The sequence below is a fragment of the Streptomyces kanasensis genome, from assembly GCF_043077165.1.
GTDB classification, from domain to species: domain Bacteria; phylum Actinomycetota; class Actinomycetes; order Streptomycetales; family Streptomycetaceae; genus Streptomyces; species Streptomyces changanensis.
This window is the reverse complement of record NZ_JBIBSF010000003.1, coordinates 57,510-164,748: the sequence shown is the minus strand read 5'-3', so window position 1 is coordinate 164,748 and position 107,239 is coordinate 57,510. Positions and strand designations below refer to the sequence as shown.

The 107,239-nt window shown below is 74.7% G+C and carries 95 protein-coding genes, 1 tRNA gene and 2 pseudogenes; 59 read left to right on the top strand and 39 right to left on the bottom strand.

The window, feature by feature from the left end:
• Positions 1-74: 74 nt before the first annotated feature.
• The 6 genes from ACF053_RS09495 to ACF053_RS09470 all read right to left on the bottom strand — a co-directional run bounded on the left by ACF053_RS09495 (position 75) and on the right by ACF053_RS09470 (position 8,683).
• Entirely contained in the window at positions 75-254 is a 180-nt protein-coding gene (locus ACF053_RS09495) for a hypothetical protein (protein ID WP_058940840.1), read from the bottom strand.
• Positions 255-414: 160 nt separating this feature from the next.
• On the bottom strand, positions 415-1,356 hold the full coding sequence (locus ACF053_RS09490; protein WP_391953341.1) for an alpha/beta fold hydrolase: 942 nt from the start codon (positions 1,354-1,356) through the stop codon (positions 415-417).
• Entirely contained in the window at positions 1,353-1,847 is a 495-nt protein-coding gene (locus ACF053_RS09485) for a phage holin family protein (RefSeq protein WP_391953340.1), read from the bottom strand. The genes ACF053_RS09490 and ACF053_RS09485 overlap by 4 nt, the downstream gene beginning before the upstream one ends.
• Positions 1,848-1,885: 38 nt before the next feature.
• Positions 1,886-3,241, bottom strand: coding sequence for a Na+/H+ antiporter NhaA (gene nhaA, locus ACF053_RS09480; RefSeq protein WP_391953688.1), 1,356 nt, complete (start codon positions 3,239-3,241; stop codon positions 1,886-1,888).
• Positions 3,242-3,549: 308 nt separating this feature from the next.
• Positions 3,550-5,562, bottom strand: coding sequence for an acetate--CoA ligase (gene acs, locus ACF053_RS09475; RefSeq protein WP_391953339.1), 2,013 nt, complete (start codon positions 5,560-5,562; stop codon positions 3,550-3,552).
• 721 nt (positions 5,563-6,283) lie between these two features.
• Positions 6,284-8,683: a SulP family inorganic anion transporter gene (locus ACF053_RS09470; protein WP_391953338.1), complete on the bottom strand. Its 2,400-nt coding sequence runs from the start codon at positions 8,681-8,683 to the stop codon at positions 6,284-6,286.
• Between the two features lie 318 nt (positions 8,684-9,001).
• Between ACF053_RS09470 and ACF053_RS09465 the strand changes: the two genes are divergently transcribed.
• Positions 9,002-10,318 carry a hypothetical protein gene (locus tag ACF053_RS09465; protein WP_391953337.1) on the top strand — a complete coding sequence of 439 codons (1,317 nt, stop codon included), beginning with the start codon at positions 9,002-9,004 and terminating at the stop codon, positions 10,316-10,318.
• On the opposite strand, the gene ACF053_RS09460 is transcribed toward ACF053_RS09465, so the two are convergent.
• Complete coding sequence (locus ACF053_RS09460; protein ID WP_391953336.1) at positions 10,315-11,313, bottom strand: ATP-binding protein; 999 nt, start codon at positions 11,311-11,313, stop codon at positions 10,315-10,317. The genes ACF053_RS09465 and ACF053_RS09460 overlap by 4 nt on opposite strands.
• Before the next feature lie 103 nt (positions 11,314-11,416).
• On the opposite strand from ACF053_RS09460, the gene ACF053_RS09455 reads away from it, so the two are divergent.
• Positions 11,417-12,235 (top strand): oxidoreductase, encoded by an 819-nt coding sequence (locus tag ACF053_RS09455; RefSeq protein ID WP_391953335.1) that lies wholly within the window; start codon positions 11,417-11,419, stop codon positions 12,233-12,235.
• Between the two features lie 448 nt (positions 12,236-12,683).
• On the opposite strand, the gene ACF053_RS09450 is transcribed toward ACF053_RS09455, so the two are convergent.
• A complete protein-coding gene (locus tag ACF053_RS09450; RefSeq protein ID WP_391953334.1) occupies positions 12,684-13,589 on the bottom strand; it encodes an HAD family hydrolase in 906 nt (301 codons plus the stop codon).
• A 576-nt stretch (positions 13,590-14,165) separates the two neighbouring features.
• On the opposite strand from ACF053_RS09450, the gene ssd reads away from it, so the two are divergent.
• The 7 genes and pseudogenes from ssd to ACF053_RS09415 all read left to right on the top strand — a co-directional run.
• Positions 14,166-15,269, top strand: a complete 1,104-nt coding sequence (gene ssd, locus ACF053_RS09445) for a septum site-determining protein Ssd (RefSeq protein ID WP_391953333.1) — start codon at positions 14,166-14,168, stop codon at positions 15,267-15,269.
• Complete coding sequence (locus tag ACF053_RS09440) at positions 15,266-16,417, top strand: TadA family conjugal transfer-associated ATPase (RefSeq protein ID WP_391953332.1); 1,152 nt, start codon at positions 15,266-15,268, stop codon at positions 16,415-16,417. Before ssd ends, ACF053_RS09440 begins: the two co-directional genes overlap by 4 nt.
• A complete protein-coding gene (locus tag ACF053_RS09435; protein WP_391953331.1) occupies positions 16,411-17,265 on the top strand; it encodes a type II secretion system F family protein in 855 nt (284 codons plus the stop codon). Before ACF053_RS09440 ends, ACF053_RS09435 begins: the two co-directional genes overlap by 7 nt.
• Before the next feature lie 215 nt (positions 17,266-17,480).
• On the top strand, positions 17,481-18,038 hold the full coding sequence (locus ACF053_RS09430; RefSeq protein WP_391953330.1) for a type II secretion system F family protein: 558 nt from the start codon (positions 17,481-17,483) through the stop codon (positions 18,036-18,038).
• Between the two features lie 73 nt (positions 18,039-18,111).
• Complete coding sequence (locus ACF053_RS09425; protein WP_391953687.1) at positions 18,112-18,330, top strand: DUF4244 domain-containing protein; 219 nt, start codon at positions 18,112-18,114, stop codon at positions 18,328-18,330.
• Positions 18,331-18,488: 158 nt separating this feature from the next.
• Entirely contained in the window at positions 18,489-18,848 is a 360-nt protein-coding gene (locus ACF053_RS09420; RefSeq protein ID WP_391953329.1) for a TadE family type IV pilus minor pilin, read from the top strand.
• A 29-nt stretch (positions 18,849-18,877) separates the two neighbouring features.
• Positions 18,878-19,111, top strand: a pseudogene (locus ACF053_RS09415) (Rv3654c family TadE-like protein); the annotation flags it as partial.
• A gap of 40 nt (positions 19,112-19,151) precedes the next feature.
• Here ACF053_RS09415 and ACF053_RS09410 read toward each other — a convergent pair.
• Positions 19,152-21,749, bottom strand: a complete 2,598-nt coding sequence (locus ACF053_RS09410; RefSeq protein ID WP_391953328.1) for a DEAD/DEAH box helicase — start codon at positions 21,747-21,749, stop codon at positions 19,152-19,154.
• Between the two features lie 78 nt (positions 21,750-21,827).
• Here ACF053_RS09410 and ACF053_RS09405 point away from each other — a divergent pair, with 78 nt between their 5' ends.
• The 11 genes from ACF053_RS09405 (at position 21,828) to ACF053_RS09355 (ending at position 39,924) form a co-directional block, all read left to right on the top strand.
• Positions 21,828-22,181: an STAS domain-containing protein gene (locus ACF053_RS09405; RefSeq protein ID WP_003967428.1), complete on the top strand. Its 354-nt coding sequence runs from the start codon at positions 21,828-21,830 to the stop codon at positions 22,179-22,181.
• A gap of 636 nt (positions 22,182-22,817) precedes the next feature.
• Entirely contained in the window at positions 22,818-23,276 is a 459-nt protein-coding gene (locus tag ACF053_RS09400) for an ATP-binding protein (protein WP_058940854.1), read from the top strand.
• A 243-nt stretch (positions 23,277-23,519) separates the two neighbouring features.
• Positions 23,520-25,919, top strand: a complete 2,400-nt coding sequence (locus tag ACF053_RS09395; protein WP_391953327.1) for a sodium-translocating pyrophosphatase — start codon at positions 23,520-23,522, stop codon at positions 25,917-25,919.
• 209 nt (positions 25,920-26,128) lie between these two features.
• Entirely contained in the window at positions 26,129-26,854 is a 726-nt protein-coding gene (locus tag ACF053_RS09390; RefSeq protein WP_391953326.1) for a small secreted protein, read from the top strand.
• 120 nt (positions 26,855-26,974) lie between these two features.
• On the top strand, positions 26,975-28,501 hold the full coding sequence (locus tag ACF053_RS09385) for a DUF7059 domain-containing protein (protein ID WP_391953325.1): 1,527 nt from the start codon (positions 26,975-26,977) through the stop codon (positions 28,499-28,501).
• A gap of 880 nt (positions 28,502-29,381) precedes the next feature.
• Positions 29,382-29,579: a hypothetical protein gene (locus tag ACF053_RS09380; RefSeq protein WP_391953324.1), complete on the top strand. Its 198-nt coding sequence runs from the start codon at positions 29,382-29,384 to the stop codon at positions 29,577-29,579.
• A gap of 444 nt (positions 29,580-30,023) precedes the next feature.
• Positions 30,024-32,918: a type I DNA topoisomerase gene (topA, locus tag ACF053_RS09375; protein WP_391953323.1), complete on the top strand. Its 2,895-nt coding sequence runs from the start codon at positions 30,024-30,026 to the stop codon at positions 32,916-32,918.
• Between the two features lie 290 nt (positions 32,919-33,208).
• Positions 33,209-36,493 (top strand): dTMP kinase, encoded by a 3,285-nt coding sequence (gene tmk, locus ACF053_RS09370; protein WP_391953322.1) that lies wholly within the window; start codon positions 33,209-33,211, stop codon positions 36,491-36,493.
• Between the two features lie 406 nt (positions 36,494-36,899).
• Positions 36,900-38,111 carry a DNA polymerase III subunit delta' gene (locus ACF053_RS09365; RefSeq protein WP_391953321.1) on the top strand — a complete coding sequence of 404 codons (1,212 nt, stop codon included), beginning with the start codon at positions 36,900-36,902 and terminating at the stop codon, positions 38,109-38,111.
• Between the two features lie 79 nt (positions 38,112-38,190).
• Positions 38,191-39,747 carry an alpha/beta hydrolase gene (locus ACF053_RS09360; protein WP_391953320.1) on the top strand — a complete coding sequence of 519 codons (1,557 nt, stop codon included), beginning with the start codon at positions 38,191-38,193 and terminating at the stop codon, positions 39,745-39,747.
• A 103-nt stretch (positions 39,748-39,850) separates the two neighbouring features.
• Positions 39,851-39,924 (top strand) — tRNA-Thr (locus ACF053_RS09355).
• Positions 39,925-40,267: 343 nt separating this feature from the next.
• Here ACF053_RS09355 and ACF053_RS09350 read toward each other — a convergent pair.
• Together ACF053_RS09350 and ACF053_RS09345 are read right to left on the bottom strand one after the other, a co-directional pair.
• On the bottom strand, positions 40,268-40,729 hold the full coding sequence (locus tag ACF053_RS09350; protein WP_391953319.1) for a hypothetical protein: 462 nt from the start codon (positions 40,727-40,729) through the stop codon (positions 40,268-40,270).
• A 490-nt stretch (positions 40,730-41,219) separates the two neighbouring features.
• Complete coding sequence (locus ACF053_RS09345) at positions 41,220-42,563, bottom strand: aminotransferase-like domain-containing protein (RefSeq protein ID WP_391953318.1); 1,344 nt, start codon at positions 42,561-42,563, stop codon at positions 41,220-41,222.
• A gap of 125 nt (positions 42,564-42,688) precedes the next feature.
• Between ACF053_RS09345 and ACF053_RS09340 the strand changes: the two genes are divergently transcribed.
• Both ACF053_RS09340 and ACF053_RS09335 read left to right on the top strand, forming a co-directional pair.
• Positions 42,689-43,339: a LysE family translocator gene (locus ACF053_RS09340; protein WP_391953317.1), complete on the top strand. Its 651-nt coding sequence runs from the start codon at positions 42,689-42,691 to the stop codon at positions 43,337-43,339.
• A 239-nt stretch (positions 43,340-43,578) separates the two neighbouring features.
• A complete protein-coding gene (locus ACF053_RS09335; protein ID WP_391953316.1) occupies positions 43,579-45,636 on the top strand; it encodes a caspase family protein in 2,058 nt (685 codons plus the stop codon).
• Between the two features lie 135 nt (positions 45,637-45,771).
• On the opposite strand, the gene ACF053_RS09330 is transcribed toward ACF053_RS09335, so the two are convergent.
• The 5 genes from ACF053_RS09330 to ACF053_RS09310 all read right to left on the bottom strand — a co-directional run bounded on the left by ACF053_RS09330 (position 45,772) and on the right by ACF053_RS09310 (position 49,683).
• Positions 45,772-46,428 (bottom strand): RES family NAD+ phosphorylase, encoded by a 657-nt coding sequence (locus ACF053_RS09330; RefSeq protein ID WP_391953315.1) that lies wholly within the window; start codon positions 46,426-46,428, stop codon positions 45,772-45,774.
• Positions 46,429-46,433: 5 nt separating this feature from the next.
• The gene (locus tag ACF053_RS09325; protein WP_391953314.1) at positions 46,434-47,201 is read right to left on the bottom strand and encodes a hypothetical protein; all 768 of its coding nucleotides are present in this window, start codon (positions 47,199-47,201) and stop codon (positions 46,434-46,436) included.
• Positions 47,202-47,284: 83 nt separating this feature from the next.
• Positions 47,285-48,355, bottom strand: coding sequence for a hypothetical protein (locus ACF053_RS09320; RefSeq protein WP_391953313.1), 1,071 nt, complete (start codon positions 48,353-48,355; stop codon positions 47,285-47,287).
• Positions 48,356-48,424: 69 nt separating this feature from the next.
• Positions 48,425-49,156: a vitamin K epoxide reductase family protein gene (locus tag ACF053_RS09315; protein ID WP_391953312.1), complete on the bottom strand. Its 732-nt coding sequence runs from the start codon at positions 49,154-49,156 to the stop codon at positions 48,425-48,427.
• Positions 49,157-49,179: 23 nt separating this feature from the next.
• Entirely contained in the window at positions 49,180-49,683 is a 504-nt protein-coding gene (locus ACF053_RS09310) for a DUF5949 family protein (RefSeq protein ID WP_391953311.1), read from the bottom strand.
• A gap of 193 nt (positions 49,684-49,876) precedes the next feature.
• Between ACF053_RS09310 and ACF053_RS09305 the strand changes: the two genes are divergently transcribed.
• Entirely contained in the window at positions 49,877-50,428 is a 552-nt protein-coding gene (locus tag ACF053_RS09305; protein ID WP_391953310.1) for a tyrosinase family oxidase copper chaperone, read from the top strand.
• The gene (locus ACF053_RS09300; RefSeq protein WP_391953309.1) at positions 50,412-51,278 is read left to right on the top strand and encodes a tyrosinase family protein; all 867 of its coding nucleotides are present in this window, start codon (positions 50,412-50,414) and stop codon (positions 51,276-51,278) included. The genes ACF053_RS09305 and ACF053_RS09300 overlap by 17 nt, the downstream gene beginning before the upstream one ends.
• 335 nt (positions 51,279-51,613) lie before the next feature.
• Here ACF053_RS09300 and ACF053_RS09295 read toward each other — a convergent pair whose 3' ends face one another.
• The 5 genes from ACF053_RS09295 to ACF053_RS09275 all read right to left on the bottom strand — a co-directional run bounded on the left by ACF053_RS09295 (position 51,614) and on the right by ACF053_RS09275 (position 54,578).
• The gene (locus tag ACF053_RS09295; RefSeq protein WP_391953308.1) at positions 51,614-51,949 is read right to left on the bottom strand and encodes a chaplin; all 336 of its coding nucleotides are present in this window, start codon (positions 51,947-51,949) and stop codon (positions 51,614-51,616) included.
• Positions 51,950-52,252: 303 nt separating this feature from the next.
• Complete coding sequence (locus ACF053_RS09290; RefSeq protein WP_391953307.1) at positions 52,253-52,777, bottom strand: hypothetical protein; 525 nt, start codon at positions 52,775-52,777, stop codon at positions 52,253-52,255.
• A gap of 173 nt (positions 52,778-52,950) precedes the next feature.
• Positions 52,951-53,226 carry a hypothetical protein gene (locus ACF053_RS09285; RefSeq protein WP_228979603.1) on the bottom strand — a complete coding sequence of 92 codons (276 nt, stop codon included), beginning with the start codon at positions 53,224-53,226 and terminating at the stop codon, positions 52,951-52,953.
• A 284-nt stretch (positions 53,227-53,510) separates the two neighbouring features.
• A complete protein-coding gene (locus ACF053_RS09280) occupies positions 53,511-54,071 on the bottom strand; it encodes a hypothetical protein (RefSeq protein ID WP_391953306.1) in 561 nt (186 codons plus the stop codon).
• Positions 54,072-54,338: 267 nt separating this feature from the next.
• Complete coding sequence (locus ACF053_RS09275) at positions 54,339-54,578, bottom strand: chaplin (RefSeq protein ID WP_391953305.1); 240 nt, start codon at positions 54,576-54,578, stop codon at positions 54,339-54,341.
• 375 nt (positions 54,579-54,953) lie between these two features.
• On the opposite strand from ACF053_RS09275, the gene ACF053_RS09270 reads away from it, so the two are divergent.
• From ACF053_RS09270 to ACF053_RS09230, 9 genes and pseudogenes are all read left to right on the top strand, one after another.
• On the top strand, positions 54,954-56,060 hold the full coding sequence (locus ACF053_RS09270; protein WP_391953304.1) for a DUF3344 domain-containing protein: 1,107 nt from the start codon (positions 54,954-54,956) through the stop codon (positions 56,058-56,060).
• Positions 56,061-56,101: 41 nt separating this feature from the next.
• Positions 56,102-57,262 carry a glycosyltransferase gene (locus ACF053_RS09265; RefSeq protein ID WP_391953303.1) on the top strand — a complete coding sequence of 387 codons (1,161 nt, stop codon included), beginning with the start codon at positions 56,102-56,104 and terminating at the stop codon, positions 57,260-57,262.
• The gene (locus ACF053_RS09260; RefSeq protein ID WP_391953302.1) at positions 57,259-58,785 is read left to right on the top strand and encodes an exopolysaccharide biosynthesis polyprenyl glycosylphosphotransferase; all 1,527 of its coding nucleotides are present in this window, start codon (positions 57,259-57,261) and stop codon (positions 58,783-58,785) included. The genes ACF053_RS09265 and ACF053_RS09260 overlap by 4 nt, the downstream gene beginning before the upstream one ends.
• 197 nt (positions 58,786-58,982) lie before the next feature.
• Entirely contained in the window at positions 58,983-60,299 is a 1,317-nt protein-coding gene (locus ACF053_RS09255) for an O-antigen ligase family protein (RefSeq protein ID WP_391953301.1), read from the top strand.
• A 244-nt stretch (positions 60,300-60,543) separates the two neighbouring features.
• Entirely contained in the window at positions 60,544-62,319 is a 1,776-nt protein-coding gene (locus tag ACF053_RS09250; protein ID WP_391953300.1) for a lipid II flippase MurJ, read from the top strand.
• Positions 62,255-62,974 (top strand): annotated as a pseudogene (locus tag ACF053_RS09245) (polysaccharide deacetylase family protein); the annotation flags it as partial. The gene ACF053_RS09250 and the pseudogene ACF053_RS09245, both read left to right, overlap by 65 nt.
• A 227-nt stretch (positions 62,975-63,201) precedes the next feature.
• Complete coding sequence (locus tag ACF053_RS09240; RefSeq protein WP_391953299.1) at positions 63,202-64,302, top strand: glycosyltransferase; 1,101 nt, start codon at positions 63,202-63,204, stop codon at positions 64,300-64,302.
• Complete coding sequence (locus ACF053_RS09235; RefSeq protein ID WP_391953298.1) at positions 64,299-65,114, top strand: lipopolysaccharide biosynthesis protein; 816 nt, start codon at positions 64,299-64,301, stop codon at positions 65,112-65,114. The genes ACF053_RS09240 and ACF053_RS09235 overlap by 4 nt, the downstream gene beginning before the upstream one ends.
• A 53-nt stretch (positions 65,115-65,167) precedes the next feature.
• The gene (locus tag ACF053_RS09230) at positions 65,168-66,367 is read left to right on the top strand and encodes a GNAT family N-acetyltransferase (protein WP_391953686.1); all 1,200 of its coding nucleotides are present in this window, start codon (positions 65,168-65,170) and stop codon (positions 66,365-66,367) included.
• On the opposite strand, the gene ACF053_RS09225 is transcribed toward ACF053_RS09230, so the two are convergent.
• Positions 66,330-67,769, bottom strand: a complete 1,440-nt coding sequence (locus ACF053_RS09225; RefSeq protein WP_391953297.1) for a glycoside hydrolase family 26 protein — start codon at positions 67,767-67,769, stop codon at positions 66,330-66,332. The genes ACF053_RS09230 and ACF053_RS09225 overlap by 38 nt on opposite strands.
• A gap of 180 nt (positions 67,770-67,949) precedes the next feature.
• On the opposite strand from ACF053_RS09225, the gene ACF053_RS09220 reads away from it, so the two are divergent.
• Both ACF053_RS09220 and ACF053_RS09215 read left to right on the top strand, forming a co-directional pair.
• A complete protein-coding gene (locus ACF053_RS09220; protein ID WP_391953296.1) occupies positions 67,950-69,350 on the top strand; it encodes a carboxylate--amine ligase in 1,401 nt (466 codons plus the stop codon).
• Between the two features lie 17 nt (positions 69,351-69,367).
• Positions 69,368-70,663: an FAD-dependent oxidoreductase gene (locus ACF053_RS09215; protein WP_391953295.1), complete on the top strand. Its 1,296-nt coding sequence runs from the start codon at positions 69,368-69,370 to the stop codon at positions 70,661-70,663.
• 78 nt (positions 70,664-70,741) lie between these two features.
• On the opposite strand, the gene ACF053_RS09210 is transcribed toward ACF053_RS09215, so the two are convergent.
• The 3 genes from ACF053_RS09210 to ACF053_RS09200 form a co-directional block, all read right to left on the bottom strand.
• Positions 70,742-70,975, bottom strand: coding sequence for a chaplin (locus ACF053_RS09210; RefSeq protein WP_391953294.1), 234 nt, complete (start codon positions 70,973-70,975; stop codon positions 70,742-70,744).
• Between the two features lie 240 nt (positions 70,976-71,215).
• Positions 71,216-71,437, bottom strand: a complete 222-nt coding sequence (locus ACF053_RS09205; RefSeq protein WP_391953293.1) for a hypothetical protein — start codon at positions 71,435-71,437, stop codon at positions 71,216-71,218.
• A 479-nt stretch (positions 71,438-71,916) separates the two neighbouring features.
• Entirely contained in the window at positions 71,917-72,297 is a 381-nt protein-coding gene (locus ACF053_RS09200; RefSeq protein ID WP_391953292.1) for a DUF6479 family protein, read from the bottom strand.
• A gap of 207 nt (positions 72,298-72,504) precedes the next feature.
• On the opposite strand from ACF053_RS09200, the gene ACF053_RS09195 reads away from it, so the two are divergent.
• From ACF053_RS09195 to ACF053_RS09180, 4 genes are all read left to right on the top strand, one after another.
• Complete coding sequence (locus ACF053_RS09195; RefSeq protein ID WP_391953291.1) at positions 72,505-72,894, top strand: rodlin; 390 nt, start codon at positions 72,505-72,507, stop codon at positions 72,892-72,894.
• A 155-nt stretch (positions 72,895-73,049) separates the two neighbouring features.
• Positions 73,050-73,439, top strand: coding sequence for a rodlin (locus ACF053_RS09190; protein ID WP_391953290.1), 390 nt, complete (start codon positions 73,050-73,052; stop codon positions 73,437-73,439).
• 194 nt (positions 73,440-73,633) lie between these two features.
• On the top strand, positions 73,634-74,167 hold the full coding sequence (locus ACF053_RS09185; RefSeq protein ID WP_391953289.1) for a SigE family RNA polymerase sigma factor: 534 nt from the start codon (positions 73,634-73,636) through the stop codon (positions 74,165-74,167).
• A gap of 57 nt (positions 74,168-74,224) precedes the next feature.
• Positions 74,225-75,520 carry a hypothetical protein gene (locus ACF053_RS09180; protein WP_391953288.1) on the top strand — a complete coding sequence of 432 codons (1,296 nt, stop codon included), beginning with the start codon at positions 74,225-74,227 and terminating at the stop codon, positions 75,518-75,520.
• Between the two features lie 496 nt (positions 75,521-76,016).
• Here ACF053_RS09180 and ACF053_RS09175 read toward each other — a convergent pair whose 3' ends face one another.
• Together ACF053_RS09175 and ACF053_RS09170 are read right to left on the bottom strand one after the other, a co-directional pair.
• A complete protein-coding gene (locus ACF053_RS09175) occupies positions 76,017-77,684 on the bottom strand; it encodes a bifunctional 3'-5' exonuclease/DNA polymerase (RefSeq protein ID WP_391953287.1) in 1,668 nt (555 codons plus the stop codon).
• Positions 77,685-77,914: 230 nt separating this feature from the next.
• Entirely contained in the window at positions 77,915-79,171 is a 1,257-nt protein-coding gene (locus ACF053_RS09170; protein ID WP_391953286.1) for a LuxR C-terminal-related transcriptional regulator, read from the bottom strand.
• A gap of 160 nt (positions 79,172-79,331) precedes the next feature.
• Here ACF053_RS09170 and ACF053_RS09165 point away from each other — a divergent pair, with 160 nt between their 5' ends.
• Entirely contained in the window at positions 79,332-80,246 is a 915-nt protein-coding gene (locus ACF053_RS09165; protein WP_391953685.1) for an NADP-dependent oxidoreductase, read from the top strand.
• 225 nt (positions 80,247-80,471) lie between these two features.
• Here the strand turns inward: ACF053_RS09165 and ACF053_RS09160 are convergent, their stop codons facing one another.
• Together ACF053_RS09160 and ACF053_RS09155 are read right to left on the bottom strand one after the other, a co-directional pair.
• Positions 80,472-81,032 carry a sugar O-acetyltransferase gene (locus ACF053_RS09160; RefSeq protein ID WP_391953285.1) on the bottom strand — a complete coding sequence of 187 codons (561 nt, stop codon included), beginning with the start codon at positions 81,030-81,032 and terminating at the stop codon, positions 80,472-80,474.
• Between the two features lie 85 nt (positions 81,033-81,117).
• Complete coding sequence (locus ACF053_RS09155; protein ID WP_391953284.1) at positions 81,118-81,948, bottom strand: NAD(P)H-binding protein; 831 nt, start codon at positions 81,946-81,948, stop codon at positions 81,118-81,120.
• A gap of 82 nt (positions 81,949-82,030) precedes the next feature.
• Between ACF053_RS09155 and ACF053_RS09150 the strand changes: the two genes are divergently transcribed.
• Together ACF053_RS09150 and ACF053_RS09145 are read left to right on the top strand one after the other, a co-directional pair.
• Positions 82,031-82,462 carry a winged helix-turn-helix transcriptional regulator gene (locus ACF053_RS09150; protein ID WP_391953283.1) on the top strand — a complete coding sequence of 144 codons (432 nt, stop codon included), beginning with the start codon at positions 82,031-82,033 and terminating at the stop codon, positions 82,460-82,462.
• A complete protein-coding gene (locus ACF053_RS09145; RefSeq protein ID WP_391953282.1) occupies positions 82,459-83,583 on the top strand; it encodes a DUF2786 domain-containing protein in 1,125 nt (374 codons plus the stop codon). The genes ACF053_RS09150 and ACF053_RS09145 overlap by 4 nt, the downstream gene beginning before the upstream one ends.
• A gap of 214 nt (positions 83,584-83,797) precedes the next feature.
• On the opposite strand, the gene ACF053_RS09140 is transcribed toward ACF053_RS09145, so the two are convergent.
• The 3 genes from ACF053_RS09140 to rpmB are packed head-to-tail and all read right to left on the bottom strand — an operon-like array spanning position 83,798 to position 84,886.
• The gene (locus ACF053_RS09140) at positions 83,798-84,319 is read right to left on the bottom strand and encodes a hypothetical protein (RefSeq protein ID WP_391953281.1); all 522 of its coding nucleotides are present in this window, start codon (positions 84,317-84,319) and stop codon (positions 83,798-83,800) included.
• Positions 84,320-84,344: 25 nt separating this feature from the next.
• The gene (gene rpsN / locus ACF053_RS09135; RefSeq protein ID WP_058940897.1) at positions 84,345-84,650 is read right to left on the bottom strand and encodes a 30S ribosomal protein S14; all 306 of its coding nucleotides are present in this window, start codon (positions 84,648-84,650) and stop codon (positions 84,345-84,347) included.
• The gene (rpmB, locus tag ACF053_RS09130) at positions 84,650-84,886 is read right to left on the bottom strand and encodes a 50S ribosomal protein L28 (protein WP_228979558.1); all 237 of its coding nucleotides are present in this window, start codon (positions 84,884-84,886) and stop codon (positions 84,650-84,652) included. Before rpmB ends, rpsN begins: the two co-directional genes overlap by 1 nt.
• A 63-nt stretch (positions 84,887-84,949) precedes the next feature.
• On the opposite strand from rpmB, the gene rpmG reads away from it, so the two are divergent.
• From rpmG to ACF053_RS09105, 5 genes are all read left to right on the top strand, one after another.
• On the top strand, positions 84,950-85,114 hold the full coding sequence (gene rpmG, locus ACF053_RS09125) for a 50S ribosomal protein L33 (protein ID WP_391953280.1): 165 nt from the start codon (positions 84,950-84,952) through the stop codon (positions 85,112-85,114).
• A 5-nt stretch (positions 85,115-85,119) separates the two neighbouring features.
• Positions 85,120-85,383, top strand: a complete 264-nt coding sequence (locus ACF053_RS09120) for a type B 50S ribosomal protein L31 (RefSeq protein WP_391953279.1) — start codon at positions 85,120-85,122, stop codon at positions 85,381-85,383.
• A complete protein-coding gene (locus ACF053_RS09115) occupies positions 85,383-86,510 on the top strand; it encodes a CobW family GTP-binding protein (RefSeq protein WP_391953278.1) in 1,128 nt (375 codons plus the stop codon). Before ACF053_RS09120 ends, ACF053_RS09115 begins: the two co-directional genes overlap by 1 nt.
• 3 nt (positions 86,511-86,513) lie before the next feature.
• Positions 86,514-86,759 (top strand): 30S ribosomal protein S18, encoded by a 246-nt coding sequence (rpsR, locus tag ACF053_RS09110; protein WP_391953277.1) that lies wholly within the window; start codon positions 86,514-86,516, stop codon positions 86,757-86,759.
• Between the two features lie 344 nt (positions 86,760-87,103).
• Positions 87,104-87,352 carry a DUF397 domain-containing protein gene (locus ACF053_RS09105; RefSeq protein ID WP_058940902.1) on the top strand — a complete coding sequence of 83 codons (249 nt, stop codon included), beginning with the start codon at positions 87,104-87,106 and terminating at the stop codon, positions 87,350-87,352.
• Between the two features lie 169 nt (positions 87,353-87,521).
• Here the strand turns inward: ACF053_RS09105 and ACF053_RS09100 are convergent, their stop codons facing one another.
• Positions 87,522-88,022 carry an ATP-binding protein gene (locus tag ACF053_RS09100; RefSeq protein WP_391953276.1) on the bottom strand — a complete coding sequence of 167 codons (501 nt, stop codon included), beginning with the start codon at positions 88,020-88,022 and terminating at the stop codon, positions 87,522-87,524.
• Between the two features lie 289 nt (positions 88,023-88,311).
• Here ACF053_RS09100 and ACF053_RS09095 point away from each other — a divergent pair, with 289 nt between their 5' ends.
• The 5 genes from ACF053_RS09095 (at position 88,312) to ACF053_RS09075 (ending at position 93,065) form a co-directional block, all read left to right on the top strand.
• Positions 88,312-89,193 (top strand): helix-turn-helix domain-containing protein, encoded by an 882-nt coding sequence (locus ACF053_RS09095; RefSeq protein ID WP_391953275.1) that lies wholly within the window; start codon positions 88,312-88,314, stop codon positions 89,191-89,193.
• A gap of 78 nt (positions 89,194-89,271) precedes the next feature.
• The gene (locus tag ACF053_RS09090) at positions 89,272-90,729 is read left to right on the top strand and encodes an aldehyde dehydrogenase family protein (protein WP_391953274.1); all 1,458 of its coding nucleotides are present in this window, start codon (positions 89,272-89,274) and stop codon (positions 90,727-90,729) included.
• A gap of 195 nt (positions 90,730-90,924) precedes the next feature.
• Complete coding sequence (locus tag ACF053_RS09085; protein WP_391953273.1) at positions 90,925-91,476, top strand: DinB family protein; 552 nt, start codon at positions 90,925-90,927, stop codon at positions 91,474-91,476.
• Positions 91,477-91,558: 82 nt separating this feature from the next.
• Positions 91,559-92,200 carry a PadR family transcriptional regulator gene (locus tag ACF053_RS09080; protein ID WP_391953272.1) on the top strand — a complete coding sequence of 214 codons (642 nt, stop codon included), beginning with the start codon at positions 91,559-91,561 and terminating at the stop codon, positions 92,198-92,200.
• A gap of 106 nt (positions 92,201-92,306) precedes the next feature.
• Positions 92,307-93,065, top strand: a complete 759-nt coding sequence (locus ACF053_RS09075; protein WP_391953271.1) for a MerR family transcriptional regulator — start codon at positions 92,307-92,309, stop codon at positions 93,063-93,065.
• A 341-nt stretch (positions 93,066-93,406) separates the two neighbouring features.
• On the opposite strand, the gene ACF053_RS09070 is transcribed toward ACF053_RS09075, so the two are convergent.
• Positions 93,407-93,772, bottom strand: coding sequence for a YbjQ family protein (locus ACF053_RS09070; RefSeq protein WP_058940909.1), 366 nt, complete (start codon positions 93,770-93,772; stop codon positions 93,407-93,409).
• 130 nt (positions 93,773-93,902) lie between these two features.
• Here ACF053_RS09070 and ACF053_RS09065 point away from each other — a divergent pair, with 130 nt between their 5' ends.
• On the top strand, positions 93,903-94,607 hold the full coding sequence (locus tag ACF053_RS09065; protein WP_391953270.1) for a VTT domain-containing protein: 705 nt from the start codon (positions 93,903-93,905) through the stop codon (positions 94,605-94,607).
• Positions 94,608-94,754: 147 nt separating this feature from the next.
• Here ACF053_RS09065 and ACF053_RS09060 read toward each other — a convergent pair whose 3' ends face one another.
• Entirely contained in the window at positions 94,755-96,404 is a 1,650-nt protein-coding gene (locus ACF053_RS09060; protein WP_391953269.1) for a threonine/serine exporter family protein, read from the bottom strand.
• A 244-nt stretch (positions 96,405-96,648) separates the two neighbouring features.
• On the bottom strand, positions 96,649-97,143 hold the full coding sequence (locus ACF053_RS09055) for an inorganic diphosphatase (protein ID WP_058940912.1): 495 nt from the start codon (positions 97,141-97,143) through the stop codon (positions 96,649-96,651).
• A 135-nt stretch (positions 97,144-97,278) separates the two neighbouring features.
• Between ACF053_RS09055 and dacB the strand changes: the two genes are divergently transcribed.
• From dacB to folE, 6 genes are all read left to right on the top strand, one after another.
• On the top strand, positions 97,279-98,769 hold the full coding sequence (gene dacB, locus ACF053_RS09050; RefSeq protein WP_391953268.1) for a D-alanyl-D-alanine carboxypeptidase/D-alanyl-D-alanine endopeptidase: 1,491 nt from the start codon (positions 97,279-97,281) through the stop codon (positions 98,767-98,769).
• 810 nt (positions 98,770-99,579) lie between these two features.
• A complete protein-coding gene (locus tag ACF053_RS09045) occupies positions 99,580-100,716 on the top strand; it encodes a zinc-dependent metalloprotease (protein WP_391953267.1) in 1,137 nt (378 codons plus the stop codon).
• A 207-nt stretch (positions 100,717-100,923) separates the two neighbouring features.
• Positions 100,924-101,970 (top strand): tRNA lysidine(34) synthetase TilS, encoded by a 1,047-nt coding sequence (gene tilS, locus ACF053_RS09040; protein WP_391953266.1) that lies wholly within the window; start codon positions 100,924-100,926, stop codon positions 101,968-101,970.
• 95 nt (positions 101,971-102,065) lie between these two features.
• On the top strand, positions 102,066-102,605 hold the full coding sequence (gene hpt / locus ACF053_RS09035) for a hypoxanthine phosphoribosyltransferase (RefSeq protein ID WP_058945511.1): 540 nt from the start codon (positions 102,066-102,068) through the stop codon (positions 102,603-102,605).
• Positions 102,606-102,817: 212 nt separating this feature from the next.
• Complete coding sequence (gene ftsH / locus ACF053_RS09030) at positions 102,818-104,839, top strand: ATP-dependent zinc metalloprotease FtsH (protein WP_391953265.1); 2,022 nt, start codon at positions 102,818-102,820, stop codon at positions 104,837-104,839.
• A 124-nt stretch (positions 104,840-104,963) separates the two neighbouring features.
• Entirely contained in the window at positions 104,964-105,569 is a 606-nt protein-coding gene (gene folE / locus ACF053_RS09025; RefSeq protein ID WP_058942825.1) for a GTP cyclohydrolase I FolE, read from the top strand.
• 88 nt (positions 105,570-105,657) lie between these two features.
• Here folE and ACF053_RS09020 read toward each other — a convergent pair whose 3' ends face one another.
• The 3 genes from ACF053_RS09020 to folB form a co-directional block, all read right to left on the bottom strand.
• Positions 105,658-106,143, bottom strand: a complete 486-nt coding sequence (locus ACF053_RS09020; RefSeq protein ID WP_391953264.1) for a DUF3180 domain-containing protein — start codon at positions 106,141-106,143, stop codon at positions 105,658-105,660.
• Positions 106,144-106,253: 110 nt separating this feature from the next.
• Positions 106,254-106,853 (bottom strand): 2-amino-4-hydroxy-6-hydroxymethyldihydropteridine diphosphokinase, encoded by a 600-nt coding sequence (gene folK / locus ACF053_RS09015; protein ID WP_391953263.1) that lies wholly within the window; start codon positions 106,851-106,853, stop codon positions 106,254-106,256.
• Positions 106,850-107,209, bottom strand: coding sequence for a dihydroneopterin aldolase (folB, locus tag ACF053_RS09010; RefSeq protein WP_391953262.1), 360 nt, complete (start codon positions 107,207-107,209; stop codon positions 106,850-106,852). The genes folK and folB overlap by 4 nt, the downstream gene beginning before the upstream one ends.
• Between the last annotated feature and the right edge of the window lie 30 nt (positions 107,210-107,239).

Sequence of the window (107,239 nt, the reverse complement as noted above, 5' to 3'; positions counted from 1 at the left end):
GGTAGCGCGGCCGGGCCCGTATGCGCGCGCCCGTAGCGGGTAACCGATACCCCAGCCGGGCCGGCGCGGTGCCGTCAGTCGCGCTGGTGGCGCAGCCGCGCGGAGACCCAGCGGGCCCGGCGGCGCAGGATGTGCGGGATGCCGAGACGAGCGTCCAGTGCCACGTCCCGGGGGCCGCCGGCCCTCTCGGGAGGCGGCGCCGTGGCCGAGCGGCGGTTGCGTGCGGCGTCAACATGGTCGTGCGTCCAGCCCATACCCCGACGTGTGCCCGGGGCCCATGGTCGGTAACCGCCTGGCGGACGGCCAATTGGCCTATGCGCCAGGCATTTGGCCGATCGTAGGACGACCGTTTCCGGGCGTCTTCCGTGGCTTCCGGCGGGCGGACCGGCCGCACGGCCCGCGGGCCTGCGGAGCTCAGCGGTCCGGTTCGGGGTCCTTGAGCCAGTTGACGAGTTCCGACGAGAAGGCCAACGGGTCCTCCTCGTGCGGGAAATGGCCGAGACCGTCGAACAGCCGCCAGCGGTACGGGGCCTCGACGTACTCGCCCGACCCCGCCGCGCTGCGGGTGCGCATCACCGGATCGGCGGAGCCGTGCAGGTGCAGCGTCGGCACCCGCACGGGTCGCTTCATGCGCCGGTTGAACTGCAGACCGTCAGGGCGCGCCAGCGAACGGACCATCCAGCGGTACGGCTCGATCGAGCAGTGCGCCGTCGACGGGATCGTCATCGCCCGCCGGTACACGTCGATCGTCGCGTCGTCCGGCACGCGGGCGCCGGACCAGTCCCGGATCAGCTCCCCGACGTGCGCCGCGTCGTCCGCGGCGAGGCGCCGCTCGGGCAGCCACGGCCGCTGGAAGCCCCACACGTACGACCCGGCGCGGGTCTGCGCGGGGTCCGAGAGCATCGCGGAGCGCCACCGCCGCGGGTGCGGCATCGACGAGACGACCAGGCGGCGCACCAGCTTGGGGCGCATCACCGCGGCCGTCCACGCCAGGTACCCGCCCAGGTCGTGGCCGACGAGCGCCGCGTCGGGCTCGCCCAGGGACCGCACGACGCCCGTGATGTCGAGCGCGAGGTTCGCCGGGTCGTAGCCGCGGGGCGTGCGGTCGCTGCCGCCGACGCCCCGCAGGTCCATGGCCACGGCCCGGAACCCGGCGTCGGCGAGCGCGGTCATCTGGTGCCGCCACGTCCACCAGAACTGCGGGAAGCCGTGCAGGAGCAGCACGAGCGGGCCGTCGCCCAGCTCCGCGATGTGGAATCGGGCCCCGTTCGCGGCGACGTGACGGTGGGTCCAGGGGCCGTCGATCCGTACGGGGCCGGGGTCGGGGGTACCGCTACTGCTGTCAGGGACCGTCATGCGGACGAGCGTGCCACAGCCGCGGACTTCTCCTGGACCACGGGGGGAGCGGTCCGCGGGTGCGGCTTGACGTTCTGGAGCACGGCGGCGGTCCGCTTCATGGACGCGGCGGTCTTCTGGGGGCCCTTGCCGCGCTTGGCCTTCTTCGCGAAGGCGGCGCCGACCAGCGCCAGCAGGGCGGCGATCACGACGTTCACGCCGAAGGACAGCAGGAAGCAGAGGGACAGGTGCCAGTCCGTCCAGGCGTGGAAGCCGTACGCCAGCGCGAAGCTCAGCATCGGCAGCGAGAAGATCAGTACCAGCCCGGCAGCCGAGAAGCCCAGGCCGCTGACGGCGCCGCGCTTGACGTCCTGCCGCAGCTGGGCCTTGGCCAGGGCGATCTCGTCGTGCACGAGCGCCGACATCTCGGCGGTCGCGGAGGCGACCAGCCGGCCGAGGCTGTGCTCTGCGTCGTTCCCGGCGATACCGGTCCTCCCGGCGGGGTCGCTCATCGTGTCGCTCCCTCTCTCCTGTACGGTCCGACCTCAGATCATGCCGGACGGTCGCCGTTCCCGCGCGGTGCCCCCGCTTCTTCGGCCCGGCGGCGGTGTTCCGCGGCCTTCCGCTCGTAGATGGCCGCCAGGCGCAGGTGGTGCTCCGGGTCGTCCACCTCGTACACGTCGGGGATGCCGCTGAGGTCCTCGTCGCGCTCCTCCGCCTCGACCAGGTCCCGGTACCGGCGGACGCGGAGCTTGAGCAGGACGGACGCGAGCACCGCGGCGATCAGGGAGCCGATGAGGACCGCGGCCTTCACCTCGTCGGTGAGCGCGGCGTCACCCTCGAACGCCAGCTCGCCGATGAGTAGCGAGACGGTGAAGCCGATGCCGGCGAGGGAGGCCACGGCGAAGAGGTCGGCCCAGGCGAGGTCCTCGTTCAGCTCGGCCCGGGTGAAGCGGGCGGTCAGCCAGGTGCCACCGAAGATGCCGACCGTCTTGCCCACCACCAGGCCGAGGACGACGCCCAGCGTCTCGGGTCGGGTGAACACGTCGCCGAGGGCGCCTCCGGACACCGCCACACCGGCGGAGAACAGGGCGAACACCGGCACCGCGAAACCGGCCGACAGCGGACGCACCAGGTGCTCGATGTGCTCGCCGGGGGAGTGCTCCTCGCCCTCGCGGCGCGTGCAGCGCAGCATCAGGCCCATGGCGACGCCGGCGATGGTGGCGTGGATGCCGCTGTTGTACATGAGGGCCCAGATCACCAGGGCCAGCGGCACGTACACGTACCAGCCGCGGACGTTCGAGCGCAGCAGGAACCAGAAGAGGACGAGCCCGGCGACGGCGCCGCCGAGCGCCGCGAAGTTCAGGTCGCCGGTGAAGAAGACCGCGATGATCAGGATGGCGAAGAGGTCGTCGACGACGGCGAGCGTGAGGAGGAAGGCGCGCAGCGCGGACGGCAGCGACGTGCCGATGACGGCCAGCACGGCGAGCGCGAAGGCGATGTCGGTGGCGGTGGGGACGGCCCAGCCGCCCAGCGAGCCGTCGCCCAGGACGTTGACCACGACGTAGACGAGGGCCGGCGCGATCATCCCGCAGAGCGCGGCGACGACGGGGAGCGCCGCGGCGCGGGGGTCGCGCAGCTCGCCGGCGACGAGCTCGCGCTTGAGTTCGATGCCCGCGACGAAGAAGAAGATCGCCAACAGTCCGTCGGCGGCCCAGTGCTGGAGGGAGAGGTCCAGCCCCAGCGACGCCGGCCCTATGTGGAACTCGCGGGCGGTCTCGTAGGCGGCGCTGAAGGGGGAGTTCGCCCAGACGAGTGCGGCGATGGCGGCCACCAGGAGGAGGACGCCGCCGACGGTCTCGGCGCGCAGCGCGTCGGCCACGAACGTCCGCTCGGGGAGCGGCAGCCGGTCGAGGAACCGGCGCGTGGCGGAGGCGGTGGTGTTGGTGGTGCCGGTGTTACCGGTGGGGTTGGGCTTCTCGGGCGCGGCCACGGTGCGGGGACCTCCGGGGGTGGGCGGACATGGCAAACACGTGCCGACCAGACTTCCCGGCGCCCCATTCGATTCTTGTTGATCTTTGTCGCATCTCCGATGCGACGGCCACCCTACAGGGAGGCTGCCGGAACTTATCCGATGATCCTCACCTTAAGTGCAAAAAGGACACCCGGCGACGGTGCGCCGGGTGTCCTCCCGGGGTCTCCGTGCCGTCCGGGTCAGTCCTCGCTCGGGGCGGCGGGCAGCTTGGCCTGGATCAGGTCCATGACGGACGAGTCCGTGAGCGTCGTGACGTCACCCAGCTGGCGGTTCTCCGCGACGTCACGCAGCAGACGGCGCATGATCTTGCCGGAGCGGGTCTTGGGCAGTTCCGCGACCGGCAGGATGCGCTGGGGCTTGGCGATCGGGCCGAGTGTGGCACCCACGTGGTTGCGCAGCTCCGCGACGAGATCGTCGCCGCCCGTCTCCGCCTCGGCGGCCGCCGTGCCCCGCAGAATCACGAACGCCACGATGGCCTGCCCCGTCGTCTGGTCGGCCGCGCCGACGACGGCCGCCTCGGCGACCTTCGGGTGCGAGACGAGTGCCGACTCGACCTCGGTGGTGGAGATGTTGTGGCCGGACACCAGCATCACGTCGTCGACGCGGCCGAGCAGCCAGATGTCGCCGTCGTCGTCCTTCTTGGCGCCGTCGCCCGCGAAGTACCGCCCCTCGAAACGCGACCAGTACGTGTCGATGAAGCGCTGGTCGTCGCCCCAGATGGTGCGCAGCATCGACGGCCAGGGCCCGGTCAGGACCAGGTAGCCGCCACCGCCGTCGGGGACCTCGTTCGCCTCGTCGTCCACGACCGTCGCCGCGATGCCGGGCAGCGCGCGCTGCGCGGAACCGGGCTTCGTCTCCGTCACGCCGGGCAGCGGGGAGATCATCATCGCGCCGGTCTCGGTCTGCCACCAGGTGTCGACGATCGGGCAGCGGCCGCCGCCGATGTGCTCCCGGTACCAGATCCACGCCTCCGGGTTGATCGGCTCGCCCACCGAGCCCAGGACGCGCAGGCTGGACAGGTCGAACTTGGCGGGGATGTCGTCGCCCCACTTCATGAACGTGCGGATGGCGGTCGGCGCCGTGTAGAGGATCGTGACGCCGTACTTCTGCACGATCTCCCAGAACCGTCCCTGGTGCGGGGTGTCCGGGGTGCCCTCGTACATGACCTGCGTCGCCCCGTTGGCGAGCGGGCCGTAGACGATGTACGAGTGGCCGGTGACCCAGCCGATGTCTGCCGTGCACCAGTAGACGTCCGTCTCCGGCTTCAGGTCGAAGACCGCGTGGTGCGTGTACGCCGCCTGCGTGAGGTAACCGCCCGAGGTGTGCAGGATGCCCTTCGGCTTCCCCGTCGTGCCGGAGGTGTACAGGATGAACAGCGGGTGCTCGGCATCGAACGCCTCGGGCGTGTGGTCCGCGCTCTGCCGCTGGACGATCTCGTCCCACCAGACGTCACGGCCCTCCGTCCAGGCCACGTCCTGCCCGGTGCGGCGCACGACGAGGACCCGCTCGACGCCCTCCACCCGGGTCAGCGCCTCGTCGACGGCCGGCTTGAGGGCGGACGGCTTGCCGCGCCGGTACCCGCCGTCCGCGGTGATGACCAGCTTGGCGTCGGCGTCCTGGATGCGGGCGGCGATGGCGTCCGCCGAGAAGCCGCCGAACACCACGGAGTGCGCCGCACCGATCCGGGCGCACGCCAGCATCGCGACGGCCGCCTCGGGGATCATCGGCATGTAGACGGCGACACGGTCGCCCTTGCGGACGCCGAGCTCGGTCAGCGCGTGGGCGGCGCGGCTCACCTCGTCCTTGAGCTCCGCGTAGGTGATCGCCCGGCTGTCCCCCGGCTCGCCCTCGAAGTGCAGGGCGACGCGGTCACCGAGACCGGCCTCCACGTGGCGGTCGACGCAGTTGTACGCGACGTTGAGCGTGCCGTCGGCGAACCACTTGGCGAACGGCGGGTTCGACCAGTCGAGCGTCTCGGTGGGCTCGGTGGCCCAGCTGAGCCGGCGTGCCTGCTCGGCCCAGAAGCCGAGCCGGTCCGCCCCCGCCTGCTCGTACGCCGCCGCCGTCACGTTGGCCTGCGCGGCCAGCTCGGCGGGCGGGGCGAACCTCCGCTCCTCCTTCAACAGGTTGGCCAGGCTCTCGTTGCTCACGACATCTCCCATTCCCAGGGCGTCCGATGTGTCCCGGCCCATAGCTCACCAGTCCGGTGCCCGGGTGACAAGGGTTTCCCGGGGATTGGTTTAGACCTCTGCGGCCGATGGTGAGCAGGGGGCGGGCGGACGGACGGTGCGGTCTTGTGACCCCTTCCCCCGCAGGCTCCCGAACGCACCGGGCCGGGGCACCGGGCGACGGGGCCACCCACCACCACGGCGCCGCACGGCCCCCGGTTCACCGGCGGCCTCGGAGGAGAAGCAAGCGGCGCCACGTCGCCGGGAGACCCGTGGTGCGTCGGCCTTCCCCGGGCGACCGGCCTTCCCCCCCGGGCGGCCGGCCTTCCGTCGGCCCGCCGGTCTTCCCCGGGGGGCGGCCGGCCCCCAGCCGACGAACCGGCGCGCGCGGCCCCAGTCCCTGCGTGCCCGTGCGGACATCGGCGCCCGCGTGGGGTGCCGGACGGCGCTCCTTCCTCCGGGGGCCGCCCCCTGGGGCGGGAGCCCGCTCCATGAGAGGGCAGCCCGCCCCTCTGCGGCCGGAGCCGGCGCTCACTGCGGTCGGGGGCTCGCCTGCTGCGGCGGGAGCCTGCCCCCTGCCGCAGCGGCCCGCCCGTGCGGCAGGGGCCCGCACGCGGCTCGCCCCGTGCGGCCGGAGCCCGCACTCGCCGAGACGGGACCCTGTTACGGGCACCCGCCCCCTGCACCAGGGGTCAGGCCCCCTCCGGTGGGACCACACCCCTCCCGTTGGGTGCCCGCTCTACCGTCAGGCCCTGGCCTCGGCGTGTCGGGACGGGCTCCCGTCGGACGGGCCTCCGTCGGACCGCTTCCCGTCGAGGGGCGACACGGGGTGGAAGACGTCCCCCGCGCCGTCCCGTCTCAGCAGGTACGCCTGCGCCTCGCCGACGTGGAAGTACATCCCCTGGAGCTGCAACGACCCGTCGGCGAGACGCCGGGCCACCGCGTCGTGCCGCTTCAGGTGCTCCAGCTGCTGCACCACATTGGTCAGACACAGTTGCTCCACCGCGTCGGCCGGGAGCCGCCCCGACAGGCGTGGCCGTGACCGGCCCCCGCTTCGCCCCCGCTCCAGGCTCGGCTGCCCGTGCCGCAGCCACCGCCCCAACGGCGTCTGTGGCTCCCGGGTGCCTGACGGGGTGTCGAGCGTGGTGTCCGGGACGGCGCTCAGCAGGGCCTGCATGGCACCGCAACCGGAGTGCCCGCACACGGTGACCGACCGGACCTGCAGCACGTCCACGGCGTACTCGATCGCGGCGGCGACCGAGTCGTCACCGCTCTCCGCGCCGGGCAGCGGCACGAGGTTGCCGACGTTCCGCACGGTGAACAGGTCGCCTGGCCCACTCGCGGTGATCATGCTGGTCACCAGGCGGGAGTCCGCGCAGGTGAGGAAGAGCTGCGAGGGACTCTGCCCCTCGCGGGCCAGCCGCGCGAGCTCGTCCCGCACGTGCGGCGCGGTGTTGCGCTGGAACGAGCTGAGCCCGCGCGCCAGCTGGTGCCCCGTCGTCCGGCCGCGCTCCGCCGGGTGCCCGCCGCAGTGATGGTTGCGCCAGGGGGTCCAGGGCCGGCAGCACGTGTGCGTGCCCGCCGCCGGCTCCGCGATGCGCGTCCCGGCGCGGCCTGTCAGCTCCACCTCCCCGCCGTGCGCGAGGTGCGACATCTGCCAGTCGTGCAGTGTCTCGTAGGCGGCGTGGTCCATGAAGGACCCGTCCAGTTCGATGAGGACCCGCGCGTCGCCCGGGATCTGGTGCAGCGTCCGGCTCAGCCGGGGCACGGCCAGGAAAGTCAACTGGCCCCGTACCCGCACGTGCTCCGTACCGTCCCGCTGCTCCCGGGTGATCCGCGTCCTCGCCAGCCGGTGGAGGGCCACCCCGGTCGCCACCAGGATGCCGAGGGCGACACCCTGGAGGATCCCGACCAGGACGACCCCCGTCACGGTCGCCGCGTACACCAGCATCTCCCGGTGCCGGGTGACGCTGCGGATGTGGGTGATGCTGACCATCTGGATGCCGACCGCCATGACCAGCGCGGCCAGCGCGGGCAGCGGGATCAGGTCCAGCACCGGTACGAGCAGGAACGCGGCGAGCAGGACCCACACGCCGTGCATGACGGTGGAGTTGCGGCTGACGGCGCCCGCCGACACGTTGGCCACGCTCCGCACGGCCACGCCCGCCACGGGCAGCCCGCCCAGGGCCCCGGAGACGATGTTGGCCGCACCCTGGCCCGCCAGCTCGCGGTCGAGATCCGAGCGGGGCACCCGTGCCGTGGGGTTCTTGCGCGCCGCGACCAGCTTGTCGACCGCCACGGCCGACAGCAACGACTGCACGCTGGTGACCAGCGTGATGGTCAGGACGCCCGCGAGGACGCCGAGGACAGGGCCGTCCGGGATGCCCGGGAGGGCGTGGCTGCTCCAGGACGGCAGATCCACCCGGGGTACGCCGAGTCCGGCGGTCAGGGCCAGCGCGCTGGCCGCGGCGACCGAGGCCAGCGCGGCGGGCACCTTCCGGGCGATCCGTCCGCCCCGCCCGGGCAGCCGCGGCCACAGGAGCAGGACGACGATCGTGAGGGCGCTCACCGACAGGGCGGCGAGGTGCGGGTCGGCGAGCTGCCCCGGCAGCCCCAGGACGTTGTCCACGGCCGAGCTCTGCGGCGTGCCCCCGAGGACGATGTGCAGCTGGGCCAGGGCGATCGTCACGCCGATGCCGGCGAGCATCCCGTGCACGATGGCGGGGGAGACGGCGAGTGCCGACCGCGCCACGCGCAGCGTCGACAAGGCGAGTTGGGTGAGGCCGGCGAGGGCGGTGATGGCGCAGGTGGTCCGCCAGCCGTAACGCTGGATCAGCTCGGCCGTCACCACGGTCAGTCCGGCGGCGGGTCCGCTCACCTGGAGGGGGGCCCCGCCCAGGAGTCCGACGACGATGCCGCCGATCGCTGCGGCCACGAGGCCGGCCTGCAGGGGGGCTCCCGTGGCCAGGGCGATGCCGAGTGAGAGGGGCAGTGCGATCAGGAAGACGGCGATCGAGGCGGACACGTCGCACCCCGCCACCCGGAAGCGCCGCCCGCCCGGTGGTGGACTGTGCTCCCGGGGGAAGCGCCGGGTCCCGTCGGCGGGGCCGGGGTCGTCCGTGCGCTGGGGCGTGCAAGAGCTCATGGTCCCGCCTCCTCTGAAGAGTGTGGTCGCTGCGTCACGATGTGTGACATCGGCATCGTCCGGGCACCGGGACGCTGGCCCGACCGCCGGGGAAAGTGCCGACAAACGAGGGTCGAATCGAGAGATTGCCAACTCTCGGTAAATGGATCGTAATGCAGAGTAAAGATTGAGGCATTACTTTCCCGGCAAATGGGGCAGTGAATCACCCGCAGAGGTGATTAATCGTTCTATCGCGGCTCGTCGTGCCGCCCGCTTACGGATCGTGATGCGACGTTGACGGCGCTCGCACACAACCCGGAAGCACAGAAGGGTGGGCCGATGACGGCTGTCAGGAAGAGGATCACCGTCGGTGCCGTCGCGGCGGCGCTGGTCGCCGGGCTGGCGGGATGCGGAGGCTCCGGCGACCCCGCCCCCGGCCCCGGAGCGGGGGGCCCCGAGAAGGCCGGCGCCCCTCCGAAGAACCCCGTCCGGCTGATCGGCGACGGCTCCACGGCGTACACCGGCGCCCAGCCCGGGCTGGCCAAGCCGCAGCGGCTTCAGTCCGGCAGCCGGCCCCCGCAGTTCGTCGTCTTCTCCTGGGACGGGGCCGGTGAGGACAGCCAGAAGCTCTTCTCCCACTTCCGCCGTGTCGGCAAGGAGCACGGCGCGACGATGACGTACTTCCTCAGCGGGGTCTACCTGCTGCCGGAGGGGAAGTCCACGCTCTACAACCCGCCGGGCCACGCCCCGGGCCGCTCGGACATCGGCTTCAACGACACGGAGGGGATCCGCGACACCGTCCGCGAGCTGCGCGCCGCCTGGCTGGAGGGCAACGAGGTCGGCACGCACTTCAACGGCCACTTCTGCGGCCCCGAGCGCGGCGTCGGGACCTGGTCCGTCGAGGACTGGAAGAGCGAGATCCAGCAGGCCAAGTCCTTCGTGAAGAACTGGCGGACGAACGCCGGGCTCGCCGGTGAGAAACCGCTGCCCTTCGACTACGACAAGGAGCTCATCGGCGCCCGCACCCCCTGCCTCGAAGGCCGTGAGAACTTCAAGAAGGCCGCGAGCCAACTCGGCTGGCGCTACGACACCAGCGGCGTCAACGACCAGGTGTGGCCCAAGAAGGACGGGAAGCTGTGGGACCTGTCCATGCAGCTCGTGCCCGTCCCCGGACGGGACTTCGAGACGCTCTCCATGGACTACAACTTCATGGTCAACCAGTCCGGGACCAGCAAGGGCGACCCCTCCATGCACCGCTACTGGGGCAACCAGATGCGGGACGGGTTGATCCAGGCATTCAACCGCTCCTACCAGGGCAACCGCGCGCCGCTGATCATCGGCAACCACTTCGAGTCCTGGAACGGCGGCACGTACATGCGCGCCATTGAAGAAACGATTGCTCACGTCTGCACCAAGCCCGAGGTGCGCTGCGTGTCGTTCCGACAGCTCGCCGACTGGCTCGACGTGCAGGACCCGACCGTCCTCGCCAAGCTCCGGACGCTGAAGGTCGGGCAGGCCCCGGCCGAGGGCTGGGCCCGTTTCCTCACCGCACGGCCCGCGAGCGCGTCCCCGACGCCGGCGTCGGCCCGCGGCGGATCCGGGGCCGACGCCCCGGCCCGCGTGTCGGCGGTGTCCGGCGCCCGTCGCGACGGCTAGACGGACTGGGGCAACGCCGCGGGACGGGATGCCGCTTCCGACAGGACGAAGTCCGGATCGACCTGCGCCGCAAGATCGGCGCCCGTCTTGGCGTTGCCCCAGCTCTCCGCGTTCCTGAGGTGGAAGTGCACCATCTGGCGGGTGTACCGGTCCCAGTCGCGGTGGGCGTACGTGGCGTCGGCGGCCTCCCGCAGGGCGCGCAGGGCCGCCCGGTTCTCCGGCTCCAGCGCGTCGAAGGGGCCGGCCCGCCCCTTCTCCATGGCGCGCACCCAGTCGGAGTGCCCCACCGTCACCAGCAGGTCGTCGCCGACCTCGTCGCGCAGGAAGTCGACGTCGTCCCGGCTCTGCACCTTGTTCCCGACGACCCGCAGGGCGACGCCGAAGTCCCGCGCGTACTCCTTGTACTGGCGGTAGACGGAGACGCCCCTGCGGGTCGGCTCGGCCACCAGGAACGTCATGTCGAAACGGGTGAACAGGCCGGAGGCGAACGAGTCGGAGCCCGCCGTCATGTCGACCACCACGTACTCGTCCGGCCCGTCGACGAGGTGGTTCAGGTACAACTCCACCGCGCCGACCTTCGAGTGGTAGCAGGCCACCCCGAGGTCGGCCTCGGTGAACGTCCCCGTCACCATGAGCCTCACCTCGCCGCCGTCCAGCCGCAGCGGACGTGCGCACGTCTCGTGGACGGGGTTGTCCTCGCGGATGCGCAGCAGCCGGGAACCCTCGCCAGGCGGGGTCGTTTTGATCATCGCGTCGACGGAGGCGATCCGGGGGTTGCTGCCCCGGAGGTACTGCTTGATCGACGGCAGGTGCGCCCCCATCGCGGGCAGCGCGGCGGCCTCGTCCTCGTCGAGGCCGAGCGCGGGGCCCAGGTGCTGGTTGATGTCGGCGTCCACCGCGACCACGGGGGCCGCGGCGTTTGCCAGGTGGCGGATGAAGAGCGAGGACAGCGTCGTCTTGCCGCTGCCGCCCTTACCAACGAAAGCGATCTTCATGTTCACCTAGGGTAGTGGGTCGATCGCGCCGCGTCGGCGATCCGTATGAGTAACGCCACTCGGAGTGGGGCAGTGACGCGGGTGCGCGTTAGCCTCGCTCCTTATGAGTACGCATGCCGCCGACCCTCTGGCCGCCCTCGCCGCCCTGCCGGGCGTCCCCGAGGCGGTCGACTCCGTGCGCCAGGCCGTCGACCGGGTCTACGGCCACCGTGTGATGCGGCGTCGCAGCAACGAGATCTCCTCGGAGGCGGCACTGCGCGGCGCGCGCGGTTCGGCTGCTCTCGCGGGCGCCGACTGGGCGTTGGAGGAGGTCCGCCGACGCAGCGACTTCAGCGCGGACGCCGAGGCCCGGACCGTCGGTGCGGCCCTGCGGCTCGGTGTCGAAGTGGGCCAGCTGCTGTCCATCTGGCGGCAGTCGCCCCTGCGCGTCCTGGCGCGACTGCACCTGGTGGCGGCGGGCGAGTCCGCCGACTCCGTCGGGCGGCCCAGGCAGCGGGGCGAAGCGGTTGACGAGCCGTTGATCGAGGCACCGCTGCCCGACGCGGAAGAGGTCGCCGCCCGACTGGACGGCCTCTCCGACCTGATTGTCGCCGGCAGCTCGGCGCCGGCCCTCGTCACGGCCTCCATCGTGCACGGGGAGCTGCTGGCGCTGCGGCCCTTCACCACGTACAGCGGTCTGGTGGCCCGGGCGGCCGAGCGTCTCGTGCTCGTCGGCAGCGGCCTCGACCCGAAGGCGATCTGCCCGGCCGAGGTGGGCCATGCCGAGCTGGGGCGCGCCGTGTACGCCGCGGCCTTCGAGGGCTATCTGTCCGGCACGCCGGAGGGTATGGCGCGCTGGATCTCCCACTGCGGGCGGGCGGTGGAGCTCGGCGTCCGCGAGTCGACGGCGGTCTGCGAGGCCCTCCAGCGCGGCGCCGCCTGACACGGTCTCCGTCGACCCGGGCAGGGCGCGCTTCCCCGTCGGGACCGGGTGGGACACGGCTCTCCGGTGGGTCGGGCGGGACGGGGCGTCCGTCGGGCCGGAGCTCGGCCGGGACGGGTCGACTCCCGCTGACCAGGCCCGGGCCAGGTCTCCACACAGGGTTGCGGCGGTACCGGATCCGGTACCGCCGCTGGCACCTCCGCCGAGTTACCATGCGTCCTCGAAATGTGCCCATCAGGCGGGGAACTCTGCCCTACGCCTGGTGTGGCTGGCCCGTAATCGACGGGTCGACGTCGCGTGGGTGCTCGGCCTCGGTGCGTTCGGTCCGTGGGGCCTTCTTGCTCAACAGGTGATCCTCTCGGATGCCTTGGTCTCGCGGGCCGTAATTCCTTTGTACTCCCGAGACCCGCGTTGGGGAAGCCCTGACCGGAGTTCTTTACTTTTCCCTTCAAACAGGGGCGAATCCGGTCCTGGTGACCGACGCGGTCGCCGCCGTCGCGGTGGTCGTCGTGACCGTCCGCGGGGCGGCCGTCTGGCGGCGCCGGCTTGCATACCAGACGAACCCGGCCGTCGCGGCGGCCGCGCCGATCGCCGCGGCCACGACCAGGGCGGGGCGTGGCGGCATCCGGAACGCGGGCAGCCGCTGCTTGAGGCGCACAGGGCGGTTGAAGACGAGAATCGGCCATTCTCGTGCCACGGCCTCCCGGCGCAACGCGCGGTCGGGGTTGACCGCGTGCGGATGCCCCACGGCCTCCAGCATCGGCAGGTCCGTGGCCGAGTCGCTGTACGCCCAGCACCGGGACAGGTCGTACCCCTCCGAGGCGGCCAGTTCCCGGACGGCCTCCGCCTTGGTCGGTCCGTACGCGTAGTACTCCACTTCCCCCGTGAAGCAGCCGTCCTCGCCGACGACCATCCGCGTCGCGACGACGCGGTCCGCGCCGAGCAGCTCGCCGATCGGCTCCACGACCTCGGCGCCGGAGGTCGAGACGATCACCACGTCCCGGCCGGCGGCGTGGTGCTCCTCGATGAGTGAGGCGGCCTCGTCGTAGATGATCGGGTCGATCAGCTCGTGCAGCGTCTGCGCGACCAGATCCTTGACCTGCTGCACGTTCCATCCCTTGCAGAGCCTGGAGAGGTACGCGCGCATGCGCTCCATCTGGTCGTGGTCGGCGCCGCCCGCGAGGAAGACGAACTGGGTGTACGCGGTGCGCAGGGCGGCACGGCGGTTGATCAGTCCTCCTTGGTAGAAGGACCGGCTGAAGGTCAACGTCGACGACTTGGCAATGACCGTCTTGTCCAGGTCGAAGAAGGCTGCGGCGCGGGGCAAGGAGTGGTTTTCCACGAGCCCGAGCATAGGTGCCCGCCATTCGGCGTACGCTGGGGCGTGTGGGTTTGCCTGAGAAGGCTCTCGGGTACACCATGGAAGTCACGGATCGTTCGCGACCGTGCTACCCCGGACCGGCTCCTCCCCCCCCGAGTCGGCCGGAGAAGACGACCCCCGCTCTCCCCCCCGGCGGGGGTCGTCGCATGTCCGGAGGGGTTTTCGCGTGTCGACCCCCCGCGTTCTCATCCGTCTTCACTCCCTTCGCCGCCAGACGGCATCGGACTGAGCCGGCCCCTCTTCGTCACTCAGGGTAGCTGAATCGCTGCTCAGTGGAAGTCGCTGGTATGGGCGACCGGGATATTCACAAGCGGGGGCTTGTCCACAGTTTTCAAGCAAGATCCACATTATTTCCCGAAGCGCGCCACGGTGAATCCGACCGCGAAGCCGCGACCTGGGAATCACCGATCTCCCGTCGTGCCGACGCGGCACACGAGCCGGCGCCGACGCGCGCCGATCGACGCCGCAGCGGCCGCGTTCAGACACGCGGGGCGCGGCGAGGACACGGCGCCGGACAGGCGCGGGGGAAGACGAGGGGGCGCACAGACCATGACGGGACCCACGACACACGATCGGGCAGCGACCGGCGCGGGGCGCCGGGCCGAACCGCTGATCGTGACCGAGGACGCCGAGCTCCTCGACGACCTGCTGAGACTGTGCGCCGCAGCCGGCGCCCAGGCGGAGGTACACCACGGGCCTCCGGAACGCAGGGCGGTATGGGACGCCGCGCCGCTCGTCCTCGTCGGCGACGACGCGGCGGCACGCTGCCGGGGCGCCGCGCGCAGACGGGGAGTGCTCCTCGTCGGACGGGACCAGGACGACCCGGACGTGTGGCGGCGAGCCGTGGAGATCGGGGCGGACAGCGTCCTGCGCCTGCCGGACGCGGAAAGCTGGCTCGTCGACCGGATCGCCGACGTCGTGGAAGGGGTCGGACGGCAGGCCCTGACGGTCGGCGTCATCGGTGGCCGGGGCGGCGCGGGGGCTTCCACCCTGGCGTGCGCGCTGGCCGTCGCCGCAGCCCGGGGCGGGCGCCGGACGATGCTCGTCGACGGCGACCCGCTCGGCGGTGGGCTCGACGTCCTCCTCGGCGGCGAGCGCGAGCGAGGACTCCGGTGGCCGGATTTCGCCGCCTCGCAGGGGCGGGTCGCCGGAGCCGCACTGGAGGAGTCGCTGCCGTCACTGCACGGACTGCGGCTCCTCAGCTGGGACCGCGGCGACACCGTCGCGGTCCCGCCCGAGGCCATGCGCTCCGTCCTCGCGGCGGCGCGCAGATGTGGCGGCGTCGTGGTGGTCGACCTGCCCCGCCGGGTCGACGACGCCACGGTCGAGGCGCTCGCCCAGCTCGACATGGGCCTGCTCGTCGTGCCCGGTGAGCTGAGGGCGGTCGCCGCGGCCAAACGGGTGGCGGCCATGGCCGGCATGGTCCTCGACGACCTGCGGTTGGTCGTGCGCGGCCCGTACGCAGCCGGGGTCGACGAGGCGTGGATCGCCCGCGTCCTCGACCTGCCGCTCGCCGGGGAAGTGCCCGTCGAACCGCGCCTCCTCGCCTCACTGGACGGGGGCGCCCCGCCGGGGGCCAGCGCCTCCGGCCCGCTCGGCCGGTTCTGCGCCGCCTTCTGGGACCGCGCGTTCGCCGGGGAGGCCCGGGCGTGACGGCGGGGCTGTTGGAAGCGGTCCGGCAGCGGCTGGCCGCGAGCGGCACGGAACCGACACCGGCTGGTGTGGCGGCGGCACTGCGGGCCCAGGGCAGGCTCCTCGGTGACGCACAAGTGCTCGGGGCCGCCGAGGAGCTGCGCTGCGAGCTGGTGGGCACGGGACCCCTGGAACCCCTCCTCGCCGACCCGGCTGTGACCGACGTGCTGGTGTCCGCACCCGACCGGGTGTGGGTGGACCGCGGCGACGGACTCGAACTCTCCGGCGTCTCCTTCTCCGACGCGGCGGCCGTGCGCCGGCTCGCCCAACGCCTAGCGGCCGTCGCCGGACGACGGCTCGACGACGCCCGCCCTTGGGTCGACGCCCGGTTGCCGGACGGCACCCGCATGCACGCCGTGCTGCCGCCGGTCGCCGTCGGCTCGACGTGCCTGTCACTGCGCGCCGTACGGCCGCGCGCCTTCTCGCTCGCCGAGCTCACCTGTGCCGGGACGGTACCGCCGGGCGGTGACCACCTGCTGCGGGCGCTCGTGGAGAACCGGGTCTCCTACCTCGTCAGCGGCGGCACGGGCACCGGCAAGACGACGCTGCTGGCGGCATTGCTGAGCCTCGTGGGAGAGCGCGAGCGGATCGTCCTGGCCGAGGACTCGTCGGAGTTGCGCCCCGACCACCCCCACGTGGTCAGGCTGGAGGCGCGACCACCGAACCAGGAGGGGGCCGGACTGGTGACGCTGCGGGACCTGGTGCGCCAGGCACTGCGGATGCGACCGGACCGGCTCGTCGTGGGCGAGGTGCGGGGAGCCGAAGTGGCCGACCTCCTCGCCGCCCTCAACACCGGCCACGAGGGCGGCTGCGGCACTGTGCACGCCAACACGGCCGGAGACGTACCCGCCCGTCTGGAGGCCCTCGGGACGACCGCCGGGCTGGACCGGGCCGCCCTGCACAGCCAGCTGGCCGCCGGACTGTCTGCCGTCGTACACCTCGTCCGGGAGCCGGGCGGGCAGCGGCGCGTCGCCGAGGTCCACGTTCTCCGGCGCGGCGCCGACGGACTGGTCGTGACGGTACCCGCTCTGCGGTGGGCGCCGGCAGGGTTCGTCGAGGAGCGGGGTTGGGAGCGGTTGCGCGCACTGATCGGAGGTGCGCGGTGGTGACGGCCGCCCCCGTGTACGCGGCGGCGCTGTGCCTGGGCACGGCGGTGTGGCTCCAGGCGGGGCACAGCCGCGGCGCGCGGCGCGGCAGGCTGCTGTTCCCCGGTGGCGCGTGCGCCACGGAACCCACGGCTGCGCGTCGGTGGCCGATCGGGAGGCCATGGTCGCGGCCGGGGCCGGAGTGGTTGTGCCTCCCCGCCGCGGCGGTGCTCGCCCTGCTGGGCGGGTCGCCGCTGCCTCTGCCGGCCGGTGCCGCCGCGGTCCCGCTCGTACGGCGGCGACTCCGGGCGAGGGCGCGCGCCAAGGAGCGCGACCGGCGTACTGACGGAGTGATCGCGCTGTGTGCCGCCGTCGCGGCAGAACTGCGCGCCGGCTGTCAGCCCGCACAGGCCCTGTTGTCCGCGGCCCGGAATACCGGGGAGTCGGGCGCGCAGGAGGCGGCCGTGCTGGCCGCCGCACGGTTCGGCGGCGACGTACCGGACGCGCTGAGACGGGCGGCTGACGCGGACGGGGCGGAGGGGCTGGCCGGACTCGCGGCGTGCTGGCAGGTGGCGGTGGACGGCGGCGCAGGGCTGGCCGCCGGGCTCGACCGGCTGGAGGCCGCACTGCGCGACCAGCGGGAGCAACGGGAACGCCTCCGGGCGGAACTGTCCGGTGCCTGGGCGACCGTCGTCCTGCTCGCGCTGCTGCCCGTGGCCGCCCTCGCCATGGGCGCCGCGCTCGGAGCCCAGCCACTGCGGGTCCTCCTGCACACCCCGGCGGGCTGGGCCTGCCTCCTGACGGGTGGTGCGCTCGAAGCGGTCGGCCTGTGGTGGGCCCGGCGCATCGTCGAGGCGGGTGAGGAACCGTGAGGGCCGACGTCGCGGAGGTTGTCCACCGCCTGTGGACAACCGTGGCGCTCCTGGGCAGTGCTCTGTGCGCCGCGTGGGTGGTGACCCGAGCCCGACGCACCGTGCGGGCCCGCCGACGGCTGGCCGTCCTGGTGCCGACACGCCCCGCGAGACCCCGCGCAGCGCGGTGGCCCGCCGGACGCGCCCGGCAGGCCCGCCCCCCATGGATGGCCCCGGTGGCGGCCCTCGCCACCGGATGGGCGCTGGTCGGAGGGGTCACGGGCTGCGCGTTCGGGGCTGCCGCGGCCTTTGGCGTCCACCGATGGCAGCAGCGGCCACGCCCGGCCACCGACGACGTGGAAGCGGCGCACCGGCTGCCGCTGGCGGCGGAACTGCTGGCCGCCTGCCTGTCGGCCGGCGCAGGACCCCGCGAAGCCGCCGAAGCGGTGAGCCGCTCGATGGGCGGCCCCCTCGGCGAACGCCTCGGACGGACAGCCGCCGAACTGGCACTGGGCGGCGACCCGGGCGAGGCGTGGAGCCGGATCGGTGACGTGCCGGGGGCCCGGCCGCTGGCCCGCTGCCTGGAGCGCGCCGCGGCGACGGGCGCCCCGGCGGCCGGACCGGTCTCGCGCCTCGCCGCCGGACTGCGGGCCGACCGGGCGCGGGCCGCGGCGGCCCGCGCTCGGCGCACCCAGGTACTGATCACGGCCCCGGTGGGCCTGTGCTTCCTGCCCGCCTTCCTGGCGGTCGGTGTCGCACCGGTCGTCATCGGGCTCGCCGGACGCCTCCTGTGAGGCACCCGCTCCGCACCGGTGCCGGTGCGGGCATGACGACGACGGACGAAGGGAGATCGCCGTGTGGCGACGAATGACGGAGCGGACGAAATGGACCGAGTGGACGAGGCGGCGCTGGTCGGCCGTCCGGGCCGGCGCCCGTGGGGACGCGGGCATGAGCACGGCCGAGTACGCGATGGGGACCATCGCCGCGTGCGCCTTCGCGGCCGTGCTGTACAAGGTCGTCACGAGCGGCGCCGTCTCGGCCGGGCTGCGGTCGGTAATCGAGAGGGCCCTCGATGCGCCCTTCTGAGCCCCCTCCCGTCGGGACCCGCGCTTCCGGCGGACAACGCGTCGCGGCCGGACCTTCCGGTGGACGCTCCGTCGGGATCCGGCCCGGAACCCGCACGTCCGGGGCCCCCAGCCCCGAGGCGCGCCGGTCCTGTCGGGACGGGCACGGACCGGGGTTCCGTGACGGCCGAGGCGGCTCTGGCCATGCCCGCCCTGGTCGTCTTCACCCTGACCCTGCTGTGGGGGATCGTCGCGGGGGCCGCGCAGATCCAGTGCGTGGACGCGGCCCGCGCGGGTGCCCGGGCGGCGGCCCGGTCGGAGCCGGAACAGTCGGTGCTGGCAACCGCCCGCGCCTCGGCTCCACAGGGGGCGGACGTGGTGCTGCAACGGGACGGGGAGCTCTGGCGGGTGCGGGTGGAGGCCCCTGCGCCCGGTCCGGCCTCCTGGGCGATGACCCTCCGCGCCGAGGCGGCCGCCTTGGCGGAGGACACGCTGGCCGGCCCCGTGACGGCCGCTCCCACCCGGAGCGTGCCGCACTGACCCGTGGTGGCGACCGGGGTTCCGCCAGTGTGTGGGCGGCCCTGGTGGCGGGAGCGCTGTGCGTCGTCTTCGCGGCGGTACTGGCGCTGGGCCAGGCCGTGGCCGCCCGGCACCGGGCCGGCGGAGCCGCTGATCTGGCGGCCCTCGCAGCGGCCGACCGGGCGTCGCGGGGCGCCGACGAGGCGTGTCGCGTGGCCGTGCGGGTCGCCCGCGCGCAGCGCGCCGAAGTGCTGCGGTGCGAGGTGCGCGGCGAGATCGCCGAGGTGACGGCCCGAGCGCGGTTCGGCCCGTACGCACCGGAGATCAGGTCCCGGGCCGGCCCTCCGGAGGCGTGGCCGGGCCTGGTGGCCTCTCCTCGTTCGACGGGCTCGACGGTCTCGGTGGACCCACTGGGCTCGGCGAGTGCTCGGGATCGGGCTGGTCCTCCGGGGGAGCCGCCTGATTCGGCGGGTCCTCCGGGGCGGCCCGCAGCAGCTCGGTGAGCAGACGCACCGCACCGCGCTTGTGGAGGGGTTCGTTGCCGTTGCCGCACTTGGGTGACTGGATGCAGGACGGGCAGCCCGCCTCGCACTCGCAGGACGCGATCGCCTCGCGGGTCGCGCCGAGCCACGCCCGGGCGGTGTGGAAGGCACGCTCGGCGAAGCCGGCCCCGCCCGGATGCCCGTCGTACACGAAGACCGTGGGCAGCAGCGTGTCCGGGTGCAGGGGGACCGAGACACCCCCGATGTCCCAGCGGTCGCACGTGGCGAAGAGCGGCAGCAGGCCGATCGAGGCGTGCTCGGCAGCGTGCAGGGCCCCGCCGAGCTGCTCGGGGTTCACGCGGGCCGCGTCGAGCTGATCCTCGGTGACCGTCCACCACACGGCCCGGGTGCGCAGGGTGCGCGGCGGGAGGTCGAGCTTCGTCTCACCGAGCACCTCGCCGGTGATGACCCGACGGCGGAGGAAGGAGACCACCTGGTTGGTGACCTCGACGGAGCCGTAGCAGAGCCGGCCGTCACCCCACGGGAGCTGGGTGTCGGTCCCCAGGACGGAGATGGAGGTGGTGTCGCGGGCGGTGGTGGAGTACGGGGGATCGGCCTCCTCGACGAGCGCGACCGAGTCCTTCAGGTCGAGGTGCCGCACGAGGTACGTGCGGCCCTGGTGGAGGTGGACGGCGCCCTCGTGGACGGTGGTGTGGGCGGCCGCCGCGTCGACGGTGCCGAGGAGGCGGCCGGTACCGGCTTCCACGATCCGCACGGGGGTGCCGCCCGCGCCCCGGATGTCGGCGAGGTCGGCCGCCCGCTCACGGCGGGTCCAGTACCAGCCGGACGCCCGGCGGCGCAGCAGACCGGCGCCCTCCAGCTGGGGCAGCAGGCCGGGGGCGGACGGTCCGAACAGTTCCAGGTCGCCGTCGGTCAGCGGGACCTCCGCCGCCGCCGCGCACAGATGGGGGGCGAGCACGTACGGGTTGTCCGGGTCGAGGACGGTCGACTCCACCGGTTGTCGGAACAGGGCCTCCGGATGGTGGACGAGATAGGTGTCGAGCGGGTCGTCACGGGCGACGAGCACGGCCAGGGCGCCCTCGCCGGACCGTCCGGCGCGCCCGGCCTGCTGCCACAGGGACGCACGCGTTCCGGGGTAGCCGGCGATGAGGACCGCGTCCAGGCCGGAGACGTCGATGCCGAGCTCCAGGGCGGTGGTCGCGGCCAGACCGAGGAGTTCGCCGGAGTGGAGCGCCTGTTCCAGGGCGCGCCGCTCCTCGGGCAGGTAGCCGCCCCGATAGGCGGCGACCCGGCGGGCGAGGGAGCGGTCCACTTCGGCGAGCCGCTCCTGGGCGATCACCGAGATCAGTTCGGCGCCCCGCCGCGACCGGACGAACGCCACCGAGCGCACGCCCTGCACGGTCAGGTCGGTCAGCAGGTCGGCGGTCTCCGCGGTGGCGGTGCGGCGTACCGGCGCGCCGTGCTCGCCCCGGAGCTCGGTCAACGGTGGCTCCCACAGGGCGAAGACGAGCTCGCCCCGCGGGGAGGCGTCGTCGGCGACCTCCCGCACCGGAAGGCCGGTGAGGCGGCATGCGGCGGCGGCGGGTTCGGCGGCGGTGGCGGAGGCGAGGAGGAAGACCGGCTCGGAGCCGTAGCGGGCGCACAGGCGGCGCAGACGGCGCAGGACCTGCGCGACGTGCGAACCGAAGACACCGCGGTAGGTGTGGCATTCGTCGATGACGACGTAACGCAGGGCGCGCAGGAAGGAGGACCAGCGGGGGTGGGACGGGAGTATGCCCCGGTGCAGCATGTCGGGGTTGGTCAGGACGTAGTTGGCGTACTGGCGGACCCACTCGCGTTCCTCGACCGGTGTGTCGCCGTCGTACACGGCCGGCCGGACGCGGGTGCCGAGCGGGGCGGCGAGCGCCTTCACGGCGCGCCGCTGGTCGGCGGCGAGCGCCTTGGTCGGGGAGAGGTACAGGGCGGTGGCGCCCCGGCCGTTCGCCGCCTCCGAGCCGTCCAGGAGCGCGGACAGGACCGGAGCGAGGTATGCGAGGGACTTGCCGGACGCCGTGCCCGTGGCGATCACGACCGACTCGCCGTCCAGGGCGTGCTCGGCGGCCACCGCCTGGTGCGCCCACGGATGGTCGACACCGGCCAGGTGAATGGCGTTGATCACTTCCGGGCGGATGCGGTCGGGCCACACGGCATGGCGTCCCTCCCTCGGGGGCAGGTGCTCCGTATGAGTGATGCGCGCAGCCCGGTTCGCCCTCGCGGTGAGCCGGTCGAGGACCGTTCCGGGAGAGGGGCGGGCGTCCCCGTTCTCGGGAGGACGACTGGGGCGGTGATTCCTGGCCATCGACACCGAGTGTGTCACCGGCGTGACGGACAATGCTCCCAAGGCGTCGTGCATGGCTGCTGGTAAGTGATTGAATGCCATCGCGGCTGGCGATCCGCCTCCTGGCTCCGCTGGGGAGACCCGGGGGCGACCGCTCGATAGCAAGGTGCTGGAGGATCCGTGGACCTGTCCCTGTCGACTCGCAATGTGTCCGGCCCTGGTGGCGACCGTACGGTCGTCGAGGTCGGTGGCGAGATTGATGTGTATACCGCGCCCAAGCTGCGCGAGCAGTTGGTCGAGTTGGTGAACGACGGCAGCTACCACCTGGTCGTCGACATGGAGGGCGTGGACTTCCTGGACTCGACCGGCCTCGGCGTCCTCGTGGGCGGCCTGAAGCGGGTGCGTGCCCATGAGGGTTCGTTGCGCCTCGTCTGCAACCAGGAGCGCATTTTGAAGATCTTTCGGATCACCGGTCTGACGAAGGTGTTCCCGATCCACACGACGGTCGACGAGGCCGTCGCCGCCACCGACTGACGCCCTGACGGCAGGTCCCGCCCCGGTCGTCGCCGGGGCAGGGTCACCGCCCGGTGCCGACCGCCGCAAGGCGGGGCTCGTACGGCATCGGCGCCTGATTCCCGGCGCCGGCCCTCTGGCTCGCCCCGGGCCGGCACGTACCTCCGCCACGGGGGTGCGGCTGCGGCACGGCCACAGCTGCGGCTGTGGTTCCGGGCCGGACCGGGCGCGGGCTTCGGTCGGGCGCCGGGGAGGCGTTACGGCCACGCGTCGGCGCGGCCGTGAGGCAGCGCTTCCGCGCGGGTAGGACAAGCCGTAGGCCCGGCGAGGGTGACACGGCGCGGGACCCGCGAGGGCCCCGTCCGTACCCGCCACGCCCGGTGCCCGCCGGGTGCGCACGCCCTGCCCGGGGCGCGCAGGCCCGCAGGCGCGCCCGCCAAGGGACGCGCACCCGAGGTGCGGGCGCCCGGGGCCGGCGGGTCGGCCCCGGACGGGGGCGGGGAAACGCCCGACGCGGGGTCAGAGCTCGGCCGACGAGTCTCGGCCGGTGGGGATGGACCGGGTGGTCCCGGGGCATCCGGAGGAACGGCAGGGATGCCGGGCAGCCGGCCCGGCGGGGTCCCTGAGACGCACGCTCGTACGCCCGAGGGGGACCGCATGGCCACCGTTGAACTCCGCTTCAGCGCCCAGCCCGAGCACGTCAGGACCGCCCGGTTGGTGGCGGCCGCCGTGGCGCGTCGGGCCGGGGTCGACGAAGCCGTGCTGGACGAGGTCCGGCTCGCCGTCGGCGAGGCGTGCTCGCGCGCCGTCGGCCTGCACCGCAGCAACGGCGTCGAGGCTCCCGTGCGCGTCCTCCTGAACGAGGAGGAGAAGGCGTTCTCCATCGAGGTCGGCGACGAGGTCCCCGGTGCCGGGGTCGCCGCGGCCGACGCCGCCGGAGTGCCCGGCTCGCGCGAGGGCGCGCCCACGCAGGACTTCGACGACGCGGAGGGCGAGGACCAGATGGGCCTCGCCGTGATCAGCGGGCTCGTGGACGACGTCGAGGTCTCCGCCGGCGAACACGGTGGACTCATTCGGATGAGCTGGCCCCGGCCGGGTTCGGTGGAACCCTCCTGACCCTTCCGGCGCACCGGAAACCCCCTCCCCAGGCCCTGCTGAGCAGGGCCTTTTTCCTTGCCCCGCTCCCCGCGATCCACTTTCCACACCCCCGCCCCATTACTGCGTCCGGGTGGATTTTCGGACTCGATCATTTGCCGACGGGCGAGCCCCGGACAATTCTGTTCTTCGGCGCCCTGTTTTGATCGGGTTCCGCTCCCTACAATCCGTCCACATCTTGAGTTCTGACGTCAAGGAGGACGAATGGCGGGGCTCTTCGACCCACAGCAGTCCTACGACTCGATCTCTCTCGCCGCCGCGGTTCTCACCGATGGGAACCGGACCATCGTGATCGTGATCGCGGCCGTGGCGCTGCTCGCCCTGATCGTCGCCCAGCTGCTGGTCCGGCAGGTGCTGGCCGCCGGCGAGGGCACCGAATCCATGAAGAAGATCGCCGCCGCGGTCCAGGAGGGCGCGAACGCCTATCTGGCTCGGCAATTGAGGACCGTGGGGATCTTCGCGGTCGTCGTGTTCTTCCTCCTGTTCCTCCTTCCGGCGGACGACTGGTCGCAGCGGGCGGGGCGCTCCCTGTTCTTCCTCGTCGGCGCCCTTTTCTCCGCCGTCACCGGATACATCGGCATGCGCCTCGCGGTCCGCGCCAATGTGCGGGTGGCGGCTGCGGCGCGTGAGGCGACCCCCGCGCCGGGCGAGCCGGAAAAGGATCTGACGGCCGTCTCGCACAAGGCCATGAAGATCGCTTTCCGTACGGGCGGCGTCGTCGGCATGTTCACCGTCGGCCTCGGCCTCCTCGGCGCCTCCTGCGTCGTTCTCGTCTACGCGGCCGACGCGCCCAAGGTCCTGGAGGGCTTCGGCCTCGGCGCCGCCCTGATCGCCATGTTCATGCGTGTCGGCGGCGGCATCTTCACCAAGGCGGCCGATGTCGGCGCCGACCTCGTCGGCAAGGTCGAGCAGGGCATCCCCGAGGACGACCCGCGCAACGCCGCCACCATCGCCGACAACGTCGGGGACAACGTCGGCGACTGCGCGGGCATGGCCGCCGACCTCTTCGAGTCCTACGCCGTCACGCTCGTCGCCGCGCTGATCCTCGGCAAGGCCGCCTTCGGCGACCTGGGCCTCGTCTTCCCGCTGATCGTGCCGGCGATCGGTGTCGTCACCGCGATGATCGGCGTGTTTGCGGTCGCGCCGCGGCGCGCCGACCGCAGTGGGATGTCGGCGATCAACCGCGGGTTCTTCGCCTCCGCGGTGATCTCCCTCGTCCTGGTCGCCGTCGCCGCCTTCGTCTACCTGCCCTCCTCCTTCGCGGAGCTGAAGGGCGTCACCGACGCCGCCGTCCAGGCCCACGACGGCGACCCGCGGCTGCTGGCGCTGGCCGCCGTCGCGATCGGCATCGTCCTGGCCGCGCTGATCCAGCAGCTCACCGGGTACTTCACCGAGACCGACAGGCGGCCCGTGAGGGACATCGGCAAGTCGGCGCTGACCGGCCCCGCCACCGTGATCCTCGCGGGCGTCTCCATCGGTCTGGAGTCGGCCGTCTACACGGCGCTGCTCATCGGCCTCTCCGTCTACGGGGCGTTCCTCCTCGGCGGTACGTCGATCATGCTGGCGCTGTTCGCCGTGGCGCTCGCCGGCACCGGGCTGCTCACCACGGTCGGCGTGATCGTCGCGATGGACACCTTCGGGCCCGTCTCCGACAACGCGCAGGGCATCGCGGAGATGTCCGGCGACGTCCAGGGCGCCGGCGCGCAGGTCCTCACCGACCTCGACGCCGTCGGCAACACCACCAAGGCCATCACCAAGGGCATCGCGATCGCCACGGCGGTGCTGGCCGCCGCGGCGCTGTTCGGGTCGTACCGGGACGCCATCGCCACCGCCGTCGCCGACGTCGGGGCCCGGGCGACCGAGCTGACGCTCAGCATGGACATCTCGCAGCCCAACAACCTCGTGGGCCTCATCCTGGGCGCCGCGGTCGTCTTCCTCTTCTCCGGTCTGGCGATCAACGCCGTCTCGCGGTCGGCCGGAGCGGTCGTCTACGAGGTGCGGCGCCAGTTCCGCGAGCACCCGGGGATCATGGACTACTCCGAGAAGCCGGAGTACGGGCGGGTCGTGGACATCTGCACCAAGGACGCGCTGCGAGAACTGGCGACCCCGGGCCTGCTCGCCGTGATGGCACCCATCGCGGTCGGCTTCACCCTGGGCGTCGGGGCGCTCGGCGCGTACCTCGCCGGTGCGATCGGTACGGGCCTGTTGATGGCCGTCTTCCTGGCGAACGCGGGCGGTGCCTGGGACAACGCCAAGAAGCTCGTCGAGGACGGGCACCACGGCGGCAAGGGCAGCGAGGCGCACGCCGCGACGGTCATCGGCGACACGGTCGGCGACCCCTTCAAGGACACGGCGGGGCCGGCGATCAACCCGCTCCTGAAGGTCATGAACCTCGTGGCGCTGCTCATCGCGCCCGCCATCGTGCAGTTCGGCCACGGGGCGGACGCCAGCCCGGCAGTGCGGGCCGTGATCGCGACGGTGGCGATCCTCGTGATCATCGCGGCGGTGTACGCGTCGAAGCGCCGCTCCGTGGCCGGGGGCGACGACGAGGACACGCCCCGGCGTGTCGCGAACCCGCCGGACGAGGTGACGCCCGCCCGCTGACGGCGTCGTGCCCACGGTGCGACACCAGGTCAGGCGCCCGGTGCCCGGGGTGCGACGAGCCCCGGCACCGGGCGCCGGCCCGTCACGGTGAGCCTTCTCTCTCTTGGTGCAAACGGCTACAAATGGTATGTAGCGGTCGTACGACACGCGGATGTCGCCCACTTGGCGTGTATGTTCCGGGGCCGAGAGCCTTGGAAGGGACCAATCCGGTGAACAAGAAGCTTGTAGCCGCGCTGTCCAGCGGTGCGGTGCTCGTACTGGTGCTGTCGGGCTGCAGCGACGACGGTGACGACGACCGCGGCAAGGTGGACGCCTGGGCCAAGACGTTCTGCGACCAGGCCAAGCCGCAGATCCAGAAGCGGGCCGACGCCCAGCAGACCATCATCTCGACGGCGGCCGACGGCAAGCCCGCCGACGTCCAGGCGGCCGACTCGAAGGCGTTCCAGGACATCGCCGACACGGACCGGGCGCTCGCCAAGGCGGTCCAGGACGCGGGCGTCCCGCCCGTCGAGAACGGTGAGAAGCTCCAGCAGGACGCCGTGAAGGAGCTCAACTCCACCGCGGCGGCCTACGAGGACCTGAAGAAGCGCGTCTCCGCCCTCGACCCGAAGGACCAGCAGAAGTTCGCCGACGGCCTCCAGGGCGTCGCCGACGGGCTGAAGCGGATCGAGAAGATGGACCAGGACGCGCTGGCCAAGCTCCAGTCGGGCGAACTGGGCCAGGCCATGGCCAAGCAGCCGGGCTGCCAGAAGCCGAAGACGTCCGTCGCGCCGACGAAGACGAGCGGCCCGGCCGCCAAGCCCGGCGCGGGCACGTCGGCGTCCCCGTCCACGGCACCCTCCGGTGGCGGCACGACCCCGTCACCGGCCGCGTCCGCGAAGCCCTCGTCGGCGTCCGCCAAGCCCTCGACGACAGCGAGCGGCGCGTCCGAGTAGCGGCACGCGAGAGGGACGCCCGCGTCCGAACAGCGGTACGCGGCGCACCCGTCCGGCCCGGTTTTCCACAGGGAAGCCGGGCCGTTCGTCTTTGTCCGTGGCGCCCCTCACAATGAGCATGTGAGTACGACCAGCCTGACCACCAGCCTCCCGGTGCCGGACCGCGCCTCCCGTCTGCGCACCGCCTTCCTGGCCGCCGACTTCACCGCCGACGGGCTGCTCGACCGGCTCGGGGCCACCGCCTACGCCGCCCTCGCCCGCAGCGAGACGGTGCCCGCCCTGCGCGCCACCCGCGGGGACGGGGTCCTGGACACGCTCGTGCGGCTGTTCCTCCTCCAGCGCCCCGTGCCGTACGAGCGGGCCGGCGAGGCCCTCCCGTTGGACGAGGCGCTCGCCGACGGCTGGGTGATACGGGACGGCGACGACGTCCGGGCCGTGGTGGACGTCCGGCCGTACGCTGGACCGGAAGGTCAGGACTGGTTCATCGTCTCCGACCTCGGCTGCGCCGTGGGCGGCGCGAGCGGGGCCGGCGGCAAGGGCGAGGGCGTCGTCCTCGGCGTGGGCGGTGCCTCCACCACGCTCGCCGGGCTCACCGTCCGTACGCCGGTCGCCTCCGCGCTCGACCTCGGCACCGGCTCCGGCATCCAGGCACTGCACGCCACGCAGCACGCCACGCGTGTGACGGCGACCGATCTCAACCCGCGCGCACTGGAGTTCACCCGGCTGACCCTTGCGCTCTCCGCTGCCCCGGAGGTCGACCTGAAGGCGGGCTCGCTCTTCGAGCCGGTTGCGGCGGAGACGTACGACCTCATCGTGTCGAACCCGCCGTTCGTCATCTCCCCCGGTGCCCGACTCACCTACCGGGACGGCGGGATGGGCGGCGACGACCTGTGCCGCACGCTCGTCCGCCAGGCGGGGGAACGCCTCAACGACGGCGGTTACGCCCACTTCCTCGCCAACTGGCAGCACGTCCAGGGGGAGGAGTGGCAGGAACGCGTCCGCTCCTGGGTGCCGGCCGGGTGCGACGCCTGGATCGTGCAGCGCGAGGTCCAGGACGTCACGCAGTACGCGGAGTTGTGGCTGCGCGACGCCGGGGACCACCGCGAGACGCCGGAGGAGTACGCGGCGCGGTACGAGGCGTGGCTCGACGCGTTCGAGGCGAGTGGCACCAGGGCCGTGGGGTTCGGCTGGATCACCCTGCGCAGGACCGCTGCGGGCGAGCCGTCCGTCGTCGTCGAGGAGTGGCCGCACCCCGTCGAGCAGCCGCTCGGCGAGACCGTGCGCGCCCACTTCGCCCGCCAGGACTACCTGCGGACACGCGACGACGCGGCCCTGCTCGCCGACCGTTTCGTGCTCGCCCCCGAGGTGGTGCAGGAGCAGGTCGGCCTGCCGGGCGCGGAGGACCCCGAGCACGTCATCCTCCGGCAGAACCGCGGCATGCGGCGGGCGACCAAGGTCGACACGGTCGGTGCGGGCTTCGCGGGCGTCTGCGACGGGTCGCTCAGCGCCGGACGCATCCTGGACGCCATCGCCCAGCTCATGGGGGAGGACCCGGTCGTCCTCCGCGACCGGACCCCGAAGGCGCTCCGCCTCCTCGTGGAGGAGGGCTTCCTGGAGCCCGCCGGACACGAGTCAGCGCCGGCCTGACCGGCGCTGCGACACGGTCGTACGGGGGACGGCAGGGCGGCCCGAGGTCCTGACGGTGCCGGGCGGGTGCGGGGGCCGCGTACCGGCGTGACGCGCGCCGCCGGGAGGCGGCGGGGGAGGACGCGGCCCAGGGCCGGGCGTTCCGTGGTCCGTCCGCCCGCCCCGGGGGGCCTCGGAGCCTGGCCCCAGGCCCCGTGGCTCGACCCTGGGGCCGGGTGCTCCGTCGTCCGCCCGCCCAGGACCGGCGTCGGGGTCCGACTCCCAGGGCCCCGACCCCGTGGCTCGACCCCACGGCCGGGCGTTCCGTCAGCCAGCCAGCCAGCCAGCCAGCCAGCCAGCCAGCCAGCCAGCCAGCCAGCCAGCCAGCCAGCCAGCCAGCCAGCCAGCCAGCCAGCCAGCCAGCCAACCAGCCCGCCCGGGACCGGCCTCGGGGCCCGACCTCAGGGCCTCGCCTCGTGGCCCGACCCCAAGGCCCCCCGTGGCTCCCCCGCAGGGCCTGACGTCCGGCCCCCCAAGGACCCCACCACCCCCAGGCCCCACCACCCCCAGGCCCCCCACCCCCGGGCCCCCCACCCCCGGGCCCCCCACCCCCGGGCCCCCCACCCCCCCAGGCCTTGCCCCCAGGCTCTGTGTCGGTGCCTGGCGGCGGCGCCGGCCGGACGTGCGGTGCGTGCGGCGCCGGGTGGGTGAACGGTGGCCCCAGGTCCCGTGCCGTTCACCCGTGATTCGCGCCCCCGACGTCCGGAGGTGTCAGCCTCACCCCCGGGGATACCCGCATCCCCGCCACCACGACGCGACCGAGCCGCAGCTGCCGGGTCTCCGCCGCAGGTGGCCGTCGACGGAGGATCCGTACGCGCGTACGGACGGAACGGGGTACGGCATGGAGAGCGGACCGGCCATCTTCGCCGGCGCGGCGTTCACGGTCTTCGGCGCGGGGCTGCTGGTGTGGACGGCGGCTCGGGTGACGCACCGCGCGCCGGTGGCCCACGGAGTGAGCCCGGCCACAGCCGTCGCCTTCGCGACCGTGTCCGGCGCCGCGTTCCTCGCGCTCGGAGTGTGGTGTTTCGGTCGTATCTGAGCGGCCGCGCCGGCCACCACCCCGCGACCCGCCGGTCGCCGGCGGCGCTCCGGACGCCCACAGGCGGCCGTCCGGAGCGTCCGGAGCCGCCCGGACCAGGGCCGCAGCCGCCGCGGGCCGGCCCCCGCCTCTGGGCCGGGAGGACCCGCGGAGCGGCCGGGCCCCGCCCCGCCGCCGGCCGCCGGGCGCGACCAGCCGGAACGGGGGCCTCCGCGTTATGAGGGGAGTCCGGGCGGCAGGAATGCCAGAACTCGGGTTACCGTTCGAGTGGCCGTTGCGGTCTTTTGCCGTTTGACACGGGGGCGGGTTGTACCGTCACACTCCGCAGCGACAGCAGCGCCACAGCCGTGGCGCAGTGCCCGCAGTGCCCGTGGTGCGACCCAGGCGGGTCCCGCGCCGCGCCGCACATGCCACCGAGCGCCGACCGGAGAGAAGAGCGAAGAGTTGTCCCCGACACGCGAGACCGCACAGGGCGGCCGCCGACTCGTCATCGTCGAGTCGCCTGCCAAGGCGAAGACGATCAAGAGCTACCTCGGCCCCGGCTACGTAGTCGAGGCGAGCGTCGGGCACATCCGCGACCTCCCCAACGGCGCCGCCGAGGTGCCGGAGAAGTACACCGGCGAGGTGCGCCGCCTCGGCGTGGACGTCGAACACGACTTCCAGCCGATCTACGTCGTCAATGCCGATAAAAAAGCCCAGGTCAGGAAGTTGAAGGAGCAGCTCGCCGAGTCGGACGAGCTCTACCTGGCCACCGATGAGGACCGCGAGGGCGAGGCCATCGCGTGGCACCTCCTGGAGGTCCTCAAGCCCAAGGTCCCCGTCCACCGGATGGTCTTCCACGAGATCACCAAGGACGCGATCCAGCAGGCCGTCGCCAATCCGCGCGAGCTGAACAAGCGCATGGTCGACGCCCAGGAGACCCGCAGGATCCTGGACCGGCTGTACGGCTACGAGGTCTCGCCGGTCCTGTGGAAGAAGGTCATGCCCCGGCTGTCCGCCGGCCGCGTGCAGTCCGTCGCCACCCGGCTCGTCGTCGAGCGGGAGCGCGAGCGCATCGCGTTCCGCTCCGCCCAGTACTGGGACCTCACCGGCACCTTCGGTACCGGCCGCCCCGGTGACGTCTCCGACCCCTCGACGCTCACCGCCCGCCTGGCCTCGGTCGACGGCCGGCGCGTCGCCCAGGGCCGTGACTTCGGCTCCGACGGCCGCCTCAAGGGCGACCAGGTGCTGCACCTCGACGAGGCGAACGCCCGCGCCCTGGCCGCCGGGCTCGCCGACGCGGCGTTCAGCGTCCGCTCGGTCGAGTCCAAGCCCTACCGCCGCTCCCCGTACGCGCCGTTCCGCACCACGACCCTCCAGCAGGAGGCGAGCCGCAAGCTCGGCTTCGGCGCGAAGGCGACGATGCAGGTCGCACAGAAGCTGTACGAGAACGGCTTCATCACCTACATGCGCACGGACTCCACCACGCTGTCCGAGACGGCCGTCGCCGCGGCCCGCGCGCAGGTCACGCAGTTGTACGGCGCCGACTACCTGCCGTCCGCGCCCCGGACGTACGCGGGCAAGGTGAAGAACGCGCAGGAGGCGCACGAGGCGATCCGCCCCTCCGGCGACCGCTTCCGCACGCCCGCCGAGACCGGGCTGACCGGCGACCAGTTCCGGCTGTACGAGCTGATCTGGAAGCGGACCGTCGCCTCCCAGATGAAGGACGCCGTCGGCAACTCCGTCACCGTCCGGATCGGTGGCAGGTCCTCCGACGGCCGGGACGCCGAGTTCAGCGCCTCCGGCAAGACGATCACCTTCCACGGCTTCATGAAGGCGTACGTCGAGGGCGCCGACGATCCGAACGCCGAGCTGGACGACCGCGAGCGCCGCCTCCCGCAGGTCACCGAGGGCGACGCCCTGACCGCCGAGGAGATCACGGCCGACGGCCACGCCACCAAGCCGCCCGCCCGCTACACCGAGGCGTCGCTGGTCAAGGAGCTGGAGGAGCGCGAGATCGGCCGCCCCTCGACGTACGCGTCGATCCTCGGCACGATCCTGGAGCGCGGCTACGTCTTCAAGAAGGGCACGGCGCTCGTCCCGTCCTTCCTCTCCTTCGCCGTCGTCAACCTGCTGGAGAAGCACTTCGGCCGGCTCGTCGACTACGACTTCACCGCGAAGATGGAGGACGACCTCGACCGGATCGCCCGCGGCGAGGCGCAGGCCGTGCCGTGGCTGAAGCGCTTCTACTTCGGTGAGACGGTGCCCGGCGGCGGGTTCGCCCAGGGCGGCGCGGCCGCCGACGCGGGCAACGGCGACGGCGACCACCTCGGCGGTCTGAAGGAGCTGGTCACGGACCTCGGCGCCATCGACGCCCGGGAGATCTCCTCCTTCCCGGTCGGCGACGGCATCGTGCTGCGCGTCGGCCGCTACGGCCCCTACATCGAGCGCGGAACGAAGGACGAGGAGGGCCACCAGCGGGCCGACGTCCCCGACGACCTCGCCCCCGACGAGCTCACCGTGGAGCACGCGGAGGAGCTGCTGGCGAAGCCCAGCGGCGAGTTCGAGCTGGGCAACGACCCGGCGACCGGGCACATGATCGTCGCGAAGGACGGCCGCTACGGCCCGTACGTCACGGAGATCCTCCCCGAGGGCACCCCGAAGACCGGCAAGAACGCGGTGAAGCCGCGCACGGCCTCCCTCTTCAAGTCGATGGCGCTCGACACGGTGACCCTGGACGACGCGCTCAAGCTGATGTCGCTGCCGCGCGTCGTCGGCACCGACGCCGAAGGCGTGGAGATCACCGCGCAGAACGGTCGCTACGGCCCGTACCTGAAGAAGGGCACGGACTCGCGGTCCCTGGAGAGCGAGGACCAGCTCTTCACCATCACCCTGGACGAGGCCCTCGCGATCTACGCCCAGCCCAAGGCGCGCGGTCGTGCGGCGGCCAAGCCGCCGCTGAAGGAACTGGGCAACGACCCGGTGAGCGAGCGCCCCGTCGTCGTCAAGGACGGCCGCTTCGGCCCGTACGTGACGGACGGCGAGACGAACGCGACGCTCCGCAGCGGCGACAGCGTGGAGACGATCACTCCGGAGCGCGGCTTCGAGCTGCTCGCCGAGAAGCGCGCCAAGGCGCCGGCGAAGAAGACCGCCAAGAAGACGGCGGCCAAGAAGACGACGGCGAAGAAGACCGCGGCCAAGAAGACGACCACGGCGAAGACGGCGGCGAAGAAGACCACCGCCAAGAAGGCGACCGCCACGGCGTCGACGGCGGCCGGGACGGCCACGGCGAAGAAGGCGGCGGCGAAGAAGACGACGGCGAGGAAGACGGCGGCGGAGTCCGCCGCGCCCGACGCGTAGGCGTCCCGCGCCCCGTGCCCACCCGGGCCCACCTCGCCGCTTGGCGCCGGTGGGCCCGGGTGGGCACGCTGCTGTACGGCGGCCCGCTGCCGGACCTGCCTCGCGGCCCGCCGCACCGTCCGTAGTGCGGCCCGCGAGCCGATCCGCCGTCCGTCCCGCCGCCCGACCCGCCAGCCGCCGGACGGTCGGCCCGCCCTCCGGGTCGCCGAGCCGGAGGCCCGGCTTCCGGTCCCGGTCGTGTGTTCGGGCGGGGAAGACTGAGTGTCGGCATGGGCGGATAGGCTGAGGGGATGACGCGAGCCGAGCAGCCAACGGTCCTGGGCCCCACCTCAGACGCCGAAGCCACCGACGCCGCACTCGCCGCGGACTCCCGCGAGCGAGCCGTCCGCGCGCTGCTGCGCAGTCAGCCGCTGCGCCGGTTGTGGAGCGCCTCGCTCATCGGCGGCACCGGAGACGCGCTGGCCCTGCTCGTCCTGGTCCTGCTGAGTGTGCGGGCGGCCGTGACGGCGGAGACGTTCGGCGGCGGCGTCCGCGGCGCCGCCTTCGCGGTCACCGCCGTGTTCGCCGCCCGTGCCGTGTCGACGCTGCTCCTCGGGGCCGTCCTGCTCGGCCCCATGAGCGGGCTGGTCGCCGCGAGCGGCCCCCTCGACCGCCGCTGGACCATGGTCGCGGCCGACGGCGTACGGGTCGCCCTGCTCGTCGTGGCCCCCCTCTGGATCATCTGGACCCCCGCGCACGCCGTCACGCTCCTCCTGGTCACGGCCTTCCTGGCGGGCGCCGCCGAGCGGTTCTGGACGATCGCCAAGGACAGCGCGGCACCCACCCTGCTGCCCGCCCCGCCCCTGGAGGGCGCCGCCGTCCGGCCGCTCCCCGACCACCTCGGCTCCCTGCGCCGGCTCTCGCTGCGCACCGCCTTCGCCACCATCCCGGCCGCGGCGGCGGTGCTGCTGCTCGCGACGCTGGTCGGGAAGCTGCTCGCCTTCGGCGTCGACTGGTTCTCCGAACACCAGGCGGCCCTCGGCGCGTTTACGGCCGCCGGCCTCTTCGCCGCCTCCCTGGCGATCCTCTCCTCCCTCCAACTGCCCGACGGCCAGTCGCCGCGCCCCCGCTCCCCGCTGGAGGGCCTGCGCCGCCCGGCCGCCTCCGGCTCCGCAGCCGCGGGCGCCACCTCCGCCTCTGGTTCCGGCTCGGAGAAGGGTTCCGGTCCGCGCCCGGAGAAGGGCCGCACCGGCGCCATACCGCTGCTCGTCCTTGCCTGTGCCGCGGTCGCCGGAGCCATCGCCTCCGCGTCGGCCGTCGCCGTCCTGCACGCCGCCGAGCTGAGCGGCGGCCCCGTCACGTACGCCCTGCTCGTCCTCGCCCTCACCGGTGGCACCGGCCTGGGCATCCGTGGCGCCCGCGCGGTCCTGCCCGCCCTGTCCCGCCGCCGGCTCCTCGCCCTCGCGACCGCCGTCACCGGTGTCGCGCTGCTCGCCATGGGGCTCGTCCCGGACACCGCGACCGTCCTCTTCCTCGCGGTGGCCGCCGGCTTCTCGGCCGGTGTCGCCGCGAACACCGGTCACACCCTGATCGACCAGGAGATCGAGGAGCCGCGGCGCCCCCGCCTCACCGAGCACCTCCAGGCCGTCGTCCGCGTCGCCATCGCGCTCGGCGCGCTCGCCGCGCCGCTGTTCGCCGCCGCCGTCGGCCCGCACCGGCTGGCCGGGGACGGCGCCGTCTTCGCGCACGGCGGCGCCGCGTTCGCCCTCATGCTGGTCGGCGCGCTGCTGCTGCCCGTAGCCGCGCTCGTCCTCGCCAAGACCGACGACCGGTCCGGCGTACCGCTCCGCCGGGACCTGCGCGACGCGCTGCGCGGCGCGGACCCGGCCCAGGCCCCGGCCGCGACCGGGTTCTTCATCGCCGTCGAGGGCGGTGACGGCGCCGGCAAGTCCACGCAGGTGACGGCCCTCGCGGAGTGGATCAGGGCGAAGGGCCACGAGGTGGTCGTCACCCGCGAGCCGGGCGCCACGCCCATCGGCAAGCGGCTGCGCTCGATCCTCCTCGACGTGTCGTCCGCCGGCCTGTCGAACCGCGCGGAGGCCCTGCTGTACGCCGCCGACCGCGCCGAGCACGTCGACTCGCTGGTCCGCCCGGCCCTGGAGCGCGGTGCGGTCGTCATCTCCGACCGGTACATCGACTCGTCCGTCGCGTACCAGGGCGCCGGCCGGGACCTGTCGCCGACGGAGATCGCCCGCATCTCCCGCTGGGCCACCGGCGGCCTCGTACCGCACCTGACGGTGCTGCTGGACGTGGTGCCGGAGACCGCCCGCGAGCGGTTCACGGAGGCCCCGGACCGGCTGGAGTCCGAGCCCGCCGAGTTCCACGCGCGCGTACGGTCCGGGTTCCTCGCCCTCGCCGCCGCCGACCCCGCCCGGTACCTCGTCGTGGACGCCGGCCAGGAGCCCGAGGCCGTCACCACCGTCATCCGTCACCGCCTCGACCGGGTCCTGCCGCTGTCCGAGGCCGAGGTGAAGGCCCGGGAGGAGGCGCGCCGGGCCGCCGAGGAGGAGGCCCGCCGCCGGGCCGAGGAGGAGGCGCGGCGCAAGGCCGAGGAGGAGCGCCTGGAGCGCGAGCGCCAGGAGCAGCTCGCCCGGCTGCGCGCCGAGGAGGAGGAGCGCAAGCGCCGCGAGGAGGAGGAGGCCCGCCGCCGCGAGGCCGAGCGGCAGGCCGAGGAGGCCCGTCAGCGCGCGGCCGAGGCACGGCGGCTCGCCGAGGAGGAGCGCCGTCGGCGCGAGGCCGAGGAGAAGGCCCGGTTCGAGGAGCAGGAGCGCCTGCGCCTGCGGGCCGAGGAGGAGGCGCGGCTGCGCGCCGAGGCCGAGGAGCGTCGCCGGGAGAAGCAGCGCAAGGCCGAAGAAGCGCTGCTGCGCGCCGAGGAGGCCCGCCGTCAGGCGGCGGAGGAGGCCGCCGCGGCAGCCGCCGCCGCGGCCGCAGCGGCGGCTGCCGCCGCTGCCGCCAAGCCCGCGGTGTCACCGCACGACGTGACGGTGCCGACGCCGGTGGTCCGGCCGGACGAGATCACCCAGACCGTGCCGACGCCCCGCATCGACCTCCGCAAGGACGACGGACCCGCCGCCGGTGCCGCCGCGGGGCCGGCCGCCGACCCGGCCGTCCCCGGGCCCGAGGAGCGGACGCAGCGCATCGACATGCGCAAGGACGACCCCGTCCCGCTCCGGCCGGAGGAGGAGACGCAGCGCATCGACATGCGCAAGGACGAGCCCGCCCGCCTGCCCGTCGACCTCGCCGACACGGCGGTCCTGCCGCCCGTACGCGACGAGCGGCCGGACGACCGCGTACCGCCGGGCTTCTTCCGTGACGAGGCCCGGCCGGGTGCCGCCGCCGAGCCGCCCGGCGCGAACGACCGCACGCGGGAGATCCCGCAGGTCGACCCGGACGGCAGGGCCGCACGCCGTCGGCCCGACTGGGCCGAGGAGACCCCGCTCGACGACCTGCCCTCCCTCGCCGACGAACTGCTCGGCCGCCCGGACGACGGCGACGACGGCGGTCGGTCGGGCGGTCGTCGCGGCGGCCGCCGCTGAGGCGGGCGTTGTCACACCCCTCCGCCACAATGGAGGCGCGAGGGGCTGACCGCCCACGACCGGGAGTCCGTACCGCCACCGGGCCCGGGTCCGGACCTCAAGCCCCGAGCACCGTGCACCGAGCCGTCGGGCACCCGGGCCCGGAGCCCCGGCCCCGGGTGCCCGGAGCCGCGACCCCAGGCGGGCCGCGACGCCCGGATCCGGAGCCCCGGTCCGGCACCGACACCGGCATCCGACGGGGTCCCGGCCCGGCACCGGCGCCCGAGGGAGCCGCGACCCGCCACAACGGGCCCCGCCCCACGGGACCCGCCACAACGGGCCCCGCCCCACGGGACCCGCCACACCAGGACCGTCAGACCAGGACCCGCGACGCGCGGGATCCCCGACCCCACGAAGGTGGTGCCCCGTGCCCGTATGGGACGACCTCGTCGGCCAGGACCGTGTGCAGGCGCAGCTCGCCGCCGCCGCGCGGGACGCCGACGCCCTGGTCACCGCCGACGCGCAGGGCGTCCAGCCGCTCGACGCGACCAAGTCGAAGATGACGCACGCCTGGCTGTTCACCGGCCCGCCCGGCGCCGGCCGCGACACCGCCGCCCGGGCCTTCGCCGCCGCGCTCCAGTGCGTCAGCCCGGACCGGACGCTCGGCGGCGAGCCCGGTTGCGGCTTCTGCGACGGCTGTCACACGGCACTCGTCGGGACGCACGCCGACGTCGAGGTCGTGCGGACGGACCTGCTGTCCATCGGCGTCAAGGAGACCCGCGAGCTGGTGCGCCGGGCGCAGCTCTCCCCGGCGGTCGGCCGCTGGCAGGTCATCGTCCTGGAGGACGCCGACCGTCTCACCGAAGGCGCGGGGAACGTCCTGCTGAAGGCCGTCGAGGAGCCCGCGCCCCGGACGGTCTGGCTGCTGTGCGCGCCGTCCCTGGAGGACGTGCTGCCGACCATCCGCTCCCGCTGCCGCCACCTGACGCTGCGCACGCCGCCGGTCGACGCCGTCGCCGACGTCCTCGTCCGGCGCGACGGCGTCGAGCCCGCCGCGGCGGCGTTCGCCGCCCGTGCCACGCAGGGCCACATCGACCGGGCGCGCCGCCTCGCCACCGACGAGCGGGCCCGCGCCCGCCGCACCGCCGTCCTCACCGTGCCGCTCCGCGTCCAGGACGTCGGAGGCTGCCTGAAGGCCGCGCAGGAGCTGGTCGACGCCGCCGGCGAGGACGCCAAGGAACTCGCGGAGGAGACCGACGTCAAGGAGACGGAGGAGCTGAAGACCGCCCTCGGCGGCGGTCAGGGCAGCCGCATGCCCCGCGGCACCGCCGGCGCGATGAAGGAGCTGGAAGACCGCCAGAAGCGCCGCAGGACCCGCACGCAGCGCGACACCCTCGACCTCGCCCTCAGCGATCTGACCGGCTTCTACCGTGACGTCCTCGCGCTCCAGCTCGGCACCACCACCGCCCTGTCCAACGAGGACGTGCGCGACGCCCTCGACCGGATCGCCCGCGGCAGCACCCCGGAGTCCACGCTGCGGCGCATGGAGGCCGTCCTCGCCTGCCGCGAGGCGCTCGACCGCAACGTCGCGCCACTCCTCGCGGTGGAGGCCATGATGATGGCGTTGCGCGCCGGTTAGCCGGGGGTTAGCCCGTCCGGGTGGCGCCCCTCGCGTCACCCGTATGACCGACCGTCACCGTACGGCTACGCTCCGGTGGATGGATCCCCGCCGACTGTTCCGTACCCCCGCGCCGGCCGCCGCCCTCGCCCTGCTCCTCGCGGCGGGCTGCGCCGGCGGGGGCGCCCCCACGGCAGAGCCGGTGTCGCACGCCGCCGGGCCCGCGGCCCTGTCCGCCTCGGCCACGGCCGCACTCCGCCCCTACTACGCCCAGCGGCCCGCCTGGCGCGACTGCGGGGTGCCCGACTTCCAGTGCGCCACGCTGAAGGCGCCCCTCGACTACGCCCGCCCCGGCGACGGCCAGGTGAAGCTGGCGGTGGCCCGCACGAAGGCGACCGGCCCGGGCAAGCGGATCGGTTCGCTGCTGGTCAACCCGGGCGGCCCCGGCGGCTCCGCCGTCGACTACCTCCAGGCGTACGCCGGCATCGGCTACCCCGCCCCCGTCCGCGCCCGCTACGACATGGTCGCCGTCGACCCGCGCGGCGTCGCCCGCAGCGCACCCGTCCGCTGCCTCGACGGGCCCGCCATGGACGCCTACACGCAGGTCGACCAGACCCCCGACGACCGGCGCGAGACCGACAGGCTGACCGCCGCGTACAAGAAGTTCGCCGCGGCCTGCGCCGAGCGCTCCGCCCGCGTCCTGCCGCACGTCTCCACCGTCGAGGCGGCCCGCGACATGGACATCGTCCGGGCCGCCCTCGGCGACGCGAAGCTCAACTACGTCGGCGCCTCGTACGGCACGTTCCTCGGCGCCACCTACGCGGAACTGTTCCCCGAACGCACCGGCCGCCTCGTCCTCGACGGCGCCATGGACCCCTCCCGCACGGCCCGCGAGACGAACCGCGACCAGACGGCCGGCTTCGACACGGCGTTCCGCTCCTTCGCCGCCGACTGCGTCGGGCAGGCGGACTGCCCCCTCGGCAACGCCTCCGTGCAGGACGCCACGGCCCGCATGAAGGCGTTCCTCGCCGCACTGGACCGCAAGCCCGTGCCGACCGGCGAACCACGGCGCACCCTCGGCGAGGCCCTCGCCACGATCGGCGTGATCACCGCCATGTACGACGAGGCCGCCTGGCCACAGCTCCGCGGGGCGCTCACCCGGGCGATGGACGGCCAAGGCGCCGGCCTGCTCGCCCTCGCCGACAGCTACTACGAGCGCGAGGCCGACGGCGACTACTCCAACCTCATGGCCGCCAACGCCGCGGTCAACTGCCTCGACCAGCCCCCCGCCTTCACCACCCCCGCCGCGGTGGCCGCCGCCGTGCCGTCGTTCGAGAAGGCGTCGCCCGTCTTCGGGCGCGGACTGGCGTGGGCGTCCCTGGGCTGCGCGTACTGGCCGGTCGAGGCCACCGGCACCGCACACCGCATCACGGCCGAAGGCGCGGCCCCGATCGTCGTCGTCGGCACCACCCGCGACCCGGCCACGCCCTACGTCTGGGCGCGCTCCCTCGCCGCGCAACTCTCCTCCGGCACCCTCCTGACGTACGACGGCGACGGCCACACCGCGTACGGCCGGGGCAGCGACTGCGTGGACACCGCGATCAACACCTACCTCCTGCAGGGCACCCCACCGCCCCCCGGGAAGCGCTGCCGCTGAGGCCCCGGGCCCCGGGCGCCCCGGGAACAGGCGTGCACGAGCACCCTCTCCACCTGTGTAGACTTGTGCTCGCTGCCGCACCCCCAGGGGTCCGTCGCGGTGTGCCGCCTTAGCTCAGTTGGCCAGAGCAACGCACTCGTAATGCGTAGGTCTCGGGTTCGAATCCCGAAGGCGGCTCAGTCGAAAGCCCAGGTCAGATCCGTCTGACCTGGGCTTTCTCGTTCACACGACGCATCGCCGTCGCCGCGCCCGCTCGACGCGGCTGTCCTTGGTCCCGGTTCCGGCCTCGGACGGCCCGGCTGCCGCGGGGAGGGAAGAGGCCCGCGGCTCGCCGCCACGTGTCCTCCGACAGGGGCCCGCCCTTCACGTAGCGACGGGTCCGGCTGTCTGCGTGTACCGGAGGATCTCCGTGGTGGTCGGCACGTGCACCCCCAGCTCGTCCAGGATCACGCCGGCGGTGTGTGGCGGCTCCCGTCGGACGGACGACGGTCACTGATCCCGGCCGTTTCGAGCAGTTCCCTCATCCGCGTGCACGTGCGGTGCGGTGGAATTCGGCGACGAGGTCCACCAGCTCGTCGGGCGTTATGTCGTAGCCCTTGATCGCGGCCACCGTACTTCGATCCGCCCAGACGCAGGTCGCCTGCCGGGATGACACGATCTCCACCCCCACAACCTCGCTGTAGCGGCTGTCCCGGCAGATCAGCGCAGTACCGGGGGTGCCCTCGACCCGGGAGTACCGGGCGGGCCCTACCCATTCCGTGTGCGGGCCCACCTGGAAAGGGACCTGTTCGTTCCGCTCGATCGACCGCATCATGCGTCGGGCCGCCCCCTCGGGGTCGGGGACCTCACCGTGCAGGGCCCTGACGACAAGCCTGTTCTGCGCTTCGGGGAATTCGCTCCGCCGTTCGTAGTTGGCACCCGTCCCGGTGGCATTCCCGACGATCCTGTCGGCGTCCTCGGGCGTGATACCGGGACGCGTCACGTTCGACGGGTCCTTCGGGCAGTCCGCGTCCGCGTGCTCGCCGGCGCATTCCACCACTCCGACGTACGAGCCCTTGTACCGCCCGGTGATGCGGAAGTCGGCAAGGGCCGTAGGGGGGTCCAGCCGGGATCCCCTGGTGTCCCACCCACCGGGCGAACACGAGGACCAGCACCCCGCCGGCACGGCAAGCACACTCACACCCACGGCCAGCAGTGCCCGTCTCCATCGTCTTCCCCGCACGACCGGATCCCTTCGCCGTCCTCATGCCAAGCCGTCCGTCAGACCGTCGAGGACCGCGAAGGGTTGCCGCCCCGCCCGCCACGGTGATGAACGTGGCGCCGAGCCGGTGGAGGCGTTCGGCGGTCTCGGGCGTGGTCTCGGAAGGCGAATCGTGCGTAGCCGTCCACCGCCGTACGAACTCCGGTCTGAGCCGCGGTCTCGTGGTGAGGGGGGATCCCCGTGGACCTCCGGCCCCCGGTGGTGGGGTCTGTCAGGACGGGACGTGGTCCTCCGGGGTCGTGCGGGCGAGGCCGGCGAGGGTGGTGAGGGCTCGCGCCAGGGTGTCGGGCGGGGGCGAGGCCAGGCCCAGGCGGACCGCGTCCGGCGTGCGGCGCGGGTCGGAGACGAAGGCGGACGCCGGGGTCACGGCGATGCCGCGCCGGGCCGCCGCGGCCACGAAGAGGTCCGCCCGCCACGCCGGCGGCAGCTCCCACCAGCAGAAGCAGGACCGCGGGTCGGTGCGCAGGGCGAAGCCCGCGAGGTGGCGGCGGGCGAGGTCCTGGCGGCGTGCGACCTCCTCGCGCTTGGCCTCGACGAGGGCGTCCAGACGGCCGTCCGACTGCCAGCGGGCCGCCGCCTCCAGGGCGAAGCCGGAGGGTGTCCAGCCGCCGGAGCGGACGGCCGCCTCGACGGCGGCCACCAGCGCGTCGGGCACCACGGCGAACCCGGTGGTCAGTCCGGGCGCGACCCGCTTCGACAGGCTGTCCACGAGCACCGTCCGCTCCGGTGCCAGCGCGGCGAGCGGGGGCGTGTCCCGGTCCAGGAACGCCCAGACGGCGTCCTCGACCGCGGTGAGGTCCAGGTGCCGCAGGGTCGCGGCGAGTTCGGCGCGGCGTGCGGGAGGCATGGTGAGGGAGAGGGGGTTGTGCAGCGTGGGCTGGACGTAGACCGCGTGCAGCCGGGCGGTGCGGTGGGCTGCGGCGACCGCGTCGGGCCGTACTCCGTCCCCGTCCACGGCCAGTGGCACGACGGTGACGCCGAGGCGGCCGGCGATCGACTTCAGCACCGGGTACGTGAACTCCTCGGCGCCCAGCCGCCCCCCGGGCGGTACCAGCGCGGCGACGGCGGCCGAGATGGCCTGCCGGCCGTTGCCGGCGAAGAGCACCCGCTCGGGGCGCGGCCGCCAACCGGCGCGGGCGAGCAGCGCCGCCGCGGCCGCACGCGCCCGGGGCGTGCCCGCCGGGCCGACCGGCCGCAGCGCCGCGTCCAGCACGTCGGCGCGCAGGAGCCCGCCCAGGCCCTCGGCGAGCAGGGCGGCCTGCTCCGGTACGACGGGGTGGTTGAGCTCCAGGTTCACCCGCTGCCCCGCCGGGTCGTCGCTCAGGGCGGGGCCCGCGGCCGGTCCCTCGGTGGCGCGGACGAACGTGCCGCGGCCCACCTCGCCGACGGTCAGGCCGCGCCGGGCCAGTTCGCGGTAGACCCGGGCGGCCGTGGAGCCGGCGATGCCGTGGTCCCGGGCGAAGCGCCGCTGCGGCGGCAGCCGGTCCCCGGGGCGCAGGCGTCCGGCCGCGATCTCCCCGGCCACGGCGTCCGCCACCCGTTGGTAGTCCCTCAACTCCCGCTCCTGTCATGCTGCTTGGATTGCACCGAGAGCAATGTTTCTATTGCACCGAGTGAAGCGACGTCAATATGCTCGGAGTCCGATGCGGGAACGGCGGGCGACACGGGAGGACGGCGTCGATGGTGGAGGGCAGCGCCCTGGCTGGGGTCTTCGTCATCGCGCTCGGGATGGTGCTGACGCCCGGGCCGAACATGATCTACCTCGTCTCCCGCTCCCTCACCCAGGGCCGCCGCGCGGGGATCGTCTCGCTCGGCGGTGTCGCGGTCGGCTTCCTCGTGTACCTGGTCGCCACCAACCTCGGCCTGTCGGTGCTGTTCACCGCCGTGCCGCAGCTGTACCTCGCCGTGAAGCTGGCCGGCGCCGCCTACCTCGGCTGGCTCGCCTGGTGCGCGCTCAGGCCCGGTGGCGTGTCGGTGTTCACGCCACGGGACGTACCGCCGGACCCGCCCCGCCGGCTGTTCGCGATGGGACTGATGACGAGCCTGCTCAACCCGAAGATCGCCATCATGTACCTGTCGTTGATCCCGCAGTTCGTCGACATCGAGGAGGGGCACGTCCTCGCCCAGGGGCTCGTCCTCGGTTCGGTGCAGATCGTCGTGAGCCTCGGGGTCAACGCGGTGATCGTGGCGGCCGCGGGGGGCGTCGCCGTCTTCCTCGCCCGCCACCCGGCATGGCTGCGCACCCAGCGCTACGCCATGGGCGCCGTGCTGGGCGGGCTCGCCGTCACCATGGCCGTCGACACCACCGCGCCGCGCGCCGCCGCACGCTGAACCGCCCGCCGACGGACCTCCCCGGCCCCCGGCCCCGACCTCGTCCGCACGGCCCCTTGGCCCTTCGGCCCCTGGCTCCTCAGCCCTCGGCCCTCGGCCCTCGGCCCTTTGGCCCCCCAGCCGGCTCCCCGCACGCCACGCCCACCCGCCGGGTCCCGTCCGGCCCGCGCCCCGCACGTGCCCGGAGGAGTACCGGGAAACGACCCGGAAGGCGCCACCCGGCCTGCGAGACTCCGGGCATGGCGACGGTGTACGCCCTCTTCGTGGGCATCGACGACTACCCGGCCGGCCGGTGGCCGAGGCTCTCCGGCTGCCTCAACGACATCGAGGCCGGCCACCGCTGGCTGGTGGAGCGGCTGGGCGCCCCGCCATCGGTACGGATCCTGACGGACCGTACGGCGACGATCGCCGCGGTCACCGCGGCCGTCACCGGGCACCTGGGGCAGGCGGGCCCCGGCGACACGGCCCTCCTGTGGTTCTCCGGCCACGGCACCGAGTACGCGGCGATCACCCCGCAAGAGCGCCTCGTCGAGGCGACCGGCCGGTGCCAGGCCCTCGTCTGCGCGGACGGCCCCCTCCCCGACAAGCGGCTCGGCGCGCTGCTCGACGCGGTGGCCTCGCGCGGCGCGCACGTCGTCGCCGTCCTCGACTGCTGCTACTCCGGCGGCGCCACGCGCGACCCCGAGGGCGAACCGGACGCCGTCGCCCGGTACGCGCCCCCGCTGCCCGAGTGGACGCGGCAGCCCGCCCCCGCACCCCCCGCCGCCCCGGTCGCCCGCGACACCGCCGGCCCCGCGGCGCCCCGGCACGTCCTGCTCGCCGGCAGCAGGCTGGACCAGCGCGCGTACGAACGGGACTTCGCCGGGCGCCGCCACGGCGTCTTCACCCGCGCCCTGCTGGGCGCGCTGCGGGCGGCGCCGCCCGCAGCCACGTACCGCGAGGTCCTGGCCGCCGCCAACGCGCGCGTACAGCGCGACGAGCGGCGCCAGCACCCCGTCCTCGCCCCCGCCGAACCCGGCGGCCCGGCGGACGCGCCGGTGCTGGGCGGACTGGTCCGCCCGCCCGGCCCCCACCTGCTGCGGTACGGCACGGACGGCTGGGAGGTTGACTGCGGCGGCGCGCACGGACTGCGCGAGGGCACGGACACCGCCGTCGCCACCGCGTTCACCGTGACGGGCGATGCCACGTCCACCGGCCACGGCGGCACCTCCACCGGCCGTGGCGCAACCGGTACCGGCGGCGGCCTCACCGGCCGTGGCCTCACCGGTACCGGCGGCGGTCCCGTCGTCCGGGCGCGGCACGTGCAGGCCCTCCGTACGCTCGTGACCCCCGACGGCTGGCACCCGGATCGCACCCGCGCCTACCCCGTGGTCCCCTCCTCCCTCGCCCTGCCGCCGCTCGCCGTACGGCTGGAGGGCCCCGACGCGGCCGTGGTCGCCGCCGCGCTGGCCACCGCCGGCCCGGGGGGCGGACCGTCCCCGCTCCTCCACACGGGCGCCGCGGCCCAACCCGACGGACTGCGCCGCGTCGTCACCGGAGGGGGCGAGGCGCGGGTCCTGCGCCGTGACGGCACGCCCGTGGTGGCCGCCCTGCCCCTGACCGGCCCGGCCGACGCCCGGCGGGTCGCCCGCTGCCTCGTCCACCTCGCCCGCTGGCACCAGCTGCACGCCCTGGACAACCCGGCGTCGCCCCTCGCCGGCCTCGTCCGTGTCGAGGTCAGCCCGTGGACGCCGGGCCGGTACGCGCCCGCCCTCACCCCGGACGCGGCCGGCGAGCTCGTCCTGCACTACGCCGGCCGCCCGGGCGCCTGGCACCGCCCCGAGGTCGCGATCCGCATCCACAACCGCGGGCCCCGCCCGCTGTGGGCGGTGCTCGTCGACCTGACCGACAGCCACGCGGCGCACACCGGCCTGTACGAGGGGCACTTCATCGGCCCCCATGGCACGGCCCACGTCTTCGACGGCGACCCGGTCGAACTGTCCCTCCCGCCGACCCGCCCCGAGCGCCCGGGCGCCGAGGTCCGCGACTGGTTCAAGCTGATCGTCGCGGAGGGGGAGCTCAACACCGCGCCCTTCCACCTGCCCCCGTGGGACCCGTACGCCGACGCCCGCGACGCGCCCTCCGGCCCGCCCGCCGACGGCGTCCTCCACCTCGCAGGGACCGGCGGAGGCGGTTCCGGCGGCACCGGTGGTGCGCGCGACACCGGGCCGTCCCGGCGCCCGGCGCCCGGCCAGTGGTGGACGACCACCGTCCCCGTCCGCACGGTCGTCCCACGGTCCTCCGGCCGGGGCGCCTGAGGCCCGGCCCGCCCGGCGGCGGGCCCGGCCCCGTCCCCCGGCGGCATCCGCGGGCCGGGCGCCCGTCGCCGGCGCCCGCTCCCGTCGCCCGTGCCCGCTCCCGGCGCCGCCCCGGCCGCCCGCCGCCGGCACGGTTCAGCGGGGGCCGCCGACCCGGGCGTTGTACGGGGCGAGGAGACCGTTCAGCCACTCCTCACCGTCCCGCGCGGCGAGGTCCACCGCGGGCGTGCCGGTCTCCTCGACCACCCCGGGCGGGCAGCGGTCGCCGAAGAGGACCGTGACCCGGTCGGCGGGCTCCCGCTTCGACGGCCACACGAAGCCCCGCGCCCACGGGTCGGTGTGGCGCCGGATCCAGTGCCCCCACGCGCGCGTGAAGGCGTACTCGTGCGCCTCCGCCTGGACCAGCCAGGAGTCCTGCGCGACCGCCGCCAGGTCCCGCCCGGACATCAGCGACACGACGTCCACGTCCACGGCGAGCCGCAGGAACGCCAGCCGCCGGCCGCGCACCGCGGCGCGCGGCACGATCCGGGGCCCCGGCTCGGCGCACGGCACCGACCGCAGGAACGACTCGCACACCGCTGCGGCGGCCGTGGCACCGGCGTACAGGAAGCGGTACGGGTCGTCCTCGGTCGCGTCGAACCGGCCACCGCCCCACAACCGGTCGGCGGGGACGGGGTTGAAGGAGGTGGCGGACCACTCCGACCGGTGCACCCGGAACAGCGGAGTGCCCGCGGGGAGCGTGGCCTTCACGGGCGTACCGGGGGGCGCGGCGGGCGGCGGCGTGTTGGGCACGGCCCTCACCCCCCGTCCACGAGGGCACGGGCGGCGTCCACGAGCGTGCCGTCCCGACCGGTGCCGAGCAGCGCGGCGGGCGGTGCGGCGAGCCAGGCGTTGCGGGAGAGCCACCAGTCGGCGGCGGCCCACGGGTCGTCGTCGGCGTCCAGCAGGCGGTTGACCTCCAGCACCACCGGCCAGGGCAGCGCGTCCCCGGCGAACTGGAAGCGCGGCAGCCGCACCGCGCCCCCCGCCCCGCGCAGCCGGACCAGCCCGGGCCCGTAAGGGTCACCGCCCCGCTCCCGCACCGCGTCCTCCGACAGCGCGGGCACCGCCAGCAGCCGGTCGCGCACCGGCCCGAGCACGGGACCGACCATCCGCGTGCCGTCGAGCACCAGCGCGGCGAGGTCCACGGCACGGAACCCGGCGTACGAGGCGGAGTACGGCGTCCCCGTCCCGGCCCCCGGTGCCCCCGGACCGCCCTCCACAGGGGAGCCCCCCGGCGCCCCGGAACCGCCCTCCACAGGAGGCCGGCCCAGCACCGGCGGCTCGTCCGGCACCGTCGGGGCGACGAACCGCGCCCCCGCCCCGCCCGGCAGCGCGGCGGCCAGTACGCGCACCGCGTCGCGGGCCGCGTCCCACGGCCGGGGCCCCTCACGCAGGCCCCGCAGCGCGTCGCCCAGTCGTGCCCGGTCGGCGGCGTCGAGCCGGCGCTCCAGGTCGTCCCACTCGGCGGCCGCCCGCGCCAGCACCTCGTACGGATCGGTGGACCGGTGCTCCTCACCGCTCATGCCGCACCCCCTGCGGCGGCCCGGCCGGCAGCCGACCGTTCACGTCCCGCCCCACCCGGCCGCCCACCGGCCCCACCGGCAGCTCACCACGCACGCCCCGCCACCCCCTCCACCACACGCGCCAGCGCGTCGGCGTCGGCCGGCTCCAGCACCACCAGGTGCACCTCCCACGGGGCACCGCGCGCCAGTTCCGCCCCGACGGCCGCCCAGACGGCGGCGGCGCTGGTCGCGGCGGTCAGTCCGCCCCGCCCGGCCCCGAGCAGGGGCAGGCACAGTGACCGGAGCGGCGGGTCGAAGCACGCGGACTCCTCCCGGAGCAGGGCGAAGACCCGGGTCACCGCACGGGTCACGTCGGCGGGCAGGACGTCGTAGTCGTTGGTGCCCGCCCGCGGCACGGCCACCGCCGCGTGGTAGATCCGGCGGACCCCCTGCGCGGCGAGCGCGCCCGCCTCCGTGGGCGCGACGGTCGCCGGCTGGACCGGTCGGCCGGCGGCGCCGTGCCGGGTGGCCCAGGCCCGCAACCCGTCGTGGACCAGGTCCTCGACGAGCTCCCCGGTCGGGCCGCGCACCGCGCCGGCGCGCCGCAGCGACGCGGGGACGGACGACTTGTACGGCTCGGGCAGCGCGAGCCACACGTTGGCCGGCGACACGACGACGTCGACGTCGTTGAGCAGGTCCACCGGGTGGACGTGCAGCGTGATCCGGTGCCCACCCGCCGCCGCCAGGACGCGGTGGGTGGCCCCGGGGTGCGTGATCGGCGCGGCGGCCGGGGCCCGTTCGGCGGCCACGGCCGCGATCTGCTCGGCGACCTGACCGAGCGCCAGGGGTTCGTGGTGCTTGCGGAACCGTTCGACGCTCACGCCGTAGACCTCGGCGGCCCTGCGCCGCCGGTCGGCGGCGGGCCAGTCGCGGGTGCCCTGGGCGAGGCCCAGGGCGTAGGCGGCGGCGTCCCGCAGCGTCCCCGCGTCAAGCCGGGACACCGCGGCGCGCAACAGCCGTTCCACCGGGGTGGTGCCGGGGCCGCGGTCGAAGGCGGCGGCGGCGCGGGAGAGGGCGGGCAGGTCCAGCTCGCGGAGGCGGACGAGGCCCGCGCGCCGTACGGCCCGCACCTCCCCGAGGAGCGAGGCGTGGTCAGACAGGGGGCCGGTCGGCATGGACGGAAGCATCCCAACACGCCGAGTGGTCCCACAACCCGCTTCGCGCACCTCGTCCCGCCGGGGCCGTCAGCCGGTCCAGAAGTCCCACCAGCGCGTCAGCACCAGCATCCCCACGACGCCGAGGTGCAGCACCGGGGGGATCCACGGGAACTCGCCGAGGAAGCGCCGTACCCCCCGCGGGGCGGGCAGGTGGCCGCGGCCGACGTTGTAGGCGGTGACGGTCCAGAACATGACGGCCGTCGCCACCCAGGCCAGGCAGCACCACAGGCACAGGGCGTTGATGACGTACAGGGACTGCTGCGCGAGCCACGCGCAGAAACCGACGCCGAACAGCGTCCCGGCCTGCAGCCCCAGCCAGAACCAGCGCCGGTGACGGGCCCCGGCGAGCAGGCCGGCGCCGACCGCGACGACCATGCCGTACGTGACCAGGCCCAGCAGCGGGTTGGGGAATCCGAAGACCGCGGCCTGCGCGCTCTTCATGACGCTGCCGCACGACACGACGGGGTTCAGGCTGCACCCCGGCGTGTAGTCCGGGTCCTCCAGGAGCCGGAACTTGTCGAGGGTGATGACCCAGGCGGCGAGCACCCCCGCCGCGCCCGTCACCACCAGCAGCCAGCCGAACGCCCGTCCCGCCCCCGTCGCCCCGTCCGCGTCAGGCGGCCCGGCGGCCGGGCCGGGGCCGGTGCTGCGGCGGGAGGCGCGGACGGTCGCCCGGCCGGTGGGGGCGCCGGGAGCGCCGTCCGGGGCGGGGGAGGGGGCGGGGACGGACCCCGTGTTCGTGTCGCGCGTGGTCGCCACGGCGCTCACCGGTCCTCTCGGCGTCAGGTCCGCACCCGCAGCACGGGGGCGAGGCAGTGGGCGCTGCCCTCCAGGAGCCCGTCACCGGTCACGAAGGCGCGCAGCCGCTCCTCCGACACCTCGACGCCCGGCACCGCCTCCGGCCACGGGCGCACCGCGAAGATCAGGTAGACCTGGCCCTTGGTGTGCGCGGCGCGCTGCCACTCCGGCGGTACCGGGCACTGCACCTTCATGAACGGCAGTGTCAGGACGGCCTGCTCGGCCTCCACCAGCAGGGTGATGGCGATCCGGCTGTCCCGGCCGAGGTCCACGAGGCGCTCGCCGATCGACAGGCCCAGCCGCTTCAGCTGCGCCCGCATCGCCTCCTCACCGGCCTCCGGGCCGTCCCGCCCGTCGCCGAGCGAGTACACCATGAGCATCGGCTCACCCGGGTCGTCATCGGTCGGCTCGCTGCACCAGGGGATGACGGTGAGCGTCCCCAGGGGGGAACGCTGCCTGTCCGGGGTCACGGCGGGGGAAGAGGTCATGGCGCCGGATACTAGTGGGACGAATGAGCTCACTCCCGGCACAATCCACCCGTTCGGCCGATACCCGTTCGGCTCGATTCACCTTGACGTGTGGGGGGTTGGGGCTCCCGCACTCGGAACGGTTCGCGGGTGGCGTCGTTGTCCCCCGGGGGAGGGAGTCCACCGCCCGCACGAGCCGTACGGGAGATCGCCCATGATCGCCAAGAGCCCGCAGCCACCCCTCGCCGCCCGTCTCCGGCGGCGAGGGCCCCTGCGCCGCGGAGCACAGCTCCGCGGACCACAGCGCGGGGGACCGGTGCGCCGGGGCGTCCTGCGCGCCCTGTTCACCGCGGCCGTCGCGTCGTTCACGGGTGGCGCGCTCGCGCGTGTCGCCACCATCCCGCAGGACGGCCCCGGCGGGCCGCGGACCGGCGGCTCGGGGCCCGGGCGCGCGCCGGCCCCCGGCGCCCGGCGGCCCGTGCACGGCGCCTTCGACGAGACGTACCGGGGCCGCCGCATCCAGGGCAGGCCCGTCACGGCGGCCGTACCGGAGTTCGAAGTGCTCGTCGACGGGCGGCCGCTGCACCTGATGCGCTGCGCGGGCGGCGGCTACCTCACCCTGGTGAACCACTACGAGACGTACCCGACGCCCCTCGCCGCGACCCGCGCCGCCGTCGACGAGCTGGGCGGGGCGCGGCTGGCCCGGTCCGTCGGACACGGCGCGGCGCTGCGCCGGGAAGGGGGCGGCCATGGCGCACACGCGTAAGAACCAGCGCGACCTGAGCGCGGCCGAGCGGCGCCGGTTCGTCGCCGCGGTGCTGGAGCTGAAGCGTGCCGGCCGGTACGACGACTTCGTCCGCACGCACATCGCGTACTACGGCGCGGACGGCGAGAGCGGGCTGCGGACCGCGCACATGGCGCCGTCGTTCCTGCCGTGGCACCGCCAGTACCTGCTGGAGTTCGAGCGGGCCCTGCAGGAGGTCGACGCGGGCGTGACCGTGCCGTACTGGGACTGGACCCACGACCGCAGCCCGGTGGGCCAGCCGTGGGGCGAGGACTTCCTCGGCGGCAACGGCCGGCGCGGCGACCTCCGCGTCACGACCGGCCCCTTCGCGTACGCCACGGGCGACTGGACCATCAACGTCGGCGTCACCGAGGACCGGTTCCTCACGCGCGACTTCGGCCACCCCAAGGATCCCGTCGAGCTGCCCACGCGCGACGAGTTGGCGTGGGCGACGCGGGAGACCGTGTACGACGCGGCGCCCTGGGACTCCACCAGCCCCGGTGGCTTCCGCAACCGGTTGGAGGGGTGGGTGCCGGGTCGCGGCAGCGCCCGGCTGCGCAACCACAACCGCGTGCACCGCTGGGTGGGCGGACTCATGCTGGGCGCGGCGTCGGTCAACGACCCGGTGTTCTGGCTGCACCACGCGTTCGTGGACGCCGTCTGGTCGCGCTGGCAGCGCCGCAACCCGGGCGCCCGTTACCTGCCCGCCGCCCCGCCGCCGCGCGGGTCGGCACAGCACGGGCGGGTCGTGGCGCGGCACGAGCCGATGCCCCCCTGGGACGTGACGCCGGCCCAGCTGGCCGACCACAGCCGCCTGTACCGGTACGCCTGACCGGTCCGGCCCGGTCCGGTCCGGACCCGGACCCGGACCCGGGTGGCGGGTACGGAAGTGGCCCCCGGCGGTGTGCCGGGGGCCACGGAATGACCCCGTCACGCCCCACTGGCCCACACGGGGCCGGTGTGTAACCAGGCAAATACAATAAACTCCGGACCCCCCGGGGGGGGGGGGGGGGGGGGGGGGGGGGGGGGGGGGGGGCGGGGGGGGGGGGGGGGGGCGGGCCGGCCGCGGGGGGGGGGGGGGGGGGGGGGGGGGGGGCCGGGGGGGGCGCCCCCCCCCCCCACTTCCGTGCCGGGGGGCAGCACGGGGAGCAGGAGGGGACGGGAGCGTCAGCTGCCGTAGCCGTTCTCGCCCTTGCCGTCGTTGTGGTGGCCGCCGTGGTGGCCGCCCTTGCCGTCGTCGCTCTTCTCCTTGTGGTCCTTGCCGCCGTTGTTGATGCAGACGTTGCCGAACGCGGGGTTGAGGAGACCGACGACGTTGATGGTGTTGCCGCAGATGTTGACCGGGATGTGGATCGGCACCTGGAGGACGTTGCCCGACAGGACGCCGGGCGAGTTGACGGCGGCGGCGTTGGCCTCCGCGTCGGCGAGGGCCATGCCGGCCCCGCTCAGGACGACAGCGCCCGTGCCGGCGATGATGACGGCAGCCTTCGCGATGCGAGACATTCAGGAACTCCTTGTCGATGGGAACGCGACCGCGGACCAGCGGGCGTCACCCCGCTTCAACGCGGATTCTCACGTATGGTAACGGCTTGATTGCTCTGCGTACCGTAAGGGGTGGGCGGGGAGCACGGGTGGACCGGCGGGGGCATGCTGAGGCCCGCGGTCCCCGGGGCACCGACGCTGGATGCGTCGGGGCCCGGCGGGGCTCCGCGGGCCGGTGACCATGCGACAAGCCGTGGGGTGTAACGAGCGGCGGCCGGACGGGTGGCGGGAAGAACGCTTTCTTCACCCGCGCCCTCCGGCGTGTCACCCCTCCTGCGGGGACAGTCCGAGGTCGGACTGCAGACCGCCGGAGAGGGTGGGGGTGAGGAGGGCCGCCTTCGGCAGCTGGACGCCCGGCAGGCCCAGAGCCCCTCCCCGTGGCAGGGAGAGCGGCTCACCGAGGGAAGCGCCCGGCGTGGACGTCTCCACGTCCGACCGCGGCGAGGTCAGCAGGGCCGTACCGAGCGGGCGGCCGCCGAGGAGGCTCGGCATCGGCGCCTCGACGCGGGTCTCGGGGAACTCGCTGCCGATCGGGGTGCGCGGCAGCAGGGTGAGCTCCGGGAGGCCGCCCTCGCCGACGTGGCCCAGGCCCTCCGGCATGCCGGGCGTGAGCAGCGGCACGCCGGTGCTGACGGTCGGCGGGGTGACGGGGAGGACGCCGCCCAGGGACTGCAGCGGGACATCCACCGGCGCCTCCGCGGCGGCCGCGGGGCTGGCCAGTGCCGCGGCGGCCGCCGAGGCGAGGCACGTGGCGAGGATCCCCGCACCGACCTGAGACTTCACGTTCATCTTCTGCGTACGCCTTCCCGGACGTCTGAACTGGAATTCGTTTCTGCGTGGTGGTAACGAGCACCGCCGCGGAACGGCGCGGAATTCGCCTGCTTGCAGTAGTGCCCGGAACGCGGGAACGGGGGGCCGGGCGGGAAACGCGTCGTCCCCGTCAGGCCCCCCGTTCCCGTATGTCACTTGCCGAGCGGCAGACCGCCCAGCAGCGGTGCGGCCTTGTCGGCGGCGTCCAGGCCGCCGGCCGTGTCGGCGACCTTGCCGACGACCTTGTTGTCGGCCACCTTGTCGACGCCGCCGGAGGGAACCGCCTCGGCCAGACCCCGCTTGCCCAGCGTGTCGACCGCCCCGTTGAGGCTGGAGGGCGTGAGGGTGTCGGCGGCGAAGGCGGGGGCGGCCATGCCCATCGCCATCACGGAGCCGGCGACGACCGCGGCAACCTTCGTGGGCTTCATCGGGTGAGTCCTTCCTGGAAAGGCGTCGTGCGTGGCAACTCGCGCCGCCGAATCGGTACTTGACCGGGCGGGTCGGCGCTCTCTGCCCTCTGTAACGAGTCCCCGGCGCGCCGGAAACTCCGTCGGCGGTTATTTCTCGCCACTGCACCCGAATGAAGTCCGGCAGTCCGATACTCCGACCAGTGTGAAAGGACGTGGAACGAAACGGAGGGCCGGGTCCCGTGCCGCCTCGGCGGAACGGGACCCGGCCCGGTACGGCGTCGCGCCCGGGCGCGTACCCACCGCTAGCCGGTCGTGGTGGCGGCCACGGGCTGGGGGAGCGTGACCGGCGCCTGCGGGGAGAAGAAGTCCGCGTCCGGGAACCAGTCGCTGGAGACGCCCGTGATCGGGACGTCCGGCCGCACGACCTCGGGGACGGTGATCTCCGGCATGGCGATCCCCGGTGTCGTGGCACCCGTGGCGGGGTCCTGGGTCGCGGGCGTGCCGGTGCCGGGGGCCTGGGGGAGCGGCGTGCTCGGCACGTCGACGGGGAGGTCGGGCATCGAGACGCCCGTGAGCCCGCCGACGGTGCCGAGGACGGCGTCGATGAGCTTCTGCACCGACTCCGGGAGGTTCTCGGGCATGCCGGTCGTCGCCTGGTCCTTGGTCATGGAGGCGATCAGCTCGTCCACCGCCGCCTGCACGGCGGCGGTGGCGTCGTCCGTGGCGTCGGTGTCGGCGGCGGCGGTGGTGGGCGCGGCCGGGGGGGTCCGCGGTGCGTCGGCCAGGGCGGGGCCCGCGGTGCCGAGGGTGAGCGCGACGCAGACGGCGGCGAGCGCGACGCGGCGGGAGGTCAGGAGGCGCATGCGCGAGTTCTTCCTTCCGGGTGGGACGGCGGACTGGTGTCCTCACCGTGCGCCGCCCGTCGGGCGCCCGCAAGCGCGTGCGACACGGAGGGTGACTGCGTCCCTCGGGTGAACGCACCGCCCCTGAGCTGCCGTGACGTGCCGCCGTACCGGTCGTGGCGGTCGGCGTGGGCACGCCGCCAAGAGGGTGGCCGGACACACGGCGGCGCCGCCCCGGCAAGGATCACGGGGCGGCGCCGTCGCGTGGGGGAGATCCCGGCGCGGTCGTCAGTCGTTGATGCAGACGTTGCCGAAGGTCGGGTTCAGCAGGCCGATGATGTCGATGGTGTTGCCGCAGAGGTTGATCGGGATGTGGATCGGCACCTGGACGACGTTGCCCGAGATGACGCCGGGGGAGCCCACGGCCGCGGCGTGCGCGTCGGCGTCGGCGTTCGCGACGCCGGCGGCACCCGCCACGGACGCGGCTACGGCGGAGGTCAGGACGGCAGCCTTCGCGATACGGGACATGGTGGAGAACTCCTAGGTTTCGGGGTGAGGCGGTGCGGCCGACGCGGCCGGCTGCATGGACAACGCACGAGCGCCCCCGTGGTTCCGCCACCGAACGGGTGACGCGGACGTGCCGGGCCGGGGGCGTGGTGCCGGGATGTGTGCCGCGCGGTGCCGCGTACCGCGCCGCCGAGGGGCACGGCGTGGTGCCGAGAGATGCCGTGGAGTGCCACGGAGTGACCGGATCGATGACGAACGTGTCAGATAAACGGTCGTGTTGCTCCCCGTATGTTCTCAATGCTTCGTGTTTTGCTCATGGGGTTATAACGTGCGTGCTGTTGCGTCGATTCATCCCGGTGGGATCCGTTTCGTCACTCCTCAACGCGGAGAACCCCTATGCGGAATCCAGTGGTGCCCGCCGTGCGGCGCGGGCTGGTCTGCGTCCTTTCCTGTGCCGCCCTGTCAGCCGTACTCCCCGCCACCGCCGCGCCCCGCGTGAAGGAGCAGCAGCGCATTCCGTTCGCCCAGCGGTACCACGCCGTCCAGCACGGCGGTCTGGCGCGCGCCGCGAATTCGGCGATCACCTGCCGGGAAGCCACCGGGAACGACCGTGCCGCCGACCTCCCCTGCCTGTCCGCGCGGGGCGGGAAGGGCGCCGCCGCGAACCACGCGTTCGACATGTTCTACACGGACGTGGACGACGACCCGAACACCTTCAACTCCAGCCGCGCGGAGCTCGCCCTGCCGAAGGACGCCCAGGTCACCTACGCCCGGCTGTACTGGGGCGGCAACCTCCGCGTGGGCGAGCAGAAGCCGCCGGAGGACAACGGGCGGGTCCTCGTCGCGGAACCCGGCGGCGCCTACAAGGCCGTCCTCGCCGACTCCGTCATCGGCCACCGCACGGCCGACGGGGCCGACGCCTTCCACGCCACCGCGGACCTCACGGAACTCGTCCGGGACTCCGGCCCCGGCATGTACACCGTCGCCCAGATCAACGTCGCCATGGGCCGTTCGGGAGTGGGCGCCTGGGGTGGGTGGACGCTCGTCGTGGCGTACGCGAAGAAGGGCGCCCCGCTGCGCCACCTCGCCCTCTGGGACGGATTCGAGACGCTCACCCGCAACCGGCGTTCCGTGGACGTGGAGCTCGGCCGCATGCGCATTCCCGTGGGTGGTTCGGGACGCCTCGGGATCGTCGCCTACGACGGTGACCGCGGCATGGCGGGCGATTCCCTCGCCTTCACTCCGCGCGCCGGCCGCCCGGTGGCCCTGCACGATTCCGCGAACGCCCGGGACGACGTCCTGAACTCCACCGTCACGGACTCCGGCGCCGAGCGGATCCGCCGCGAGCCCGCCCACCGCAACACCCTCGGCTACGACTCCGACGTCCTCGACCTCGACGCGGCGCTCGTCGGCGGTGCCGACGACGTCTCCGTGCGGGTCGGCACGGCCGGCGACTACGTGTGGCTCGGCGCGCTGTTCCTGGAGGCCGACGCCCCCGGCTGATCCCTCCCACCCCGCCACCGCTTCGTCAGAAAGGGGCAAGCGTGCGTCCTCCCCTCACCGCACTGCACGTCGTCCAGCCCGGGGACGGCGGGGTCGCCCGGGTCGTCGCCGACGTGGTCGGCGCCCACGTGGCGCAGGGCATGCGCGTCGCCGTCGCCTGCCCGCCCGGCACCCCGCTCGCCACCGCCGTCCTCGCGCGCGGTGCCGAGCTCCACGCCTGGCCGGCCACCCGCGAACCGGGACGGCACGTCCTCGCGGAGAGCCGCGGCGTCGCCGAACTCGTCGAACGGGTGGGGCCGCACCTCGTCCACGCGCACAGCGCCAAGGCCGGACTCGCCGCCCGCATCGCCGTACGCGGTCAGGTGCCGACCGTCTACCAGCCGCACGCCTGGTCCTTCGAGGCCGTCGACGGGGCGGCCGCCACGCTGGCCCAGTGCTGGGAGCGGTGGGCCGCCCGCTGGACCGACCGCGTGATCTGCGTCAGCGAGGCCGAACGCCGCCGGGGCGAGCGCGCCGGCGTGCGCGCCGCCTGGACGGTCGTCCACAACGGCGTCGACACCACCCGGTTCGGCCCCTACCCGACGAGCGCCGAACGGGCCGCCGCCCGCACGGTGCTCGTCCCGGGCACCCCACCGGCCGCGCCCGTCGTCGTGTGCGTGGGGCGGCTGTGCCGACAGAAGGGGCAGGACGTCCTGTTGCGTGCCTGGGACGCCGTCACCGCGCGCGTACCGGGCGCCCGGCTGGTCCTCGTCGGCGACGGCCCCGCCGCCGGGGCGCTGCGCGCCGCGGCGCCGCCGTCCGTCGTCCTCGCCGGGGCGGTGGCGGACGTCCGGCCCTGGTACCGGGCCGCCGACCTCGTCGTCCTGCCGTCCCGCTGGGAGGGCATGGCGCTCGCCCCGCTGGAGGCCATGGCGTCCGGCCGGCCGGTCCTCCTCACGGACGTCGACGGCGCCCGCGAGAGCCTCCCGCCGGGCCAGGCCGCCCACTGCCTCGTGCCGCCCGGGGACGCGCGGGCGCTGGCGGCGGCGCTCGTCCGGCTGCTCCAGCGGCCGATCCTCCGGCAGACCCTCGGGCGCCAGGCGCACCAGCACGTCCTCACCCGCTTCGACGTACGCCGGGCGGGCGCCGCCATCGCCGACGTGTACCGCGAGGTGGCCGCCGCCCCGCGCCACCGCGAGCTCAGAGAGCCGATCCCCCAGTGACCACGGAAAGCACCAGCACCTCCGGTGCCCACACCACCCGGGCCGCCCCCGCTCCCGCCGCCGGGGGCCTCGCCCTCGCTCCGCAGCGCGGCGCCCGCGGGCGGACCACCGCGCCGCGGCCCCGCCCGGTCCCGCAGGCGCCGTTCGTCGCCGCGCTCGTGGCCGTGGAGTGCGCCGCCGTGCTGCCCGCGGCGACCGTCCTCACGCCCGGGCAGCGGTCCGCCGCGCTGCTGCTCCAGCTGACCGCGTGCGCAGTCGCCCTGCACGCGTGTGCGGGCCTGTACCGGCCGACCGCGCTCGGCGCCGTGCGCGCCGGGCGGTACGCCGGCCTCCTCGACGAACTGCCCGTGCTCGCCGGACGGTTGGCCGTCGCCTGGTGCGCGGTGGCCGCGCTGCTCGCCGCCCGGTCACCGGAGCAGGCCCTCGTGCCGGGCACGCTGGCCGGCGCGTACGCCCTGCACCTGGCGGTCGTCGCCGCCGGCCGGGCGGCCGTCCACCACCGGCGCCGCCGCGTCGCCCGCGACCAGCCGTGCGCCGCGCTCGTCGTGGGCGCGGTGCCGGCCGCGCAGCGCCTGGCCGCACTGCTGCTGCAGCACCCCGAGTACGGCGTCCGACCGGTCGGGCTCGTCGGCCCGGCGCAGGACATCCCGCAGCCGGCGGGCGCCGAGGCGCCGACGGGGCCGGCGCTGCCGCTGCTGGCCGCCCCGGAGGACGTCCAGCGGGCCGTCATCCAAAACGGCGTCCAGGACGCCCTGTTCGTCCCCGGCGACGAGGGCGCGCCGCGCGCCGAACAGCTGGCCCTCCTGCGCCGGCACGGGTGTGCCACCTGGCTCGTCGGGCCCCCCGCGCGCGTGGGGGCCCGTTTTCCCGGAGCGGCGCCCGACCCCATGGGGCGGCACCTGTGGGGGTACGCCTTCCGCCTCCTGGAGGCCCCCGGGCCGCGCCCGGGGCGGGCCGCCAAGCGGGCCCTGGACGTGGCGGGCGCCGGACTCCTGCTGCTGGCCGCCGCCCCCGTCCTGCTGCTGTGCGCCGCCGTGGTACGCCTCGCCGACGGGCCCGGGATCCTCTTCCGTCAGGAGCGCGTCGGCGAGGGCGGCCGGCTCTTCACCCTGCTGAAGTTCCGCACGCTGCGTCCCGCGGACGCGCACGAGGCCGCCACCCGCTGGAGCGTCGCCCACGACGAACGGCTCGGCACCGTCGGCTCGTTCCTCCGCCGCACCTCGCTCGACGAGCTGCCGCAGCTGTGGAACGTGCTGCGGGGCGACATGAGCCTCGTGGGGCCGCGTCCCGAACGCCCCTACTTCGTCGACCGGTTCAGCCGCCTCCACGGCGACTACGCGGCCCGTCACCGCATGCCGGCCGGCCTGACCGGGCTGGCGCAGGTGCACGGGCTGCGCGGCGACACCTCCATCGAGGACCGGTGCCGCTTCGACAACCACTACATCGACCACTGGTCGCTCGGGCAGGACGTGCGCATCCTCCTGCGCACCGCCGCCACGCTGATCCGCCCGGCGGGCAGCTGATGACGGCGCCCGCGCCTGCGCCCGCGCCCGCGTCCGCGCCTGCGCCCGCCGCGGGCGGGTCCGGCGCGGGCGTCGTGTTCCGGGGGCCCGCGGACCGGGGGCCCGCGGACCGGTCCGGCTCGGACGGGGCCGCGTCCGACGCGTACGGGCCCCGCACCCGGCCGCCTGGGGCCCGTCCCGCCGCGCTCGACCGGCTGGTGCGCGCCGCCCGTACGGCGCCGCGCGGAGGGTGGGCGCACCTGGCGCCGCTGCTTGCGGTCGTCACCCTGCTCGCCGCCCCGACCGGAGCCGACGGCTCCGGCCCGGGCGGTGCCACCGCCGCCGACGCGGCCTCCGGTCTGCTCGTCGTGTGGTGCGCGGTACGCCTGGCCCGCGCGCGCGTACGCCCCCTGACGCGGCTCGCCGCCGTCGTGCTCGGCCTGCCCGTCATCGGGATCTGCGTCGCCGCCGTCGCCTCCCACGACCCGGTGGCCGGCCTGCCCGGAGTCGTCCGCCACCTCCAGGTCTTCGTCCTCGTCCCCGCCGCCGTGGTGCTGACCCTGCGCGACCGGCGCGACCTGGTCACCGTCGCCCGGGCCCTCGTCGGTCTCGCCCTCGTCCAGGGCGCCGTCGGTGTCGTGCAGTACGCCACCGGGACGGGCGCCTCGTACATGGGCGAGGACGTGCGGGCCGTCGGGACGTTCGGCGCGAGTGACGTGATGGGCATGGCGACCGTCGTCTCGTACGGCATCGTCGCCGCCGTCGGCCTCGCGCTCGGCGCGCCGCTGCGCGGCCGGTCCCGGGCCGCCGCCCTGGTCTGCGCCGCGCTGCTCGTCGTACCGCTGGTGCTGTCGTTCAGCCGGGGCGCGTGGATCGCGACCGTCCTCGCCTGCGGGGCGCAACTCGCCCTGACCGGGGTGCGGCGGGTGCTGGCGGCGGCCCTCGTGACCGGGGCGCTGGGCGTGGTCCTCGTCGGCGGGCTCGGTGTCGGCTCCGCCATGGTCCAGGAACGCGTCGCGAGCATCACGCAGGTCGCCGCCGCGCCGGACCGGTCGGTCACCGACCGGTACACCCTGTGGGCCGCGGCCGCCGGGATGTGGCGGGAACGGCCCCTCACCGGTGTCGGCCTCAAGGGCTTCCCGCACTACCGGGACGGCCATGCCTCCCTCGCCCTGTCGTCCGGCAGCGACACCGCCGGTGCCGGTGCCGGGTTCCGGCGGCAGCCGCTGCTCTCCCCGCACAACATGTACCTGCTGATCCTCGGCGAGCAGGGCCTGCTGGGCCTCCTGGCGGTCGTGGGCGGCTGGCTGGCCCTCCTCGTGTGCGCCTGCCGCCGCCTGCACGCCGCCCGCCGTACGGGGCGCCACCTGGACTGCGCGCTCGTCGCCACGGGGCTCCTCGGCTGGCAGCTCGTCGACTTCCTGTACGCCGACATCGGGGGCCCGTCGACCGTCCTGACCGCCGTCGTCCTGGGTGTGGCCGCCTGGTGGGCGCTGGCGGGGCCGGACGTGCCGCCGGGGGACGCCCGTGCCTAGCGGCGCTCGGCCGGGGCAGGCCGCCGAACGGCCCGCCGCGCCGACGGAGACCGGCGCGCGGGGTGCCCCGGGCGGCGGGCCTGCGACGGCGGGTGCCCCCGCGGCGGCCGGTGGCCCGGTGGCGGTCGGTGGCCCCCTGGGGGCGGGTACGCCCTCGGTGGCCGGCGCGGCGGGAGTGCCTGGTGGTTCCGGCGCGTCCGGTGGTCCCGGCGGGCGGGAGCCCGGGGCGGGCGGGGCGGCGTGGGTGCCGTCCGGTCGGTTCCTCGCCCGTGCCGCCCTCCTCACCGCCGGGCTCACCGCGGCCGGGGCGCTGCTCGGCCTCGTACGCGACCAGTTGCTCGCCCACGCCTTCGGCGCGGGGCCGGACACCGACGCGTTCCTCATCGCGTGGACCGTTCCCGAGTTCGCCGCGACGCTCCTCATCGAGGACGCCATGGCGCTGCTCCTCGTCCCGGCGTTCAGCCGCGCCCTCGCCCGGCGGGCCGCCACCACCGGCCCCGACCCGGTGCTGGGCCTGGTCCGCGCGACGCTCCCCGGGACGGCCCTCGCCGCCGCCGGGGGCGCCGCGCTGGTCGCCGCCGCGGCGCCCCTGCTCGTACCGCTGCTGGCTCCCGGCCTGCCGGAGCAGCGGCTCGCCGTCGACTGCACCCGGCTCACGGCCACCTGTGTCCTGTCGTTCGCGCTCGCCGGGTACGTCAGCGCCGCGCTGCGGGCGCACGGCCGGTTCCTCGCCCCCGCCGGGATCTACGTCGTCCACAACGCCGGCATCATCGCCGCCGTCCTGCTGCTGGGCCCGGCCCTCGGTGTCCGGGCGGCGGCCCTCGGTGTCGCGGCGGGCGGGGCGCTCATGGCGCTCGTCCAGGCGCCCGCGCTGGTACGGCGGCTGCGAGCCGGCCGTACCGATGGCCCGGGGCGCCCGCGCTCCCGCAGCCGGACGCGTGCCGGTGGCCGGGCGGGCACCGGCGGCCGGCCGCGTGCCGGTGGTTCCCCGCGGCCGGGACGGGCGGTGGCACGGGTGCGGGCGGCCGCGCGGTCACTGGGCGGCGGGGGCGGGGCGGCCGCGGGCGTGGCCCTCGCGCTGGTCCTGCCGGTCGTCGTCTTCGCCGTCAGCCGCCAGTGCCAGGTCCTCGTCGAACGCTTCCTCGCCGCGCCGCTGCCCGCCGGGGCGATCTCGCACCTCAACTACGCCCAGAAGGTCGCACAACTGCCGATGGTGTTGTCGCTGATGCTGTGCACCGTCAGCTTCCCCGTCGTCGCCCGCGCCGTCGCCGCCGGGGACGGGGACACCGCCCGGCGCCGCGCCGAACGCGACCTGCTGCTGGCGGGGGCCCTCGTCCTGGCCGGCGCCGCGACCGTCGCCGCGGCCGCCCCGCAGATCGTGCACCTGCTGTTCCAGCGCGGCGCGTTCGACGCGGCCGACACCGCCGCCACCGCCGCCGTCATGCGCGTGTACGCCCTCGGCCTGCTCGGCCACACCCTCGTCGGCGCCCTCGTGCGCTGCTACTTCGCCGCGTCCCGGCCCCTGTGGTTCCCGGCCGGCGCCATGCTCCTCGGCATCGCCGCCAACACCGCCCTCGGCGCCCTGTGGGCCGACCACTGGGGCGCCCCCGGCATCGCCCTGGCCAACGCCGCGGGCATCACCCTCACCGCCGCCCTCCTCCTCGCCGGGGCGAGCCGCCGGAACGTACCGCTCCACGCCCCCGGCGTCGCCACCGGTCTCGCCCGGCTCACGGCCGCGGCCGCCGTCGCCGCCGTCGCCGCCCGGGTCTGCGCCTCCTGGCCCGACGCCCCCCTCGCAGGCGCGGCCCTGGCGGCCGCCGCCGTCCTCACCGTCTTCCCCGCCGCCGCCCACGCGCTGCGCGCGCCGCTCGTGCCCGGCCTGGCGCGCGCCGCGCTGCACGTCCCCCTCCGGCGCGGCACCGCACCGCGCAGCCCCCTCCCGCGAAGGCAGCACCATGTTCCGTCGGACCCCGCCCCCCTGGATCGCGATGTACCACTCGGTCGACGACGACCGGGATGACCCGTACCGCGTCACCGTCACCCCCGCCCGGCTCGACGCCCAGCTGCGCTGGCTGCGGGCCCGCGGCCTGCGCGGGGTCGCCGTGCGCGAGCTCCTCGCGGCCACGGCCCGCGGCACCGCGGCCGGCCTGGTCGGGCTGACCTTCGACGACGGGTACGCCGACTTCCTGCACGCGGCCGTGCCGCTGCTGCGCCGCCACGACTGCACCGCCACCGTCTTCGCCCTCCCCGGCCGCCTCGGCGGTGACAACGCGTGGGACGAGCGCGGCCCGCGCAAACCGCTCCTCACCGCCGACGGACTGCGCCGCTGCGCCGACGCCGGCATGGAGGTCGCCTCGCACGGGCTGTGGCACGTCTCCCTGACGTCCGCCGACGACCCCACCCTGCGCGAGGAACTGCACGGCAGCAGGGAGCTGCTTCGGGTGTTCACCGGCGAGGCGCCGGCCGGCTTCTGCTACCCGTACGGGCACGTCGACGCGCGCGTCGCCGCCGCCGCGCGGGACGCGGGCTACGCGTACGCCTGCGCCATCGACCCGGGTGCCCTGAGCGGCCCGTACGCCCTGCCGCGCGTCCACGTCGGGCAGCGTGACACCGGGCTCCGGCTGCACGCCAAGCACCGGCTGCACGCCCTGCGCCGCCGCGCCCCCGCGGGCCTCCCCACCGCCGAGGAGCCGACGGCCGCCACCGGGCGCCCTGCCCCGGCCCGGCCGCCCGCCACCAGGGGACCCGCCGCCGCGGTGGAACCACCCTCCTTCGGGACGCCGCCCGCGGCCGGGGAGCGGGCTCCCACCGGGGCCCCGGCCCCCACCGCATCGGCTCCGACCGCCCCGGCCGCCGCCGAACCCGCCCCCGTCGACCTGCGGGCCGTCCGGACGCGTGCGTCATGAGGGTCCTGCACGTCATCACCGGCCTCGGCATCGGCGGCGCCGAACAGCAACTGCGGCTCCTCCTGCGCCACCTCCCCGTCCACAGCGGCGTCGTCACCCTCACGGACCCCGGCCCCGTCGCCGCCGCCCTGCGCGCCGACGGCGTCCCCGTCGTCCACCTCGGCATGCGCGGCAACCGCGACCTGTCCGCGCTGCCCCGGCTCGTCCGGCTCATCCGCCGCGGCCGCTACGACGTCGTGCACACCCACCTCTACCGGGCGTGCGTGTACGGGCGGATCGCCGCGCGCCTCGCCGGGGTGCGGCACGTCGTCGCGACCGAGCACTCGCTGGGCACCGCGCAGATCGAGGGGCGCCCCCTCAGCACCGGCGCCCGCGCCCTGTACCTGGCCACCGAACGGCTCGGCTCCGCCACCGTCGCCGTCTCCGACACCGTGGCCCGGCGGCTCGCGGACTGGGGCGTCCGGCCGCACCGCATCCACGTCGTCCCCAACGGCGTCGACGCCGCCGCCCTCGCCCACGACGAACGGGCCCGCGCCACCGCCCGGCGGCGGCTCGGCATCCCGCCGGACGCGTACGTCGTCGGCGGAGTGGGGCGTCTCGTCCCGGGCAAGCGGTTCGACGTCCTGGTCCGCGCCCTGGCCGAACTGCCGCCGGACGTACGGCTCCTCCTCGTCGGTGACGGCGGCCAGCGGACCCGGCTGGAGCGGCTGGCAGGCGCGTCCGGGGTCGACGACCGGGTGGTGTGGGCGGGCGCCGTCACCCGCGACCTGCCGGCCCTGCTCTCCGCGATGGACGTCTTCGTGTCCCCGTCCGCCGAAGAGGCGTTCGGGCTCGCGGTCGTCGAGGCGCTGGCCGCCGGGCTGCCCGTCCGCTACGTGGCCTGCCCCGCCCTCGACGACCTGCCGCCCGAGGAGGCGCCCACGGCCCTCCGCATCGGCGGCACCGTCGCCGACGTGGCCGCCGCCGTGCGTGCGACCCGCGCCGCCCACGGGGCGGGCACCGCGCGCGGCCCGGTGCCGCCGGCGGCGTACCGGTACGACATCGCCCGTACCGCCCGGCAGTTGATGGCCCTCTACCGAGAAACGAGTGACCGATGACCCCGCGAACCATCCCCGGAGTGCGCCGGCTCGTCCGGCTCGCCCGCCGGGCCTCCGCCCGCGCGCCGCGCCCCGGCCGCGTCTGGACCGTGCCGGCGGCGGTGCTGGCCGGCGCCGCGGCCGGCGGCGCGTACGGGCTGCTCGCCACGCCCGAGTACGCGGCCACCAGCTACGTCGTGGTCGTCCCCGAGGAGCGGTCCGACCCGGCCGGGGCGATGGGCCTGGCGCAGGCGTACGGGCGGGTCGCCACGGACGTCGCCGTCGCCGGCGACGCCGCCGTGTGGGCCCGCGTGACACCGGGGGAGCTGCGCGCGAACGTCACCGCGGCCACCTCGCCCGACGCGCCGATGATCTCCGTCACCGCCCGGTCGGAGCGGGCCGGGACGGCCGCCGCCATGGCGGACGGCGTGGCCAGGGCCCTGGTGCAGAAGGGCGCGCACGCCCGCGCCGGTACGCACGTGAACGTCGTCCAGTTCGCCCGCGCGACCAAGCCGACCGCGCCCGTCTCGCCGTCGGCGCCGCTCGCCGTCCTCGTCGGTGGCAGCGCGGGCGGGCTCCTGGGCGGGCTGGCGCTGCTGGTACGCCCCCGCCGCACGGCCGCCGGCCGACCTCCGGCCGAGGCGACCGCGGCCCCGGCCACGGGCGTCACCCCGGCCGCCGGTGCGGCTGCGACCACGGGCGCGGCCCCGGCCGCCGGTACGGCCCCGGCCGCCGGTACGGCCCCGGCCACCGCCGCCGTGCCCGGCCCCGGCCCGCGCTCCGGCACCGCCGCGGCCGCCGCGGCCGCCGCACCGCAGCCGGAGGCCGTGTGAGCACGACGAGCACCACCGCGCCCACCTCCACGGCGACGGCCGGGAACTCCGGGGTGGCCGCGGCGGCGTCCTCCGGCCCGGTCGCCGTCGCGTCCACCGTCTGCCGGGAGGACGAGCACTTCGGCGCCCTCGCCACCGACTGGGCGGACCTGTACGACCGCTGTGCCACCGTCACCCCGTTCCAGACGCACGCCTGGCTGCACTCCTGGTGGCTGTCCTACGGCGTGCCGGGGCGGCTGCGGGTCGTCCTCGTGCGCCGCGTCACCGACGGGCGGCTCGTCGCGGCCGCGCCCCTGTGGCTCACGCCCGGTCGCGCGCCGACCGTGGCGTTCCTGGGCGGCGACCTCACCGACTACGGCGACGTCCTCGTCGACGAGGGCTGTCCCGGCGCGCTGCCGGCGCTGGCCGCCGCGCTGGCCGACCTCCCCGAGCTGACCCGGGGCGCCGTCGTGGACCTGCGGGAGGTGCGCCCCGGGGCCGCCGCGGAGCGGCTCCTGGCCCCCTGGCCCGGGCCCCGCAGGCGGTACCCGGACTCCACGTGCCTGGAGCTGCCCTGCGTACCCGTCGACGACCTGGTGCGCCGGCTGCCGTCCGCCCGGGCCCAGCGGGCCCGGGCGAAGCTCCGCAGGATCGACCGGGAGGGCATCACGGCACGACACGTCCCCGCGGACGAGGTCCCTGGAGCCCTGGACCACCTGCTGGACCTGCACCGCCGCCAGTGGGTCGGCCGCGGCGTGACGGCCGAACACCTCACGTCCCGCTTCGCGGAGCACCTGGGCCGGGCGGTACGGGGCATGGCGGGGTCGGGGCACGCCTGCGTGACGGAGTTCCTGCTCGGTGACGAGGTGGTCGCCGTGGACCTGACCCTGTTGTCGCCGCGGATCTCCGGGGGCTATCTGTACGGCGCCGACCCGATGCTGCGCTCCCTCAAGGTGGACCTCGCGACGCTGCTGCTGCGCAACAGCGCCCGGCTCGGCGACGGCACCGACCGCACGACGCTGAGCCTGCTGCGCGGCGACGAGCCGTACAAGCACCATTGGCGTCCCGACGCCGTGCGCAACGGACGGCTGCTGCTGGCCCGCCGCAGGGCGGCCCCGCTGCTGTGGCTGCGGGCGGCGTACGTCGGCGGTCGCGGCCGGGCCGCGGACCGCCTGCGGGACCGGGCATGGGCGCGCGCCCTGCGGCACCGCCTCGCCGGCGGGCCCGCGGCGGCCCCTACGGGGCGCACGGCTCGGGGTCGAACCACTTCCTGATCCACCGGGGGAGCCCGCCGGACGGGCACCGCGCCTCGCCCGCTCGGCCCGGCTCCCCCGGCACCTCGAACCCGCCCGACCCGCCAGACCCTCCCGACCCGCCCGACCCGACCGCGTCCCCCGACCCGCCCGACCCGCCCGACCCGACCGCGTCCCCCGACCCGACTGGCCCGCCCGGCTCATCGGACTCGGCAGGCTCCGCCGACCCAGCGGACTCCACAGGATCCGCAGGCCCGCCGGGCTCCACCGGCTCGACCGGCTCGACCGGCTCGTCGGGTTGCCCGGGCCCGGCCGGGGGCTCCCCGCCGACCTCCCCCGGCCCGTCGGCCCCGCCCGGCCCACCAGGCTCCGGCTCGCCAGGCTCCGGCTCGCCCGGCTCCGGCAGCCGTGCCGGTACCGGCTCCAGCCCGAAGAGCGCCGAGCGGAAAACCGCCGATGACTCCGGGTTCCCCGCGCACTGCCACACGCCGTGCGGGCAGTAGTCGCTGATGGAGTGGTACAGCGGTTTGTGCTCCCGCATCCACGCGAGCATCCGCCGCATGTATTCGGGATTGTCGCCGTTTCTGAACAGCCCCCACTCGGGATAGGAGATAGGCTTCCCGCGGGCCGCGGCGAATTCCACGTGGTCTCGCAGCCCGTACGGTTCGTTCGCCTGCTCGTCGAAGGTCCGGCCCGGCGGTTGGTCGTAGGAGTCCATTCCCACGATGTCCACGACGTCGTCGCCCGGATAACACGCGGTCCAGGGAATGGCGTCCCGGCCCCGATTGGGCGCGAAGTCGAATCGGAATTCCTGACCGGGAACCTCACGCATGGCGGTGACGATGCGTTTCCAGTACCTCTTCCACGCGTCCGGGTCCGGCCCGCACCGGTGGCTGTACGTGGAGCCGTTCATCTCCCAGCCGAGGACGATGACGGTGTCCGGCACGCCGAGACCCACGAGCCGCTCGGCGAGCGCCCGGAAGTGGTGGTCGAACCGGCCCTCCGCGCCGTGCCGCAGAAGCCGCGCGACGACCGCGTCCGGCAGCCGGTTCTCGTTGCGCTCCAGCATCGGCACGTTGAGCACGAACAGCCGGTCCTCCCGGGCCCGCCGCCACTCGGCCCAGGCGTCGAGGAACCCCGGCCGGCCGGCGATGTTGGACCACCTGTCGCCCGGCAGGTAGGTGTGGCCGGCGCGCAGCTCGGTACCGCCCAGCCACTGCTGCAGCTCCGTCATGCGGCTCACGCCCGAGGTCCCGTAGTGGAGGTACGCGCCGAGCGCCGTCTCCCCGGTCGCCACCGGGTCGGGCCCGGCGGGTCCGTCCGCCGCGCGGGCCGGTGCGGGCAGCACCGCCGCGGGGAGCAGCAGCGCGGCGACGCACGCGCCCACCCAGGTGCTCGTCGTCTTTCCGTTCCGGACGGTCATCCGCACTCCTTCACAAGGCGCCGCACTCCGTCACTCAGCCGTCCGACCTGTCACTTCGTTCGACCTGTTCACCTGGACCCAACGTAAGCGCGGCGGCCCGGCCGGGAACCCGGTCCCGCCGCTCCGTACGCCATCAGTGGAAGCCCTCGCCCAGTCGGGGCATCGAGACGAGGACAGCCCGTGCCGCTCTTCGACACCAGCGTCGCCGCCGTGCTGCTGCGGTTCGACCGGAACCCCTTCCACCACGGCACGCTCGGCGCCGCCCGCTCCCTCGGCCGGGTCGGCGTCCCGGTCCACGTGGTCACCGGCGGCCCGGCGGGCCCGGTCGCCCGGTCGCGCCACGTACGGCGCTGCCATCCCGGCCCGCCGGACGGCGACGGGAGCGCGGGCGGAGCCGGGGGTGCGGCGGAGGTGCGCGCCACCCTGGTGCGGGTCGCGGACGCGCTCGCCGGGGCCCCCGCCGTCCTCCTCGCCCTCGACGAGCTGACCGCCGTCGCGCTGGACGAGCTGCGGCGCGAACCAGGCGGCCCGGTCGGGCCAGCCGGGCGTTTCCTCCTCCCGGCCCAGCCACCGGGGACGCCCGCCCTCGTCGCCGACAAGGCCCTGCTTGCGGCCACCTGCCTGCGCCTCGGCGTCCCCCACCCGCGCACCCTCGTCCCCACCGACGCCGACGAGGCGGTCGCCATGGCCGCCGCCCTGGGGAGCCCGGTCGTCGCCAAGTGGAGCCGCCCCTGGCTGCTGCCCGCAGGCCGCGGGCTGCGCAGCACCGTCCTGGCCCGCACCCCGGACCGGGTGCGCGAGCTGTACGCCCGCGCCGCGGAGGCCGGCAGCCCGCTGCTGCTCCAGCGGTACCTGCCGCCGAGCCGGGACGGCGACTGGTTCTTCCACGCGTACCGCGACGGCGCCGGGTCCTGCGCCGTCGCGGCGACCGGCCGGAAGGTCCGTTCCTGGCCCGACGGCACCGGCCTGACGGCCGTGGGGGAGTGGGCGCCGAACCCGGCCGTCGAACGCCTGGCCCGCGACCTGCTGGCCGCCCTGGGGTACCGGGGGATCGCGGACCTCGACTTCCGCCGGGACCCGGCGACGGGCCGGTACCACCTGCTGGACTTCAACCCGCGCCCCGGAGCGCAGTTCCGGCTCTTCACCGACGCGTGGGGAACGGACGTCGTCCGCGCCCTCCACCTCGACCTGACGGGGCGTCCGGTCCCCGCCCTGGGCCGCGCCCACGGCCGCAGGTACGTCGTGGAGAACCACGCGGCCCTCTCCGTCCTCGCCTCGCCGCGGCGCCGCCCGCGCGCGTACGGCCCGTCAGGCGGCGTGGAGACGGCCTGGTACGCGGCGGACGACCCGGCACCGGCCGTCGCCATGGCCCGGTCCTGGACGGCCCACCTGGTCCGCCGCGCCGTGTCCGCCCCGCGCCGCGCCTGGAGCGCCGGGACCGCCCGCCGCCCCGCGGACCCGGCACCCCGCCCCGCGCCCGCGACAGCCCCCTCCCCGGCCCTTCACGGGCCGGCCCCGGGGCCCCCGACCCCTCCCCGGCCCCTGTCGCCCTCCCCGTCCCCCTCCTCCCCCCGACGATGACGAAAGTGGTGGGACCCATGCACGACGACGACCTGGTGATCGTGGGCGCCGGCCCGTACGGCCTCTCGGTGGCCGCCCACGCGGCGGCCCGTGGCCTGGACGTGCGCGTCTTCGGCCGGGTTATGCGCTCCTGGCACGCCATGCCGCCCGGCATGCTGCTGAAGTCGGAACCGTGGGCGTCCGACCTCTCGGACCCGGCCGGCGCCCACGGCCTCGCCGCCTACGCCGCGACCCGCGGGGTCCGGGTCGAGCACGGCGTCCCCCTGCCGGTCGGGTTCTTCGCCGCGTACGGCGAGTGGTTCGCCCGACAGGCCGTGCCGGACGTGGACCCGCGCACCGTGGTGGCCGTCCGGCCGCGCCCGCACGGCGGCTTCACCGTCGCGACCGAGGACGGGCAGGAGACCGGCACCCACACGGTGGCGCTCGCGCTGGGCGGCACGCCGTTCCTCGACGTGCCCCCCGCGCTCCGCCCGTTCGCCCCGTACCACGTGACGCACAGCAGTGACCTTCCCGACCCCGCCCGGTTCGCCGGCCGGGACGTGACCGTCGTGGGCGCCGGCCAGGCCGCCCTGGAGACCGCCGTGCTGCTCACGGAGGCGGGCGCCCACGCGCGCGTGGTGGCCCGTGCCCCGCGGCTCGTCTGGAACGGCGTGCCGCCGTCGCTGCGCCGCGGCGCCTGGGAGGCCGCCCGGGCGCCCCACACCGGCCTCGGCTGCGGCTGGCGGAACCTCCTGTACGCGCGTACCCCCGGCGCCTTCCGCCGGCTGCCCGGCCCGACCCGCGAACGGCTCTTCGCCACCGCGCTCGGCCCGGCGGGCGCCTGGTGGCTGCGACACCGCTTCGAGGCGGTGCCCGACGTACGGCTCGGCAGGTCCGTGGTGGCCGCGCGCCCGGCCGGCGACGGTCGCCTGCTGCTCACCCTCGCCGGCGCCGGGCCGGGCGCCCCCGTGACGGAGGTGGAGACCGACCACGTTGTCGCCGCGACCGGCTTCGCGCCCCGGCTGGACCGGCTCGATCCGCTGTGCCCCCAGGTGCGCGAGGAGCTGCGGGCCGTCGGCCCCGGCGGCGCCCCCGAGGTGACCGGCCGCTTCGAGGCGTCGCACCCGGGCCTGTTCCTGGCGGGACTGGTCACCGCCCCCGCGTACGGCCCGGCGATGCGCTTCGTGTACGGCGCCGGCTACACCGCGGAGCGGCTCGTGCGGGGCGTCGAGCGGCGGCTGCGGAGCCCGCGGCCCGGGGCGGTGCCCGCTGCGCGCCCACGCCCGGCGGGCGCGTCCCGCGACGCGGGCGGCACCGTCACGACCCCGGGCTGACGCCCCGGCGCCCCCGGACACCGGAAAGGCCGGTCACGGAGCGTCCTCCGTGACCGGCCTCCACCGCGCCGTGACGGGTCAGTCGTTGATGCAGACGTTGCCGAACGCGGGGTTCAGCAGGGCGATGATGTTCACGGTGTTGCCGCAGATGTTGATCGGCACGTGCACCGGAATCTGGACGACGTTGCCGGAGAGAACGCCCGGGGAGCCCACCGCGGCACCGTTGGCCTCCGCGTCGGCGGCCGCCGGAGCGGCGGCACCGACCGCCATGAACAGACCGGCAACGGCCACAGCCGCCTTCTTGCACTTCATTTATCGGCTTCCTTTCCACAGCGGAAGTCTTGCCACGGATTTCGTGACCCACGAGCCCGGAGGCCCGGCTGCCGCCGCAAATACCACAACGAATAGGCAACCGAAAAGACACCGCTCAAACAGTCGCCGGTTCGGAATCACTCGAACGCCAACCGGCCGACACCGGACGGGACTACGGGGGCTGCTCCGGGTGCGGCACGGGCGCGGCGGACCTGTCGCGGGGGTCGCGCGGCGGCGGAATCAGCGCCGGGGCCAGACCGGGCGGCGCACCAGGACGTCCCACTCGGGGTCCCGTGCACCGGGGACGACCCGCCCCTGCGCCCGCCATTCCCGGGCGAGCGCCGCGAAGACGGGGGCCGCCTCGGAGGCGCCGCGTGGTGAGGCGGCCGGGGTGGCGGCGCGGCCGTACCCGGCCTGCGGAGCGAGCGGCACCCGCTCCCACTTCCCGGCGCCTGAAGCCATGCCCACCCTTCCGTTCACCGTGCGTGGCGAGGCCCTCGCATCATGTCACAGCGGTCCGCCGGACACGGGGGATGTCGGGGAACCGCCGGCGCGGGGACGCGGAGGCGCCGTGGTGGGGCCGTGGGGGGCGTGGGGGTGCCCCGAGGAGGTGACCCGCCGCGGCCCCGCCCCACCCACCGGCGTCGGGTGCCCCACCCGTCACCCCGGCCGCCTCACGGCCGTACGGCGGGAGGCGGGGTCCGGCCGGGTGGTGACGGCCGGCGGCCTGCAGCTCACGGGTACACCGGTGGTGGGGGTCCGTGCCCTGCGCGTACCAGCGGCGAGCGGGCGCGGACCCCGCGTGCCCCCGCCGCCGGCCGGCCGCACACGAGTGAGCACCGGGGGCGGGTGGCCACCGGTGCTCGAGGGCGACGGCTGCGTGCGAAGGGCGGTTCCCGGGCCGGAGGGGAAGGGCCCGGGAACCGCGCGGTCGGGGTGGGTCACCCACCCGTGGTGGGGCCGCCGCTGCCGAAGCCGCCGCTGGGCGCGCCGCCCCACTTGCGGTCGTTCTCCGTCTGCGGGGACGTGTCCGGTTCGGTGTTGCTGCGCCCCAGCTCGTAGGGCATCAGCCGGTCCTCGCTCTGCGGCACCTCGGAGGGCCTGCGGTGGCCCTCCACCTCGCCCGGCAGTCCGGCGTCGGCAGGCCGGTGCGGCTGCTCGTCCGGGGTCGGGGGCGCCGGCTCCCTCAGCATGATGCGGCGCCCCAGCAGGAACGCGCCGATGAGGAAGCAGACGACGAGGATGCCCGCCACCAGAGGGCCGATCCCCACGATGTGGTCCTTCGCGGCCAATTCCGCGCCGTGCGTCAGGGAAGCGTTCATGGATTGCGGGTACCCCGCCCCCGGCGAACCAGACACGTGTTTACTCGGCCACCCCCGGGGGCGGTCTGACCGGGGCCTATTGTCATTAGTATTCTGAGCCTTTTTTCGTTGATTGAGCTCTTCGGGTGACCTCCCGCAACCTAAACAGCGCGGCGCTGTTGGGCAGAGCGGCCCGGAACCGGGTCTCTCGACGAGAAGGATCACGCAATGATCAAGAAGGCTCTGGCTACGGCCGGCGTCGCCGCGGCCGTCCTCGGTGCCGGCGCGCCGATGGCCGCCGCCGTCGGCGACCACGGCGTTGACACCCAGAATGGCAACTTCGCCTCGCAGACGTACGGCAACACCACGACCGGTGGGTACATGAGCCCGCAGATCGGGCTCATCCAGGGCTCGTTCAACAAGCCGTGCGTGGGCCTGCCGGTCCAGGCGGACATCCAGAACATCGTGGCCCTGGTCAACGTGGGCGTTCAGGACATCCTCAACGACACGCAGAACCAGCAGTGCGCGGAGAACTCCACCGCGGTCAAGGGTGACAGCGCCCTGTCGCACATCCTGGAGAACGTCCTCTCCGAGAACGGTGCCGCCTCCGTCGACTGACGGCGCGCAGCGACCGGCCCGCGCGGATGAAGCGCCCGCGCGGGCCGGCCCCTCGTGGCCGCTCCGCGGCCGTTGCTCCACTTTTCAACCATGTGCCCCACCTGCGGGTGCGGCTGGACGACCCGGACGCCGGGTCTTTCGAGAGAAGGATCGACATGATCAAGAAGGTTCTGGCTGGCGCCGGTGTCGCAGCGGCCGTCCTGGGTGCGGGCGCGCCGATGGCCGCCGCCGTGGGCGACCACGGTGTGGACACGCAGAACGGCAACTTCTCCAAGCAGACGTACGGGAACACCGTCACCGGTGGGTACATGAGCCCGCAGGTGGGCCTCATCCAGGGCACCCTGAACAAGCCCTGCTTCGGCATCCCGATCGAGGCGGACATCCAGAACATCGTGGCCCTGGTCAACGTGGGCGTTCAGGACATCCTCAACGACACGCAGAACCAGCAGTGCGTGGAGAACTCCACCGCGGTCAAGGGTGACAGCGCCCTGTCGCACATCCTGGAGAACGTCATCTCCGAGAACGGTTCCGTGGCCGTCGACTGAGGTCGTCCACGCCGCTGAGCACATGGGCGGGCCCCGCATCCGAATCCACGGGTGCGGGGCCCGCCCACGCGCGTGCCGCCCCCGGCCGCCCCCGGCCGCCCCCGCCGCCCGCGGCCGACCCCCGGAGATGAAACATTCTCCGGGGGTCGCGGCGTCAGTGGGGTGGACGACGACAGCGGTGCGAGGGGGAGGGCATGGACGAGGTCCGCACGGACGAGTTCCTGGAGTTCGCCACCGGACGGTCCGGGCACCTCTTCCGCTCGGCCTGTCTGCTCACCAGCGGCGACACCCACCTCGCCGAGGACCTGGTGCAGGAGACGCTGGGCCGGATGTACGCCCTGTGGGGGCGGACCGGCCTCCTCGGACGGGCGGCGCGGATCGACAACCCCGCCGCGTACGCCCAGACGGTCCTGGTGCGGGCCTTCCTGAGTCACCGGCGGCGCCGGTCGGCCGCCGAGCGTCCCCTCGGCGAACTGCCCGACACCGCGCGGGCCGCCCCGCCCGGGGACGACCCCGCGCTCCGGGTCGCGCTGCTGGACGCGCTGGCCGGGCTGGCGCCGAAGGACCGGGCGGTGGTCGTGCTGCGTTACTGGGAGGACCGCAGCATCGAGGAGACCGCCCAGGTCATGCGGGTCAGCTCCGCCGCCGTGCGCACCCGCTCGGTGCGCGCGCTCGCCCGGCTCCGCGAGCGGCTGGGCGGCGGCATCGCCGAGTACGCCGCACCCTGACCGCGCGCCGTCCGTCGTCCGGACACGCAGACCCCATGGACGGAGTTGGTGGTTCACATGCCCGACGAAGAACACACCTCGCAGTTCGAGGACGATCTCGCCGTCGTCCTGCGCCGCACCGGCGACGGCTTCGCGCCGGGCGGCGGAGACGACCTGGTGGCCGGAGGGGTGCGGCGCGGTCGCCGCCGGGTGGCGCGGCGGCGCGCCGCCGCGGTTGCCGGGAGCGTGCTGACGCTCGCGCTCGTCGGAGCCGGCGGCGCGTACGCGACGGGAGCGCTCGACGGATACCGGGGCGGCACCGACGCGACCGTCGCCGCGCCGCCCACGGCCCCGAGGCCCTCCGTCGTGCCGAAGCCTTCCGCCGCGACCGGCGCGGTCCCCGCCGCGGACGTCCTCGCGACCTTCCGCCGGGTCCTGCCCCCGGGCGGCGAACTGCGGGACGCCGAGTCCCGGGGCACCGCCGACGAGAGGGGCCCGATGGCGGCCGGCGTCTACGACGACGGCCGCGGCGCAGCCGCCGTCGGCATCGGCTTCTTCCGGGTGGACCCGGACGACAAGGGGTTCTCCGAGTGCCCCGACAAGGCGTTCGTCGACTACGACGCCTGCACCGCCGAGGAACTGCCGGGCGGCGCCCGCCTGGTCGTCTTCCAGGGGCACGAGTACCCCGACCGGCGTGAGGAGACGAAGCACTGGCGCGCCACCGTGCTCCACCCGGACGGGCTCGTCACCGACCTCGGCACGTGGAACGCGCCCGCGCAGAAGGGCGCCGCCGTCACGCGCGTCGACCCGCCGTTCACCCCCGCCCAGCTGAAGCGGATCGTCACCCACCCGGCATGGGCGCCCGTGCTGCGCGCCGTCCCGAAGCCGGTCGAGGCCGAGCCCTCCACCGACCCGTCCGACCCCGGGGCCGACGCGGGCGGTTCCTTCGACGGGACGGCCGTACGGCCCACCCTGCTGTCGCTGCTGCCCGAGGGGCTCACCGTCACGGCCGACGGAGGCGACGACGGGTTCGCTCACGCCGTCGTCGACGACGGGGCGGGCCGCAGCCTCGTCCAGGTCAACGCCCAGCCCGACATGGGCGACGTCGCCGGCGAGCTGTTCCCGGCGGGCTCCTACGAGACCCTTCCGGACGGCACCAAGGTCGCCGTGCAGAAGCGGCCCGGCGAGAAGGGCGGCGAGGGCGTCGTCATGTGGACCGTCGACACGCTCCGGCCCGACGGGTACCGCGTCGTCGTCTCGGCGTTCAACGCCGGCGCCCAGCACGAGGCGGCCACCCGCGCCGAACCCGCGCTGTCGACCGCGCAGCTGAAGGCCCTCGCCACCAGCCCGAAGTGGCTGGAGCTGCAGAAGTAGCCACGCGGTGAGCGGTCGGGCCGCGGGGGTCGGGGCCGGGGGCTGGTCTCGCGCCCGGCCCTGACCGGGCGGGCCGGGGCCTCGGGCGGCCCGCCCGGCCGGCTCGCGTCGGGGCCCTCCTGGTCAGGGCGCTCACGGGCTCGTCCTCGGGGCCCGGACGACGGCTGTGGCGGCCCGCCCCGGGCGTCGGGCGCGTCCCCGGGCCCGTCGTGGACCCTTGGCGGTACCGCCCCGGGTGCCACGGTCGGGTCCCTGGCTGATCCGCCCCGGTTCATCCGGTCGGGGCCCCGGCCCGCCCCTGATCCTCGCCGGCGGGGGCCCGCGGGACCGGCTGTGGATCCGGCGCCCCCGCCGCACGGGTGGGGGCCGCAGCCCTGTCACGGCCCTGGTGAGCGGGACCCGTGCCCCGGAAGGCACGGGTCCCGCTCCCGGCTCCTGGTTCGGCCCTGTCCGCCCGCCCCCGTCCCCGCCCAGGCCCAGGCGGGGGCAGGGGCGGTCACTTGGCGTCCGAGTACCGCTCCACCGTCGCCGTCGTGAAGGGGAACCGCACCGGCGTGTCCCCGAAGGTGATCCGCCCGGCGAGGTCGCCGGCCTCGCGGATCGCCCCCGCGACCACGTCGGCCTCCTCGGCCGGACAGTGCACGATCACCTCGTCGTGCTGGAAGAAGACCAGCTCCGCGCGCATCCCCGCGGTGGCGCGGCGCAGCGCGGCGAGCATCACCAGCGCCCAGTCGGCTGCGCTGCCCTGCACGACGAAGTTCCGGGTGAACCGGCCACGGGCGCGGGCGTCCGCGCCCGTGCCGCCGGTCGCCCGCTCGTCCTCCTGCGGGATGCCGGCCTCCTCCGCCTCGCCCTCCGCCCCGGCCCGCGGGCTCGTCCGGCCCAGCCAGGTGCGCACCAGCCGGCCCTCCTCGCCCGCCCGTGCCGCGTCGTCGACGTACGCCACCGCGCGCGGATAGCGGCGCCTGAGCGCCGCGAGGTTCTTCAGCCCGTCACCGCTCGTCTGACCGTAGATCGCGCCGAGCAGCGCCAGCTTCGCCTGGTCACGACCGGCCGGGAACGCCCGGTCGGACAGGCGCGTGTACAGGTCGTCGGCGTGACCCGCCACCTCCATCAGGCCCGGGTCGCGGGAGATCGCCGCCAGGACCCGCGGCTCCAGCTGGTCGGCGTCCGCGACGACGAGCCGCCACCCCTCGTCGGCGACGACGGCCTGCCGTATGACCTTCGGGATCTGCAGGGCGCCGCCGCCGTTCGTCGTCCACCGGCCGCTGACCGTGCCGCCCGGCACGTACTCCGGACGGAACCGGCCGTCCCGCACCCAGTCCTGGAGCCAGCTCCAGCCGTGCGCCGTCCAGATCCGGTACAGCTTCTTGTACGCCAGGAGCGGTTCGACCGCCGGGTGGTCGACCTTCGCCAACTCCCAGCGGCGCGTCGACCGCACGCGGATCCCCGCCTCGGCGAAGGCCCTGACCACGTCCGCCGGCAGGTCGGGCCGCACCCGCCGGCCGAACGCCTCCGACACCTCGTCCGCCAGCTCGGCCAGCCGGCGCGGCTCGCCCCCGCCCGCGTACCGCTCGCCGAGCAGGTCCCGCAGGAGCGCGCGGTGGACGTCCGCCCGCCAGGGCAGACCCGCACGGTGCATCTCGACGGCCACCAGGGTGCCGGCGGACTCGGCCGCGGTCAGCAGCCGCATGCGGTCCGGGTGCTCGGCGGCGCCGTGTCTGCGCTCCTGGTCCGCGTACACCTCCAGCAGCGCCGTGAAGGGCAGCTCCGGTCCCGTCGGGCCCGCGTCGAAGAGCGACGACTGCGCGCCCGGCTCGGCGGCGCGCGCCGGCGGGTCGGGCGGCACCGGCCGGTCGTGCAGCCGCGCCCAGGCGGCCGCCGCCGACCGCGGTTCGCCGAGCCGCCCCTCGTGGCCGAGGAGGAGCTGCTCGGCCGCCTCCACGTCGTAGCACCGCTCGACGCGCACGCCCGCCGCGAGGAGCCGCGGATGGAGGCCGGCCGTGGACCGCCACACCCACCGGCCGACCTCCGGCCGCGACCGCACCGCCGCCACCAGGTCCGGTTCGGTGGTGACGGGGCCGGCGGGCAGGCCGTCGCGGTCGAGGGGGACGAGCCTCGCCCCGCCGCCCTCGACCGCGTCCAGCGCCCACCGCTCGTTCACGGGTGCGAGTCTCGCACCCGGCACTGACAATCCCCCGTCCCCGCGCCGCCCGCCCCCGGACACCGCCCGCGCGCCGGTCACGTCGCTGCCTGGTGGGTCACGTCTCCGTGTCGCGCCGCCCGTCTGGGCGGGTCGCGCCGCCCACCCGCAGGTGCCGCGTCGGACGCCGGGCGCGTCGGCGCTCGGACGGCCGGGCGGGTCGTGTTGGGTGCCGTGTCGTCCCGGGCGGGTCAGGCCGCCGCGTGGAAGAGGGCCGCCGCCTCGCCCCGTGAGGCGACGCCCAGCTTCGTCAGGATGTTCGCGACGTGGAACTTCACCGTCGACTCGCTGATGTGCAGCTCCTGCGCGATGGACCGGTTGCGCAGCCCCCGCGCGAGGCGCGTCAGCACCTCCAGTTCCCGCTCGCCGAGGACCGTCAGCGGGTCGGACGCCGGTTCACGAGCGGCCCGCAGCGGGATCGACGCCGTGACCGTGGTCCCCCAGCCGGGGACGGCGTCCACGTCGAGCCGTCCCTGGAGCACCTCCAACCGCTCCACGACGCGCGCGGGGGTCAGGGCGCAGTCCGTCAGCGTGCCCGGCCCGTCGTCCCGCACCGAGGCCCGCAGTTCGTCCGCCGTCAGCTGCCAGCCCACGTGCACGCGGCCCAGTGGTGCCTGCTCCAGGACCGTCAGCAGCACCGCCCGCACCACCGCGCGCGCGGTGTGCGCCACGTCGGCGGCGAGCGACCGCGTCGAGTCGGGCGCGCCGAACTCCAGGCGGACCGGTGTGTGCCGCACCAGCGGGCGCAGCTCCTTGGCGAGCCGGTCGAACGCCCGGTCCGCCTGCTCCTCCGCGATCTCCCGGTCCCGTTCCGCCCGCGCCCGCAGCTCCACCAGCCCGTCCACGGCCAGGTCGGTCGCGGCGGCCCGCGCGGCGGCGTCGTCGAGGCCCCGGCCGCGCAGCACGCCGAGGATGCCGGTCAGCGTCGCGGAGTGCGCCTCGCCCAGCTCCGCCATCACCCGGGCCCTCGCCGCCGCGGCGGCCCGCGAACGGGCCAGCGACCCCGGCACCGCCTCGGTGGCGAACCGGTCGAAGTGACAGGTCACCAGGTCCCACAGCCCCTGCACCACGGCGAGCACGTCGTCGCCGAGCGCAGTCGCCTCATGGCGTACGAGCAGCAGGACCGCGCCCCTCGGTGTCGCGTGGCTGGTGACGGCCAGGACGGGCCACTCGGCGCCGTCCAGGGTCAGCGTGCCCTGCCAGGGCAGGCCGGGGACGCCCGAGGCCAGCAGGGGCGCCAGGTCCGCGTCGGTGACCCGCGGGCCCAGGTCGCCGTGGATCTTGAGCGGTGAGTGCGCGCAGTGCGTGGACAGCTCCGCGGCGGCCCGGTGGGGGACCAGCTCCGCCAGGACCGCGGACAGCCGCGGCAGGATCCGCCCGAGCGGCTGGCGGACGACGTCGTACGCGGCGGTCAACGCGGACACGGCCCCGGTTCCGGTCAGTTCCATGGCCCGAGCCTAGGGGCTGTGCATCTCTTCGGGGCCGGCCTTTCGGCCAGGTGTCACTGGCCGTCCGGCGGGCCCTGGCGGACGGCGGCCGGCGGGAGGGTGGGGCCACCGACACACCGACGACGCTCCAGGGGGAGACGACATGACCGACGACAACGACATGCGGGCCATCGTGTACACCGAGTTCGGGGGGCCGGAGGTGCTGTCGCTCGGCCGGGTGCCCCGGCCGGAGCCGGGACCCGGGGAGATACGCGTCAGGGTGGTCGCGGCCGGCGTCAACCCGCTCGACCACAAGCGCCGCCGGGGCTGGGTGGAGGAGTTCTACCCGACGACCTTCCCCGCGGTGCCGGGGCTGGAGTTCGCCGGCGTCGTCGACGCCCTGGGCGAGGGGGCCGACGGCTTCGCGGTGGGCGACGAGGTGATGGGCTGGACCCGGACCGGCGCGTACGCCGAGTACGCCATCGCCGGGGACGTCGTCGCCAAGCCCGCCGGGCTCCCCTTCGCGGAGGCGGCCGCGCTCCCCGTGGCGGGCGAGACCGCCCGGCGCGTCCTCGCCGAACTCGGGCTGCGCGACGGCGAGACGCTGCTGCTGCACGGCGCGGCCGGCGCCGTCGGACGGATCGCCGTGCAGATGGCCGTGGCGCTCGGCGCGCGGGTGGTCGGCACCGCGTCGCCCGCCAACCACGAGCTGCTGCGCCGGCTCGGCGCCGTGCCCGTCGCGTACGGGGACGGGCTCGCCGACCGCGTACGGGCGGCGGCCCCGCAGGGCGTCGACGCCGTGTTCGACGCGGCCGGACACGGCACGCTCCCCGTCTCCGTCGAACTGCGCGGCGGCACCGCCGACCGGGTCGTCACCATCGCCGCGGCCGACGCCGCCGAGCACGGTGTGCCGTTCTCGGCGGGCGGCACGCCGCCCGAGCAGGTCCGTGCCTGGACCGCCGAGCACGCCCGCCTCGCCGCGGAGGGCCGGCTCGTCCTGCCGGTCGCCGCGACGTTCCCGCTGGCGGACGCGGCCCGGGCCCAGGAGACCAGCGAGGCCGGGCACGCCCGGGGCAAGCTGGTGATCACGCCCTGAGGGGTGCCGCGCCCGGGTGGGGCACCTCCGTGAGCGGGTCGCCCTTGGAGGGGTGTCACGTGCGCGGGCGCCGCGCCCTGAGGCGGGCGTCCCCCGGTGGGCCTACCGGGCCTCCGACGTCGTCACGCCGTGAGCCGGTGCCGGGTCCCGGGGGCGGTACCGCCCTGGCCGGTGCCGGGCCTTCCGAGGCGTCCCGCCCCGACCCGTACCGGGCCACCGGGGGCGTCACGCCGTGAGGCGGCGGACCACTCGGGCCGGGTCGCCGACCGCGAGCACCCCGGCCGGCAGGTCCCGTACGACGACCGACCCGGCGCCGACCACCGTGTCGGCGCCGATCGTCACGCCCGGACAGACGATGACGCCCCCGCCCAGCCAGACGTTGTCGCCGACGGTGACCGGCTCGGCCCGCTCCCAGCCGGCCCGCCGCCGCTCGGTGTCCAGCTCGTGGGTGGGCGTCAGCAGCTGCACGTTCGGGCCGATCCGGACGTCGGCCCCGACGGTGATGGGCGCGCAGTCCAGGAAGACCGCGTTGAAGTCGACGAACGTCCGCGGCCCGATGGTGACGTGGTACCCGAAGTCGCAGTGGAACGGCGGCCGGATCCGCACGCCCTCGCCGACCGCGCCGAGCAGCTCGCCGAGGATCCGGGTCCGCTCCGCCGCGGGCGGTGGCGGCACGGCGTTGTAGGCGGCGCACAGGGCTGCCCGCCGCTCGGTGTCCGCGGCCAGCTCCGGGTCGTCGGGCAGGAACCACTCCCCGGCGACCATCCTCCGCTTGTTCTCGCCCACCGCCCGCCCCCTCCGTGCCACCCGCCGCTGATTGCCGACTGCCGACGCCGAGTGCCGATCGCCGACCGCTGCCGCCGGGGGAGCTCTACCCCACCGCGCGGGCGTACACGTCCAGTGCCGCGCGCGGTGCGCGGCCGAGCAGGCCGCGCAGATGGCCCCCGGCCACCCCGGTGCCGTCCAGGAAGCCGTGGGCGATCGCCGAGTAGGTACCCGTCAGCATCGGCACCTGGAACGGCGCGGCCCCCGAGGCGGCGATCCCGGCGCGGGCGACGGCGAGGGGGCCGCCCGGCTCGTACGTGCCCGACACGGCCGCCGCCAGGTCGGCCCCGCCGAGCGGCACCTCGCCGACCAGCTCGTACACCCGGCCCGCGTGCGCCTCCGGGGCGTCGGCCACGCGGAACGCCGCCTCGGCGAGGTCCGCCCGCGCCACCGCCGCCACGGCACCGTCGCCGAGGGGCGCGGTGATCCGCCCGTCGGCGTCCGGCGCGGCGAGCAGGGCGAGCAGTTCGGCGTACAGGCCGTTGCGGAGCACCGTCCACGCCAGGTTGGACGCCCGCAGCCGCCGTTCGGTCCAGCGGTGGGGGAGGGCGTACGGCAGGTGGTCGCCGTCGCCGGAGAGGCTGGTGTAGACGACGTGGTGCACGCCGGCCCGTTCGGCGGCGTCGATCGCGGCGCCGTGGCGGGCGGTGACGACGTCGTCCTCGCCGTACCCCGCCGAGACGAGCAGCAGGGTCCGTACGCCCGCGAACGCGTCCCGCAGCGACGCCGGGTCGTCGAAGTCCACCCGACGGGCGCCCGGGTCGGCGCCGGGGCGGTCCTCGGGCGAGCGGGTGCCGAGCAGGACGTCCGCGCGGCCCGCCGCGTGCCCGGCGGCGAGCCCGCCGAGGCCGCCCGAGACACCGGTGATCAACAGCATGGGAATGCCCCCCGCTTCCGTGGTCGTGTGCGCTGCGACCATGGTGGGTGTGGTGGCGGCGCGTGCGTAAGGAGGCACTTTCATGTCCGTGGGGCACACGGAGGTAACCGTCGGCGGCCCCGAGCCCGCCGATTCCGCGGAGCCCGCGGAGCCCGCGGAGCTGAGCTGTGCGGAGGACTGCGGGGTGCGCGACGTGCAGGACCGGCTCGGCGACAAGTGGACCGTGCACGTCGTCGTCGAGCTCTCCGGGGGCGTGCGGCGCTTCTCCGAACTCCAGCGGCTCGTCCCGGGGATCTCGCAGCGCATGCTCACCCTGACGCTGCGCCGCCTGGAGCGGGACGGCCTCGTGACGCGGACGGTGTACCCGACCGTGCCGCCGCAGGTCGAGTACGAGCTGACCGCCACCGGACGCGACCTGACGGGGTTGGTCAGGGCGCTGGTGGACTGGTCGCTCGCCCACCGCGGGACCATCGCCGACGCCCGCCGCGCGTACGACGAACGGCGGCGACCGTGACGCCCCGGGCCGCGGGGTCGACCGTCGAGCGGGCCCTCGCCGCCGTCCTGTACGCCGAGGACACCGCCGCCCTCGACACCTCCGCGTCCCTCCTCGCCGCCGACCCCGGCGCCGACGCCGAGCTGGCGCGGCGCGGGGAGGAGCTGCTGCGCCGGGCCTGGGCGCGCGGCTGGCAGCCCGCCGATGTGGAACGCGTGGTCCGCCGGGAGCTGGAGGCGCACCACGTGCGGCTGGCCGGCGGGCTCGTCCGCGCGGAGTCGGCCGGCTACGCGCACCTGCCGCCGAGGTGGCGGGAGCAGTTGGCCGCGCTGGAGGCGGAACCGTGGCGGGCCGATCGGTTCTCGTACGCGACGGCGGTGCTGGAGCTGTACCGGCTGCTCGTCCGGCTCCCCGCCCTCGAACCGGTCGCCCCGCCGCCCGGTACCGCCCCGCTGACGGCACCGGTGGCGGGCGAGGCGCGCATGCCGGCCCGGATCCGGGCCCTGCTGGCCAAGGCGGAGGCGACCGCCTACCCGCAGGAGGCGGAGGCGTTCACCGCGAAGGCGCAGGAGCTGATGGCTCGCCACAGCCTCGACGAGGCGGCCCTCGCGGCCCGTACCCCCACCGGCGACGAGCCGGCCGCGATCCGGATCGGCGTCGACGCGCCGTACGAGACGGCCAAGGCGATCCTGCTCGACGCGGTCGCGTCGGCGAACCGTTGCCGGGCGGTGTGGAACGAGGCGTTCGGCTTCTCGACCGTCGTCGGCTTCGCACCCGACCTGGAGTCGGTGGAGCTGCTGTACACCTCGCTGCTCGTGCAGGGGACGGGGGCGATGGTGAAGGCGGAGGCGGAACAGCGGACGGGCGGCCGCAAGCGTACGAAGACGTTCCGCCAGTCGTTCCTGCTGGCGTACGCGCACCGGCTCGGCGACCGGCTCGCCTCCACCTCCCGCCGGGTCACGGCCGCGGAACCGACCCTGCTGCCGGTCCTGGCGGCCCGGGACGTGGCGGTCACGGCCCGGGCGGACCGCATGTTCCCCGAGACGACGACGACCCGGGTCCGCGGTGCCACGGACCGGGCCGGCTGGGACCACGGGACCGCCGCGGCGGACCGGGCCGACACGGGCCGCGCGGCACCCTGACGGACCGCGCGGCACGGGTACGCCGCCACGGTCGCGGGGGGCCGGACGGCCGCAGGGGCCTGACGGCCAGGGTCCAGGCCCGGCGCTGATGGCCGCGACCGCCGCCGACGGCAACAGCCGCCCCCCGCCGACGACCGCGACCGCCCGCGTCGGCCGCGGCCCGCCCCCGACCGTCGCGGCCGTCACGCGTCCGCGACGGCCGTCCGGCCGCCCGTTACGACTGCGGCGGGAGGGACGGGAACGACGGGATGGACGGGAGGTTGGAGGGCAGGACGCCCGCGGCCGGCTTGCTCAGGGTGTCCGTGCGGCCGGAGTCCCACGCGACGACCAGCTGCGTGCCGTCGGCGGACCGTACGGTGCCCGACGTGCGGGTGGTGTCGCCGTCCTTGCAGGTGAGGGCCAGCGTCAGCGCGGCCCCCTCCTTGGCGGTGCCCTGGCACACGTGGGCCTCGCTGATGACGACGGCCTGGCCGCCCTTGCTCACCGTCAGCGTGACGGGCTTGCCGTCGGTGGCGCCCACCCACGCGCCCTCCGCGGCGGCGAGGGACACGCCCTGCGCGGCCGCGCCCGTCGGGGCGGCGGCGGTCGGCGCGGCGGAGGCGCCCCCGTCCTTGCCGCCGTCCCCGTCGTCCGAGCCGCAGGCCGTCAGCGCCAGGGCCGCGGCCAGCGCCGTCGCGGCCGCCGCGCCGTTCCGTACGAGCTTGTGCACGATCAACTCCCCCATGTCGGTTGGCAAGACCGCGCCAAGCTACCAGCCGCCCCTACCAGGAAGCCTTGCGCACACCGGGCAGGAACCCGGCGTGCGCCTGCTCCCGGAGGCGCACCCGTGACAGGCCGAACTTCCGCAGGTGGCCGCGGGGACGGCCGTCCACGCCGTCCCGGTTGCGGACGCGGGTCGCACTGGCGTCGCGCGGCTGGCGGCGCAGTTCCGCCTGGGCGGCGAGCCGCTCGGCCTCCGGGGTGCCGGGCCGCCGGATGACCTCCTTCAGCTCGGCACGGCGGGCCGCGTACCGCTCGACGACGGCCTTGCGCCGCTCGTTGCGCGCGATCTTGCTCTTCTTCGCCATCAGACCTTCACCCCGCGGGCGCGGATGCGGGCCACGGCGGCCTCGATCCCGATGGTGTCGACGGTCTTGATGGCGCGGGCGGACAGGGTGAGCCGGACGTACCGGCCCTCGCTCGGCAACCAGTAGCGCTTGCGCTGGACGTTGGGGTCGAAGCGCCGGGACGTACGCCGGTGCGAGTGGGAGATGCGGTTGCCGAAGCCCGGCTGTGCGCCGGTCAGCTGGCAGTGGGCGGACAAGGGTGACCTACCTCTCTCGGAGCCTACTTGGTAATGGAAACCATTTCCATCTACTCTACCCCCATGGCCCGCAACGAACTCCGCCCGGTCGTCAAGCTCCGGTCCACCGCCGGGACCGGCTACACCTACGTGACCCGCAAGAACCGCCGCAACGACCCCGACCGCCTGACCCTGCGCAAGTACGACCCGGTCGTCGGCCGGCACGTCGACTTCCGAGAGGAGCGCTGAGCACCGTGAAGCCCGGCATCCACCCCCCGTACGAGCCCGTCGTCTTCCGTGACAAGGCGGGCGGCTTCGCCTTCCTCACCCGGTCCACCGCCACCAGTGACAAGACGGTCGAATGGGAGGACGGCAACACCTATCCCGTCATCGACGTCGAGATCTCCTCCGCGAGCCACCCCTTCCACACCGGCCAGGCGCGCGTCCTGGACACCGCGGGGCGCGTGGAGAAGTTCCGGCAGCGGTACGGCTCCCAGGCCCGGCGCGAGGCGCGCTGATGCTCTCCGTCGCCCTCGTCGGCGGACTGCACGCCGAAGCCCGCACCGCCGCGGTCGAGCGGCTGCTCGCCACCGTGCCCGGCAGCGTGGCACTCCACCACGACCTGACCGCCGCCGCCGAGAAGGGCACGGTCGTCCGTACCGTCCGCGACGCGACCGGCCTCCTGTCGACGGACGAGACGCCGCTGGTCGACGACTGCGCGTGCTGCGCCCTGCGCGAGGACCTGGTGCCCGAGCTGGAGCGGCTGGCGGACGCCGGACTGACGCGGCTCGCGGTGGTCGAGCTGTGGGACTCGGTCGAGCCCAAGGCGATGGCCGAGGTCGTCACGGCGGCCGGGCTGACGGTCGGCTCGGTGATCACGGCCGTCGACACGGCTCTGCTGCTGCCCTGCCTGGGCAACGGCGACGACCTGGCCGACGCCGGGCTGGCGGCGGCGCCCACGGACCGGCGCACTGTCGCGGACACGTGGGCGCGCCAGCTGGAGTACGCGCCCGTGCTCGCCGTCGTCGACGGCCCCGAGGCCGACGACGAGGACCGCGCGCTGCTCGCCCAGCTCCACCCGACCGCGCTGCGGGTGCCGCTGCCGGACGGTGACCTGGCCGCCGCCGCGCTGGCGGGCTTCGACGTCGAGGCGGCCGCGGCCGCCCAGCACCCGGCGTGCGCCCTGCTGCCGCAGGACGCGGACGCGCACGGGGTCACCACGTACGTCTGGCACCGCCGCCGGCCGTTCCACCCGGAGCGGCTGTACGCGGCGCTGGAGGACCTCTGCTGCGCCGCCGCCCGCAGCCGCGGCCGGTTCTGGCTCGCCGACCGGCCCGACACCCTGCTCGCCTGGGACGCGGCGGGCGGCGCCCTGTGCGTCGAGCCCTCCGGGCCGTGGCTGGCGTCGCTGCCGGACGCCGCCTGGGAGATGGTCCCGCCCGTGCGCCGGGCCGCGGCGGCGCTGGACTGGGACCCCGAGCACGGGGACCGGTGCCAGCACCTGGTCTTCACCTCGCCCGGCCTCGACCGCGAGGGGCTCACCGAGCTCCTCGACTCCTGCCTGCTCACCGACGCGGAGTACGCCGCGGGCCGCGCGGCCTGGCAGCGGCTCCCGTCCGGCTTCGACACCCTCCTGGAGGTCTGACCCATGCCGCCCCGCCGCCCGGCCGACCGCAAGCCCGCGAGGTCCCGCCCCAATCCCCTGGACCGCGACGGCATCACGTACATCGACTACAAGGACACCGACCTGCTGCGGAAGTTCATCTCCGACCGCGGCAAGATCCGCAGCCGGCGGGTGACGCGCGTGTCGGCGCAGCAGCAGCGGCAGCTCGCCCGCGCGATCAAGAACGCGCGGGAGATGGCGCTGCTGCCGTACTCCTCGTCCGCCCGCTGAGGCCGTCCGCACCGAGACGGTCACCCCGCTGAAGCCGTCGCCGCCTGCGCGGCGCGCCCGCCGGAAGCCGCCCGCCCGGCCGCCGGTCCGGTGCCTTCGCGCCGTCGGACGACGAAAAGGAGGCCCTTTCCCGTGCCCGAGGCACGGGGAGGGCCTCCTTTTCCGTATCCCTACGAACGGAAGGGAGCCCGGGAGGCCGTTCTCGCGTCTCCGTAGTCGGAGGAACACCCCCCGTGCACGTGCATCTGCTCATGCATCCGTGAGCTGAACGCAGCTATGATCCGGATAGTTGACACCTGCAACATCACTCACTCATGTAACTCATGTGACTCGGGGAGCGTCCTGTGCACCACGTGTTGAACGTGTACAACGGCATGGCGGCCACAGAGCTTCACGGGGTCGTCTGGCAGAAGAGCCGCCACAGCAACTCGCAGGGTTCCTGCGTGGAATTCGCCAAACTGCCCGGCGGAAATGTGGCGGTGCGCAACTCCCGTCACCCCGACGGTCCGGCCCTGGTCTACACGCCGGCGGAGATCGAGGCGCTGCTGCTCGGCGTGAAGGACGGGGAATTCGACCACCTCGTCGGTGGCTGAGGAGCGGGACGCCCGCACGCGGCACGGAGGGAACGGACCGCAGGGACGGTACCGGCGGCACGGACGGCACGGACGGAACGGGCGAAGGGGCCCCGCCGAGCGGAGCCCCTTCCCATCGGCGACGAGTCCCCCGTGGCCTCGGCCGACGCCCATCCCGGGTGCCGTTCCCTCACGCCCCGTCCGTGAGGCGGAACAGCGCCCAGACGACCTTCCCGTGCAGGGCCCCCGCCAGCGGGTGCCACCCCCAGCTGTCGCTGAACGACTCGACCAGGAACAGCCCGCGGCCCGACTCCGCCGAGAAGTCCTCGCCCGACGACCGGGTCGCGGGCGTGTCCGGGCTGGGGTCGCGGACCGCGCAGACCAGTCGTCCCGCCCAGCGCATCAGGTGCAGCCGGACGGGCGGGTCGAGCGGGTGCTCGCGCGGGGTGTCGGCGGGCAGCGCGTGCCGCAGGGCGTTCGTGACGAGCTCCGAGACGACGAGCGCGACGTCGTCGAACCGGTCGCTCAGGTTCCACTGCGACAGCGTGGTGTTGGTGAACTGCCGGGCCCCGCGCACCGCTTCGTACCGCGCCGGCAGGGCGCAGGAGGCGGAACTCGACACGGACGCGGCGTCGATCGGTGGAAGCCCCTGCCTCAACGGCTCGAGCATGGTCGATCCATTCGTCCCCATGCGAGGCACTCCCCGGATTCGCGGCTGTGGTGCTACAACACGAACGACTACGCAGGTGCGCGAGGTCCATGGTTCCGAAAGGGAGGGTGTGATGCAAGGGCAGATGCACGTGCACGTGCCCGACCTGTCCGGCCCCGTGATGGTTCTTGGCCATATCTTCCCCGGGCCGTGTGGACGGCCGTGGCCGAACCGTTCGCCAATCTGTAATCGTTCGAGTACGGGGTGAAGCGTTTTGGTGGCAGAATCCGCTTCTTCGGGGCTCGGGGGTGCTCCGTCGTACACATCAGCGATGGGGAGGGTTGGAGACGTGACCGCGACAGAATCCGGCGGTTCCGTGGTGCGACGCATCCTGCTGGGCTCACAGCTGAGGAGGCTGCGCGAGTCGCGCGGCATCACCCGCGAGGCCGCCGGCTACTCGATCAGGGCGTCGGAATCCAAGATCAGCCGGCTGGAGTTGGGCAGGGTGAGCTTCAAGGCGAGGGACGTGGAGGACCTCCTCACGCTCTACGGCGTCACCGACGAGACGGAGCGCGCGGCGCTCCTGGGGCTGGTGCGCGAGGCCAACCTCGCGGGCTGGTGGCACAGTTACGGCGACGTGCTGCCCGGGTGGTTCCAGACGTACATCGGCCTCGAAGGCGCCGCGTCGCTCATCCGCATCTACGAGGTGCAGTTCATCCACGGGCTGCTCCAGACCGAGGCGTACGCGCACGCCGTCGTCGCCCGCGGCATGCGCGGCGCGCCGGAAGCCGAGATCGACCGCCGCGTCGCCCTGCGCCTGGAGCGGCAGAAGGTCCTCGTCTCGGAGCGCGCGCCGCGATTTCACGCCGTTCTCGACGAGGCCGCGCTGCGCCGCCCCTACGGCGACCGCGCCGTCATGCGCGACCAGCTGAAGCACCTGATCGAGATGTCCGAGCGCCCCAACATCACGCTCCAGGTCATGCCCTTCAGCTTCGGTGGCCACGCCGGCGAGAGCGGTGCCTTCACCATGCTGCGGTTCCCCGAGTCGGACCTCTCCGACATCGTCTACCTGGAGCAGATGACGGGCGCGCTGTACATCGACAAGCGCGAGGAGGTCGGGCAGTACGAGCGGGCCATGGAGCGGCTCCACGCGGACAGCCCCGGCCCCGAGGAGAGTCGGGATCTGCTCAGGGGACTACTCCAACTCATCTAGTACGCCCGTAGGATGACGTCCCGTCACAAGCGCCCTGTAGCGGCCCTGTGGGGCCACACGGCCTTCGGAAGGGATGGCATGTCCTACTTCACAGATCTGGCCCTGCAGTACATCGATGGTGAGTGGCGGGCCGGCGGCGGCTCGTGGGACATCATCGACTTCAACCCGTACAACGAGGAGAAGCTCGCCTCCATAACCGTCGCCACCGTCGCCGAGGTCGACCAGGCGTACCGCGCCGCCGAGAGGGCGCAGGTGGCCTGGGGCGACACCAACCCGTACACGCGGCGCGGCGTCTTCGAGCGGGCCCTGCGGATCATCGAGGACCGCGAGGAGGAGCTGATCGAGGCGATCATCGCCGAACTCGGCGGGACGCGCGGCAAGGCGGCCTTCGAGCTCCACCTCGCCCGGGAGTTCATGCGCGAGGCGATCCACCTCGCCCTCCGTCCCGAGGGGCGCATCCTGCCGTCCCCGATCGACGGCAAGGAGAACCGCGTCTACCGGCTGCCCGTCGGCGTCGTCGGCGTCATCAGCCCCTTCAACTTCCCCTTCCTGCTGTCGCTGAAGTCGGTCGCCCCCGCCCTGGCCCTCGGCAACGCGGTGGTGCTCAAGCCGCACCAGAACACCCCCATACTCGGCGGCACCATGCTGGCCAAGGTCTTCGAGGACGCCGGGCTGCCGCCCGGCGTCCTCAACGTCGTCATCACCGACATCGCCGAGATCGGCGACGCCCTCCTGGAGCACCCGGTCCCCAAGGTCATCTCCTTCACCGGCTCCGACCGGGTGGGCCGGCACGTCGCCACCGTCTGCGCGGCCAACTTCAAGCGGGCCGTCCTCGAACTGGGCGGCAACAGCGCGCTGATCGTCCTCGACGACGCGGACGTCGACTACGCCGTCGACGCGGCCGTCTTCAGCCGCTTCATCCACCAGGGCCAGGCGTGCATGGCCGCCAACCGCGTCCTCGTCGACCGGGCGGTCCTGGAGGAGTTCACCGAGAAGTTCGTCGCCAAGGTGCGCACCCTGCGCACCGGCGACCCGGCCGAGCCCGGGACCCACATCGGCCCGCTGATCAACTCCTCGCAGGCCGAGGCGGTGACCACCGCCGTGGAGCAGACCCTCGCCGCCGGCGCCACCGCGCTGGTGCGCGGCACCACCGAGGGCAACATCGTCCCGCCGACCGTCCTCACCGACATCCCGGCCGACGCCCCCGTGCTCACCCAGGAGATCTTCGGCCCGGTCGCCCTCCTCATCCCCTTCGACGGGGAGGACGAGGCCGTCCGCATCGCCAACGACACCCCGTACGGGCTGAGCGGCGGCGTCCACACGCGGGACGTGGAGCGCGGCGTGCGCCTGTCCCGGCGCGTCCACACCGGGATGATGCACGTCAACGACGGCATCATCCACGACGAGCCGATCGTCCCCTTCGGCGGCGAGAAGCACTCCGGCCTCGGCCGGCTCAACGGCGAGGCGACCGTGGAGGCGTTCACCACCCACAAGTGGATCTCCGTACAGCACGGGCGCAGCGGCTTCCCGTTCTGACGGCCACGTCAGGCCCCGTCCCCTCACCTCCCACCCGCATCCCGCCCCGTCCGGCGGGCCGGTTCCCCCGGCCCGCCGATCCCGCGCGATCCGCACCGCCGTCCCGGCCCATAGAGGACAGGACCTGACCGCGATCGTCCGTACCGTACGGGGTGTCAGTCCAGGGAACATCCCGATGAAGGGCGGACCTCCGTCATGGTTGCTCTTGTCCCCGCCGAGGCGCACGGCGACGAGCGCGGTGCGCTGCTCACCTTCATCGAGGCGCAGCGCGCCGCCCTGCGCCGGTCGGTGCTGGGGCTGACCGAGGAGCAGGCGACGAGCCGCCCCTCGGCGAGCGAGCTCTCCCTCGCCGGACTCCTCAAGCACTGCGCGGAGGTGGAGCTCAACTGGCTCCGGCTCGCCCAGCAGCGGCCCAACGAGCGGGCCCGCACCCAGGAGACCTGGGGCGACGCCTTCCGGCTCACCGACGAGGAGTCGGTCCCCGAGGTGCTCGCCTTCTGGGACGGCGTGGTCAAGGAGCTGGAGGAGTTCGTCCGCTCCGTGCCGAGCCTGGACGAGACCTTCCCGCTGCCCGAAGCGCCGTGGTTCCCCAAGGACGGGCGGGTCTCCGTCCGCTGGCTCGGGCTGCACCTGGTGCAGGAGTTCGGCCGGCACGCCGGCCACGCCGACATCGTCCGCGAGTCCCTGGACGGCATGACGTCCTTCGAGCTCATCGCCCGCGAGTCCGGACGGGGCGAGGACGCGTAGCGCGGGTCCCGTCCGGCCCGCCGCTCCCTGCCCGTACCCTAGTCAAAATTGACGTCACGGGGCGACGAAGGGCAGGGAGCGGATGTCGGCGATCCGGCTGCTGGTGCTCGGCGCGGTGCGCCAGCACGGGCGCGCGCACGGCTACCAGGTACGCAACGACCTGGAGTACTGGGGCGCCCACGAGTGGTCCAACGCCAAGCCCGGGTCGATCTACCACGCGCTGAAGCAGATGGCGAAGCAGGGACTGCTGCGCGCCCACGAGACCGCCCCCAGCACGGCCGGCGGCCCGCCCCGCACCGAGTACGAGATCACCGACGAGGGCACGCGGGAGTACTTCGCGCTGCTCCGCGAGGCGCTCACCGCCCACGACCAGAAGCCCGACAGCCTCACCGCCGCCCTCGGCTTCCTCGTCGACCTGTCCCGCGGCGAGGCCGTCGACCTGCTCCGCCGGCGGGTCGAGGGGCTGGAGCAGTGGCGGGCCGCCGTCACCGGGTACTACACGCCCGAGGGCGGCGCCGAGCAGCTGGGCCACATCGGCGAGATCATGAACCTGTGGCTCCACCAGGCCGACGCGGGCGCCGCCTGGACGCGCGGCCTCATCGCCCGGATCGAGGGCGGCGCGTACACCTTCGCCGGCGAGGGCCGGCCCTTCGTCGGCGTCCTCGCCGACGGCGAGGAGAACCCGTACGCGACGGGCACCCCGCACCCCGGCGACCAGGGCTGACACCCTCCGGCGGACCGTCGCGGCGGCCGCTCCGGGCGACGGGCTTGCACCTCACGCCGCGTGAGGTCCCAGGCTGGTGGGCGTACCGAGGAAGGAGCGGTGGGCGATGAGCTACTCCGTGGGACAGGTCGCCGGTTTCGCCGGGGTCACGGTGCGCACCCTGCACCACTACGACGAGATCGGGCTGCTCTGCCCGAGCGGCCGCAGCCGCGCCGGGCACCGGCGCTACGAGGACGAGGACCTCGACCGGCTGCAGCGGATCCTGTTCTACCGGGAGCTCGGCTTCCCGCTCGACCAGGTCACGGCCCTGCTCGACGATCCGGACGCCGACCCGCGGGAACACCTGCGGCGCCAGCACTCCCTGCTGACCAGCCGGATCGCCGACCTGCAGAAGATGGCCGAGGCCGTCGAACACGCCATGGAGGCCAGACGGATGGGCATCAACCTCACCCCCGAGGAGAAGTTCGAGGTGTTCGGGGACCACGACCCCGACCAGTACGAGGAGGAGACCGAGCGGCGGTGGGGCGACACCGAGGCCTACCGCGAGTCCCGGCGCCGCACCGCCCGCTACACCAAGGCGGACTGGCAGCGCATGCAGGACGAGACGAAGGAGTGGGGCGCGCGCTACGCCGCCCTGCTCCGGGACGGCGGCGAGCCGACCGACGAGCGGGCGATGGACCTCGCGGAGGAGCACCGCCGGCAGATCTGCCGCTGGTACTACGAGTGCCCGCACGAGATGCACCGGTGCCTCGGCGACCTGTACGTCGCCGACCCGCGCTTCACGTCCTTCTACGAGGCCGTCGCGCCGGGGATGGCCGCGCACCTGCGCGACGCCATCCACGCCAACGCCGCCCGCCACGCGTGACGGGCACGGCTACGCGTGACGGGCACGGCGGGGCGTGAGGTCACGGCGGGGCGTGACGGGCACGCGTGGCGGACGTGACGGGCACGGCCGGGCGCGCGTGGTCCGGTACCGGCCGCGGCGCGGGGCGTGCGGATCCGGTCGTCCGGTTGGCGCCGTTCCCGCCGGGGGCGGGCTTGCGGAGCCGACCGGACGTGGGCTCGTGCGCCCGGCCGAGGCCGGACCGATGACGTGACGCGCCCGGTGGGCCCGGTGCGCCCGGTGGGGCGGATGCGGGCCGGGCGCGGGCCGGTGGGCCGGGGACGGGCACCGGGTCCGGCCCGGCCCGCATCCGCCCCGGCCCGCTACGCGCGCGTGAGGACGACCGCCGTGCCGTACGCGCAGACCTCCGCCCCCGCGCCCGCCGCCTCCGTCACGTCGAAGCGGAAGGCGAGGACGGCGTTGGCGCCCCGCGCGCGGGCCTGCTCCACGAGCCGTTCCATCGCCTGGTTCCGCGTCTCGACCAGCGTCTTGGTCAGGCCCTTCAGCTCCCCGCCGACCATGGACTTCAGCCCGGCGCCGACCTGGGTCCCCAGGTGCCGGGACCGTACCGTCAGCCCGAAGACCTCGCCGATGACCTGCTGGACCCGGTGACCGGGGACGTCGTTGGTCGTGACGACCAGCACGTCGGACTGCGCGGTCTGCCCACCGCCGTAATCGTCGATGCTCATAGCCACAGCTTCGGGGCGGATCGACCACCGCGCACGCGGAGCCGGCCCGTGGAACCGCCACCACGCCGGGACCGTTGATACTTTTGGGCAGCCGTCCCCCGCCCAACGACCCAGGAGCCCGGAACCCGTGATGACCCTTGCGCTAGGCCCGGAGTGGCTCAGCCCGGACTACCTGATCTCCGAGTACGGCCTGCCCGGCATTCTGATCATCGTCTTCGCCGAGTCCGGTCTCTTCGCCTTCCTCCCGGGCGACTCCCTGCTCTTCACGGCGGGCCTGCTGGTCGCCGAGGGCAGCTACATCCAGCAGCCGCTGTGGCTCGTCTGCACGCTGATCGTCGCCGCCGCCATCACCGGCGACCAGGTGGGATACGCCATCGGCCGGTTCTTCGGACCGAAGCTCTTCAGCCGCCCCAACTCCAAGGTCTTCAAGAAGGAGAACCTGGACAAGGCGCACGAGTTCGTCGAGAAGTACGGCCCGAAGGCGATCGTCCTGGCCCGTTTCGTGCCCATCATCCGGACGTTCGCGCCGATCGTCGCGGGCGCCGGCCGGATGAAGTACCGCACGTTCATCTCGTACAACGTCGTCGGCGCCGTCATGTGGGGCGCCGGTGTCACCGTGGCCGGGTACTTCCTCGGGCAGATCGGGTTCATCAAGGCGAACATCGAAGCGATCCTCATCCTGATCGTGGTGCTGTCGGTCGTCCCGATCATCTTCGAGGTCGTGCGGGGCCGCTCCCAGGCGAAGAAGGCCGCGGCCGAGTCCCTGACGGCCGGTGCGGTACCGGCCGACCCCGCCGCGGCCCCCGCGCCGCGCGGTCGCCACGCCCGGCGCTGACCCGCCCCGGCGCTGACCAGCCCCGGTGCGGGCTCACCCCCGGCCCCGCACCGGCGCAACCGCCACCGCGCACCACCGCACCGCCCGCACCCCGCCCCACGCCCCGCCCGCACGAGCCGGCGACGGCGTCCCGGGCGGGGTGCGCCGTCAGAAGCCCCTCGTCCGCTTGGCCGCCCGGCGGGAGGCCGCGGAACCCGGGGCCCGCAGGAACATCCGCGCCAGCTCGCCACCCAGGTTCACGCCGATCGCGATGGCCAGCGCCAGGGCCGCCGCGCGCGCCAGCGAGGCGAAACCGGCGTCGATGTTGTTCTGCGCGATGTTCAGCACCCCGTAGTACATCGCGGAGCCCGGCAGCAGCGGCCCGATCGCCGCCGTGACGTACAGCAGCGACGTGGTCCGCTCGTACCGCGCCATCAGCTGCCCGAACAGTCCCACCAGCCCCGCCGCCAGCGACGTCGCCAGGACCGCCGAGCCCTCCGCGGTGACCGCGACGGCCCCGAAGACCACCCACGCGACCGCTCCGTTCAGCATCGCCAGCAGCACGGTGGAACGTTGCTGCTGGAGCAGGATCGCGAAGGTCATCGAGAGGGCCATCGCCGCGAGGATCGAGACCACGGGCCGCTCCACGGGCACCACCGTGCCCTCCGGGCTGAGCTTCGCGCCCAGCTGCACGCCCACGTACAGCGTGGTCAGCACGCCCACCACGATCGCGACGAAGAAGTACACGACCTCCAGCAGACGCGCCGACGCCGTGATGTAGAAGCCGGTCAGACCGTCCTGCACCGCCGCGACCAGCGCTCTTCCCGGGATCAGCGCGAACAGCCCACCCGTGATCACCGCCGACGGCCGCAGCCCCGCGTGCAGCAGGCTCACCGTCACGCCCAGCGCCGCGGGCGGCACGGCGGCCACCGCGAACTGGTAGAACTCCGGCAGCCCGCGCCCCGCCGCCAGCCACGCCAGCCGGTCGCCCAGCATCGCCCCGGCGGCCGCGATCAGGAAGACGGCGACGCCACCGCCCAGCAGCACGGAGGCCGCCCCGGCGAGCCCGCCCGCCGCGAGGGTGAGCGCCCAGCCGGGGTACGGGTGCCGGTTGCGGCGGATCAGCGCCAGCCGCCGGTACGCCTCTTCCAGCGTGACGTCGACGCCCTCCGTGGAGATGTCGGTGACCAGCTGGTAGACGGCCGTCAGCCGCGTGTAGTCCGTACCGCGCCGCCGCACGATCCGGCTCGCCGTCACCGGGTGGTCCACCAGCGACGGCTGGTACGTGACCGACAGCAGGGTGAAGGTGACGGTCGGTTCGCAGCGGTCCAGGCCGTACGCGCGGCAGATCGCGTACATCGCCGCCTCGACGTCCTCGGCGCCCTCGCCGCCCGCGAGCAGCAGCTCGCCGATGCGCAGCGTCAGGTCCAGCACGCGCGGTACGGCCGGGCCGGCGCCCTCCTCGTGCCGCTGCGCCGCCTCCGCCGGGGGCCGCTCGCTCACCGGCATCCGCAGCATGGTCCGCATGCGGTCCTGCCAGGGCGCGTCCTTCGACAGCCGGACCGTCGGGGAGCCGGGCGCCGGTGTGTACGCCGGATGGGCCATGCGCGCGTCGAACGCCGACGGCGGCCTGAAGGCCGACCCCTCGGGCTCGTCCGGGTTCCCGGTCGTCAGCCAGTCGGGAACGGCGAACTCGGAGCTCGGGTGGTCCTCCTCGAGCGGCACCGGCGGTTCCACCCCGGGAGGCGGGGTGAAGGCACTGCGCGCCTCGTCCGACTGCGGTTTGCGGTCGTCCTCCGGACCGTGCGGCTCCGCCACTGCCCTTGCCCTCACTCCCGTCCGCTGCGCCTCCCGGGACCCACCTGCCCCGGATGACTCGCGGGATACCCGTGTCCTGCGCCGTGCGCCCAGTATGAGCACGTCAGCGGCGTCTCCACACCGCGGGCCGCGACCGGTGCCGGACGCGGCGCGGGGGAACGGGGCCGTACACGCCGCGACGGGCGGCGCGTCCCCCGGTTCCCAGGGGTCGCGCCGCCCGTCGGCGGATGGTGCGGGGGCTGCCTCAGTGGGCGCCGCCCTGCGCCTCCAGGCGCTTGATCGAGGCCTCGATCTCGGCCTCGGCCTCGGCGCGGCCGACCCAGTCGGCGCCCTCGACGGACTTGCCGGGCTCCAGGTCCTTGTAGACCTCGAAGAAGTGCTGGATCTCCAGGCGGTCGAACTCCGACACGTGGTGGATGTCGCGCAGGTGCTCCATGCGCGGGTCGGACGCCGGGACGCACAGCAGCTTGTCGTCGCCGCCGGCCTCGTCGGTCATGCGGAACATGCCGATCGCGCGGCACTTGACCAGCACGCCCGGGAAGGTCGGCTCGTCCAGGATGACCAGGGCGTCCAGCGGGTCGCCGTCCTCACCCAGGGTGCCCTCGACGAACCCGTAGTCCGCCGGGTAGACGGTCGAGGTGAACAGGTGGCGGTCGAGACGGATGCGACCGGTCTCGTGGTCCACCTCGTACTTGTTCCGCGAACCCTTCGGGATCTCGATGCAGACGTCGAACTCCACGGGTGGCTCCTCCAAGATCAACACAATGTCGGGTCACTGGACCGCCGTGATCACCGGGGTGCCGTGCTCGTGGCCCAGCTCAGTGGTTAAGTGTCCCTCACGCAACCGAGTGCTCGCGAAAGGGGCTGGTCAGCCGTGCCGGAACGGAACGTTCTGCGGCTGGCCGCAGGCTCCGCGGCCGCCGGTCTGGCCCTGGCCGCCACGGCGGCGGGTCTCGCCGGCCCCTGGGACGGGGGTCAGCGTACGGCCGAACGCCTCCGCGCGTCCGCCCCCACCGCCACAGGTGGCGCACATCACGGCGCGGCCCCCGGCTCCGGACGCGGTCCCGGCTCCGGGCACGGCCCCGCTGCCACCCGCCCCGGGACGGTTCCCGCCCCCGCGCCCAGCGCGCCGGCCGTGCTCGTCCCCCTCGCAGCGCCCCGCGGCGCCGGGACCGCGCCCCCCGCCCTGGCCGGGATCCTCGATCCGCTGCTCCGCGCGCCGGGCCTCGGCACCGCGCCGACCGCCACCGTGGTCGACGTGGCGACCGGGCGCCGGCTGTACGACCGGGGAGGGGCGGTGCCCATGGTCCCCGCCTCCACCGTCAAGATCGCCACGGCGGCCGCCGCCCTCTCCGCGCTCGGACCCGACCACCGCCTGACCACGACGGTGGTGGCGACGCCCGACAGCCGGGCGGTCACGCTGGTCGGCGGCGGCGACCCCACTCTCGACGCGCGCCGCCTGCGGGACCTGGCGGTCGGCACGGCGAAGGCGCTCCGCGCCCGGAAGGCGCCGGCCGCCCCCGCCCTCACCTACGACACCTCCCTCTACCAGGGCCCGGTCCGCCACCCCATCGGCGTCAACGACAACCTCGCCCCGGTCACCGCCCTCATGACGGACGCCGCCCGCCTCGACGGCTCGACGTCCGGCCCCGCGCCGCGCGCGCAGGACCCGGCGGGCCGCACGGCCCGGCTCTTCGCCGACCTGCTGGCCGAGGAGGGCGTACGGGTCCAGGGGCCGCCCGCCCCCGCCCGCGCGCCCCGGACGGCGAAGCCGGTCGCCACGACCCGGTCGGCCCCGCTCCCGGCCCTCGTCGAGCGCACCCTGACCGCCAGCGACAACGACCTGGCCGAGGCACTCGCCCGCGCCACCGCGCGGGCCACCCGCCATCCGGCGAGCTTCGACGGCGCCGCCCGCGCCGTCCGCGCCCAGCTCCACCGCCTCGACGTCCCGACGGAGGGGACGGCCCTCGCGGACGGCAGCGGCCTCGACCGCCGCAACCGCCTCTCCGCCCGCCTCCTCACCACCCTCCTCACCCGGGCCGCCGACCCCGCGCGCCCCGCCCTGCGCCCCGTCCTCACCGGCCTCCCGGTCAGCGGCTTCACCGGCACCCTGGAGGGCCGCTACGCCGCCGGCTCGCCCGGTGCGGGTCTCGTCCGCGCCAAGACGGGCACCCTGACCGGCGTCAACGCCCTCGCCGGCACCGCCGTGACCGGCGACGGCCGCCTCGTCGCCTTCGCCTTCCTCGCCGCGCGCACACCGTCGCCGTACGAGGCCCAGCCGGCCCTCGACGCCCTCGCCACGGCCCTGACCGCCGCCACCCCGGCCCCCGCGCCCGGCGCCCCGAACCCCGCGCCACGGCCCTGACCACCGCCACCCCGCCGGTCATGGGGGCCAGTCCCCAGGGATCTACGGGCGCGTCTCGGACGCCGGGCCCGCCGCCCGTACAGCCCGCCGCCCGTACGGCCCGACGCCTGGCGCCCGGCCCGGCTGGGGCCCCGGCACCCGGGGGCCAGCCGTCCGGCGACCCGGTCGGCGTCGGCGCCGACGGCCGCGTACGCCAGGTCGGCGGCCAGGATGCCCGGGCCTCAGGCCCTCCCCGGCACGAGGCGCGCCCCCGCCGCTCGTGCGGCCCCGCGCCCGGCCGCAGGCACCAGCCGCGCCCCGCCGCCCGTAGAGCCCCCGCCTCAGGCCCGCGCCGCCGTCCGTACCGCTCCAGCGCGTCCGACGCGCCCCGCCCGTGGGCCCGCCCGTCACGGAGCCCCTCATCACGGCCGTGACCAAGGCCGTCCCCCGCCCCGCGCCCGTCATCCCGGCGCGCGTCACACCGACGCTGCCGCCCCCGCGCCCGCCGCGCTCGCGGCCGCACCCGCCCCCCGGCGCCGAAGCCCGCTGCCTCCGCGCCGGTTCCCTCGCCGTCCGCCGTCCGCCGTCCGCCGTCCGCCGTCCGCCGCCCGGCGCCTGCCGCCCCGCCGCCCGCTGCCCCGCGCCCGTCACGCCGGCGCCCCCGGCCCCCGCCCCCGTCACCCCGGCGTCCGTCGTCCGTCGTCCCCCGACCGGAGGCTCGCGGCCCGGTCCCCTGACCGGGGCGGGTACCGGGCAGGCGGCGGGGGTGCGCGGTGGACCCGGGGCGTCCGCGGCCTCTCCCTCACCGCGCGGACCACGTACGGTTGACGCATGACGAGCATCGGTGGTGCTGCTTCTGCTGGGATGGTCGACTGGAACCTCGCGGTGGCGACCGCGACACGATTGGTGCGGCCCGGACCCGAGGTGAGCCGCGAGGAGGCCCGGGAGATCGTCGCCGAGCTGCGGCGGCACGCCAAGGCGTCCGAGCAGCACGTCCGCGGGTTCACCCGCATGATCCCCGAGGGGCACGAGCCCGAGGACACCCCCGTCCTCGTCGTCGACAGGGCCGGCTGGGTCCGGGCCAACGTCGCCGGCTTCCGCGAGCTCCTCGGCCCCCTCCTGGCGAAGATGTCGGAGCGCCGCTCCGCGACCCCCGGGGGCGCCGTCCTCGGCGCGGTCGGCGGCAAGGTGACCGGTGTGGAGCTGGGCATGCTCCTGTCGTTCCTCGCCTCCCGCGTCCTCGGCCAGTACGAGACCTTCGCCCCCGCCACCCGCGAGTTCCCCGCCGGCGAGAACGGCGGCGGCCGGCTGCTCCTCGTCGCGCCGAACATCGTCCACGTCGAGCGGGAGCTGGGCGTGGACCCGCACGACTTCCGCCTCTGGGTGAGCCTCCACGAGGAGACCCACCGCACCCAGTTCACCGCGGTGCCCTGGCTGCGCGACCACCTCCGAGGTGAGATCCAGTCGTTCCTCAGTGCCACCGAGGTCGACCCCATGACCGTGCTGGAACGGCTCCGCGAGGCCGCCCAGGCCTTCACCGGAGCCCGGCCCGAGGGCGACGAGGACGAGGGTGGCCGTTCGCTCGTCGAGCTCGTCCAGAGCCCCGAGCAGCGCGAGATCCTCGGCCGTCTGACGGCCGTCATGTCGCTCCTCGAAGGCCACGCCGACTACGTGATGGACGGTGTCGGACCGCAGGTCGTCCCGTCGGTCGCCGAGATCCGCGAGAAGTTCCAGCAGCGCCGTGCCCGCGGGGCCTCCCGCCTGGACCAGGCGCTGCGCAAGCTCCTCGGGCTGGACGCCAAGCTCCGCCAGTACCGCGACGGCGAGCGGTTCGTCCGCGCCGTCGTCGACGAGGTCGGCATGGACGGTTTCAACCGCGTGTGGACCTCCCCGAACACCCTCCCCACCAAGGCGGAGATCGCCAAACCGGCGGACTGGGTCGCGCGGGTGCATCGCAAGGGGGAGTGAGAACCCGGATCCGGCCGTCGGCGGACGAACGTCGCTCCTTTCACCCATCCGAGGGACCGTGGGGCAGGGATAGGCGTGCGATGCTCGGGTATCGGCCGTGTTCTGTCACCATCGACGCACTCTGAGTGACGACTTGAGTGACCGAACCCCCCGTTCCGACCGTTAAGACTCCGACCGAGGCACCCCCAAACACGAAGGACACCGGACATGGGTCCCCATCCTGCGGTCGCGGCGATACGCCTGGCGGTTCGCCGCGTACTCCACGACGTACTCAACGAGCTCTCCCGCGACACCGCCGACTCCCCCCCGGTGGGCGGCCCCGCGCGAACCCGCGCCGACGGGCCCCCGCTCGTCCTGGTCGCCTGCTCCGGCGGCGCCGACTCCATGGCGCTCGCCTCCGCCCTCGCCTTCGAGGCGCCCAAGCTGGCCGTCCGCGCCGGCGGCATCACCATCGACCACGGCCTCCAGACCGGCTCCGACCTCCGCGCCGCCGAGGTCGCCTCCCGGCTCACCGCGCTGCGGCTGGACCCGGTCGAGGCCGTCGCCGTCACCGTCGGCCGCGCCGGCGGCCCCGAGGCGGCCGCCCGCGACGCCCGGTACGCCGCCCTGGACGAGGCCGCCGAACGGCTCGGCGCCGCGGCCGTCCTGCTCGGCCACACCCGCGACGACCAGGCGGAGACCGTCCTCCTCGGCCTCGCCCGGGGCTCCGGCATCCGGTCCCTGTCCGGCATGGCCGCCGTCTCCGGCTCCGCCGACCGCTACCGCCGCCCCTTCCTCCAGCTGGACCGCCAGACCGCCCGCAAGGCCTGCCTGGTCCAGTCGCTGCCGGTCTGGGACGACCCGATGAACGCCGACCCGGCCTACACCCGGTCCCGGCTGCGCCACGAAGGCCTGCCCGCCCTGGAGAAGTCGCTCGGCAAGGGCGTCGTGGAGGCCCTCGCCCGCACCGCGCAGCTCTGCCGGGACGACGCCGACGCCCTGGACACCTGGGCCGCCCAGGCCGACGCCACCGTCCGCGACGACGCCGGCCTCCTGGAGTGCGCCAAGCTGTACGCCCTGCCCCCCGCCGTCCGCCGCCGCGTCCTGCGCCGCGCGGCCATCGCCGAAGGCGCCCCGGCGGGCTCCCTCTTCGCCCGGCACGTCGAGGAACTGGACCGGCTCATCACCGGCTGGCGGGGCCAGGGCGCCATCAATCTGCCCGGCCGCGTCGTCGCCCGGCGGCAGGGTGGCAGACTGGTCATCCGGCAAGGCTGACCGAAAACGGGCCGAGGAGTCGGCCAGGAGGCCGACCAGGCCGATCCAGGCTGACGCAGGCTGCAACGAAAGTGACCCGGGTGAACCAGAACGACATGGGTGCCGACCTCAAGTCGGTACTCATCACCAAGGAAGAGATCGACGCCAAGCTGGCCGAGCTGGCGGCGAAGATCGACGAGGAGTACGCGGGCAAGGACCTGCTCATCGTCGGCGTCCTCAAGGGCGCCGTGATGGTGATGGCGGACCTGGCACGCGCCCTGTCCACCCCTGTCACCATGGACTGGATGGCCGTCTCCTCCTACGGGGCGGGCACCCAGTCCTCGGGCGTCGTCCGGATCCTCAAGGACCTGGACACCGACATCAAGGGCAAGCACGTCCTGATCGTCGAGGACATCATCGACTCCGGACTGACCCTGTCCTGGCTGCTGTCCAACCTCGGCTCGCGCGAGCCGGCCTCCCTGGAGGTCTGCACCCTGCTGCGCAAGCCGGACGCCGCCAAGGTGGCGATCGACGTACGGTGGATCGGCTTCGACATCCCCAACGAGTTCGTCGTCGGCTACGGGCTGGACTACGCGGAGAAGTACCGCAACCTCCCGTTCGTCGGCACGCTCGCCCCGCACGTCTACGGGGGCTGAACGGCCGGGGCCGCCGCGGCCCGGGAACCCCGGCCGCCTTCCCGCCGTTGGAGGAAGGGAAGGCGGCCACGGGCGACGAAGCTGGGGTACCGTCCGAAGAACAGCTTTTTATCCCGCACCCGTGCTGACCCAGAAGCCAGCACGTAGTCTCACACTCTCACAGCAGCATTTACCTACGGGCAGGAGGGACGGGGCGTCATCGCTCCGTATGGATGGACGTGAAGCGATACTTCCGTGGGCCGGTCATGTGGATCGTGCTGGCCGTCCTCGCCGTGGTCGTGTTGATGCAGGTCGTCGGCTCGTCGGGCGGCTACAAGACGGTGGACACCGGCAAGGTCGTTCAGGCGATCACCAAGAACCAGGTCGACCAGGTCAAGCTGACCACCGGCGACGAACAAATGATCAAGGTCGACCTCAAGGACGGCCAGAAGATCGACGGCAGCGACAAGATCCAGGCGAGCTACATCGGGACCCAGGGTTCCGACCTCGCCGCGACGCTGCAGCAGAAGTACGAGGCCGACGAGATCAAGGACGGCTACACGATCTCGCCGACGAAGCAGAGCGCCTTCGTCTCCGTGCTGCTCTCGCTGCTGCCCTTCGTCCTGATCGTCCTGGTCTTCCTCTTCCTGATGAACCAGATGCAGGGCGGTGGCTCCCGCGTCATGAACTTCGGGAAGTCCAAGGCCAAGCTGATCACCAAGGACACCCCCAAGACGACGTTCGCCGACGTCGCCGGCTCGGACGAGGCCGTCGAGGAGCTCCACGAGATCAAGGAGTTCCTCCAGGAGCCCGCGAAGTTCCAGGCCGTCGGCGCCAAGATCCCCAAGGGCGTGCTGCTGTACGGCCCGCCCGGCACCGGCAAGACGCTGCTCGCCCGCGCCGTCGCGGGTGAGGCGGGCGTGCCGTTCTACTCGATCTCCGGCTCCGACTTCGTCGAGATGTTCGTCGGCGTCGGCGCCTCGCGCGTCCGCGACCTCTTCGAGCAGGCCAAGGCGAACGCCCCGGCGATCGTCTTCGTCGACGAGATCGACGCGGTCGGCCGCCACCGCGGCGCGGGCCTCGGCGGTGGCCACGACGAGCGCGAGCAGACCCTCAACCAGCTCCTCGTCGAGATGGACGGCTTCGACGTGAAGGGCGGCGTCATCCTGATCGCCGCCACCAACCGGCCGGACATCCTCGACCCGGCGCTGCTGCGCCCGGGCCGCTTCGACCGCCAGATCGCGGTCGACCGGCCGGACATGCAGGGCCGTCTGGAGATCCTCAAGGTCCACCAGAAGGGCAAGCCGGTCGCGCCCGACGTCGACCTCGCCGCCGTCGCCCGCCGCACGCCCGGCTTCACCGGCGCCGACCTGTCGAACGTGCTGAACGAAGCCGCGCTCCTCACCGCGCGCAGCAACAACAAGCTCATCGACAACCACATGCTGGACGAGGCGATCGACCGCGTGGTCGCGGGCCCGCAGAAGCGGACCCGCATCATGTCGGACAAGGAGAAGAAGATCACCGCGTACCACGAGGCCGGTCACGCCCTCGTCGCCGCGGCCTCCCCGAACTCCGACCCCGTCCACAAGATCACCATCCTGTCCCGCGGCCGGGCCCTCGGTTACACGATGGTCCTGCCGGACGAGGACAAGTACTCGACCACGCGCAACGAGATGCTCGACCAGCTCGCGTACATGCTGGGCGGGCGCGCCGCCGAGGAACTGGTCTTCCACGACCCGACCACCGGCGCCGCGAACGACATCGAGAAGGCCACGGCCACGGCCCGCGCGATGGTCACGCAGTACGGCATGACCGAGCGCCTCGGCGCGATCAAGTTCGGTGGTGACAACACCGAGCCGTTCCTCGGCCGTGAGATGGCGCACCAGCGCGACTACTCCGAGGAGGTCGCCGCGCTGGTCGACGAGGAGGTCAAGAAGCTCATCGAGACGGCGCACAACGAGGCGTGGGAGATCCTCGTCGAGAACCGCGACGTCCTCGACAACCTCGTCCTCCAGCTGCTGGAGCGGGAGACGCTCGGCAAGGAGGAGATCGCCGAGGTCTTCGCGCCGATCGTCAAGCGCCCGCCGCGCCCGGCCTGGACCGGCTCCTCGCGGCGTACGCCCTCGACGCGGCCGCCGGTGCTCTCGCCGAAGGAGCTGGCGCTGACCAACGGCGCCGCCCCCGCGGTGACCACCACGACCGTCGAGACCACCAAGGCGGCCGAGCCGGCCCCCGAGGAGCGCCCCGAGTCCTGACGGGGCCCTGCCCCGGACCCGGAATGGATGCCGCGCCCACCAGGTTTTAGCCTGTGAGGGCGCGGCATTCGCGTACTCCAGGCGCGGCATTCGCGTATTCCAGGCAAGACGGAACGAGGCACCCATGACCGACCCGGTGACGCTGGACGGCGAGAGCGCGATCGGCGTGTTCGACGCGAAGCGCGCGGAGAGCGCCGTACGCGAACTCCTCATTGCGGTCGGCGAGGACCCGGACCGCGAGGGGCTGCGCGAGACGCCGGCCCGGGTCGCCCGCGCCTACCGGGAGATCCTCAGCGGCCTCTGGCAGGAGCCCGAGGACGTGCTCACGACGACGTTCGACCTCGGCCACGACGAGATGGTCCTGGTGAAGGACATCGAGATCGTCAGCCTGTGCGAGCACCACCTGCTGCCGTTCCACGGCGTGGCGCACGTCGGCTACATCCCCGCCGAGAGCGGCAAGATCACCGGCCTGTCGAAGCTGGCCCGCCTGGTCGAGGTGTACGCGCGCCGTCCGCAGGTCCAGGAGCGGCTGACGACGCAGATCGCCGACTCGCTGATGCGGATCCTGGAGGCACGCGGCGCGATCGTGGTGATCGAGGCCGAGCACATGTGCATGTCGGTGCGCGGCATCCGCAAGCCGGGCGCGAAGACCACGACGTCCGCGGTGCGCGGGCAGCTGCGGGACGGGTCGACGCGGGCCGAGGCGATGAGCCTCATAATGGCGCGCTGACACCGCTCTCCCCACGGTCCGTCATCGACGCTTCGTCCTCGACGGCCCGCCCCCACGGTCCGGCCGGCGCTTCGGCGCCGGCCGTGCGTCATGCGGGGGTGGCCGTGGGGGTCGTCGGGTCGTCGTCCTCGGGGAGCCGGCAGACGCGCTCCAGGAAGAGCGCCGCCGCTATCACCGCGATTCCGGCCACCACCGCGGAACCGGCGTAGATGGCCTGGTCGCGGCGGGCCGGCACGTCCAGCGAGCCGAGCAGGAAGACGCCCACCCCGCCGTACATGCCGCTGACGACCGCGGTGACCAGTGCGCTCGACTGGCCGAAGACGACCGCGCGGGCCGCCATCAGCGGCTCGACGCCCTTGGCGCCCGGGCGCCGCTCCCGCTGGGCCTTCAGCCGGGCCCGCAGGGACAGCGCGGTCGCCGTGAGGACGGCCGCGATGGCCCCGAGCACGATCGGCGCGGCCAGCGGGACGCTCGGCAGGGTGCCGAGCGCGTCCCACAGCCGGGCGCCGCCCCAGGACAGGACTCCGGCCACCACGAAGAGTCCGGCCAGTACCTTGACCCGCAGTTGCTTCACCGGTGTCCTTCGCCTGTGTCAGTGCCGTGCGTGTCGTGACTGCTGTGCGTGTGGTGCGTGCTGTGCGGGGGGTTCCGCCCGGTCGGCCGGGCCTCCCCCGGGGACAACGCTCACTCGGGCAGGCGGAGTTCCAGGTCGTCCCGGACGGCCACGCCCTCCTGACCGAGGCCCGCCAGGAGCTCGGCGACCGGGCCCGCGCCGGGGAGCTGGGCGTCCGGGTCGACGTCCAGCCACGGGCGGAGCACGAAGGCCCGCTCACGGGCGCGCGGGTGCGGCAGGGTGAGCGTCGGGTCGTCGGAGAGCTCGTCCGCGTACGCCACGATGTCCACGTCGATGGTCCGGGCGCCCCACCGCTGGGTGCGGACCCGGTCGAAGGCCTCCTCCACGGCCTGCGCCCGCTCCAGGAGGGACGCCGGCGGCAGCGTCGTCTTCACGACGACGACCGCGTTGAGGTAGCGGGGCTGCGAGTCCGGCTCGACGCCCCAGGGTTCCGTCTCGTAGACCTGGGACACGGCCTTCACCCGAACACCCGGCGTGTCCTCCAGGGCGTCCACGGCTCCCTGGAGGTTCTCCAGGCGGTTGCCGAGGTTGCCCCCGAGGGACAGCACGGCCTTCCTCGGGTTGGTCAGCGTGGTGTCGGCCGCGTCGACCTGCTCCGTCACGGAGGCGGGCACCGGCTGTACCGTCGGGTCGCTGGGCGTGCGGTTCATACACGGCTCCGGGTGATGGTGATGGTCACGTCGTCGAAGGGCACGGTGATCGGGGCGTCCGGCTTGTGCACGCACACCTCGACCTCCTGGACGCCCTGGTGCTTCAGGCACTGCTGGGCGATGCGCTCGGCCAGTGTCTCGATCAGGTCGACCGGCTCGCCCTGCACCACGTCGACGACCTCTTCCGCGACGATGCCGTAGTGGACGGTCTTGGCCAGGTCGTCGTCCGCGGCGGCGGGGCGGGTGTCGAGGCCCAGGACGAGGTCCACGATGAACGTCTGGCCCTCCTCCCGCTCCCGGGGGAAGACGCCGTGGTGCCCGCGGGCCTTGAGGCCGCGCAACGCGACACGATCCACGCGAATCACTCCTGCTGTCGTAGGTCTGGC

Bases quoted from the DNA above. Each gene is read 5' to 3' on its own strand.
- ACF053_RS09495 (WP_058940840.1), bottom strand. From the start codon at position 254: ATGGGCTGGACGCACGACCATGTTGACGCCGCACGCAACCGCCGCTCG.
- ACF053_RS09490 (WP_391953341.1), bottom strand. From the start codon at position 1,356: ATGACGGTCCCTGACAGCAGTAGCGGTACCCCCGACCCCGGCCCCGTA.
- ACF053_RS09485 (WP_391953340.1), bottom strand. From the start codon at position 1,847: ATGAGCGACCCCGCCGGGAGGACCGGTATCGCCGGGAACGACGCAGAG.
- acs (WP_391953339.1), bottom strand. From the start codon at position 5,562: ATGGGCCGGGACACATCGGACGCCCTGGGAATGGGAGATGTCGTGAGC.
- ACF053_RS09470 (WP_391953338.1), bottom strand. From the start codon at position 8,683: ATGAGCTCTTGCACGCCCCAGCGCACGGACGACCCCGGCCCCGCCGAC.
- ACF053_RS09465 (WP_391953337.1), top strand. From the start codon at position 9,002: ATGACGGCTGTCAGGAAGAGGATCACCGTCGGTGCCGTCGCGGCGGCG.
- ACF053_RS09460 (WP_391953336.1), bottom strand. From the start codon at position 11,313: ATGAAGATCGCTTTCGTTGGTAAGGGCGGCAGCGGCAAGACGACGCTG.
- ACF053_RS09455 (WP_391953335.1), top strand. From the start codon at position 11,417: ATGAGTACGCATGCCGCCGACCCTCTGGCCGCCCTCGCCGCCCTGCCG.
- ACF053_RS09450 (WP_391953334.1), bottom strand. From the start codon at position 13,589: ATGCTCGGGCTCGTGGAAAACCACTCCTTGCCCCGCGCCGCAGCCTTC.
- ssd (WP_391953333.1), top strand. From the start codon at position 14,166: ATGACGGGACCCACGACACACGATCGGGCAGCGACCGGCGCGGGGCGC.
- ACF053_RS09425 (WP_391953687.1), top strand. From the start codon at position 18,112: ATGACGGAGCGGACGAAATGGACCGAGTGGACGAGGCGGCGCTGGTCG.
- ACF053_RS09410 (WP_391953328.1), bottom strand. From the start codon at position 21,749: ATGGCATTCAATCACTTACCAGCAGCCATGCACGACGCCTTGGGAGCA.
- ACF053_RS09400 (WP_058940854.1), top strand. From the start codon at position 22,818: ATGGCCACCGTTGAACTCCGCTTCAGCGCCCAGCCCGAGCACGTCAGG.
- ACF053_RS09395 (WP_391953327.1), top strand. From the start codon at position 23,520: ATGGCGGGGCTCTTCGACCCACAGCAGTCCTACGACTCGATCTCTCTC.
- ACF053_RS09380 (WP_391953324.1), top strand. From the start codon at position 29,382: ATGGAGAGCGGACCGGCCATCTTCGCCGGCGCGGCGTTCACGGTCTTC.
- tmk (WP_391953322.1), top strand. From the start codon at position 33,209: ATGACGCGAGCCGAGCAGCCAACGGTCCTGGGCCCCACCTCAGACGCC.
- ACF053_RS09360 (WP_391953320.1), top strand. From the start codon at position 38,191: ATGGATCCCCGCCGACTGTTCCGTACCCCCGCGCCGGCCGCCGCCCTC.
- ACF053_RS09340 (WP_391953317.1), top strand. From the start codon at position 42,689: ATGGTGGAGGGCAGCGCCCTGGCTGGGGTCTTCGTCATCGCGCTCGGG.
- ACF053_RS09335 (WP_391953316.1), top strand. From the start codon at position 43,579: ATGGCGACGGTGTACGCCCTCTTCGTGGGCATCGACGACTACCCGGCC.
- ACF053_RS09325 (WP_391953314.1), bottom strand. From the start codon at position 47,201: ATGAGCGGTGAGGAGCACCGGTCCACCGATCCGTACGAGGTGCTGGCG.
- ACF053_RS09320 (WP_391953313.1), bottom strand. From the start codon at position 48,355: ATGCCGACCGGCCCCCTGTCTGACCACGCCTCGCTCCTCGGGGAGGTG.
- ACF053_RS09310 (WP_391953311.1), bottom strand. From the start codon at position 49,683: ATGACCTCTTCCCCCGCCGTGACCCCGGACAGGCAGCGTTCCCCCCTG.
- ACF053_RS09305 (WP_391953310.1), top strand. From the start codon at position 49,877: ATGATCGCCAAGAGCCCGCAGCCACCCCTCGCCGCCCGTCTCCGGCGG.
- ACF053_RS09300 (WP_391953309.1), top strand. From the start codon at position 50,412: ATGGCGCACACGCGTAAGAACCAGCGCGACCTGAGCGCGGCCGAGCGG.
- ACF053_RS09295 (WP_391953308.1), bottom strand. From the start codon at position 51,949: ATGTCTCGCATCGCGAAGGCTGCCGTCATCATCGCCGGCACGGGCGCT.
- ACF053_RS09290 (WP_391953307.1), bottom strand. From the start codon at position 52,777: ATGAACGTGAAGTCTCAGGTCGGTGCGGGGATCCTCGCCACGTGCCTC.
- ACF053_RS09285 (WP_228979603.1), bottom strand. From the start codon at position 53,226: ATGAAGCCCACGAAGGTTGCCGCGGTCGTCGCCGGCTCCGTGATGGCG.
- ACF053_RS09280 (WP_391953306.1), bottom strand. From the start codon at position 54,071: ATGCGCCTCCTGACCTCCCGCCGCGTCGCGCTCGCCGCCGTCTGCGTC.
- ACF053_RS09275 (WP_391953305.1), bottom strand. From the start codon at position 54,578: ATGTCCCGTATCGCGAAGGCTGCCGTCCTGACCTCCGCCGTAGCCGCG.
- ACF053_RS09270 (WP_391953304.1), top strand. From the start codon at position 54,954: ATGCGGAATCCAGTGGTGCCCGCCGTGCGGCGCGGGCTGGTCTGCGTC.
- ACF053_RS09240 (WP_391953299.1), top strand. From the start codon at position 63,202: ATGAGGGTCCTGCACGTCATCACCGGCCTCGGCATCGGCGGCGCCGAA.
- ACF053_RS09235 (WP_391953298.1), top strand. From the start codon at position 64,299: ATGACCCCGCGAACCATCCCCGGAGTGCGCCGGCTCGTCCGGCTCGCC.
- ACF053_RS09225 (WP_391953297.1), bottom strand. From the start codon at position 67,769: ATGACCGTCCGGAACGGAAAGACGACGAGCACCTGGGTGGGCGCGTGC.
- ACF053_RS09215 (WP_391953295.1), top strand. From the start codon at position 69,368: ATGCACGACGACGACCTGGTGATCGTGGGCGCCGGCCCGTACGGCCTC.
- ACF053_RS09210 (WP_391953294.1), bottom strand. From the start codon at position 70,975: ATGAAGTGCAAGAAGGCGGCTGTGGCCGTTGCCGGTCTGTTCATGGCG.
- ACF053_RS09205 (WP_391953293.1), bottom strand. From the start codon at position 71,437: ATGGCTTCAGGCGCCGGGAAGTGGGAGCGGGTGCCGCTCGCTCCGCAG.
- ACF053_RS09200 (WP_391953292.1), bottom strand. From the start codon at position 72,297: ATGAACGCTTCCCTGACGCACGGCGCGGAATTGGCCGCGAAGGACCAC.
- ACF053_RS09195 (WP_391953291.1), top strand. From the start codon at position 72,505: ATGATCAAGAAGGCTCTGGCTACGGCCGGCGTCGCCGCGGCCGTCCTC.
- ACF053_RS09190 (WP_391953290.1), top strand. From the start codon at position 73,050: ATGATCAAGAAGGTTCTGGCTGGCGCCGGTGTCGCAGCGGCCGTCCTG.
- ACF053_RS09185 (WP_391953289.1), top strand. From the start codon at position 73,634: ATGGACGAGGTCCGCACGGACGAGTTCCTGGAGTTCGCCACCGGACGG.
- ACF053_RS09180 (WP_391953288.1), top strand. From the start codon at position 74,225: ATGCCCGACGAAGAACACACCTCGCAGTTCGAGGACGATCTCGCCGTC.
- ACF053_RS09170 (WP_391953286.1), bottom strand. From the start codon at position 79,171: ATGGAACTGACCGGAACCGGGGCCGTGTCCGCGTTGACCGCCGCGTAC.
- ACF053_RS09165 (WP_391953685.1), top strand. From the start codon at position 79,332: ATGCGGGCCATCGTGTACACCGAGTTCGGGGGGCCGGAGGTGCTGTCG.
- ACF053_RS09155 (WP_391953284.1), bottom strand. From the start codon at position 81,948: ATGCTGTTGATCACCGGTGTCTCGGGCGGCCTCGGCGGGCTCGCCGCC.
- ACF053_RS09150 (WP_391953283.1), top strand. From the start codon at position 82,031: ATGTCCGTGGGGCACACGGAGGTAACCGTCGGCGGCCCCGAGCCCGCC.
- rpsN (WP_058940897.1), bottom strand. From the start codon at position 84,650: ATGGCGAAGAAGAGCAAGATCGCGCGCAACGAGCGGCGCAAGGCCGTC.
- rpmG (WP_391953280.1), top strand. From the start codon at position 84,950: ATGGCCCGCAACGAACTCCGCCCGGTCGTCAAGCTCCGGTCCACCGCC.
- ACF053_RS09115 (WP_391953278.1), top strand. From the start codon at position 85,383: ATGCTCTCCGTCGCCCTCGTCGGCGGACTGCACGCCGAAGCCCGCACC.
- rpsR (WP_391953277.1), top strand. From the start codon at position 86,514: ATGCCGCCCCGCCGCCCGGCCGACCGCAAGCCCGCGAGGTCCCGCCCC.
- ACF053_RS09100 (WP_391953276.1), bottom strand. From the start codon at position 88,022: ATGGGGACGAATGGATCGACCATGCTCGAGCCGTTGAGGCAGGGGCTT.
- ACF053_RS09095 (WP_391953275.1), top strand. From the start codon at position 88,312: ATGGGGAGGGTTGGAGACGTGACCGCGACAGAATCCGGCGGTTCCGTG.
- ACF053_RS09090 (WP_391953274.1), top strand. From the start codon at position 89,272: ATGTCCTACTTCACAGATCTGGCCCTGCAGTACATCGATGGTGAGTGG.
- ACF053_RS09085 (WP_391953273.1), top strand. From the start codon at position 90,925: ATGGTTGCTCTTGTCCCCGCCGAGGCGCACGGCGACGAGCGCGGTGCG.
- ACF053_RS09080 (WP_391953272.1), top strand. From the start codon at position 91,559: ATGTCGGCGATCCGGCTGCTGGTGCTCGGCGCGGTGCGCCAGCACGGG.
- ACF053_RS09075 (WP_391953271.1), top strand. From the start codon at position 92,307: ATGAGCTACTCCGTGGGACAGGTCGCCGGTTTCGCCGGGGTCACGGTG.
- ACF053_RS09070 (WP_058940909.1), bottom strand. From the start codon at position 93,772: ATGAGCATCGACGATTACGGCGGTGGGCAGACCGCGCAGTCCGACGTG.
- ACF053_RS09065 (WP_391953270.1), top strand. From the start codon at position 93,903: ATGACCCTTGCGCTAGGCCCGGAGTGGCTCAGCCCGGACTACCTGATC.
- ACF053_RS09045 (WP_391953267.1), top strand. From the start codon at position 99,580: ATGACGAGCATCGGTGGTGCTGCTTCTGCTGGGATGGTCGACTGGAAC.
- tilS (WP_391953266.1), top strand. From the start codon at position 100,924: ATGGGTCCCCATCCTGCGGTCGCGGCGATACGCCTGGCGGTTCGCCGC.
- hpt (WP_058945511.1), top strand. From the start codon at position 102,066: ATGGGTGCCGACCTCAAGTCGGTACTCATCACCAAGGAAGAGATCGAC.
- ftsH (WP_391953265.1), top strand. From the start codon at position 102,818: ATGGACGTGAAGCGATACTTCCGTGGGCCGGTCATGTGGATCGTGCTG.
- folE (WP_058942825.1), top strand. From the start codon at position 104,964: ATGACCGACCCGGTGACGCTGGACGGCGAGAGCGCGATCGGCGTGTTC.
- folK (WP_391953263.1), bottom strand. From the start codon at position 106,853: ATGAACCGCACGCCCAGCGACCCGACGGTACAGCCGGTGCCCGCCTCC.